Genomic DNA, 93,783 nt, shown 5'->3' with positions numbered 1-93,783 from the left:
GGGAGCCGCACGGCTCCCGCCCCCTCGGGCGTTCCAGGCGACAGATCGCGCGTCAGCTCTCCTGCTCGCGCTCCACCTGCTCGTTCCACTCGCGCTTGATCGCGCGCCAGGCCTCGTCCGTCTTGCCGAGGCGCCAGTAGCCGGAGATCGACAGGCGTTCGCGCGGGACCGAGCGGTCGAGGCGCAGGTGGCGGCGCAGTTCCTTCACGAAGCCGGCCTCGCCGTGGACGAAGGCGTGCACGTCGCCGGGCGGGAAGTCGAGTCCGCGCACGGCTTCGACGAGCGCCTCGCCCGCCGGGCGGGCGCCGCGGTGCAGCCAGCTGACCTCGACGCCGTCGGCGGTCGCGAACTTCTGCTCCTCCGACGCGTCCGCCACCTCCAGGAACGCGTGCACCCGCGCCCCGGCGGGCAGCCGCTCCAGGGCGACCGCGACGGCCGGCAGTGCGCTCTCGTCGCCGACGAGCAGGTGCCAGTCGGCTGCCTCGTCCGGGGCGTAGCCGCCGCCCGGCCCCAGGAAACGGATGGTGTCGCCGGCCTGCGCCCGCGCCGCCCACGGTCCGGCCAGACCCTCGTCGCCGTGCACCACGAAGTCCACGGTCAGTTCGCGGTGCACCGGGTCCCAGGCCCGCACCGTGTACGTCCGGGTGGTCGGCCACTGCTCGCGCGGGAACTGCGCCCGGATCCGCTCCATGTCGAACGGCTCCGGGTAGCTCACACCCTCCGCCGCGAACAGCAGCTTCACATAGTGGTCGGTGTACGCGCCGATCTCGAAGGCGTCCAGACCGGGGCCGCCGAGCACCAGACGCACCATGTGCGGGGTGATCCGCTCCGTGCGGACCACCCGGGCCTCGTGCGCCCTCGGTGCCTTGCGTGCGGACTGTTCTGCCACGGCGGTCTCCCCGTTTTCCGGCCGAATTGCTTAGCTGTGCCTAAGTTAACACCACTCCCGCAGGGCCCGCCCGGGCCCGCCCGGGCCCTGCCCGGCTCCGCCCCCGGTCCGCCCGTCCTCAGCGCCTTCAGCGCCCTCAGCGCGCGAGTACCGGCAGCAGCCGCCCCACCGCCCCGCCGAGCCCCCAGCGCCGCACCAGGTCCGCCAGCGCCTCCGGGTCCCGGGGCGCCGAGGGCAGCGCCGCCGAGAACTCCGGCAGCGGCACGTCCCGTGCGACCCGTACCACCGCCGGGGCCACGTCCAGATAGTCCGCCGCCTCCACGATCCCCCTGCGCTTGGCCGGGGTCAGCTTGGTCGTCCGGTCGGCCGCCGCGGCCCGGACGCCCGCCAGGTCCCCGTACTCCGTGATCAGCTGCGCCGCCGTCTTGTCGCCGATGCCCTTCACCCCGGGCAGCCCGTCGCTGGTGTCCCCGCGTAGCGCCGCCATGTCCGCGTACTGGTCGGGGCGCACCCCGTACTTCGTACGGATCAGCTCGTCGTCCACCAGGTCGCAGTCGCCGACGCCCTTGCGCGGGTACAGCACCCGCACCCCGCGGGCGTCGTCCACCAGCTGGAACAGGTCCCGGTCGCCCGTGACGATGTCCACCGGGCCCGAGGCCCGCGCGGTCAGCGTGCCGATCACGTCGTCCGCCTCGAAGCCCGCCGCGCCGACCCGGGCGATGCCGAGCGCCGCGAGCACGTCCACGATCACCGGCACCTGCGGCGACAGGGTGTCCGGCACCTCCTCCACGTCCGGTCCCACCGGGGTCTCCTCGGCCACCCGGTGCGCCTTGTACGAGGGGATCAGGTCCACCCGCCACTGCGGGCGCCAGTCGTCGTCCCAGCACGCCACCAGCTCGTCCGGCCGGTGGTCCTGGACGAGCCGGGTGATGAAGTCGAGCAGCCCGCGCACGGCGTTGACCGGAGTCCCGTCCGGCGCCCGGACCGAGTCCGGCACGCCGAAGTACGCGCGGAAGTAGAGGCTGGCGGTGTCGAGGAGCATCAGGCGTCGCGTCACCCCCCGATCATGCCGCACCCCACCGACAGCGCCCGCCTCGCTCGTGACGCCGGTCACCTTCGCGTTTGCACAGCGCCGCCCCGGGCAGGCGCGAGCCCGGAGCGAACCCGTACGGGGTTCAACGATTCGAACCGAACAGGTCCGGATCGCTGAGTTCTCGTACGCGACGGGTCGCGCGGGCAGATCCCGCCACGCTCCACGGCCTGGCCACGGCGGGGGTGGCGGGCCGTTTTCGTTGCTACCCGTGAGGTGTATGTGTCCACGCTCCAGGCCGACCATCTGTACAAGGTGTTCGGCAGACGACCCGACGAAGCCGTCCGCGAACTCGCCGAAGCCGAAGGAGGCGAGGGGAACGCGGCCGACCGCGAGGCGCTGCGCGCCGACGGCACCACGGCGGCCGTGATCGACGCCTCGTTCACGGTCGGATCCGGCCAGATCTTCGTCGTCATGGGTCTGTCGGGGTCCGGCAAGTCCACCCTCCTGCGGATGCTGAACGGCCTGCTCGCCCCCACCGCGGGCCGCGTCCTCTTCGACGGCCGCGACCTCACCGCGCTCTCGCCCCGCGAGCTGCGCGAGGTCCGCTCCCAGAAGATCAGCATGGTCTTCCAGCACTTCGCCCTCTTCCCGCACCGCAGCGTCCTCGAGAACGCCGCCTACGGCCTGGAGGTCCAGGGCGTCCCGCGCGCCGAGCGCGAGAAGCGCGCCGCCGAGGCCCTCGGGCTGTGCGGCCTCGCCGGCTGGGAGAAGTCCTGGCCCGACGAGCTCTCCGGCGGCATGCAGCAGCGCGTCGGCCTCGCCCGCGCGCTCGCCACCGACGCCGACCTGCTCCTCATGGACGAGTCCTTCAGCGCCCTCGACCCGCTGATCCGCCGCGACATGCAGGACCAGCTGCTCGTGCTCCAGCAGAAGCTGAAGAAGACCATCGTCTTCATCACCCACGACCTCAACGAGGCCATGCGCCTCGGCGACCGCATCGCCGTCATGCGCGACGGCCGGATCGTCCAGCTCGGCACCGCCGAGGACATCCTGGTGCGCCCCGCAGACGCCTACGTGACCTCCTTCATCCAGGACGTCGACCGCACCCGCGTGCTCACCGCCGCCGCCGTCATGACCGACGGCACGGTCGCCCCGGACGACTGCCCGCCCGGCTGCGACTGCGCCCCGGTCGCCCCCGAGACCCCGCTCGCCGAGCTGTGCGCCATCTCCGCGCGCACCCTGCACCCGGTGGCCGTCGCCGACGCCACCGGCGCGGTCCTCGGCGTCGTCGCCCAGGACCGCCTCCTCGGCGTCATGGGCGGCCTCGACGCCGACGTACGCCCCACCGCCAGGAGCGGTGCGACCGAGGAGGTGACCGCCCATGCCTAGGCTCCCCCTCGGCCAGTGGGTCGACAGCACCGTCGACTGGCTCCAGGCGCAGCTGTCCTGGCTGTTCGACGCCATCAGCGCCGTCGTCACCGGCCTCTACGACGGCATCGACGCCGTCCTGTCCGCGCCGCAGCCACTGCTCTTCGCCGGCATCCTCGCTGTCGCCGCCTGGTGGCTGCGCGGCCTCACCGCCGGAGTGCTCGCCTTCGCGGGTCTCGCCCTCGTCGACTCCGTCGAGCTGTGGGACGACGCCATGTCGACCCTCTCGCTCGTGCTCGTCGCCACTCTCGTCACCCTGGTGATCGCCGTACCCCTCGGCATCTGGGCGGCCCGCTCCAAGACCGTCAGCGCCGTGCTGCGCCCGGTCCTGGACTTCATGCAGACCATGCCGGCCATGGTCTACCTCATCCCCGGCATCATCTTCTTCGGCGTCGGCGTGGTCCCCGGCATCATCGCCACCATCGTCTTCGCCCTGCCGCCGGGCGTGCGCATGACCGAACTCGGCATCCGCCAGGTCGACGGCGAACTCGTCGAGGCCGCCGAGGCCTTCGGCACCACTCCGCGCAACACCCTGCTGCGGGTCCAGCTGCCGCTCGCGCTGCCCACCATCATGGCCGGCGTCAACCAGGTCATCATGCTCGGCCTCTCCATGGTCGTCATCGCCGGCATGGTCGGCGGCGGCGGACTCGGCGGCGCCGTCTACCGCGCCATCGGCAACGTCGACATCGGCCTCGGCTTCGAGGCCGGCATCTCCATCGTCATCCTCGCCATGTACCTCGACCGGATGACCGGCGCCCTCGGCCGCCAGGTCTCCCCGCTCGGCCGCCGCGCCGCCGCCAAGGCCCGCGCCGTGCGCGCCGCCCGGACCGGCGCGAAGATCTGGGGCCACCGCCCGCAGCCCGTCACCGCCCTCGTCGGCGTGGTGATCCTCGCGCTCGTCGCCGGCGGCATGGGCTTCCTCGGCGGCGGCTCCTCCACCGCCGGCAACGGCAGCGCCTCCGGCTCCGGCCACGGCAAGAAGATCAGCCTCGGCTACATCCCCTGGGACGAGGGCATCGCCTCCACCTTCCTCTGGAAGGAGCTCCTGGAGCGCCGCGGTTACGAGGTCGACGCCAAGCAGCTGGAGGTCGGCGCCCTCTTCACCGGTCTCGCCGGCGGCCAGATCGACTTCCAGACCGACTCCTGGCTGCCCGTCACGCAGGCCCAGTACTGGGCCACGTACAAGAACAAGCTGGAGGACCTCGGCTCCTGGTACGGCCCCACGTCGCTCGAGCTCACCGTCCCCTCGTACATGAAGGACGTGAACAGCCTCGCCGATCTCAAGGGCAAGGCCGGGCGGTTCAAGGGCCGGATCGTCGGCATCGAGCCGAGCGCCGGCATGATGGGCATCCTCAAGGACAAGGTCATGAAGGACTACGGCCTGGCGGGTGAGTACAAGGTCGTCGACGGTTCCACGCCCGGCATGCTCGCCGAACTCAAGCGCGCGTACGACAAGAAGGAGCCCATCGCGGTCACCCTCTGGTCGCCGCACTGGGCCTACTCCAGCTACGACCTCAAGAAGCTGACGGACCCCAAGGGCAGCTGGGGCACCGGCGACGTCGTCCACACCCTGGCCCGCAAGGGCTTCGCCGCCGAGAACCCCGAGGTCGGCGCCTGGCTGAAGCACTTCAAGCTCAGCGAGAAGGAGCTCACCGGCCTGGAGGCCGTCATCCAGGAGACCGGCAAGGGCAAGGAGCAGGAGGCCGTCCGCACCTGGCTCGACAGGAACCCGGGCGTCGAGGAGCGGCTCGCGCCGCGGTAGAGCCCGACCGGATCTCCCGATCCGCGCATTCCGCGAGTGGTCGCGAATGATCCGATTTCGCTCCGAAAAGGGGTGGTCGCCGAGCGTGTTCGGCAACCACCCCTTTTCGCCACGACGCGAAACCCCGCCCCAAAGCTGCGTAAGGTGCAGGTAACCGACCGGTACGAGAACACGCACGACAACACGCACGAGGGACACGAGGGAGGGGTCGGCATGGACGACAAGGAGTCGTTGCGCGTGGGCGCGGCCGTCAAACGGCGCCGCCGCGCACTCCAGCTCACCCTGGCCGTCGTCGCCCGGCGCAGTGGCCTGTCCGTGCCCTTCCTCAGCCAGGTCGAGAACGAGCGGGCCCGCCCCAGCGACCGCTCCCTCCAGCTCGTCGCCGAGGCCCTGGAGACCACCGCCGGCGAACTGCTCGCCGCCGCCGAGGCCGCGCGCACCGTCGACGTCGTCCGCTCCCACGAGGAGCTGTGGGACATGCCCCCGGGCGTACGTCCGCTGGTCCGCGGCCGGCACCAGCTGCAGGCCCTGGAGGTCACCGGCGAGCAGGACGCCGGACGCGAATTCCTGCACCGCAACGACGAGTTGCTGTACGTCGCCGACGGCGCCGCCGAGATCGAGGCCGAGGGGCGCGCGTACCGCCTGGAGCGCGGCGACACCCTCTACCTGTCGGGCGGCGTACGGCACCGGTGGCGGGCCACCGCGCCCGGCACCCGGCTCGTCTTCGTCTCCGTCGCCGACCACGTCGAGGCGACCGAGGAATAGGCGCCGGGCGAGGGAGCGCGGGAGCGCGAGGGTGTGGGAGCGCGAGGGGCGAGGAGGTGAGGACGCGCGTGCGGGTCGTCTCCCTGGTGCCCTCGCTGACCGAGGCCGTCGCCGTCTCCGCGCCGCCCGGCACCCTCGTCGGTGTCACCGACTGGTGCACGCACCCGGCCGGCCTCGGGGACGGCGTGCAGCGGATCGGGGGCACCAAGAACCCGGACACCACGTCCGTCGTACGGCTCCGGCCCGATCTCGTCCTCGCCAACGAGGAGGAGAACCGGGCCCCGGATCTCGACGCCCTGCGCGCCGCCGGGATCGAGGTGCTCGTCACCGAGGTGCGCACCCTGGAGCAGGCCTTCGACGAGCTGGCGCGGGTCCTGGAGGCGTGCGGGGTGGCCGGGCGGCCGGGCTGGCTGGACGCCGCCGAGGCCGCCTGGGAGGGAGTGACCCCCGAGAGCACGTGGGAGGGAGTGACCCCCGAGAGCACGTGGGCCGGGGTCACCGCCGAGAGCACCCGGGCCGGAGCCGGAGGGGCCGCCGGCGGGCCGCTCCGTACCGCCGTCGTGCCGGTCTGGCGGCGGCCCTGGATGGTCCTCGGACGCGACACCTTCGCCGGCGACCTGCTCGCCCGGCTCGGCGTACGGAACCTGTACGCCGGCCACGCCGAGCGCTATCCCAAGGTCCCGCTCGACGAGCTGCGGGCCGCCGCGCCCGAACTCGTCGTGCTCCCCGACGAGCCGTACCGCTTCACCCGCGACGACGGCCCCGAGGCCTTCCCCGGGGTCCCCGCCGCGCTCGTCGACGGACGGCACCTCACCTGGTACGGGCCGTCACTGGCCGAGGCGCCCCGGGTGCTGCGAGCAGCGCTCCGCTCAGCAGCCCCCGCGCGGTCCTGACCGCCGCGAACAGCCACGCCGCGACCAGGAGTACGTAGAGCCCGATCGCCAGCCACCGGAACACCGCGAGCCCGGTGTGCTGGGCCAGCCCCTCCGCGCCGGTCACACAGGTGCCGACCGGGAACGTGAACGCCCAGAAGGTCATCGCGAAGCCCATGCCCTGCCGGCGGGCCCGCAGCACGAGCGCCCCGGCGAGGGCCAGCCACAGCAGCGCGAAACCCATCACCGGTACGCCGTAGAGCACCGCGAAGGCCGAGAAGCCGGAGGCGTACGGGGCGGGCAGCACGCCCGGTGCGGCGTCGGCGAACTTGTTCGCGGCCGTCGTCGACTGGCCCAGTGGCCCGAGGACCAGGAACAGCGTCGGGGTCAGCGCGAGAGGCAGCGGGGCGCCGGTCACCAGGCGCCCGAACACCAGCGGCAGCATGACGAGCGTCGCGAGCAGGCTGACGCCGAACATCGCGTGACAGGCCAGCAGGAGGGTCGTCCGGGCCTGGCCCTCCGGCAGGTGCGGCAGGAGCAGCGGGCCGAGCGCCGCCGACACCATCGGGGCGACCACCGGCAGCAGCCACACCGGCGACGCCGCGTCGATCCGGTGCCGGGCCACCATCAGATACGGCACCGCCACCGCGGCCGCCAGACCCACCGCCGTACCCGCCGTGAACAGCACCGCGTCGATCGTGACGGCGGCGGACACCCCGATCCAGTCCCGGCCCACCACCAGCGCGCCGCCGCCCACCGCGAGCAGTGCCATCGACAGACACCCGTAGAACGGCGCCATCGCCGGGTCCAGGAGATGGGCCTTCGCCTGGTCGCGGTGGTGGGTCCAGTGCAGCGTCCGGGCGGTGAGCAGCGTCAGCAACATCGCGAGGGAGAACGACCAGATCAGCGCGCAGGCCGTGCGCAGGCCCGGGACGCCGACGGGGAGCGAGGCGCCGGCCGTCGCGACGATGGCCGTGCCCATCACCGAGGCGTACCAGTTGGGGCCGAGGTGACGGACCGCGGTCCAGCGGGGGCGGGGGGTGGTGAGGCCGGGGGCCGGATGCGCGGGTGCGAGGGTTGCCATGGACCCAATTTCCTGCGCGATCACAGCCCCCACCAGGGACATTGTCGCTATGAGGTCATAAGCTGACGTTATGAGCAGCCCGCCGCCGGCGTCGAGCGACGTCCCTCCCGCCCTTCTGTCCCACCGGGTCCCCGACCTCGGCGCGCTCGAACTCCTCCTCGCCGTCGCCCGGCACGGCAGCCTCGGCCGCGCCGCGCGCGACGTCGGCATCACCCAGCCCGCCGCGAGCAGCCGGATCCGCTCCATGGAGCGGATGCTGGGCGTCGCCCTGGTGGACCGTTCGCCGCGCGGCTCACGGCTCACCGACGCCGGGGCGCTCGTCACCGACTGGGCGCGGCGCATCGTCGAGTCCGCGGAGGCCTTCGACGCGGGCGTCCAGGCGTTGCGCGGGCGGCGCGACTCGCGGCTCCGGGTCGCCGCGTCCATGACCATCGCCGAGTATCTGCTGCCCGGCTGGCTCATCGCGCTGCGCGCGCAGCGGCCCGACACGGCGGTCTCGCTCCAGGCCGGGAACTCCGCGGCCGTCGCGGAGCGGCTGCTGGGAGGGGACGCGGATCTCGGCTTCGTGGAAGGGCTCGCCGTCCCGGAGGGCCTGGAGGGCACGGTCGTCGCCCACGACCGGCTCGCCGTCGTGGCCGCGCCGTCGCACGCCTGGGCGCGGCGGCGCAAGGACCTGGACCCGGCGGAGCTGGCGGCGACGCCGCTGGTGCTGCGGGAACGGGGGTCGGGCACGCGGCAGGTCCTCGACGCGGCGCTGGCGGAGTACGGCGGCCTCGCGGAGCCGCTCCTCGAACTGGCCTCCACGACGGCGGTGAAGGCGGCGGCGGTGAGCGGTGCGGGGCCGGCGGTCCTGAGCGAACTGGCGGTCGCGGAGGAACTGGGGTCGCACCGCCTGGTGGTGGTACCGGTGGCGGGGGTGCTGCTGCGGAGGGACCTGCGTGCGGTCTGGCCGACGGGCCACCGCCCGACGGGCCCGGCGCGGGACCTGCTGTCGCTGACGCGGTGAGGGGGCGCGGCGCGCGCCCTGGGGTGCCGCCTCAGCCACCGCCGTGTGGGCGATCGTCCCGCTGGGGCGTGCCGCACCTGTGCCCGGACCCGCATCACCTGGGCGGTGCGCCGGTGGGGGTGGGGCGCGGGGACCGCTCCGGAGGGCGCATTCGGGACTGCATGATGTACGGCGCGGCCGGCTGCAAAGTGTCCTGAACGCCCCGCGCCCCGCGCCACACATCACGCTTTACGTCCCGAACGCGCCCTCCTGCACGGACCCCGCACCCCAGGTTGACGGTCGCCCGCGGCCGGGTGGTCACCTACGGCCCGCAGCGCCGTCAGATCCGCGCGCCGCGCCGCTCCTTCGCCGCCGTCACCAGGGCCCGCATCACCCGGAGGTCCTCGCCCATCTCCGGGTGCCACTGGACGCCGAGCGCCCAGTCGGGGGAGGGGAGTTCGATCGCCTCGATCGTGCCGTCGTCGGCGTGTGCCGAGACGAGCAGGTTCTTGCCGAGGACGTCGACGCACTGGTGGTGGTACGTGGGGACCTCGGCGCGCTCCGGGACCACGGCCGCGTAGCGGGTGCCGGGGACGGGGCTCACCGGGTGGCGGCCCATCACGCCGACCGCCTCCGTGTGCCCGTCCAGGTGCTGCACGAGGGTGCCGCCGAGGGCCACGTTGAGGAGCTGGAGGCCCCGGCAGATGCCGAGCAGCGGGACCCCGGCGGTCAGGGCCGCCTCGATCAGGGCCAGCTCCCAGGCGTCCCGGGCCGGGGCCGGCGGGCCGGTACGGGGGTCGGGCACGGCCCCGTACCGTACCGGCTCGACGTCCGCGCCGCCCGCGACCACCAGGCCGTCGAGCCGGGCCACGGCCTCCGCCGCGGCGGACGGCTCGTCCGGCGGCAGCATCACCGCGAGCCCGCCGCTCGCCTGCACCAGGCGCGGATAGGCGGCCGGGAGCAGCGCCGCGGGCAGCTCCCACACGCCCCACCGGGCCTGGTCGAGATAGGTCGTCACACCGATGAGCGGCTTGGGCACGGACGTTCCTCCGGGTGCTGGGTGAGGGAGCGGGGGTCAGCGTTCGAGTTCCGCCTCGGCCGCGGCGAGTGCCGCGAACTCCTCCTCGGGCGCCTTCGCCACCAGATGATGCCGACTGTAGAACGCGAAGTAGGCGAGGGCGATCACGTACACGGCCAGGGCGATGAGCGCCGCGTCCTTGTCCACCAGGAAGGTCGCCACCAGGGCGGAGAGGGCCAGGACGAAGGCGACCGACGAGGTGAGCACACCGCCGGGCGTGCGGTACGGGCGGGCCAGGCCCGGCTCGCGGCGGCGCAGCACGATGTGGGACAGCGCCATCAGGGCGTACGAGATGGTGGCGCCGAAGACCGCGATGTTCAGCATCCGGGCCCCGTTGCCGGTGCCCGCGGCGAGCGCGAAGCCGATCGCGCCCGGGATCAGCAGGCCCAGGTACGGCGACTTGCGGCGGCTGGTGAGGGACAGGAAGCGGGGCAGATAGCCGGCCCGGGACAGCGCGAACAGCTGGCGCGAGCCCGCGTAGATGAGGGAGAAGAAGGAGGCGACCAGACCGGCCAGGCCCGCGTAGTTCACGAAGCGGCTGAGCGCCGTCGGCTCCCCGTCGCCCTGGAGTGCCACCACCAGCGGGTTCCCGGCCTCCTGCACGGCCGCCGCGCCGCGCGCCCCGGTCGCCGCGAAGAAGGTGATCACGGCGAGGAGGACGAGGATGCCCATGGAGAGCGCGAGCGCCCGCGGCATCGAGCGCACCGGGTCCTTGGCCTCCTCCGCGGCCAGCGGCACGCCCTCGACGCCCAGGAAGAACCACATGCCGAAGGGGAACGCGGCCCAGATGCCGAGCAGCCCGAACGGCAGCCAGGAGTTCGAGCCGGTCGCGGCCGGGTCGACGGGGATGTCGTCGAGCCCGGAGACATGGAAGTCGCTCAGCGCGCCGAGCGCGAAGACGAGCAGCGCGGCCACGGCGACGGCCGTGACGATCAGGCTGAAGCGCAGCGCCTCGCCCACACCCCACAGGTGGATGCCGATGAAGAGCGCGAAGCAGACCAGATAGACCGGCCAGCCCGACTCCAGGCCGAAGAGCCCGAGGGACTCCACGTAGTCGCCGATGAAGATCGAGATCGCGGCGGGCGCGAGCACGTACTCGATGAGGATCGCGGTGCCGGTGAGGAAGCCGCCCCAGGTGCCGAGCGCGCGCCGGGCGAAGCCGTAACCGCCGCCCGCGGTGGGCAGGATCGCGGACAGCTCGGCGAGCGAGAAGACCAGACAGGCGTACATCGCGCCCATCAGGACCGTCGCGACGGCGAGCCCGCCGAATCCGCCCTTGGAGAGGCCGATGTTCCAGCCGGAGTAGTCGCCGGAGACGACGTACGCGACGCCGAGCCCGGTCAGGAGCAGCCAGCCCGCGCTGCCGCGGCGCAGGGTGCGCCGCTCCAGATAGTCGTCCTCGGCTTGAGTGGTGCTCCCGGTGGTGTCTTCCAGCGTCATGGCAGCGTCAGCTCCCCGCAACGAGCCCAATGGATTGGTGCCATACCTTTGCGGCCGCCAGGCGGAGAGCGCAAGTCCCGTGCGTTACTTTCGGGTTACGCGTACGGGGCACCGCCGCTCACGTCAGGAAGCCGCGAAGCAGTGCCGCCGTGCCCGCGCAGTGCTCCCGCATCACCTCGCGCGCCGCGTCCGCGTCACCCTCCAGGACCGCCTCCACCAGCGCCTCGTGCTGGTGCTGCGAGTGCTCCAGATTGCGTACGAGCAGGGGGATGCAGTCGAGCAGGTCGTTGACAGTCGCGCGGACCGCCGCGTACTGCGCGGTGAGGGTCGGCGAACCGGACAGCTCCGCGAGCGTGAGGTGGAGCAGGGTGTCCTGCCGCCGGTAGTCCCCGAGCGGCGCGTCATGGGTCGCCGCGAGCGCCGCCCGCAGCCGCTCCGCGCCCTCGGCGGTCAGGCCGTGCGCCGCGCACAGACCGGCCGCACCGGTCTCCAGGACCTCGCGGAAGCGCAGCGTGTCCTCCACGTCGACGGCCGCGATCCGGCGCCGCAGCTCCGCCTCGTCGGCGGTCTGCGGGCGCCGGAGCACGAACGTCCCGCCGTACCGCCCGCGCCGGCTCTCCACCAGGCCCTGCTCCTGGAGCACCTTCAGGACCTCGCGCAGCGTGACCCGGCTGATCCCCATCCGGTCGGCCAGCTCCCGCTCGGCCGGAAGCCGCTCCCCGCCCGGCACCAGGCCGAGCCGCACGACCTGCAGGATCTGCTCCAGGGCCTCCTCGAACCCGTTGCCCGCGCGCACCGGCCGCAGCACGGGCGTCAGCCGGTCCGCCGATTCACTCGTACTGGCCACCTCGCCGTTTCCCCTTCCCAAGCAATGGTTCCTAGCAATACCTTATGGCTCCCGGCAGGCCGAAGGAGGAGTAATCCCGTGGCAGACCGCACACCCCCGCTCAGCGTCGACGAGCTCCGCTCGCTCGTCGCGAGCGGCGAGATCGACACCGTCGTCCTGGCCTTCCCCGACATGCAGGGCCGGCTCCAGGGCAAGCGGTTCGCCGCACCGTTCTTCCTCGACGAGGTGCTCGACCACGGCACCGAGGGCTGCAACTATCTTCTGGCCGTCGACACCGAGATGAACACCGTCGACGGCTACGAGATGTCCTCCTGGGACCGCGGCTACGGCGACTTCGCCATGCGCCCCGACCTCACCACCCTGCGCCGCCTCCCCTGGAACGAGGCCACCGCCATGGTGACGGCCGACCTCGCCTGGGAGGACGGCACCCCCGTCGTCGCCGCCCCGCGCCAGATCCTGCGCCGCCAGCTCGACCGGCTCGCCGCCCACGGCTACACCGCCCACGTCGGCACGGAACTCGAGTTCATCGTCTTCAGGGACACCTACGAGCAGGCCTGGGACGCGAACTACCGCGGCCTCACCCCCGCCAACCAGTACAACATCGACTACTCCGTCCTCGGCACCGGCCGGATCGAGCCGCTGCTGCGCCGCATCCGCAACGAGATGGCCGGCGCCGGCCTCACCGTCGAGTCCGCCAAGGGCGAGTGCAACCCCGGCCAGCACGAGATCGCCTTCAAGTACGCCGAGGCCCTGGTCACCTGCGACCAGCACGCCGTCTACAAGACCGGCGCCAAGGAGATCGCCGCCCAGGAGGGCTGCTCGCTCACCTTCATGGCCAAGTACAACGAGCGCGAGGGCAACTCCTGCCACATTCACCTGTCGTTGCAGGACGCCGACGGTGTCAATGTGATGGCGGGGGAGGGGCTCAACGGGATGTCCGAGGTCATGCGGCACTTCCTCGCCGGACAGCTCGCCGCGCTCCGGGACTTCTCGCTCCTCTACGCGCCGAACATCAACTCGTACAAGCGCTTCCAGCCCGGCTCCTTCGCCCCCACCGCCGTCGCCTGGGGCCGCGACAACCGCACCTGCGCCCTGCGCACCGTCGGCCACGGGCGCTCCACCCGCTTCGAGAACCGGCTGCCGGGCGGCGACGTGAACCCGTATCTGGCCGTCGCCGGACTCGTCGCCGCCGGCCTGTACGGCATCGAGCAGCGCCTCGAACTCCCGCCCGCCTGCACCGGCAACGCCTACGCCGCCGACTACGCGCACGTCCCCACCACCCTGCGCGAGGCCGCCGAGCTCTGGGAGAACAGCGAGATCGCCAAGGCCGCGTTCGGCGCCGAGGTCGTCGCCCACTACCGCAACATGGCGCGCGTCGAACTCGACGCGTACGACGCCGCCGTCACCGACTGGGAACTGCGCCGCTCCTTCGAACGCATGTGAGGAAGACTTGCCGCACGAACTGCACGAACTGCATGAACTGCACGTCCTGAACCCGGCGACCGAGGAGCTCGTCGCCACCGTCCCCGCCGCCACCCCGGCCGACGTCGACGCCGCCGTCGTACGGGCCACGGCCGCCCAGCAGTCCTGGGCGACCGTCGCACCCGCCGACCGGGCCCGGATCCTGCGCCGCTTCGCCGCCGTCGTCGACGCCCACGTCGAGGAACTCGCCCTCCTGGAGGTCCGCGAGGCCGGCCACACCCTCGGCAACGCGCGCTGGGAGGCCGGCAACGTCCGCGACCTGCTCGACTACGCGGCCGGCGGAGTCGAGCGCCTCAACGGACGGCAGATCCCGGTCCCCGGCGGCCTCGACATCACCATCCTCGAACCGCTCGGCGTGGTCGGCGTCATCGCGCCCTGGAACTTCCCCATGCCGATCGCCGCCTGGGCCACCGCCCCCGCCCTCGCCGCCGGCAACGCCGTACTCCTCAAGCCCGCCGAGACCACCCCGCTGACCGCCCTGCGGCTCGCCGAGCTCGCCCTGGAGGCCGGACTGCCGGAAGGCCTCTTCCAGGTGCTGCCCGGCGAGGGGCCGGTCGCCGGCACCGCGCTCGTCGAGCACCCCGGCGTCGCCAAGATCGTCTTCACCGGCTCGACCCGGACCGGCAAGGGGATCATGGCCAGGGCCGCGGACCAGGTGAAGCGGGTGACCCTCGAACTCGGCGGCAAGAGCCCCAACATCGTCTTCGCCGACGCCGACCTGGAGGCCGCGGCGGCGGCCGCCCCGATGTCCTTCCTCGACAACAGCGGCCAGGACTGCTGCGCCCGCACCCGCATCCTCGTCCAGCGCAGCGTGTACGAGCGCTTCCTGGAGCTCCTCACCCCCGCCGTCCAGGAGATCGTCGTCGGCGACCCCCTGGACGAGCGCACCCAGATGGGCCCGCTCATCTCCCGCGTGCAGCTGGAGCGGGTCCGCTCGTACGTGCCCGACACCCTGCCCGGCATCCGCGGCAAGGCCCCCGAGGGCCCCGGCTTCTGGTTCCCGCCCACCGTCCTCACCGGCCTCGCCGAGGACGCGCCCTGCGCCGTCGAGGAGGTCTTCGGACCCGTCGCCGTCGTCCTGCCCTTCGAGGACGAGGCCGACGCGATCCGGCTCGCCAACGCCACCCCGTACGGCCTGTCCGGCTCGATCTGGACCCGCGACATCGGCCGCGCGCTGCGCGCCTCGCGCGCCGTCCGGGCCGGCAACCTCTCCGTCAACTCCCACTCCAGCGTCCGCTACTGGACCCCCTTCGGCGGCTACGGCCAGTCCGGCCTCGGCCGCGAACTGGGCCCCGACGCCCTGACCGCCTTCACCGAAACCAAGAACGTCTTCATCAGCACGGAGGCCTGACCCGTATGTCCACTGAACAGATCATCTGCCGCCGGCTCGTCGGCCGCACCGCCGTCATCACCGGCGCCGGCAGCGGCATCGGCCTCGCCACCGCCCGCCGGCTCGCCTCCGAGGGCGCGAACGTGGTCTGCGGCGACATCGACGAGCGGGCCGGCAAGGCCGCCGCCGAGGAGGTCGGCGGCACCTTCGTGAGGGTCGACGTCACCGACCCGGAGGAGGTCGAGAACCTCTTCAAGGTCGCCTTCGACACCTACGGCTCCGTCGACGTCGCCTTCAACAATGCAGGCATCTCGCCGCCCGACGACGACTCCATCCTGGAGACCGGCCTCGACGCCTGGAAGCGCGTCCAGGACGTCAACCTCACCTCGGTCTACCTGTGCTGCAAGGCCGCCCTGCCGTACATGCGCCGCCAGGGCAAGGGCTCCATCATCAACACCGCGTCCTTCGTCGCCGTCATGGGCGCGGCCACCAGCCAGATCTCGTACACCGCCTCCAAGGGCGGCGTGCTCGCCATGTCCCGCGAGCTGGGCGTCCAGTTCGCCCGCGAGGGCATCCGGGTCAACGCGCTCTGCCCGGGGCCGGTCAACACCCCGCTGCTCCAGGAGCTGTTCGCCAAGGACCCCGAGCGGGCCGCGCGCCGCCTGGTGCACATCCCGGTCGGCCGCTTCGCAGAGGCCGAGGAGATCGCCGCCGCGGTCGCCTTCCTCGCCAGCGACGACTCCTCGTTCGTCAACGCCACCGACTTCCTCGTCGACGGCGGCATCTCCGGCGCGTATGTGACCCCGCTGTAGGCCGTACGGCACGCCGACACACGGACGGCCGGGTGCCGCGGGGCGCCCGGCCGTCCGTCGTCCATGGCGAGAGGGTCCTTGGCTAGAGGAAGGTCCGGCCCTCGCCGCGGTATGTCGGCACGGCGGCCGTCACCCGGTCGCCCTCCACCAGATGCAGCGTGTCGAAGCGCTCGCACAGCTCGCCGGCCTTCGCGTGCCGGAACCACACCTTGTCGCCGATCCGCAGATCGTCGGCGGGCGAGCCAAGCAGTGGCGTCTGGACCTCGCCCGGGCCCTCCTGCGGGTCGTAGCGCAGCCCCTCCGGGAGATACGGGACGGGGAGCCGGTCCGGGCCCGCGGCGCCCGAGGCGGGATAGCCGCCGCCGAGCACCGTCACCACCCCCACGCCCGGGCGGCGCACCACCGGCTGGGCGAACAGCGCCGCCGGACGGCCGGTGAACGACGTGTAGTTGTCGAAGAGACGCGGCACATAGAGCCCCGAGCCCGCCGCGATCTCCGTCACCGCGTCCTCGGCCGCCGTGTGCTGCACACTGCCGGTGCCGCCGCCGTTGACGAACTCCAGGTCCGGCGCCACCGCGCGCACCGCCCGCACCACCGCGGCCCGGCGCGCCGCCAGCTCCTTGCGGGCCGCCGACTGCATCAGCCGGATCGCCCGCGAGCGCAGCGGACGGCCCGCGACCGCGTCGCCGACGCCGGCCACGTGCCCCTCGTACGCCATGATCCCCACGAGCCGGAAGCCGGGCCGCCGGGCGACCGAGCGGGCGAGCTCGGCCAGCTGGTCCGGCTCGCGCAGCGGCGAGCGCCGGGCGCCGACCCGGATCCGGCCGCCGAGCAGCTGCAGCGAGGTGTCCAGCTCCAGACAGACCCGCACCTCCTCCGCGCCGCCCGCCCGCGAGGCCTCGATCAGGTCGAGCTGGGCCACGTCGTCCACCATCACGGTCACGGCGGCGGCGAGCTTCGGGTCGCCCGCGAGCTCCGCGAACCCGGACCGGTCCGCCGAGGGGTAGGCGAGCAGCACGTCGTCGAACCCGGCGCGCGCCAGCCACAGCGACTCCGCCAGCGTGAAGGACATCACCCCGGCGAACCCGTCCCGGGCGAGCACCCGCTCCAGGAGCGTGCGGCACCGCACCGACTTGCTCGCGACCCGGACCGGCTTCCCGCCGGCCCGGCGGATCAGGTCGTCGGCATTGGCGTCGAAGGCCTCCAGATCGACAATGGCGACGGGCGCGTCGAGGTGGGCGGTGGCCCGGTCGTACCGGGCACGGTCGGCGGCACGGGGAGTCATGGCCCGAGCTTGCCAGACAGGTTTACGCGTGGGTAGCCCCTGCGTTCCCGCACCACGCGGAACAGCCCGTAGAGTGGCGCCCATTGCTTTCGCGGAACGACCAGGGGGGACGGGGATGAGCACCGAGCCGCAGCGCCCCGCGTCCCGGATCACCGAAGCCCTCCTCCCCCCGGAGCCGGTGGTCCCGGCGGCCCCCGCCCCCACCGCCACCGCGCCCGGGGCGGGACCGGCTGTCCGGCCCCCCGCCACGGCGCCCGCGCCGAGGCCCGAGCGGAGACCGGAGGCGGGGCCCACCGCCGGGCCCGCCCTGCCCCCCTCCACCCGCAGCGCCACCGCGCCCGAGGCGAGGCCGGGTGCCCGGCCTCCCGCCGCGGGGCCCACCCCCAGGACCGAGCCGAGGCCCGAGGCAGGGCCTGCCGCCGGTCCCGCCGTCTCGCCCGCCCCGTATCCCTCTGCCCGGAGCGCTGCCGCGCCCGAGCCGAAGGCCGGGCCGAGGCCCGAGTCCGAGCCCGTGGCGGGGTCCGCCGCGTGGCCCTCCGGTGCGCCCGAGCCGAAGATCCCGGCCAGGCCCGCCCCGGCCCGACCCCGGTCCCTCGCCCAGCCGCTCCCGCCTGAGCGTCCGATGCCCGCCGCGCCCGGAGCGCCGGCCGAGACCCCGGCGGAGACCACGACCCGGCTCCGGCCCGTACGGGACCACCGCACCGTCCAGGGGCCGGGCCCGGGCCTGCCCCAGGCCCCCGCGCCCGCCCCGCGACCGATCCCCGCGCCCCGCCCGCCGCACGCACACGTACACGCCCCGCGCCCGGCGCCCGCCGCCGCGCCCCCGTACGCGTACGACCCCTGGGCCCTCGGCGGCGAGACGCCCGCCGAGACGACCACCCGCCTCCGGCCGATCCGGGACCGCGACCCCCGCCGGACCGTGGCCGCCGCGGCCTGCGGCATCCTCGCCCTCGGGCTGATCGGCGGCGCCGTCGCGGGCGCGGTGCTCGCGGGCAGCGGCGCCGGGGAGCCCACCGAGCCGCGCGGCTACGAGCAGGCCCGCGCCCTGTGGCACGACGTCCCCGTCGACACCCTCTTCCCGCAGACCCTCGCCGGGCCCGACGCCGGCCCCGGCGGCGCCGACCGCACCTGGACCCGGATCGTCGTCGCCCCCGACGCACCCTGCGGCCCCACCACGCTGCCCAAGGCCCTGAACACCACCCTCGGCACCATCGGCTGCGAGCGCGTCCTGCGCGCCACCTACACCGACGCCACCTCCTCCCACGTCATCACCGTCGGGCTCGTCTTCACCCAGGCAGACCCCGCCACCATGCGCACCCTCGGCTCCCGCGCCGTCGACGAACCGGCGCCGGCCCTGTCCGGCCCCGGCACCGTCGCCGCCGGATTCGGCGACAAGCAGCGCGGCGGCTGGTGGCGGCACGTCCTGCCCGACCTGCCCGTCGTCGTCACCGCCGTCTCCGGCTTCGCCGACGGGCGCGCCGTGGCCGAACCCGAGCCCGCCGACCGGGCCATGACCGCCCGGCGGACCACCGACGTGGCCCAGGCCGGCCTCGGCCACGAGGCCAAGGGCGTCGCCGACGCCGTCGAACGCGCCCTGCGCGGCACCGTCGCCGCCGCCGTCGAGGAGGAGCAGCGGTGATCCCGCGCCCGCGCCGCCGCCCCCGTACCACCGCGGCCGTCGCCACGCTGCTCGCCGCCGCGTTCACCGTCCTCCCGGCGACGACCACGCCCGCGTACGCCGACACCATCCGAGCCCGCCAGTGGGGCCTGGACGCCCTGCACACCGGCAAGGCCTGGCAGACCACCCGCGGCACGGGCATCACCGTCGCGGTCCTCGACACCGGCGTCGACGCGACCCACCCCGACCTGGCCGGCTCCGTGCTCCCCGGCACCGACCTCGTCGGCTTCGGCGCCGGGCGCGGCGACCGCGCCTGGGCCCGGCACGGCACCGCGATGGCCGGGATCATCGCCGGGCACGGCCACGGGCCCGGTGGCCAGGACGGAGTCCTCGGCGTGGCCCCGAAGGTCCGCATCCTGCCGGTGCGGGTGATCCTCGAAGGCACCGACAAGGCGCGCGACAAGGCCCGCAAGACCCGCGGCACCGCGCTCGCCGAGGGCATCCGCTGGGCCGCCGACCACGGCGCCGACGTCATCAACCTCTCCCTCGGCGACGACTCCGAGTCCGCGCACCCGGACGCCGGCGAGGACGCCGCCGTCCAGTACGCCCTGGGCAAGGGCGTCGCCGTCGTCGCCTCCGCCGGCAACGGCGGCGAGAAGGGCGACCACATCTCGTACCCCGCCGCCTACCCGGGTGTCATCGCCGTCGCCGCCGTCGACCGCTACGGCACCCACGCCTCCTTCTCGACCAGCCGCTGGTACGCCACGGTCAGCGCCCCCGGCGTCGACATCGTCATCGCCGACCCCGACCGCCGCTACTACGAGGGCTGGGGCACCAGCGCGGCCGCCGCGTTCGTCTCCGGCGCCGTCGCCCTGGTCCGGGCCGCGCACCCCGATCTGACGCCCGGGCAGATCAAGCGGCTGCTCGTCGACACCGCGCGCAGCCGCCCCAAGGACGGGCGCAGCGACGAGAAGGGGTACGGGACGGTCGACCCGGCCGCCGCGATCGAGGCGGGCGCGAAGCTGAAGGGTGCCGACCCGAAGACGGCCGTCGCCGGCTACACCGGCCGCTACTTCGGCCCCGGCCCGCAGCCCGCCCCCGAGGAGTCCCACCCCATCGGCCTGCTCGCCCCGCTCGCGGGCGGCGCGGGCGTGCTCCTGCTCGCCGCGGCGGCCCTGCTGTGGCGGGGCGCCCGAAACCCCTCGGGCCGGGGCGCGCGCCGCTGAGCGGTCCCGGGCGGGCGCGCTCGGCGAGTGGTGCCGGTGGTGTTCGTCGGCGGGTGGTGCTCCGCGAGTGGTCCTGGTGAGTGTGGTGCAGGCGGCGTGTGCCTGGCGGGAGGCGCGGGGGAGAGGCGCCGACGAGCGGGCCCCGCGGGCGCTGCCCGCGAGCGGGCGCCGGGCAGCGGGGGGCGTCCGGCCCGGGTCAGGCGGCCCTGTGTCCGGCGGTTAGGCTCGGCATGTGGCCCTGAAGAACATCCCCGACCATCTCTATTCCGACGACGACGGCACCGCCGACCCGGCGCTCGCCGCGGCCCTGGCGGCCTGGGCGGAGGACCGAACGGCCCACGGGCCGGTCCTCGCCGCCCTGAAGGACGCGCGGCTGCTCGTGCCCGTCGTCGCCGTCCTCGGCGAGGTCGAGGTGGACCCCGAGACGGGGCTCAAGCGCGAGAAGACCAGCGACATGGCCGTGCCCACGCTGAACGCGGGCGACCGGCGGGCGCTGCCCGCCTTCACCTCGATGCACGCGCTCCACCGGTGGGACCCGGGTGCCCGGCCGGTCGCCGTCCCGCTGCACCAGGCGCTCGCCGCCCTCCTCCACGAGAAGGCCGACACCCTGCTCCTGGACGTGGCGGGCCCGGTGCCGTACCAGGTGACAGGCCAGGCCCTGCTCGCCCTCGCCGAGGGGCGCACCAGCACCGACCCGCTGGACGACCCGGCGGTACGGGACGCGGTCCGCGCCGCCGTCGCCGCCGAGCCCGCGGTGCTCCGCGCCCACCTGGGCCCCGGCACCGCCGACGGCACCCTCGCCCTGGTCCTGGCCGAGGACGCGGCCCCGGCGGAGGCCGCCCAGCGCGTGGCCCGCGCCCTGGCGGCCGACGAAACACTGAGGGCCCGCCTGGTGCGCGGCCTCGACCTGGCACTCCTGCCGGCCTCGGCGACGCCTCCTGGCGAGCCCTTCTACGTACGGGACTGACTAGCCGTAGACCGGGCCCGTGTACTTCTCGCCCGGGCCCTGGCCCGGCTCGTCCGGGACGAAGGAGGCCTCGCGGAAGGCGAGCTGGAGGGACTTCAGGCCGTCGCGGAGCGGGGCCGCGTGGAAGGAGGAGATCTCCGTCACGCCGGCGTCGAGCAGGCCCGCGAGGGCGTGGATCAGCTTGCGGGCCTCGTCGAGGTCCTTGTGCTCGTCGCCCTCCTCGGTGAGCCCCAGCTTCACCGCCGCGGCGCTCATCAGGTTGACGGCGACCGTGACGATCACCTCGACCGCCGGCACCTCCGCGATGTCGCGGGTCATGGCTGCGAAGTCGGGGGACTCGGTGGATTCGGGGGACTCGTTCAGGGGCGTCTCGCTCATGCCCCCAACCCTAAGGGGGCGCGCGGTTCGCGCCGACCGCCGGGTCCTGCTAACCTTGGGTGACGACCGGCTGGACACCTGCGTGCCCGGCCCACAAGTGGAGGCTCCGATCTCCCACCTGGCCGCCCTCACGGGTGGCGGGTCACCGGTCAGGTGGCGCCCATCGTTCCGTACGGACGATGGAGCCGCCCGATGTGCGCCCCGCGATGGCTCGCGGCGGTGCTCCGGTTTCATTGGAGCCCCGCCTGTGTCCCGTCCCGGGGCATTTTTGATGCATCGGCTCGGTTGGTCTCGACACAGTTCTACCCAGACGTGCCCGTCCGCCAGGCGGTCGCGTGGTGCTACCGAGGAGGATCCATCAGCGCCGAGCCCCGCATCAACGAGCGGATTCGCGTTCCCGAGGTGCGTCTTGTCGGCCCCAGCGGCGAGCAGGTGGGCATCGTCCCCCTTGCCAAGGCCCTGGAGCTCGCGCAGGAGTACGACCTCGATCTGGTTGAGGTCGCGGCGAACGCCCGTCCGCCCGTGTGCAAGCTCATGGACTACGGGAAGTTCAAGTACGAGTCGGCCATGAAGGCCCGTGAGGCGCGCAAGAACCAGGCGCACACGGTCATCAAGGAGATGAAGCTCCGGCCGAAGATCGACCCGCACGACTACGACACCAAGAAGGGTCACGTCGTCCGGTTCCTCAAGCAGGGTGACAAGGTCAAGATCACGATCATGTTCCGTGGTCGTGAGCAGTCCCGGCCCGAGCTCGGTTACCGACTGCTGCAGCGCCTCGCGGAGGACGTTCAGGAGCTTGGCTTCATCGAGTCCAACCCGAAGCAGGACGGCCGGAACATGATCATGGTTCTCGGTCCTCACAAGAAGAAGACCGAGGCCATGGCCGAGGCCCGCGAGGCTCAGGCCGCGCGCAAGGCCGAGCGCCAGGGCGGTTCGTCCGAGGCGCCCGCCGCCGCGGAGGCCCCGGCCGAGGAGGCTTCGGCCGACACGTCGGCCGAGAACGCCGAGGCGTGATCCCGAGGGGCTGCCGGCCGGCAGCCCCGGGGCTCCGCCCGGAACCACCAAACGAAGAATTGACGCTCCCGGATGCCCGGTGCCCGCACCGGGGGGAGCGCCACTGACGAGGAGAGAACGGCGCCATGCCGAAGAACAAGACGCACTCCGGTGCCAAGAAGCGCTTCAAGGTCACCGGCTCCGGCAAGATCCTGCGGGAGCGCGCCGGCAAGCGCCACCTGCTCGAGCACAAGTCGTCCAAGCTGACGCGTCGCCTCACCGGCAACGCGGAGATGGCCCCGGGTGACACCGCCAAGATCAAGAAGATGCTGGGCATCTGACCCTGATCTCCCGCCCCGGCCGCTAGAGCCGAAGGCATCCGGCACAGACCGGGACCCATCCGTTTTCCGGGTCGTGTGAACACACCACGGCCCCGCTACAAGGAGTTAAGAAGTGGCACGCGTCAAGCGGGCAGTCAACGCCCACAAGAAGCGTCGGGCGATCCTCGAGCAGGCCTCCGGCTACCGCGGTCAGCGTTCGCGCCTGTACCGCAAGGCCAAGGAGCAGGTCACCCACTCGCTGGTCTACAACTACAACGACCGCAAGAAGCGCAAGGGCGACTTCCGTCAGCTGTGGATCCAGCGCATCAACGCCGCTGCCCGCCTGAACGGCATGACGTACAACCGCCTCATCCAGGGTCTGAAGGCCGCCAACATCGAGGTGGACCGCAAGATCCTGGCCGAGCTCGCCGTCAACGACTCCAACGCGTTCGCCGCGCTGGTCGAGGTCGCGCAGAAGGCCCTCCCGGCCGACGTCAACGCCCCGAAGGCCGCCGCCTGATCTTCCAGGCCGCAGTACTTCTGCCCGGACCCGCAGGCCTCGCGCCTGCGGGTCCGGCGCGTTGAGCGCCCTGTCGCCATCGCCCCACCGCCGCCGTACCCGACGAGACAGAGACAGAGAGCCGCAGGCACATGTCCACCCCCGAGCTGATCTCCCCGCGTTCGCCGCGCGTCGTCGCCGCCCGGCGGCTCGCCAAGCGCAATTTCCGGGGCAAGGACCGCCTCTTCATCGCCGAGGGCCCGCAGGCCGTCCGCGAGGCCGTCGAGCACCGCGGCTCCACCGGCGAGCCCACCCTCGTCGAGCTCTTCACCACCGTCGAGGCCGCCGAGCGCTACGCCACGATCGTCGACGCCGCCCGCGCCTCCGGCGCCCGCGTCCACCTCGCCTCCGACGCCGTCCTCGCCGAGGTCTCCCAGACCGTCACCCCGCAGGGCCTGGTCGGCGTCTGCCGCTTCCTGGACTCGCCGTTCGAGGACATCCTCGCCGCCCGTCCCAAGCTGGTCGCCGTCCTCGCGCACGTCCGCGACCCCGGGAACGCCGGCACCGTGCTGCGCTGCGCCGACGCGGCCGGCGCCGACGCCGTGATCCTCACCGACGCGTCCGTGGACCTCTACAACCCCAAGTCCGTGCGCGCCTCGGTCGGCTCCCTCTTCCACCTCCCGGTCGCCGTCGGCGTCCCCGTCGAGCAGGCCGTCGCCGGCCTCAAGGACGCCGGGGTGCGCATCCTCGCCGCCGACGGCGCCGGCGAGGACGACCTCGACGACGAGCTCGACGCCGGCACCATGGGCGGCCCCACCGCCTGGGTCTTCGGCAACGAGGCCTGGGGGCTGCCCGAGGAGACCCGGGCGCTCGCCGACGCCGTCGTACGCGTCCCGATCCACGGCAAGGCGGAGAGCCTCAACCTCGCGACCGCCGCCGCCGTGTGCCTGTACGCCTCCGCGCGCGCCCAGCGCACCCGCACCACCGGCTGACACCGGCCGACCCTCCACCTGACGGCCTTTCGACTAGTAGGGTGATCGCGGGGCCCACTGCGGTACAGGGAGGGGTGGGATGACGGGGATGACGGTCGGTACGGGCAGTCCCGCACAGACACGGAGCGCCGCGCCGCCCGCGCCCGAGCCCCCACCCGCGCCCGATCCGGCGGCGCCCCCCGCCGTCCCCGAGCCGCGCCCCGCGCCCGGGGCCGCCGCGTACCGGAATCCGGGCAGCCCGTCCCGTACGGACCAGGGATCAGGATCCCGTACGGACCAGAGCCCGGGCGCCGCCCCCGCCCCTGGCCCCGGCCTCGGGATCGACCCCGACGACCTGCCCGACGGGCTCGTCGTCGCCGACGAGACCGGGCGGGTCGTCTGCTTCAACGCCGCCGCCGGGCGCATCACCGCCGTCCCGCCCGCCGCCGCCCTCGGCCGGCCGCTCGACGAGGCGCTGCCCCTGGAGGACCTCAAGGGCGCCCGCTGGTGGACGCTGACCGACCCGTACGGCGGGCTCGCCACCCGCCGCGGGCAGCCCGAGCGGAATCTGCTGCTGCCCGGCGGGCGCGAGGTCCTGGTCTCCGCCCGTTACGTCCGGGCGCACCCCGGCGGCCCGGTGCGCCGGGTCGTGGTGTCGCTGCGCGGCACCGACGCGCGGCGGCGCAGCGAGCGCAGCCACGCCGAGCTGATCGCGACGGTCGCGCACGAGCTGCGCTCGCCGCTCACCTCCGTGAAGGGCTTCACCGCGACCCTGCTCGACAAGTGGGAGCGGTTCACGGACGACCAGAAGCGCCTGATGCTGGAGACCGTGGACGCCGACGCGGGCCGCATCAAGCGCCTGATCGCCGAGCTCCTCGACATCTCGCGGATCGACTCCGGGCGCCTGGAGGTGCGCCGGCAGCGCGTGGACATCGCCGCGGCCGTCGGCCGGCACGTCCACGCGCACGTCACCGGCGGGCAGTCCCCGGACCGCTTCTTCGTCCGGATCCGGCCGGATCTGCCCGCGCTGTGGGCCGATCCCGACAAGATCGACCAGATCCTCGGCAACCTGCTCGAAAATGCGGTGCGCCACGGGGAGGGAACCGTCACCATCGAGGTGGCACCCACCACGGCGGCGGGCGACGGCGAGAAGGGGACGGAGGTCACCGTGAGCGACGAGGGCCCCGGCATCCCCGAGGAGTCGATGGGCCGCGTCTTCACCCGCTTCTGGCGGGGCAGCAAGCGCGGCGGCACCGGGCTCGGCCTCTACATCGTCAAGGGCGTCGTCGAGGCCCACGGCGGCACGATCACCGTCGGACGCGGTCCCCGTGGCGGGGCCGAGTTCCGATTTATCCTGCCCGTCGGCACCCCGGCCCACCTCCTCTGACGTCTCACCCAGCGAGACCTTCCAGACTCAGGAGCCGTCCGGCCCGCCCACGGGCTCATTCGCGTCCCCTCACCCCGCTAGACTCGACCTTTGGCACGTTTGCGCCCTTGACGTCGAGCTCGGGGGTCGCCCAGCCAAGCCAACGGAAGCACGGGAAGAGATGTCGGCACCCAATAAGTCGTACGACCCGGTCGAGGTCGAGGCCTTGAAACCGGAAGAGATCGAGCGCATGCGGGACGAGGCGATCGCCGCCTTCGCCGCCGCAGGCGACCTCGACGCGCTCGCCCACGCGAAGACGGCGCACACCGGCGGCACCTCGCCGCTGGCGCTCGCCAACCGCGAGATCGGCGCCCTGCCCCCGCAGGCCAAGGCCGCCGCCGGCAAGCTCGTGGGCCAGGCCCGCGGCGCCGTCTCCAAGGCCCTGGCCGCCCGCCAGGCCGAGCTGGAGGCCGAGCGCGACGCCCGGGTCCTCGTCGAGGAGGCCGTCGACGTCACCCTGCCGTACGACCGTGTCCCGGCCGGTGCCCGCCACCCGCTGACCACACTCATGGAGCGCGTCACCGACGTGTTCGTCTCCATGGGCTACGAGGTCGCCGAGGGCCCCGAGGTCGAGGCCGAGTGGTTCAACTTCGACGCCCTGAACTTCGTGCCGGACCACCCGGCGCGCCAGATGCAGGACACCTTCTTCGTCCAGGGGCCGGAAGGCACCACGGGCGACGAGTCCGGCGTCGTACTGCGCACCCACACCTCGCCGGTCCAGGCCCGCACCCTCATCGACCGGGAGCCCCCGGTCTACGTGGTGTGCCCCGGCCGCGTGTACCGCACGGACGAGCTCGACGCGACCCACACCCCGGTCTTCCACCAGATCGAGCTGCTGGCCGTCGACGAGGGCCTGACGATGGCCGACCTCAAGGGCACCCTGGACCACATGGTCCAGGCGCTCTTCGGCCCGGACATGAAGACGCGGCTGCGCCCGAACTTCTTCCCGTTCACCGAGCCGTCCGCCGAGATGGACATGCTCTGCTACGTCTGCCGCGGCGCGTCCGTCGGCAACCCCGACCGCCCCTGCCGCACCTGCGGCAGCGAGGGCTGGATCGAGCTCGGCGGCTGCGGCATGGTCAACCCGAAGGTGCTCGTCGCCACGGGTGTGGACCCCGAGAAGTACAGCGGATTCGCCTTCGGGTTCGGCATCGAGCGGATGCTGATGTTCCGCCACAACGTCGAAGACATGCGAGACATGGTCGAGGGTGACGTCCGGTTCACCCGGCCGTTCGGGATGGAGATCTGATGCGGGTCCCGCTTTCCTGGCTGCGGGAGTACGTCGACCTGCCGGCGACGGAGACCGGCCGTGACGTACAGGCCAAGCTCATTTCGGCCGGCCTCGAGGTCGAGACCGTCGAGCAGCTCGGCGCGGGCCTCACCGGCCCGCTGGTGGTCGGCAAGGTCCTCACCATCGAGGAGCTGACCGAGTTCAAGAAGCCGATCCGCTTCTGCACGGTCGACGTCGGTCAGGCCAACGGCACCGGCGAGCCGCAGGAGATCATCTGCGGCGCCCGGAACTTCGCCGAGGGCGACAAGGTCGTCGTGGCCCTGCCCGGCGCCGTGCTGCCCGGCGACTTCCGGATCGCCGAGCGCAAGACGTACGGCAAGGTCTCGCGCGGCATGATCTGCTCGGGCGACGAGCTCGGCATGGGCGACGACGGCTCGCACGGCATCATCGTGCTGCCGCCGGAGCACGAGGTCGGCACCGACGCCACGGTCCTCCTGGAGCTGTTCGACGAGGTCCTCGACATCGCCGTCACCCCGGACCGCGGCTACTGCCTCTCCATCCGTGGTGTCGCCCGTGAGGTCGCCACCGCGTACGGGCTGCCGCTGCGCGACCCGGCGCTGATCGACGTGCCCGCGCCCAACGCGTACGGCTACCCGGTCCAGATCGCCGACTCCCTCGGCTGCGACCGCTTCACCGCGCGCACGGTCACCGGTCTCGACCCCGAGGCCCGCTCGCCGATCTGGCTGCAGCGGCGTCTGCAGAAGGTCGGCCTGCGCCCGATCTCGCTCGCCGTCGACATCACCAACTACGTGATGATGGAGCTCGGCCAGCCGCTGCACGCCTACGACCGCACCCGGATCGACGGCCCCATCGGGGTCCGCCGCGCCGCCACCGGCGAGAAGATCACCACGCTCGACGGCGTCAAGCGCGTCCTCGACTCCGGGGACCTGGTCATCACCGACAACCGCGGGCCGATCGGCATCGCGGGCGTCATGGGCGGCGCCGACACGGAGATCGCCGACCCGGTCACCGACCCCGAGACCGGCGTCGTCACCGGCACCACCGAGGTCGTCATCGAGGCCGCGCACTTCGACGCGATCTCGATCGCCCGCACGGCCCGCCGCCACAAGCTGCCCTCCGAGGCGTCCAAGCGCTTCGAGCGCGGTGTCGACCCGATGGCCGCGGCCGCCGCCGCGCAGCGCACGGTCGACCTGCTCGTGCTGCTCGCGGGCGGCACCGCCGAGGCCGGTGTCACCGAGGTCGTGGCCCCCTCCGCGCCCCGCACCGTCACCATGCCGGCGAACCACCCGGACAAGGTCGCGGGCGTCGACTACGGCCGTGAGACCGTCGTCCGCCGCCTCCAGGAGGTCGGCTGCGACGTCTACGGCCAGGACGAGCTCGTCGTCACCGTCCCGTCGTGGCGTCCCGACCTGTACGTGCCGAACGACCTCGCCGAGGAGGTCATCCGCCTGGAGGGTTACGAGAACCTGCCCTCCACGCTGCCCAAGCCCCCGGCCGGCCGCGGCCTCACCGAGCGCCAGCGCGCCCACCGCCGGGTGGGCCGCGCGCTCGCCGGCTCCGGCTACGTCGAGGCGCTGAACTACCCGTTCATCGGCGAGCAGGTCTTCGACCAGCTCGGCCTGGACGCGGACGACGCCCGCCGCCGGGTCGTCAAGCTGGTCAACCCGCTGTCCGACGAGGAGCCCGCGCTCCGCACGACGCTGCTGCCGGGCCTGCTCGGCGCGCTGCGCCGCAACGACGGGCGCGGCAGCCACGACCTGGCGCTCTTCGAGACCGGTCTGGTGTTCCGGCCCACCGAGGGCCAGCCGGGCGTCGCCGTCCGGCTGCCCGTCGACCACCGCCCGAGCGACGAGGACATCGCCCGCGTCAACGCCGTGCTGCCCGAGCAGCCGCGCCGCGCCGCCGTGGTCCTGGCCGGCTCCCGCGAGCAGGCCGGCTGGTGGGGCAAGGGCCGCCCGGCCGACTGGGCCGACGCGATCCAGGCGGCCCGCACCATCGCCGCCGAGACCGGCACGGAGCTGCTGATCGACGCCGACCAGCACGCCCCGTGGCACCCGGGCCGCTGCGCCTCCTTCCATGTCGTCATCGACGGCGAGAAGGTCCTCGCCGGTCACGGCGGCGAGCTCCACCCGCGCGTGGTCAAGGCGCTCGGCCTGCCGGCCCGCACCTGCGCGATGGAGCTGGACCTGGACGTCCTGGAGCGCGCGAGCGAGGGCCCCCTGAAGGCCCCGCGCATCTCGGCCTTCCCGGTCGCCACCCAGGACGTCGCCCTGGTCGTGGACCAGGACGTCCCGTCCGCCACGGTCGAGCGGCACCTGGCCGCCGGCGCGGGCGAACTCCTGGAGTCCATCCGCCTGTTCGACGTCTACACCGGCGACCAGGTCGGCGAGGGCAAGAAGTCCCTGGCCTACGCCCTCCGCTTCCGCGCCCCCGACCGCACCCTGACGGTCGAGGAGGCCACGACGGCCCGCGACGCCGCGGTCGCCGCGGCCGCGGAGCACACGGGCGCGGTGCTGCGCGGCGCCTGACCGCGGGAGTGACACGGAAGGGGCCCTGCCCCGGGTGACCGACCCGGGGCAGGGCCCCTTCCGCGCACCCGCCGTGCACCGGACTCCCGTACCTGGGACTCCCGTACCTGGGACTCCCGTGCACCGGACTCCCGTACGGGCACCCTGACGGTTGCTCACTCCTTCGGGTGAGATCTCCGGGGGAGGGTGTCCCCGGTCCGTGGCGGGTCGCGAGAATCGACGCGGCCACAGGGGCGGGCCTGTGTGCCGCAGGGTCTTCGGGCGCTGGCGGGCCTCGGGAAGGGCCGTGGATGTTCCGTGACAAGGGCCGTGACAGGGCAGTGGTTGCCGAAGGCACCCGGCTGAGGCGGATCGGTCCGCCGGCGGCCTCCGCCGGCTGGGGCCTCCTCGCCGTCGCCTGGCGGTTGTGGTGTCCGCTGGCCAGAGCACCCGGGCTCCCGATACGGGTGGCCACCGGCCTCGTCTTCCTGAGCGTCGGCGCCGGGCTCGTGCTCGCGGTGCGGAGCGGGCCCGTACGGGAGCTGGCGCGGGTGCGGGCCGTGGCCGATGCCACGCAGCAGGTGCTGCTGCGCCCGCCGCCGGCGCGGCTCGACGGGCTCGCGGTGGCGGCCGGGCAGCTGTCGGCGTCGCGGGGCGCGGTGGTCGGCGGCGATCTGTACGAGGCGGTGGCCACGCCGTACGGGGTGCGGATCGTGATTGGGGACGTGCGCGGACACGGGCTCGCCGCGCTCGGCGCGGTGGTCGCCCTGCTCGGGAGCTTCCGGGAGGCCGCCCATGACGAGGCCGAACTCGCGGGTGTGCTGCGGCGGTTGGAGCGGGCGCTCGGGCGGCATCTGTGCGAGCGGGTCCGTGCGGAGCACCCGGCGCGGTCCGGGCGGGCGCCCGAGCATCCGGCGGCCGAGGAGTTCGTGACCCTGCTGCTCCTGGAGATCCGGCCCGGTGGGGAGGTCCTGGTGCTCGACTGCGGGCACCCCGGCCCGTACCGGATCGCCGGCCGCCGCGTGGAGCCCGTACCCGTCGGTGAACCGCTGCCCCCGCTCGGCGCCTTGCCGCTGCCCGCCGAACTCGTCCCGCATTCCGCGGGCCGGCTGCTGCCGGGCGAGACCCTGGTCCTCCACACCGACGGCGCCGAGGAGGCCCGGGACCGCCGGGGCCGGTTCTTCCCGCTCGCCGTGGTGCTCGCCGCAGCCGCCGGCGAGGCGCCGGCGGCGCTCGTCCGGCAGGTGCACACCGCCCTGCTCCGGCACACGGGCGGCCGGCTTGCGGACGACGTGGCTCTGTTCGTCGTCCGCAACGACCGGGTACGGGTACCGGCGCAGCCCGCCGAACCCGGGCTGCGCCGTACCCGGCCCGCGCCCTCCCCGCACTAGACGGTCCTTTCCAGTGAGACAGGGGAGCAGGTGGCCGGCGCCGCCCGCGCTGCCACGGAGTGTCGGGCAGATCAGCAGCACGGACGACGCGCGGACCGGGCGACCGCACTGTACGAGGGGGAGCCGGCGGCCCGGTCCTCACCTTTCGGCGAGAAAGCCAAGTCAACCCGTACCGGGGCGACTTCGACACCGTGCACGGAGCGGAGGAACGAGCACTTCATTCACACCCCGTGCGAAAGCGCCCCTTAACGGGTCCTGTCCGGATCGGCGGAACATGGCCGGACAGGCCCTAGTCTGAGCGCACCGAACCACCGGAGCGGTCCCATGCACCCCAACAGCCTCCTCGACGCGATGCTCGCCGAAGCGGGCATCTCCAACGCCGGCCTCGCCGCCCGGGTGAACCAGGCGGGCCGGGCCCGAGGTCTCACCCTGCGCTATGAACACACCGCGGTCGCCCGCTGGTTGAAGGGGCAGCGGCCGCGCGGCCAGGTGCCCGATCTGATCTGCGAGGTGCTCGCCGGGCGGCTGCACCGCGCCCTCACCCTCGACGACATCGGCCTCGGTGTGCCGGGCGCGCCGCTCCCGGCGCCCGGCAGCCCGCTCTCCGGTTTCGTCGAGCGGGCCACCGCGCTCTGGCGCTCCGACGAGCAGCTCCGCCCGCATGTCCTCGGCGCGCCCGCCGTGACCGGCACACCTGCCGTGATGCCGGTGTGGGAGTGGGAGAACCCGCCGGAGGATGCCGATGTCTCGCGGCCCGGCGGCACCCGTGTCTCGGACGCCGACGTGTCGATGCTGGCCGCGGCCCGGGCGCACTACGAGCAGATGTACCGGAAGGCCGGCGGCATGGCCACGCGCGCCCGGATCGTCGGCTTCCTCACCACCGAGACCGCCCCGCTGCTCCGCGGCGCTTACGGGGACGCGCTCGGGCGGCAGTTGCACCGGGCGACCGGGGGCCTGGTGGCGGTGGCCGGGATCTGCGCGTATGACTCCGACGCCCACGGGCTCGCCCAGCGCTACTTCCACCAGGCGCTGCGGCTCGCGAAGGCGAGCGGCGACCGCGGGCTCGGCGCCTATGTGGTCGCCCTGCTCGTCAACCAGTCGCTGTTCATGGGGGAGTACCGGCAGGCGGTGGCGTTCGCGGAGGCCGCGCTGCGCTCGGCGCACCGGGAGATCACGCCCGCGCTCGCCGCCGATCTGACGGCGATGCAGGCGAAGGCCTACGCGCATCTCGGCGACGGCGCGGCGGCGCTGGCCCGGATCCGCCGGGCGGAGGAGGAGGCGGAGCGGATCACCCCCGGCAGCGAGCCGGCCGAGACCGGTTACGTCCAGCCGGGCCTGGTCAATGTGCAGGTCGCCGAGGCCTTGCTCAGTCTGGGTGAACTGGACGCGGCCCACCGGCACGCGGCGGCCGCGGTCGGCACCCCGGCCCATGACCGGGGGCGGGTGCACCGGCTCGCGATGCTGTGTCAGATCGAGCTGAGGCGGGGCGAACCGGACCGGGCGGCGCTCACGGCGGTGGAGATGACCGAGCGGGCCCGCGGCATGGAGTCGCGTCGGCTGCGGGACCGGCTGCTGGTCGTACGGGAGGAACTCCGCGCGAGCGGGGGCGCGGACGCGCGCCGGGCGGCCGACATCGTCGACAGTGCGCTGCGCGTGCCCCTGTGAGCTCGTTCTTGCGACCTGGTCGCAGCTGCGATATTGCCACCAAGTAATCACCGACCTGTCGAAGGCTGTCGGAAGGTGGCAGAAACGTGCAGTGGACGAAACTGAACGAACAGCCCGTGTATGAGAACCGCTGGTTCCGGGTCAACCTCGCGGACGTCGAACTCCCCGACGGCCGCCGCCTCGACCACTATCTGATCCGGCTCCGCCCCGTCGCCGCCGCCACCGTCGTCAACGCCGCCGACGAGGTCCTGCTGCTCTGGCGCCACCGCTTCATCACCGACAGCTGGGGCTGGGAACTGGCCGCCGGCGTCGTCGAGGACGGCGAGGACCTCGCCGCCGCCGCGGCCCGCGAGATGGAGGAGGAGACCGGCTGGCGCCCCGGACCGCTGCGCCCGCTGCTCACCGTCGAGCCCTCCAACGGCCTCACCGACGCCCGCCACCACCTCTACTGGGCCGAGGAGGCCACCTGGACCGGGCCGCCGCAGGACGCCTTCGAGTCCTCGCGCGTGGAATGGGTGCCGCTCAAGCTCGTGCCCGACATGGTCGCCCGCGGCGAGGTCCCGGCCGCCGGCATGGCCGCCGGGCTGCTGATGCTGCACCACCTGCGGCTGGGATGAGCCGCGAAAAGGCGGACGGCCCGTACCTGTGCGGTGTACGGGCCGTCCGGAGGTACTCCCGGGGTCTCAGGAGTACGTCTTGGGGGGGCTCCCGGGGGAGCGCGCCGTCAGGAGTACGGGTAGAAGCCGGAGCCGGTCTTGCGGCCCAGGCGACCCGCGTCCACCATGCGCTGGAGCAGCGGGGGAGCGGCGTACAGCGGCTCCTTGTACTCCGCGTACATCGAGTCGGCGATCGAGGCGATGGTGTCCAGACCGATCAGGTCCGACAGCTTCAGCGGACCCATCGGGTGGGCGCAGCCGAACTCCATGCCGTTGTCGATGTCCTCGCGGCTCGCGATGCCGGACTCGAACATCCGGATCGCGGACAGGAGGTACGGCACGAGCAGCGCGTTCACCACGAAGCCGGAGCGGTCCTGGGCGCGGATCGCGTGCTTGCCGAGGGTCTTCTCGGCGAACAGCTGGGCCCGGCTGATCGTGCCCTCGGAGGTGGTGAGGGCGGGGATCAGCTCGACGAGCTTCTGCACCGGCGCCGGGTTGAAGAAGTGGATGCCGATGACGTTGTCGGGGCGGGAGGTCGCCACGGCCAGCTTCACCAGCGGGATGGAGGAGGTGTTCGAGGCCAGGATGGCGTCCGGCCGCGTGACCACCTGGTCGAGGACCTGGAAGATCTCGGTCTTGACCTGCTCGTTCTCCACGACGGCCTCGATGACGAGGTCGCGGTCGGCGAACTCGCCCAGGTCGGTCGTGAAGCTGAGCCGCGCGAGCGTCGCGTCGCGCTCCTCCTCGCTGATCTTGCCGCGTTCGGCGGCCTTCGCGAGCGAGTTGTAGAGCCGCGTGCGGCCGATCTCCAGTGCCTCGCCGGTGGTCTCGGCGACCTTCACCTCGAGTCCGCTGCGGGCACACACCTCAGCGATGCCCGCGCCCATCTGGCCGCAGCCCACCACTCCGACGCGCTCAATGTCGGCCATGGAGTCCGTCACCTCGTGCCTTTCGCTCTCTGCTGGCGGCGGAGGGCCCGTGTGATTCCGGTGCGCGTCCGCCTCGACTCCACGACGTTACTCCCGACACGCCCGATGATCGATCGTTCTGGGCCAGGCATGCTGTCCGATGGGCTGTGACGTATCCGATAGCGAGGGGTGACAAATGCCACCGATCGGTAGAAGAGGGTTCATGACGGGTGCGGCCCTGACCGCGCTGGGTCTGCAGTCCGGGGACGTCTCCACGGCGGCGGAGGCCGCCGGCCGTCCCGAGCGGTCACGGAGACGCGACGGCGAGTTCCGCGGCATGTGGATCGCCACCATCACCAACCGCGACTTCCCGTCCCGGGCGGGGCTGACCGCCGCCGAACAGCGCGCCGAGCTCGTCGCCTGGCTCGACCTCGCGGTACGGCGCCGGATGACCGCCGTCATGCTCCAGATCCGGCCCTCGGCCGACGCCCTGTGGCCCTCGCCGTACGAGCCCTGGGCGCAGTGCCTCACCGGCGTACAGGGCCGGGACCCCGGCTGGGACCCGCTCGGCACGGCGGTGGCCGAGGCGCACGCGCGCGGACTGGAACTGCACGCCTGGTGCAATCCGTACCGGGTGGCCGGCCATGCCGACCCGCAGCGGCTCGCCCCGGACCATCCGGTGCGGCGGCACCCGGACTGGGCGCTGGTCCACAACGGACGGATGCTCTACAACCCGGGTCTGCCCGAGGTCCGGCGGCATGTGCAGGACGCCATGCTCGACGCCGTACGCCGCTACGACATCGACGCGCTGCACTGGGACGACTACTTCTACCCGTATCCGGTGGCCGGGCAGGTCGTCGACGACGACGCGGCCTTCGCGCGGTACGGGACCGGCTTCACCGACCGGGCGGCCTGGCGGCGGCACAACACCGATCTCCTCGTCTCCGAGATGGCGGCCCGGATCAGGGCGGTCAAGCCGCAGGTGGCCTTCGGCATCAGCCCGTTCGGCATCTGGCGCCACCAGTCGACCGACCCGGCCGGCTCCGCCACCCGCGCGGGCGTGCAGACCTACGACGACCTGTACGCCGACACCCGGCGCTGGGTCCGGGAAGGCTGGATCGACTACGTCGTCCCGCAGCTCTACTGGAACATCGGGTTCCCCAGTGCCGACTACGCGGAGCTCGTGCGCTGGTGGGACGGGGTCGCGCGCGGCACCGGGGTGAGCCTGTTCATCGGCGAGGCGCTGTACAAGGTCGGCGACCCGGCTCAGCCGGAGGCGTGGCGGGACCCGCGGGAACTCGTCCGTCATGTGGAGCTGGCCCGCTCGTACGAGAACGTCGGCGGGCATGTCTACTTCGCGGCCCGCGAGGTCGCGAAGGACCCGCTGGGGGCGCTCACCGCCGCCCTCGACGCCTAGAGTCCGTCCGGATCGACGCCTAGGGTCCGTCCGGATCCGGATGTCTTCCCTCGCGGCCCCTGGCCGGGGGCTCACCAGCCCCCGGTCTCACTGACCTCCGGCCCCCCCGGTCTCACTGGCCTCCGGTCTCCGGGTGGTGGCGGACCGTGGTGTCGGGGCCTGGCAGCACCACGGCCTCGTGGCCGTCGTCGTCGAACTTCACGCGGAACGGGGGGTTGCCGTTCTCACCCATGACCTGAACGACTTCTGCCGTACGCTCGTGCTGGCCGACCGTACGGCCGTGCACGACCAGCTTGTCGCCCTTGGACGCACGCATCGGTTCCTCCTGGCGCTCGCGGCTGGGCTTCCCTACTCGGAGTCTACGTCTGCCATTGTGACCTGCGTCTCAGCTCTTCGCCCGCTGGGTCACCGCGATGCAGACCAGGACGCCGACGGCGGCGAGCGGGGCGGCCGGGGCCAGTTCCTCACCGAGCACCGTGACCGACCAGAAGAGCGTGAGCAGCGGCTGGGCGAGCTGGAGCTGGCTGGCCCGCGGGATGCCGATCCGCGCCATGCCCCGGTACCAGACGTACAGGCCGAAGAAGGTGGAACCGGCGGCCACCCAGACCAGGCCGGCGACGCCGTGCACGGTGAGGTGCACCGGCTCGTACGCGAGGGCCACGGCAGCACCGGCCGCCGTCAGCGGCAGACAGAGCACCAGCGCCCAGCCGATCACCTGCCAGCCCGGCATCAGCCCGGCGAGCCGGCCGCCCTCGGTGTACCCGGCGGCGCACACGAGCAGCGCGCCGAAGAGGTAGAGATCGCCCGTGGACAGGGCGCCGCCGCTCTGCTGCACCGTGAAGGCGAGCACCACGGCGGCTCCCGCGAAGGCCGCGACCCAGAAGGTACGGGAGGGGCGGCGGCCGGTGCGGACGGCCGCGAAGGCCGCGGTGGTGAGCGGCAGCAGGCCCACCACCACGGCGGCGTGCGAGGTGGTGGAGGTCCGCAGGGCCAGGGTGGTCAGCAGCGGGAAGCCGACAACCACGCCGCCCGCGACGACCGCGAGCCCGGCCCAGTGGCGCCGGTCCGGCAGCGGTACCCGGCCGGCGAGCAGGAAGACGCCCGCGATCAGCGCGGCGAGCACCGAGCGGACGGCGACGAGGGACCAGGGGCCGAAGCTCTCCAGGCCCCACACGGTGGACGGGAAGGTGAGCGAGAAGGCGAACACGCCGAGCGCGGCGAGCAGAGTGCCGGTGCGGTCGGGGCTCGTGCGCTCGGTGGAGGGGGCGGCCGGGGAGACGGCCGGGGAGACGGCCGGGGAGACGGCCGGGGAGACGGCCGGGGAGGCGGCCGGGGAGGCGGCCGGCCGGGAAGCGGTGACCGCTATCGTGCTCGAACCGATAGCGCTATTCTGTGCTCTCATGCACGAGCGTAGCAGTGTCGCCGAACTGGCGGGATCCCTGAAAGCAGAGCTCGACCGCTACTCACCCGGAGAGAAGCTGCCGTCGAGCCGTGCCCTCGTCGAGCGCTACCGCGTCTCCCCGGTCACCGTCACCCGCGCCCTCGCCCAGCTCGCCGCCGAGGGCCTCGTCGTCACCCGCCCCGGCGCCGGCGCCTACCGGGCCGAGCCGCGCCCCGCGACCCCGGCGACCGGCGACACCTCCTGGCAGGAACTCGCCCTCAGTGCCGACTCCGCCACCGAACTCGTGCCGCGTGCCGTCGACGCCTCCGGCGTCCTCGTCACCCTCGCCGCGCCCCCGCCCGGCGTCGTCGAGTTCAACGGCGGCTACCTCCACCCCGCCCTCCAGCCCGAGCGGGCCCTCGCCGGCGCCCTCGCCCGGGCCGGCCGCCGGCCCGGCGCCTGGGGCCGCCCGCCCACCGACGGACTGCCCGAGCTGCGCGCCTGGTTCGCCCGCGAGATCGGCGGCGGCGTCACCGCGGCCGAGGTCCTGGTCACCGCCGGCGGCCAGTCCGCCCTCACCACCGCGCTGCGCGCCCTCGCCCCGCCCGGCACCCCCGTGCTCGTCGAGTCGCCCACCTACCCCGGCATGCTGGCCGTCGCCCGCGCCGCCGGACTGCGCCCGGTCCCGGTGCCCACCGACGCCGACGGCATCCGCCCCGAACTCCTCGAAGCCGCCTTCCGCGCCACCGGCGCCCGCGTCCTGGTCTGCCAGCCGCTGTTCCAGAACCCCACCGGCGCCGTCCTGTCCGACGCGCGCCGGGCCGCCGTCGTACGGATCGCCCGCGCGGCCGGCGCCTTCGTCGTCGAGGACGACTTCGCCCGCCGTCTCGTCCACGCCGACGCCCCTCCGCTGCCGCCCACGCTCGCCGCCGACGACCCCGACGGCGTCGTCGTGCACGTCTGCTCGCTCACCAAGATCACCTCGGCCAGCCTCCGGGTCGGCGCGCTCGCCGCCCGCGGCCCGGTCCTCGAACGCCTCCGCGCCATCCAGGTCGTCGACAGCTTCTTCGTACCCCGCCCGCTCCAGGAGGCGGCGCTCGAACTCGTCGGCTCCCCGGCCTGGAACCGGCATCTGCGCGCCGTGTCCGAGGAGCTGAAGCGCCGCCGGGACACCCTGACGGGCGCGCTCGCGCTGCACCTGCCCGAACTCGCCCTGCCGCACGTGCCGTCCGGCGGCTACCACCTGTGGCTCCGGCTCCCCGACACCCTCCCGGAGACGGCCCTGCTGCCCGCCGCCCTGCGCGCCGGCGTCGCCGTCGCCCCCGGCCGCCCCTACTTCTGCGCCGAGCCGCCCGCCGGGCACATCCGGCTGAGTTTCGCGGGTGTCGCGGGCCCCACGGAGATCGCCGAGGGGGTGCGGCGGCTGCGTATCGCCGTCGACGAGGCCGGCCGCCGGGACCTGTCCGGTGCCTGACGGCCGGGGGCGGGCCGGTGCGTGCCGCGCCCGTACCGGCGGCAAATCCACCTGACACGGGACGGCGGCCCCTGGCAGCCTTCGCCCATGACCGACACCACCGCCCCGGCCACCCCCGCCGCGCCTGTCATGCACGGGTCGTACGAGATCTCGGCCGACCCCGCCCGCCTCGACCCGGCCCGCATCCACCACTGGCTGTCCACCGACACCTACTGGGGGACGGGCCGACCTCGGGAGAAGCAGGACGCGGCCATCGCCGGCTCGCTCAACTTCGGCGCGTACGACACGGAGAGCGGCGCCATGGCCGCCTACGCCCGCGTCGTCACCGACTACGCCACCTTCGCCTGGCTCTGCGACGTCTACGTCGACCGCCCCGCCCGCGGCGCCGGACTCGGCACCGCGCTCGTCACCGCCGTCCGCGACCACCTGGAGCCGTACGGGCTGCGCCGCATCCTGCTCGCCACCGACGACGCGCACGGTGTGTACGAGAGGATCGGTTTCACGCCACTGCAGAATCCGGACAAGTGGATGGCTCTCGGACTGCACTGAGCACGCGCCCCCGCCGATCCGGCATATGACCCCTTGACCTGCGCGCCCTCCGGCCTCACGATCGCGCCCATGGGTCTTCGGGTCACGCTGGTCGCGGCGGCACGCAGCTCCTCCCTGCTCGCCGAACGCTTCGACGACGACCGGCCCCTCGACGAGGCCGGCTGGTACGAGGTGCAGCTCGCCGCGCCCCGGCTGATTCCGCTCGGTGCGGCCGAGCTGCGCTACTGCTCCCCGACGGCCCGCAGCCGCGCCACCGGCACCGCCCTCGGCTTCGCCCCGCTCGCCCAGCCCGCCCTGCGCGACTGCGACATGGGCCGCTGGCGCGGCCACACCCTCGCCGAGGTCGCCACCCTCGAACCGGCCGCCGTCGACCACTGGCTCGCCGACCCGCGCACCGCCCCGCACGGCGGCGAGAACCTGCTCGCCTTCATCACCCGCGTCGGCGGCTGGCTGGACACCCGGCCCGCCGACGACGGCTCCGCCATCGTCGCCGTCGCGGAGCCGGCGGTGGTACGGGCCGCCCTCGTCTACGCGCTGAAGGCCCCGCCCGCCACGTACTGGAACGTCGATGTCCGCCCGCTGTCGACGGTCACCCTGACCGGGCGCCCGGGGGCCTGGCACCTGGAACTGGCGGCCGCGATGTCATAGCGGTCAGCGGTCAGGCGTCAGCGGTCAGCGGGCGGGGGAGCGGGTGTGACCGGCTAGCCTGGTGGCACGATGAACCGTTTGACCACGTCCTGGGGCACCTTCCCGCTCACCCGCTTCCCCGCCGACCCGCGCGATCCGCTGCGGGCCTGGGACGCGGCCGACGAGTATCTCCTCAACCACCTCGCCGAGACCGGCACCGAGCTGTCCGGGACCGTCGCCGTCCTCGGCGACCGGTGGGGCGCGCTGGTGACCGCGCTCGCCGCCGCGGGGAGCGGCACCGCCGCACTGGTGCAGATCTCCGACTCGTACCTCGGGCGGAGCGCCACCGCCGAGAACCTGGCCCGCTCCGGGGCCGCCCCGGACGCGGTCACGCTGCTCACCACCCAGGACCCGCCGCCCGAGCGGATCGACGTCCTCCTCGTCCGGGTGCCCAAGAGCCTCGCGCTCCTGGAGGACCAGCTGCACCGGCTCGCTCCCGCCGTGCACGAGGACACGGTGATCGTCGGCACCGGCATGGTGAAGGAGATCCACACCTCGACGCTCTCGCTGTTCGAGCGGATCCTCGGCCCGACCCGGACTTCCCTCGCCGTGAAGAAGGCCCGGCTCATCCACACGACGCCGGACGCGGCCCTCGTACGGAGTGCCAACCCCTGGCCGTACCGCTACGCGCTGCCCGCCGACGCCCCCGCCGGCCTCGCCGGGCGCACCGTCGTCAACCAGGCCGGCGTCTTCTGCGCCGACCGCCTCGACATCGGCACCCGCTTCCTGCTCCAGCACCTGCCGGCCGGCCTCGGCGCCGCCCGCGTGGTCGACCTCGGCTGCGGCAACGGCGTCGTCGGACTCGCCGTCGCGCTCGCCGAGCCCGCGGCCGAACTGCTCTTCACCGACGAGTCGTACCAGGCCGTGGCCTCCGCCGAGGAGAACTTCCGCACCCACGCGGGGGAGGGCCGCAAGGCGGAGTTCGCCGTCGCCGACGGGCTCGCCGACGCCGCCCCCGGCTCCGTGGACCTGGTGCTCAACAACCCGCCGTTCCACAGCCACCAGGCCACCACCGACCACACCGCCCGCCGGATGTTCGCCGACGCCCGCCGGGCGCTGCGCCCCGGCGGGGAACTCTGGGTGGTCGGCAACCGGCACCTCGGCTACCACGTCACGCTGCGCCGTATCTTCGGCAACAGCGAACTGGTGGCGAGCGACCCGAAGTTCGTGGTGCTCCGAGCCGTCAAGCGGTAGCCGGACAGGCCCTACGCCAGGGACACCAGCTCCCGGCAGCCCTCGTTCCACAGGTCCGCCCGGTGGTCCGACAGTCCTGGTGGGTGACCCCGGTGACAGCCGAACGAGGGCGGCACGGCTGTCGGTGGCCCGGGCTACTGTGCGCCCCATGAAGACCGACTCCGCCGACGCATTGCCCGACGACTCCGCCGACGACCCCGAAGTCGCCTCCCTCCTCGATGACTTGGCCGGCGCCGACCCCGCCCGTCTGACGCGGCACGCCGACGCCCTGCTGCCCGCGCTGCTCCGCAGCCTCGCGGGCGTGCAGTCGTCCGCCGCCCTCGCTCCGGCCAGGCGGGCCTTCGGCTTCATCGGGCCGACCGCCTTCGACGCCGTCCTCGCCGCCTGGCGCCGCAAGGAACTGACGGACTGGCAGGCGGGCCACCTCCTCGGCGCCTTCGACGAGCGCTGCGCCGACCGGTACGCGGCCCTGGCGGCCGATCCGCACTACGGCACCTCGGGCCACGGTTTCATGGGGCTCGTGCGCCTGCGTACGGACTCCGAGGCGGGCGTGCGGGCTCTCGCGGACCGTTACGGGTCCGGCCTGCTCATGCCGTACAAGGGGGCCGACTACGCGCGTCTGATGGACGAGTCCTTCCGGCCCCGGCTGCGCACCATGCGCCGCGACCCGGCCGTGCCCGCGCGGGCACGGCGGGGCGCGCTGGCGGCGCTGGTGGCGGGCGGCGGCACCGACGCGCTGGACGCCCGGGACCGTGCGGCGATCGAGCGGCTGATCCGGGTGAAGATCCCGCACGAGGTCCCGCGTCTCCCGGACTCGACCCTCAGCGGCTGGTGGATGGCCGTGCCCGGGGCGTCGTACGAAGGCGTCTTCGAGGCCCTGGGGCTGCACGAGCGCCGGCCCGTCACGGTCGCCTGCGGTGTCGCGGCGGCGGGGGGCCGAGCCGTCCAGGTGCCCGGCCCGGAGCGGGAAGGCGCCGCCCGGTTCGCCGACCGGGCCTTCGTCACGCCGGAGCTCGACGGCTGGCGCCTGGTCTTCGGCTCCTTCGACACGCTCGTCGGCGAGGACTGGGAGGACATGACCGAGACCGTGGAGCGGGTCAGCGCGCACTGCGGCCAGGCCCAGCTCTTCTTCCTGGACGACGCCGGCGGCTCCGACGTGTGGATGGTCGCCGAGCAGGGCCGGGTCATCCGCCAGTACGCCGCCGAGGGCGACCCCGAGTGGGAGGGCGATCCGCTGCCCTGGGAGACCCTCGCGGTCGACGACGAGGACTTCGACCCCGAGTACGACGAGGCCCCGGCGAACGCGGGCACCACCGGCGCCCGGTCCGCCTGCGCGTACCTCTCGGCCGACCCCGGCGCGGTGGGCCCGGACACCGCGGTCCGCGGCCACGGCTGGCTGGCCGTGACCGCCCCCGGCGTCGGCCACGGTGCCTTCCCCGGCGTGCTTCCGATCTGACGCCTCCTCCCGCCACGGCGGCCTGCTTCCTAGTCGAAGTCGGTCATGTCTCCCGTCGCGGGTGTGCCCTCGGCGAGCCCGTAGCGCAGATACACCGTGCCCTTCGGGCTCGCCGCCGGCGGCGCCAGGAGCGTGAGGTTGGTGGGGACCGCGCCGTCGTCGAACACCTTCTTCCCGACGCCGAGCACGATCGGGTGCACCCAGAGGTCGAACCGGTCGAAGAGCTTCTCGCGCAGCAGGGTCTGCACGAGGTTCAGGCTGCCGACGACCTTCACATGCTCGTGCCGCTCGCGGATCTCGCGCACCGCGGCGGGCAGGTCGGGCCCGAGCTGCGTGGACCCGGCCCAGGAGAGCTCGGGCGTGCCGCGGGAGGCCACGTACTTCGGGATGCGGGCGAAGAGCGCCCCGAAGTCGTTGTCCTCGTGCTTCGGCCAGTAGCCGGCGAAGATGTCGTACGTCCGCCGCCCGAGCAGCAGCGCGTCGGTGCCCTCGTACGCGGCGTCGACCTGCGCCCCGGCGACCTCGTCGATCAGCGGCGCCTGCCAGCCTCCGAACGGGAACTCCTCCGGGTCCTCCTCGGGGCCGCCGGGCGCCTGCCCGACGAGATCGAGGGTGGCGAACATGGCGATGTGGATGAGACCCATGGCGTGCTCCTTACAAGGCGATGGTCCGCGTCGGATGGCTCCGCCGTCGGATGTCTCCGTCACAGAGATAGACCCGCCCCGGCCCGCGGACTCATCGCCGCCCGCCCGCCCACTCCATCGGCTCATTGCATAAAACTGCGGACGCACGTATAGTCATGCCATCCATGAGGAGGGTTTCGATGACGGTACGAGCAGCAGTCGCGGGCGCGAGCGGATACGCGGGCGGAGAGCTCCTGCGCCTCCTCCTGGCCCACCCCGAGGTCGAGATCGGCACCCTGACCGGGCACTCCAACGCCGGTCAGCGGCTCGGCGGCCTCCAGCCGCACCTGCTGCCGCTGGCCGACCGGGTGCTCACCGAGACCACCCCGGAAGCCCTCGCCGGACACGACGTCGTCTTCCTCGCGCTGCCGCACGGACAGTCCGCCGCCGTCGCCGAGCAGCTCGGGCCGGACACCCTCGTCGTCGACATGGGCGCCGACTTCCGGCTCAAGGACCCGGCCGACTGGGAGACCTTCTACGGCTCCCCGCACGCCGGCACCTGGCCGTACGGCCTTCCCGAACTGCCGGGCGCCCGCGCCGCGCTGGAGGGGTCCAAGCGCATCGCGGTGCCCGGTTGCTACCCCACCGCCGTGTCGCTCGCCCTCTTCCCCGCGTACGCCGCCGGGCTCGCCGAGCCGGAGGCCGTGATCGTCGCCGCCTCCGGCACCTCCGGCGCCGGCAAGGCCGCCAAGCCGCACCTGCTCGGCAGCGAGGTCATGGGCAACATGTCCCCGTACGGCGTCGGCGGCGGCCACCGGCACACCCCCGAGATGATCCAGAACCTCAGCGCGGCGGCGGGCGAGCGGGTCACCGTCTCCTTCACGCCCACCCTCGCGCCGATGCCCCGCGGCATCCTCGCCACCTGCTCGGCCACCGCCCGGCCCGGCGTCACCGCGGACACCGTGCGCGCCGCGTACGAGAAGGCCTACGCCGACGAGCCGTTCGTCCACCTCCTGCCCGAGGGGCAGTGGCCGGCGACGGCCTCCGTCTACGGTTCCAACGCCGTTCAGGTCCAGGTCGCCCACGACCCGGCGGCGAACCGGATCATCGCGATCAGCGCCATCGACAACCTCGCCAAGGGCACCGCCGGCGGCGCGGTGCAGAGCATGAACATCGCCCTCGGGCTCCCCGAGACGACCGGACTCTCCACGATTGGAGTCGCTCCATGAGCGTCACCGCAGCGAAGGGATTCACGGCCGCGGGCATCGCGGCCGGGATCAAGCAGAACGGCAACCCGGACCTGGCCCTCGTGGTCAACACCGGGCCGCGCCGCGCCGCCGCGGGCGTCTTCACCTCCAACCGCGTCAAGGCCGCGCCGGTCCTGTGGTCCCAGCAGGTCCTCGCCGACGGCGAGCTGACCGCCGTCGTCCTCAACTCCGGCGGCGCCAACGCCTGCACTGGCCCGCAGGGCTTCCAGGACACCCACGCCACCGCCGAGAAGGTCGCCGAGGTTCTCACCAAGGCCGGCCGCGAGACCGGCGCCGGCGAGGTCGCCGTCGCCTCCACCGGACTCATCGGCGTACTGCTCCCCATGGACAAGCTGCTGCCCGGCGTCGAGACGGCCGCGGCCGAACTCTCCGAGCACGGCGGCGAGAAGGCCGCCATCGCCATCAAGACCACCGACACCGTCCACAAGACCGCGGTCGTGACGAAGGGCGAGTGGACGGTCGGCGGCATGGCCAAGGGCGCGGGCATGCTCGCCCCCGGCCTCGCCACCATGCTCGTCGTCCTCACCACCGACGCCGACGTCGACGCCGCCGGCCTGGACGCCGCCCTGCGCCACTCCACCCGGCTCACCTTCGACCGGGTCGACTCCGACGGCTGCATGTCCACCAACGACACCGTGCTGCTGCTCGCCTCCGGCGCCGCCGGCGTCACCCCGGCCCAGGACGAGTTCGCCCAGGCCGTCCAGGAGGTCTGCGCCGACCTCGCCCGCCAGCTCATCGGCGACGCCGAGGGTGCCAGCAAGGACATCAAGATCGAGGTGATCAACGCGGCCACCGAGGACGACGCCGTCGAGGTCGGCCGCTCGATCGCCCGCAACAACCTGCTCAAGTGCGCCATCCACGGCGAGGACCCCAACTGGGGCCGGGTGCTCTCCGCCATCGGCACCACGTCCGCCGCCTTCGACCCTGACAAGCTCAACGTCGCCATCAACGGCGTCTGGGTCTGCAAGAACGGCTCCGTCGGCGAGGACCGCGAGCTCGTCGACATGCGCTACCGGGAGGTCGTCATCACCGCCGACCTCGCCGCCGGCGCCGAGACCGCCGTCATCTGGGCCAACGACCTCACCGCCGACTACGTCCACGAGAACAGCGCCTACTCCTCATGAGCAACAGCACGCGGAAGCACACCGCGCTCCCCAAGGCCCAGATCCTCATCGAGGCGCTGCCCTGGCTCACCCGGCACCGCGGCAAGACCGTCGTCATCAAGTTCGGCGGCAACGCCATGGTGGACGAGGAGCTGAAGGCCGCCTTCGCCCAGGACGTCGTCTTCCTGCACCACGCCGGCCTCCGGCCGGTCGTGGTGCACGGCGGCGGCCCGCAGATCAGCGCCGCCCTCGACAGGCACGGCATCGTCAGCGAGTTCAAGGCCGGCCTGCGCGTCACCACCGAGGACGCCATGGACGTCGTACGGATGGTGCTCGCCGGCCAGGTCCAGCGCGAGCTGGTCAACCTGCTCAACCAGCACGGCCCGCTCGCCGTCGGCCTCACCGGCGAGGACGCCCACACCATCACCGCCACCAAGCACCTGCCGGAGATCGACGGCGAGCAGGTCGACATCGGCCGGGTCGGCGAGATCACCGCCATCGACACCGGCGCCATCGAGGCGCTCCTGGAGGACGGCCGCATCCCGGTCGTCTCCTCCATCGCCCGCTCCCAGGACGACGGACATGTCTACAACGTCAATGCTGATACGGCGGCTGCGGCACTCGCTGCGGCGCTGGGCGCCGAGACGCTGATGGTCCTCACCGACGTCGAGGGCCTCTACGAGGACTGGCCGAACAGCGACGAGGTCATCAGCCGGCTCACCGCGAGCCAGCTGGAGAAGCTGCTGCCCGAGCTGTCCAGCGGCATGGTCCCCAAGATGGAGGGCTGTCTGCACGCCGTGCGCAACGGCGTCACCACGGCCCGCGTCATCGACGGCCGGGTCCAGCACTCCATCCTCCTGGAGATCTTCACCGACGAGGGCATCGGCACCATGGTCGTGCCCGACGAGACCACGGACGCCGCCAAGGGGGAATCATGAGCAACCAGGACCTGACCCAGCGGTGGCAGGGCTCGCTGATGGACAACTACGGCACCCCCCGGCTGCCGCTGGTCCGCGGCGAGGGCGCCAAGGTCTGGGACGCCGAGGGCAACGAGTACCTCGACTTCGTCGGCGGCATCGCCGTCAACGCCCTCGGCCACGCCCACCCGGCCGTCGTCGAGGCCGTCTCGCGGCAGATCGCGTCCCTCGGTCATGTCTCCAACCTCTTCGTCGCCGAGCCCCCGGTCGCCCTCGCCGAACGGCTGCTCCAGCTCTTCGGCCGGCCCGGCAGGGTCTTCTTCTGCAACTCCGGCGCCGAGGCCAACGAGGCCGCCTTCAAGATCGGCCGGCTCACCGGCCGCCGCCACATGGTCGCCACCCAGGGCGGTTTCCACGGCCGCACCATGGGCGCCCTCGCGCTCACCGGCCAGCCCGGGAAGCAGGCCCCGTTCCTGCCGCTGCCCGGCGATGTCACGCATGTGCCGTACGGCGACGCCGAGGCGCTGCGCGCGGCCGTCACCGAGGAGACGGCCCTGGTGATCATCGAGCCCGTCCAGGGCGAGAACGGCGTCGTCGTGCCCCCGGCCGGCTATCTCACCGCCGCCCGCGAGATCACCCGCGCCACCGGCACCCTCCTCGTCCTCGACGAGGTCCAGACCGGCATCGGCCGGTGCGGCACCTGGTTCGAGCACCAGGCCCACGAGGGCGTCGAGCCCGACGTCGTGACGCTCGCCAAGGGCCTCGGCGGCGGTCTCCCGCTCGGCGCCACCGTCGCCTTCGGAGCGGCCGCGGAGCTCTTCACGCCCGGCCACCACGGCACCACCTTCGGCGGCAACCCCGTCGCCTGCGCCGCCGGACTCGCCGTCCTGGACACCCTCGGCGCCCACGGCACCCTCGACGAGGTCAAGCGGCTCGGCGAGAAGCTGCGCGACGGAATCGAGGGTCTCGGCCATCCGCTGGTCTCCCATGTCCGTGGCTCCGGCCTTCTGCTGGGTATCGTGCTCACCGGGCCCCTCGCACCCCAGGTGCAGCAGGCGGCCCAGGACGCCGGTCTCCTGGTGAACGTGCCCGCCCCCGATGTCGTACGCCTCATGCCGGCGCTCGTCATCGGCGACGCCGAGGTGGACGCCTTCCTCCGGGCCCTGCCCGGCGTCCTCGACGAGGCGAACGGGCAAGCACGAACCGGAGAATGAGACGACGATGACCGACGCGCAGGAACCCGAGCACGGCGGGCCGTCCGTTCCGCAGACCCGCACCGCACGCCACCGCAGGATCGTCGACATCCTCAACCGGCAGCCGGTGCGCTCGCAGAGCCAGCTCGCCAAGCTCCTCGCCGACGACGGGCTGAGCGTCACCCAGGCGACGCTCAGCCGCGACCTCGACGAGCTCGGCGCGGTGAAGATCCGCAACACCGGCGGCGAACTCATCTACGCCGTGCCCAGCGAGGGCGGCTTCCGCACCCCGCAGGCACCGCTGGGCGAGTCCGCCAAGGAGGAGCGCATGCGGCGCCTCTCCGGCGAACTGCTGATCTCCGCCGAGGCCTCGGCCAACCTGGTGGTGCTCCGCACCCCGCCGGGCGCCGCCCAGTTCCTCGCGTCGGCCATCGACCAGGCCGAACTCCACGCGATCCTCGGCACGATCGCGGGCGACGACACCCTGCTGCTCATCTCCCGCGACCCGGCCGGCGGGCAGGCGCTCGCCGACCACCTGCTCCGCCTGGCGCAGAAGGACCGCTGACTCGAAGGGCGTTCATCAGCGCGTGATCGCCGTCGGCCCGCCCCGCGTGCCGACGGCGATGCGCGGCCGCCGCCCCGCTACCGAGCCGTGCGGGGGAGCGGCGGCAGCGGCAGGGGCAGGCCCGGGAGTCCGTCGATGCTGGTCGCGATGTCGTCCTTCTTGGCGAAGTACGCGCCGAGGGAGGCGTCGTCCTCGCGGGCGAAGCGCTTCTCGTGCAGGTCGCGGTCCTCGTCGTATGTCATGAACGGCACGCCGTACCCACAGGTGTCCCGCACGAGTTCGGCCCGCACGACGATGACCGCCCGCGGCCCGTGCGGCTCCGGGTCGATCCCCGGGAAGTGCCCGAGCAGCTCGCCCCAGCGCGGATCGTCCCGGAACACCGGCTCCCCGCGCCCGTGCACCCGCACGATGTTCGGCGGCCCCTGGAAGGCGCACCACATCAGCGTGATCCGCCCGTTCTCGCGCAGGTGCGCCACGGTCTCGGCGTTGGACCCGGCGAAGTCCAGGTAGGCGACGGTGTGTTCGTCGAGGACGGCGAGGGAGCCCTTCAGCCCCTTCGGCGAGAGATTGACCGTGCCGTCGCCGGCGAGCGGCGCGGTGGCGGTGAAGAAGATCGGCTGGGCCTCGATGAAGGCGCGAAGTCGTCCGTCGATGCGGTCATACGTTTTTCCCATGCGCACATTCTGTGCTCGGGGCGCCCCCATCGCCCGGGCGTTTCAACGGCCGGGCCGCAGCAGCCGGTTCCGCCAGAACCATCGCCGGACCCGGGTCCGCGGCAGCGGATCCTCATCCGCGTGCGGGTCCGGTGCCGGTACCGGCACAGGGCCCGGTACCGGTACCGGCATCGGCGCAGGGTCCGGGTCCCCGGCGAGCCGCCGGGCCGTCTCCTCGTACGCGACCGAGCCGAGCTCCCGCAGCAGTCGCAGCGCGCGCACGCGCACGTGCAGCGGCCGGTCCGGCCCGGTGCGCCGCACCAGCTCCTCCTCCGGCAGCCGGTGCGCCCAGGGCAGCAGCGCCCGCGCCGCCTCCCGTACGACACCGGGCGCGGGATCGTCGAGCAGCGGCAGCAGCCGGGCGAAGTCCGCGACCTCGAACAGCCGCAGACCCGCGACGGCGGAAGCCCGCACCAGCGGGTCCGGGTGCCCGGTGAGATCCCACAGCACTTCCATGTCCCGCTTCCGGTCGCCGCACTCGGCGAGCCCGAGCGGCGCCCGCCTTGGCACGGCCGCCGGATCCGCACAGGCCGCCCGGTAGAGGGCCAGCGGGTCGCGGCCGTCCTGGCGCAGGACCCAGCGGGCGCAGGCCCGGACCAGCCCCGACCGGTCGTAGAGGTACGGCTCCGCCTCCGCTGCTCGCCCGGCCTTCCGCAGCGCGGTCACCCCGGCCGAGCGCACCGCGCCGGTCCGCGCGCCGAGCAGCAGCGGCAGCGTCTCGTCGGGGACGCCCGCCGCGAGCGCGGCGTTCGCGGCCCGGTCCTGGACGGCCACGTCCTCGTCGTACGCGGCGAGGTGGGCCAGTTCGGTGGGGGACAACAGCCCGCGCTCGACGGCGAGGCCGAGGGCGATCCGCCGGGTGAGCCGGTCCCGGTTGAGGAGCAGGGCGGTGAGGGCGGCGGGCGGGGCGTCGCGCAGCAGTTCCTGGAGCAGGTCGGTCGCCCGGCCGCCACGCACCCGGTCGCGGAGCCGGAGGATCACGGGTGCGGTGACGGCAAGGGTTCTCGCGTCGGCCCTGGGGAGGGCTTCGGTGAGGACCGCGAGCGCCCGGTCCCGTACCGCCGGAACCCAGTCGGTGGTGCGGACGGCGACCAGGGGGAGGACGGCGGGGCGCTGGGCGGCGTGGGGGAGGGCGGCCTCGCGGATGCGGCCGTCGCCGTCGCACAGGGCGAGGACGAGTTCCGCCTCGGTCGGCGCCGGGTCGCCCGGGAGGTCCCGCAGCACGGTCGGGCGCACGCTCTTGGCGAGCCACTTGTGGGCCGGGAACGCCAGGCCCGGCCACTCGTACACGGACCGGATCCGCTCGTCCAGGGCGAGCCACGCCCCCGGCCGCCCCACGTCGACGACCTCGTCCAGCGCGCGCCCTCGCGCGAGCCCCCGTACCGCCGCCTCCAGCGGCCGCTCCTCGCTTGTCATGCACGCAGGCTAGGGCCCGCGCACCCGCTCCCGCCTGGGATTTTCCGCTGCGCGGAGGACCGCACCCAGAGCGCGTTGACAAAACATACGGAGGACTGCATAGTTATACCCATCAGTGGTTGCAAGGTAAGGAGAACCCCGTGACCGAGCGCGTCGTACTCGCCTACTCGGGCGGCCTGGACACCTCCGTCGCCATCGGCTGGATCGCCGAGGAGACGGGTGCCGAGGTCATCGCTGTCGCCGTGGACGTCGGCCAGGGCGGCGAGGACCTGGACGTCATCCGCAAGCGCGCGCTCGCCTGCGGTGCGGTCGAGGCCGAGGTCGCGGACGCCAAGGACGAGTTCGCCGACGAGTACTGCCTCCCGGCGATCAAGGCCAACGCCCTCTACATGGACCGCTACCCGCTGGTCTCGGCGCTCTCCCGGCCGGCCATCGTCAAGCACCTCGTCGCCGCCGCCCAGAAGCACAACGCCTCCATCGTCGCCCACGGCTGCACCGGCAAGGGCAACGACCAGGTGCGCTTCGAGGCCGGCATCCAGGCCCTCGGCCCGGACCTCAAGTGCATCGCCCCGGTCCGTGACTACGCGATGACCCGGGACAAGGCCATCGCCTTCGCCGAGAAGGCGAACCTGCCGATCGCGACCACCAAGAAGTCCCCGTACTCCATCGACCAGAACGTCTTCGGCCGGGCCATCGAGACCGGCTTCCTTGAGGACATCTGGAACGCGCCGATCGAGGACATCTACGAGTACACCCAGAACCCGGCGCTCGCCCGCGAGGCCGACGAGGTCGTCATCTCCTTCAAGGAGGGCGTCCCGGTCGCCATCGACGGCAAGCCCGTCACCGTTCTTCAGGCCATCCAGCAGCTCAACGAGCGCGCCGGCGCCCAGGGCATCGGCCGGATCGACATGGTCGAGGACCGGCTCGTGGGCATCAAGTCCCGTGAGGTGTACGAGGCTCCCGGCGCGATCGCCCTGATCACCGCCCACCAGGAGCTGGAGAACGTCACCGTCGAGCGCGAGCTGGCCCGCTACAAGCGGCAGGTCGAGCAGCGCTGGGGCGAGCTCGTCTACGACGGCCTGTGGTTCTCGCCGCTCAAGCGCGCCCTGGACGGCTTCATCAACGAGGCCAACCAGCACGTCACCGGCGACATCCGGATGACCCTGCACGGCGGCCGCGCCGTCGTCACGGGCCGGAAGTCCGCGGAGTCGCTGTACGACTTCAACCTCGCCACCTACGACACCGGCGACACGTACGACCAGTCGAAGGCGCAGGGCTTCATCGACATCTTCGCGCTCTCGTCGAAGATCGCCGCGAAGCGTGACCTGGCCTGATCCACCGTCGTTCGACAGCCGCCTCCCTGATCCGTCCGCGGCAGGGAGGCGGTCGCACATCCGAAGCACGCAGTCTTGAGGAGCAGCAGTGAGCAGCAACAACGGTGACGTCCGGCTCTGGGGCGGCCGGTTCGCCGACGGGCCCGCCGAGGCCCTGGCGAAGCTGTCCGCGTCCGTCCACTTCGACTGGCGGCTCGCGCCGTACGACATCGCCGGTTCCCGTGCCCACGCGCGCGTGCTGCACAAGGCCGGGCTCCTCACCGAGGACGAGCTGACCCGCATGCTGGGCGGGCTCGACCAGCTGGAGGCGGACGTCGCCGACGGCTCCTTCACCGGCACCATCGCCGACGAGGACGTCCACACCGCCCTGGAGCGCGGACTGCTCGAACGCCTCGGTGCCGAGCTCGGCGGCAAGCTGCGGGCCGGCCGGTCCCGCAACGACCAGGTCGCCACCCTCTTCCGGATGTACCTGCGCGACCACGCCCGGATCATCGGCGGCCTGATCGCCGAGCTCCAGGACGCGCTGGTCGGCCTCGCCGAGGCGCACCCGGACGTGGCGATGCCGGGCCGGACCCACCTCCAGCACGCCCAGCCGGTGCTCTTCGCCCACCATGTCCTCGCGCACGTGCAGTCCCTCTCCCGGGACGCCGAGCGGCTGCGGCAGTGGGACACCCGGACCGCCGTCTCCCCGTACGGCTCCGGCGCGCTGGCCGGCTCCTCGCTCGGGCTCGACCCGGAGGCGGTCGCCAAGGACCTCGGCTTCGAGCGGGGCTCGGCGGGCAACTCGATCGACGGCACGGCCTCGCGCGACTTCGTCGCCGAGTTCGCCTTCATCACCGCGATGATCGGCGTGAACCTGTCCCGGATCGCGGAGGAGATCATCATCTGGAACACGAAGGAGTTCTCCTTCGTGACCCTCCACGACGCCTTCTCCACCGGCTCGTCGATCATGCCGCAGAAGAAGAACCCGGACATCGCCGAGCTGGCCCGGGGCAAGTCCGGCCGCCTCATCGGCAACCTGTCCGGCCTGATGGCGACGCTGAAGGCGCTGCCGCTCGCCTACAACCGGGACCTCCAGGAGGACAAGGAGCCGGTCTTCGACTCCTGCGACCAGCTGGAGGTCCTGCTGCCCGCCTTCACCGGCATGATGGCGACCCTCACGGTCAACCGCGAGCGGATGGAGGAGCTGGCCCCGGCCGGCTTCTCGCTCGCCACCGACATCGCCGAGTGGCTGGTCAAGCAGGGCGTGCCGTTCCGGGTGGCGCACGAGGTGGCCGGCGAGTGCGTGAAGGTCGCCGAGGCGGAGGGCAAGGAGCTCGACGGTCTGACCGACGAGCAGTTCGCCAAGATCTCCGAGCACCTCACCCCCGAGGTCCGCACCGTCCTCAACGTCCCCGGCGCCCTCGCCTCCCGCAACGGCCGCGGCGGCACCGCCCCGTCGGCGGTCGCCGCCCAGCTGGTCGAGGTCAAGGCCGACCTGGTCATCCAGCACGCCTGGGCCACCGCCAAGCAGTAACCCCACAGCCCGTCACAGCGCCGCCGCCCAGAAGCAAGGGCGGCGGCGCTGTGGTTTTTCCGCCGTGTGCGTGTACGCCACCTGCTTCCCGAGAAGTCTCGGTCAGGCGCCTGGGGGCCTCGTATGCCACTGTCATGAGCCGCAGAAATATCGTCTGAGACATAGATGTCTCATTCGGTGTATGGTCGTCTCATGGCCGTCGATCGCACCCACGTGCTCCGCTCCGCCGCCGCCACGCTCTCCGTGAAGGCGACCGCCACCATGGACGAGGTCGCCCGGGCCGCCGGGATCGGGCGGGCGACGCTGCACCGGCTGTTCGCCGGGCGGGAGGCGCTGATCCGGGCCCTGGAGGAGATGGCCATCCAGGAGCTGGAGACCGCCCTCGACCGGGCGCGGCTCGACGAGGGGCCCGCCGACGACGCGCTGCGCCGGCTCGTCGGCGAAGTGGAGCCCGTCGCCCCGCTGCTGTCCTTCCTCGTCACCGAGAACCAGCTGTTCGAGGGGGAGGAGCAGCACGCGGGCTGGGCCCGGCTCGACGCCCGGATCGCCGCGCTCTTCCGGGGCGGCCAGGAGCAGGGCGTCTTCCGGATCGATCTGACCCCGGCCTGGCTCTGCGAGGCCTTCTACGGCCTCGTCGGCTCCGGCGCCTGGGCCGTCATGGACGGCCGGGTCGCCGCCAAGGACTACCAGTACATGATCACCGAGCTGATGCTCGGCGGAGCACGCAGGAGCGTGGAGAAGTGACCAGCGACAGCCTCATGAGTGCGAAGAAGCAGCACGAAAGCCATACGGAGGGCGCGCGCCGGCCCGGCCGGTGGCTCGCCCTCGCCGTCCTCGTCCTCGCCGTGCTGCTCGTGGCCGTCGACGCCACCGTACTCGGCCTGGCGACCCCCTTCCTCTCCGAGGACCTCAAGCCCTCCGGCACCCAGCTCCTGTGGATCGGCGACGTCTACTCCTTCGTCATCGCCGGACTGCTCGTCTCCATGGGCAGCCTCGGCGACCGCATCGGCCGCAAGAGGCTGCTGCTCACCGGAGCCGTCGCGTTCGGCGCCGTCTCCGTCCTCAACGCCTACGCGACCAGCCCCGAGATGATGATCGTGGCCCGCGCGCTGCTCGGCGTCGCCGGCGCCACCCTCATGCCGTCCACCCTCGCCCTGATCCGCAACCTGTTCCACGACCCGCGCGAGCGCAGCCTCGCCATCGGCATCTGGGGCGCCATGGCCTCGGCCGGTGCCGCCGTGGGCCCGGTCGTCGGCGGCTTCCTGCTCGAACACTTCTGGTGGGGCTCGGTCTTCCTCATCAACCTGCCCGTGATGGGCGTCCTGGTCCTCGTCGGCGCCAAGCTGATCCCCGAGTCGAAGAACCCGGACCCGGGCCCCTGGGACCTGCCCAGCGTCGGCCTCTCCCTCCTCGGCATGATCGGCGTCGTCTACGCGGTCAAGGAACTGGCCGCCCACGGCCCCACCCCCGACGCCGCGCTCGCCGCCGTCGCCGGCCTCGGCGCCCTGACCTGGTTCGTACGCCGCCAGCTCACCCTGCCGGCCCCGCTCCTGGACATGCGCCTGTTCCGCCACCGCGGCTTCTCCGGCGCCGTCCTGGCCGACCTGCTGACCATCCTCGGCCTGTCCGGCCTGGTGTTCTTCCTGTCCCAGTTCTTCCAACTGGTGCAGGGCCGGTCACCCCTTGAGGCGGGCCTGGCCGAACTGCCCGCCGCCGTCGGCGCGGTGACGGCCGGTCTGATCGCGGGCAACGTCGCCCGCCGCTTCTCCGTGCGCTCGGTCGTCGCGGGCGGTCTCGGCTCCATCGGCCTCGCCCTCGCGGTGCTCACCGCCATCGGACAGGCCACCGGCTACCCGCTGCTCGGTGCGAGCCTGCTCGTCGTCGGTACGGGCGCGGGCTTCGCGTTCACCGTCACCGCCGACGTGATCCTCTCCAGCGTCCCCAAGGAACAGGCCGGTGCCGCGTCCGCCGTCTCCGAGACGGCCTACGAGCTGGGCGCGGCCCTCGGCATCGCGCTGCTCGGCTCCATCGTGACCGGCGTCTACCGGGACTTCACCACCCCGGCGGGCATCCCGGCGCACACCGCCGCCGCGGCCCACGACTCGCTCGGCGGCGCCGTCGAGGCCGCCGCGGGCCTCGCCCCGGCCCAGGGCGGCGCGCTGGTCACCGCCGCCCAGGACGCCTTCGTCGACGGTCTGCGCATCGCGGCCGGCATCGGCGCGGCGGTGCTGCTCGCGACGGCGGTCGCGGCCTGGTTCCTGCTGCGCGGCCAGAAGCTGGAGAAGTAACCAGTTGTGGGCATACGTTCCGCAAGGCGGAACGGGTGGGCACAACGCCACAGGGGCGGTGCCCTTTCCAGGACCTCGCCCCTGTGGGCCTGCCTTTGGTGCGGCCGTCAGGCCGCCTTCGCCTTCGTCGCGTACATGTCCACGTACTCCTGGCCCGACAGCCGCATGACCTCCGCCATCACCGAGTCCGTCACCGCCCGCAGCACGTACCGGTCGCGGTCCATGCCGTCGTAGCGCGAGAACTCCATCGGCTCGCCGAAGCGGACCGTCACCCGGCCCGGGCGCGGCATGCCCGCGCCGCCGGGCTGGAGCTTGTCGGTGCCGATCATCGCGAACGGGACCACCGGCGCGCCGGTCATCAGGGTGAGCCGGGCGATGCCGGTGCGGCCGCGGTAGAGGCGTCCGTCGGGGGAGCGGGTGCCCTCCGGGTAGATGGAGAAGACCTTGCCCTCCTCCAGGACCCGGCGGCCGGTCATCAGCGCGGCCACACCGCCGCGGCCGCCGTCCCGGTCCACCGGGATCATGCCGGTGCTGGTGAAGAACCAGGCCATCAGCCGGCCCTTGAGGCCGGTGCCCTTGACGTACTCGTCCTTGCCGATGAAGTAGGCCGGGCGGTCCAGGCAGATCGGCATGATCATCGAGTCGATGAAGGTCAGGTGGTTGCCCGCGAGGATCACCGGGCCGGTGCCCGGGACGTTCTCGGCACCCTCGACGCGGGGACGGAACATGAGGCGCAGGACCGGACCGAGGACGGCCTTCATGATCGCGAGTCGGGACAACGGTTCCTCCGGTGTCGGGCGGCTCGATGGAGCCGACGGTGCAGGGGGGTGACGATACTCGCGGGTCACCGCCAGTCGCACATCGGGTTCACGGAACGGATACGGCGTGTTGACGTGTGTTTCCGCCGTGTTCCGCGCAGGTCTGCCGCCCGTAGGGCCTCAATGCCTAGCGTCGGGGGCGCAGTTGCGCAGGTGCGGGACATCACACGGACAGCACACGGACAGCACACCGAGATCACACCGAAGGAGTGTTCATGACACAGCCCGAGCGCCCGACCCCGGCCCGACGCGCGGTCCTCGGCGCGGCCGGAGCCGCTGTCCTCGGCGGTTCCACCGTCCTCGCGGCCGGCACCGCCCAGGCCGTCCAGTCGGCCGTCGCCGCGGACGCCGACGCTGTGCCCGGCCCGCGCACCCATGGCCACGGACACGGCTACCGCTCGTTGCCCGTCCCCACCGTCATCGGCCACCGCGGCGCCAGCGGCTACCGCCCCGAGCACACCCTCGGCTCCTACCAGCTGGCCCTCGACATGGGCGCCGACGTCGTCGAGCAGGACCTCGTCCCCACCAAGGACGGACACCTGGTCTGCCGCCACGAGAACGACATCACCGGCACCACCGACGTCGCCGACCACCCCGAGTTCGCCTCCCGGAAGACCGCCAAGACCGTCGACGGGGTCGCCCTCACCGGCTGGTTCACCGAGGACTTCACGCTCGCCGAACTCAAGACCCTCCGGGCCAAGGAACGCATCCCGGCCACCCGCCAGCGGAACACCCTCTACGACGGGCGCTGGGCCGTCCCCACCTTCGAGGAGGTGCTGCGCTGGGCCGAGCAGGAGGGCCGCCGCCGCGGCCGCCCGGTGTGGCTGCACGTCGAGACCAAGCACCCCACCTACTTCCGCTCGATCGGCCTGCCCCTCGAAGAGCGGCTCGCGAAGCTGCTGCGCCGCTACGGCCGCCACCGCGCCGACTCTCCCGTCTTCCTGCAGTCCTTCGAGCCCGGCAGCATCCAGCGGCTCGCGAAGCTCGTCGACTCCCCGCGCGTCGTGCTGCTCTCCGGCGCGAGCAGCCGCCCCTGGGACTTCGTCGCGGCCGGCGACCCGCGCACCGTCGCCGACCTCGTCACGCCCGCGGGCCTGCGCTGGATCGCCTCGTACGCGCAGGGCATCGGCCCCACCATGGACCTGATCCTGCCGCGCGACGCGAGCGGGCGGCTCGCCGCCGAGACCACGCTGGTGCGCGACGCCCACGCGCAGGGCCTGATCCTCCACCCGTACACGATGCGCAACGAGAACGCCTTCCTGCCCACCGAGTACCGCCGGGGCACCGACCCCAACGCGTACGGCGACGCCTTCGGTCTGCTCAAGCGCTACTTCGAGACCGGCATCGACGGGATCTTCTCCGACAACGCCGACACGGCGCTGCTGGCCGCGGCCGAGTTCCGCGACCGCTGAGCCATAGCCATAGCCATAGCCATCGCCATCGCCGGGCCGCGCCGGCCCGGCCCGTACCCCCGACCGGGTGGTTTCGGGCCGGGCCCGCAACCGGCCCGGCCCCCGCCCGCATCGTCGCGGGCATGACCTCCCACAGCACCACCCACGGCACCACGCCCAGCACCACCCGCAGCGCCTCCGACGCGCTGCTCGCCTCCCTCACCCCGCTGCTCGCGGCCGAGTCGCAGGCCGAGGCGCCCGCCGCCGGCATCGAGCCGGACGACCTCGAACAGGCCGTGTGGCTGCGCCTCCTGGAACGCCTCCGGGACGACGACGCGCCCGAACGGCCCGCCGACTGGCTCCGCCGGGCCGTGCGCGCCGAGGCCCGCCGGGCCCGCCGGGCCTCCGCCCGCGAACGCCCGTACCACGGCGAGCCCGCCCACGAACCCGCCCACGAGCCCCTGCCGCAGGGCTCTCCCGAGAGCCACGTCCTCGTCTCCGAACGCCGCCGCTCCGTGCGCGCCGCCGTCCGCCGCACCCCCGGCCACTGCCCCCGGCTGCTGACCGCGATGCTCCACCCCGACGACCCCACCTACCGGGAAATCGCAGGAGCGTTGGGTATCTCACAGGGGAGTCTGGGGCCGATGCGTTCCCGTTGCCTGGGATGCCTGCGCAGAATGCTGGCGGCAGAGGTTCCCGGCGCGGGTGCGCGGGGAAGGGTGCCGTAGACCCACGGCGGACGAGATCAGCGGGAGGCATGCGCACATGGGCATGAGCGTGACCATCTCAGCGGCGGACGTGACGCAGGACGCGGAGAGCATCCTGAAGCTCCAGTACCTCTGCTACCAGCGCGAGGCCGAGATCTACCAGGACTGGTCGATCGAGCCGCTGACCCAGTCGCTCGACGCCCTGCGCGCCGAACTCACCGAGGGGCGCGCCTTCGTCGCCCGCCTCGGCGACGAGGTCGTCGCCTCCGTGCGCGGGCGGCTCGACGAGGACGGCACCGTGCGGATCGCCAAGCTCATCGTCCACCCGCGGATGCAGCGCCACGGCATCGGCGGCCGGCTCCTCGACGCCATCGAGCGCCACTACGCCGAGGAACCCGCCCCCGCCGCCAAGCGCTTCCAGCTCTTCACCGGCCACCGCAGCGAGGGCAATCTGCGGCTCTACCGCAGCAAGGGGTACGCCCAGGTCGGCACCCGGGAGGTCGGGCCCCGGCTCACCCTCGTCACCCTGGAGAAGGCCGCCGCCTAGGAGGTTCTCCCTAGGCCGCGGCGGCCTCGGCGCGAGCCCTGCGCAGCCACCAGATGCCGCTCAGCGGCAGCAGCACCGGGATGAAGACGTAGCCGTAGCCGTAGTCCGACCAGACGGTCGCGTCCGGGAAGGCCGACGGCTCGACCAGCGTCCAGGTGCCCACGATCAGTACGCCCGCGAGCTCGGCGGCGCAGCACACCAGCGCCGCCCTGCGGGCCGTCTCGCCGCCCCGTACCAGCGTGTACGTGATGAAGGCGTACACCACGGCGGCCACCGCCGACAGGCCGTACGCGAGCGGCGCGCGGTCGAACTCGGTGGCGATCTGGTAGATCGAGCGGGACACCGCGCCCACCGACATCACGCCGTAGAGCCAGACGAGCAGCACGCCCGGCCCCTTCACCAGACGGCCGGTCCTCGTCGCTTCGCCGGTCTCGGTCGCGGTCATGATCAGCCCACCGTCCAGATGTCGTAGAGACGCACTTCGAGCACCGCGAGCACGACCGCGCCCGCCGCCACCGTCGTCGAGCCCCACTTGCTGCGCTCGGTCAGCGAGAGCAGCCCGGCCGCGGGCACCGCGCACAGCGCGCCGACGAGATAGGCGATGAAGATCGTGGTGCCCTCCTCCGCCTTCTCGCCGCGCACCAGCTGCACGATGCCGACCACGAGCTGCACCAGGGCGAGGAAGGTCACCACGGCCATGCCGATGAAGTGCCAGTCCTTGGTGGGCTGGTTCCGGTAGGCGGCGAAGCCGCACCAGGCGGCGAGGGCGAGCGCGGCGGCGGAGACCGCGACCGTCAGGGCGTCAAGCATGCGCCCGAGGGTATTACGGCCCGTACGCCCGGATGCGCCCGGCCCCACTCCGACGAGCCCCCGCCCGTCCCCTACGGCGGCCCCCGCCCGTCCCCTACGGCGCCCCCGGGCCGCCTTCTCCGTCGCCCCGCCCGTCTCCCGGAGCGTGGCCTTGGCCACAGACCCCGTCCCCGGCCGCCCTGTCCGCGGGTCCCGGTCCGGCCGGTCCGGCACCCTCGTCGGCCCAGGCCACGCCCGGGGGAGCGGAGCCCGCCGGCGCCCCCTCGCCGGCCCGGCCCGTCCGGATGCCATCTCACCACTGTCCGCTATTCGGACACCTCCCTTCCGTTCGCACGTTTGCATGCTTTACTTACCGACATGACCACGACGAGCAGCCGCACCCTTGCGACCGAGGCGAACCAGACGCCCGGTGCTCGTTGTCTGTGTCGAATGTGCGCCAACTGAGGGCCCCCGCCTGAGACTCGCGCCCCGAAGCGAGCCCCGACGGACGAGCCGTTCCGCCGCCGTTCCGGCGCCGGACCGAGCCGCCCCGCGCACGTGCTGCTTCCCGGCCGAACGCCGTGACCAGCCGCCCTGCGCCTGACTGTCCGAATGACGAATGCCGTGCACGGCGGACCCAGCGCCGCGCACTCGACAGTGACGGAAACCCTGTGATCACCACTTCGGGCCTGACCAAGGTCTACGAGTCGCGAGGCCGCCAGGTCACCGCTCTGGACGGCGTCGACCTCCACGTTCGCGAAGGCGAGGTCTTCGGCGTGATCGGCCAGAGCGGCGCCGGCAAGTCCTCGCTCATCCGCTGCGTCAACCTCCTGGAGCGCCCCACCTCCGGCACCGTGACCGTCGACGGCGTCGATCTCACCGCCCTCGCCGGCAAGGGCCGCCGGGCCGGCAAGGACCTGCGCCGGGCGCGCAGCAGCATCGGCATGGTCTTCCAGCACTTCAACCTGCTGTCCTCACGCACCGTCAAGGACAACATCGAGCTCCCCCTTGAGATCCTCGGTGTCTCCGGCGCCGAACGCTCCCGCCGCGCCCTGGAACTCCTCGACCTCGTCGGCCTCGCCGACAAGGCCAAGGCCTACCCCGGGCAGCTCTCCGGCGGCCAGAAGCAGCGCGTCGGCATCGCCCGCGCCCTCGCCGGCAAGCCCAGGGTGCTGCTCTCCGACGAGGCCACCAGCGCCCTCGACCCGGAGACCACCCGCTCCATCCTCCAGCTGCTGCGCGACCTCAACCGGCAGCTCGGCCTCACCGTCCTCCTCATCACCCACGAGATGGACGTCGTCAAGACCATCTGCGACTCGGCCGCCCTCATGCAGCGGGGCCGCGTCGTCGAGTCCGGCACCGTCGGCGAACTCCTCGCCACCCCCGGCTCCCAGCTCGCCGCCGAACTCTTCCCGGTCAGCGGCGCCGCCACCGGCCTCGACCGCACGGTCGTCGACGTGACCTTCCACGGCGACGCCGCGGGCCGGCCGGTGATCTCCCAGCTCTCCCGTACGTACAACATCGACATCTCGATCCTCGGCGCCGCCATGGACACCGTCGGCGAACGCCAGATCGGCCGCATGCGGATCGAACTCCCCGGCCGCTACGAGGAGAACGTCGTCCCGGTCGGCTTCCTGCGCGAGCAGGGCCTCCAGGTCGAGATCGTCGAACCGGCCGAACCGGTCGAACCGCAGGACGCCGCCCCGGCCCCCGCCGTCGCGCCCGTCCTGGTGAAGGAAGGTGCCAAGTGACCTGGTCCGAGATGCAGCCGCTCCTTGAGCAGGGCACCGTCGACACCCTCTACATGGTCCTGTGGGCCACCGTCGTCACCATCCTCGGCGGCCTCCCGCTCGGCATCCTCCTCGTCCTCACCGACAAGGGCGGACTGCTGCAGAACCGGCCGGTGAACAAGGTCGTCGGCGCGATCGTGAACGTGGGCCGCTCGCTCCCGTTCATCATCCTGCTGATCGCCCTCATCCCCTTCACCACCCTGGTCGTCGGCACCTTCATCGGCCCCACCGCGATGATCGTGCCGCTCGCCATCGGCGCCATCCCCTTCTTCGCCCGGCTCGTCGAGACCGCGATCCGCGAGGTCGACCACGGACTCGTCGAAGCCGTCCAGTCCATGGGCGGCGGCATCCCCACCATCGTCCGCAAGGTCCTGCTCCCGCAGGCCCTGCCCTCCCTGGTCTCCGCCGTCACCACCACCGTGATCGTGCTCATCGGCTACTCGGCCATGGCCGGCGCGGTCGGCGGCGAAGGACTCGGCTCCAAGGCCATCACCTACGGATACCAGCGCTTCGACACCACCTTCATGCTGGTCACCGTCGTGGTCCTGGTCGTCATCGTGACCGTGGTCCAGCTGATCGGAGACGGCGTCGTCCGCCTCCTCGCCCGCCGCGGCCGCACCGCGTGACCCGCACCGCGTAAGCGGCGCCCCCGCCCGCAAGGGCCCCCGACTTCGTACCCCGAAGAACAGCCCGGACTTGTTGTCCAGGCGAAGCAACCGCTCCACCGGAAAGAGGCACTCTTCGTGCGCAAGAACATCAAGCTCACCGCCGGCATCGCCGCCACCGCCGCCCTCGCCCTCGGCCTGACCGCCTGCGGCACCTCCTCCGACCCGTCCTCCGCCAAGGACGCGGCCGGCTCCGCCGACAAGCCGCTCGTCGTCGCCGCGTCCCCGACGCCGCACGCCGACATCCTCAACTTCGTCAAGGACAAGCTGGCCGCCAAGGAGGGCCTGAAGCTGGAGGTGAAGGAGTTCACGGACTACGTCCTGCCGAACACCGCCACCGAGTCCGGCCAGGTCGACGCCAACTTCTTCCAGCACAAGCCGTACCTCGACGACTTCAACCAGAAGAACGGCACCCACATCGTCCCCGTGGTGAACGTGCACCTGGAGCCGCTCGGCCTCTACTCCAAGAAGGTCACGTCGGTGAAGGACATCAAGGCCGGCCAGACCATCGCCGTCCCCAACGACACCACCAACGAGGGCCGCTCCCTCCACCTGCTCGCCGACAACGGGCTCATCACCCTCAAGGCGGGCGTCGGCACCGACGCCAAGCTCTCCGACATCACCGACAAGAAGGGCCTGGAGTTCAAGGAGCTGGAGGCCGCCACCGTGCCCCGTGCCCTGAACGACGTCGACGCCGCCGTCATCAACGGCAACTACGCCATCGAGGCGAAGCTCTCCCCGGCCAAGGACGCCCTCGCCCTGGAGAAGGCGGAGGGCAACCCCTACGCCAACTTCCTCGCCGTCAAGGCCGGCAACGAGAAGGACGCGCGCGTGCAGAAGCTCGTCAAGCTCCTCAACTCCCCCGAGGTGAAGAAGTACATCGAGGACACCTACAAGGGCTCGGTCGTCCCGGCCTTCGGCGCCCCCGCCAAGTAAGGCCCACGGCACGCCCCTTGGCGCCGTCCCCGTCCCGAAGGCCCCGCCCGCCCCGTACCGGCGCGCGGGGCCTTCGGGTTCACCCCGCGCATGCGCGCGACCACCGCATGCTGCATGCTGTGCGTTCACGGTCTTCACGTATGGAGCTGCGCATGAATACGACCTTCCCGTCCATCTCCATCAGCACGGACCGGTTGGTGCTGCGCGCGTTCGAAGAGGCCGACATCCCCGCGTTCGTCGAGATGATGAACGACGAACTCGTCGTCGCCTGGACCTCCGTACCGCACCCGTACACCCTCGCCGACGCCGAGGACTGGGTCCGCAGGATCGCTCCCGCGGAACGCACCGGAGGCCGCGGCATCGTCTTCGCCGTCACCGAGTTCCTCACCCAGCGCCTCGTCGGCATCGTCCACCTCCACGGCACCAACTGGCGCACCCGCGCCACCGAGGTCGCCTACGTCACCGCCCCCTGGGCCCGCGGCGAGGGCTACGCCACCGAATCCGTCCTCGCCGTCGCCCAGTGGCTCTTCGGCGACCGCGGCTTCGAGCGCCTCGAACTGCGCACCGCCGCCGACAACACCGCCTCCCAGCAGGTCGCCCAGAAGATCGGCTGCATCAGCGAAGGCGTGCTCCGCAACGCCTGGATAGCGCGCAGCCAGACCGAGAACGGCACCTGGACCGACATCCGCACCGACCTCATCGTGTGGAGCCTCCTCCCCGAGGACCTCGACGGCGACCAGATGGCCGAGGCTGGCCTCTCCACCTACGCCGACTGGAGCTAGGGCCTCCTTCCGGATCCCCCGGGCCGCGGCCCGATCCGAAAGACACGACCGGACCGGCCCCCGCAGGCGCGTCTCCCGGTAGGCTCGTCCCGCCCCCGACCTGCACACACTCCAGGAGACAGACACCCATGGCCGACCGGGTCACGGTGATCGGCTGGGACGGCTCGCCCCTCACCGAGGCGGCCCGGTCCGCCCTCGCCGCCGCCACCCTGGTGGCCGGCGCCGCCCACCACCTCGCCCTGCCCGAAGTGCCGGCCGGCGCCGAACGCATCCGCCTCGGCAGCGTCGACCTCGCCGCCCGCCGGATCGCCGGCCACCGCGGCACCGCCGTCGTCCTCGCCGACGGCGACCCCGGCTTCTTCGGCGTCGTCCGCACCCTGCGCGCCCCCGAACACGGCCTGGAGGTCGAGGTCGTCCCCGCCGTCTCCAGCGTCGCCGCCGCCTTCGCCCGGGCCGGCATGCCGTGGGACGACGCCCGCGTCGTCGTCGCCCACCAGCGCACCCTGCGCCGTGCCGTCAACATCTGCCGCGCCCACCCCAAGGTCGCCGTCCTCACCTCGCCCGGCGCCGGACCCGCCGAACTCGCCCTCCTCCTCGACGGCGTCCACCGCACCTTCGTCATCTGCGAGGAACTCGGCACCGACCGCGAACAGGTCACCGTCGTCACCTCCGACAAGGCCGCCGACCACGCCTGGCGCGACCCCAACGTCGTCCTTGTCATCGGCGGTATCGGCGCCGGCACCACCGGCGGCTGGCTCATGGGCCACGACACCCCCGCCGTACGCGGCTGGGCCCTGCCCGGCGAGGACACCGGAGGCCGCACCGGCCAGGACCCCACCCTGCGCGCCGCCCAACTCGCCCGGCTCGGCCCCCGCGACGGCGACCTCGTCTGGGACATCGGCTGCGCCGACGGCGCCTTCGCCGTCGACACCGCCCGCTTCGGCGCCGCCGTCATCGCCGTCGACACCGACCCCGATGCCTGCGCCCGCACCGAGGCCGCCGCCCGCGCCGCCGGACTCCACCTCCAGACCGTCACCGGGCGTGCCCCGCACGTCCTGGAGAGCCTGCCCGAACCCGATGTCGTACGCATCGGGGGCGGGGGAGTGCCCGTCGTCACCGCCTGCACCGACCGCAGGCCCGAACGGATCGTCACGCACGCGGCCACCCGCGACGAGGCCGAGGCGATCGGCGCCGCACTGGCCGACGGCGGCTACGCCGTGGAGTGCGCGCTGCTGCAGACGGTCGGCCTCGATCCGGCCGAATGGACCGAGCGCGACCGCTCCGTGGTCTTCCTCCTGTCCGGCGACCGGACGGATGCTCCCCGTGATCGCGGGGCCCGCCGGGGAAGGTAGGCTGGCCGATTGTTGTACCGCACCCGGACGTTCGGCGAAGGTCCCGGGCCAGGGGCCTTCTCGGACCTCTCACATGGTGCGGAGCGACGGGGGCGGCGCGACGTGGCGCAGTCCACAGCCAAGCGTGGCGGATCCGCCTGCCAGGATGGCCGAAGGCCGCGACAATGCATGGGTGTCCGCGCGTCCTTCGTGCCGCGCGGCGCGCGAGCTCGTTGTTGTCGACGGGCGAAGGTCTGAAGGAGCACAACCGATGGGCGAGGGGTACGCAGCATGACGGACACCGGCCAGGTCCCGGCTGAGGGGCTGCCGGAGAACGCAGGCACGGTCGAGCAGCCGGGCATCCCCGCCCCGGGCGCGTACACCTACCTGGACCCCTCCGAGAACGCAGCCGAGGACGACGAGATTCTCCTGATGCCGGGCGCCCAGGGCGCCTGGAGCGAGCTGCAGCCGGGCGTCGTGCCCGCGCCGCCGGTCGCCGTGCCGGCCCCGGCCGAGTTCGTCGACCCGCTGACCGCCCCCATCGAGCAGGTCACCGCCACCCCGCCGCAGGGCGTGCCGGTGCCGCCGCAGGCGACGCCGGCCCACGGCGTGCCGCACGAGCCCATGGTCACCGAACACGGCTACGAGCCCGGCATCCTCGACACCGGCTCCGTCGACCTCGGCGGCGTCCGGATGCCCGCCCCGGCGACCCCGACCCCGCCGCCCGGCCGCCGCCCGCTGCACATGGGCCCGCCCGTGCCGCCGGACGCCACCGGAGGCGTGGTGCGCTCCCTCGCCGACCGCGGCCCGGCCGCCACCCCCGTGGCGCCGCAGCCCGCCGCCGCGCCCGTCGCGGCCCCGGTCGCCGCCACGACGCCCGCGCCGGAGCCGGTACGGACCCCGGGCCCGCCGACCATCGGCCCCGAGTACCTGGACGTGCCGCCGCAGGACCAGCAGATGGCCCCGCAGGGCGCCGTGCCGTGGACCGCGCAGCCGCAGGAGGCCCAGCCGCAGGCCGCCGCCCCGGCGGAAGCGGTCGCCCCGCAGGCCGTCCAGTTCGTCCCGGTCGAGGGCTCCGTCCCGACCGCCCCGCACCTGGCCCCGACTCCCTCGCCGGAGCCGGTCCTCCCGGTCCAGGAGCCGCAGCCTCAGCCCGAGGCGCCCGCCGCCGTCGTCGCCGAAGCGGCGGCCGTGGAGCCCGTGGCCGTCGTCGCCGAGCCCGTCGTGGTGGAGCCCCCGGCCGCCGAGGCGCCCGTCGCGGAGCCGGTCGTCGTCGAGCCCCAGGAGACCCCGCTGGTCCCCGCCCCGCGCGAGGCCGAACCGGAGCAGCAGCCCGAGGCGCCCGTCGCGGCCGAGCCCGTGGTGGCCGAGCCGGTCGTGGTGGCGGAGCCGCAGCCCGTGCCCGTCGCCGTACCCCAGGAGGGGCAAGTCCCGGCCCCCGCCGAGGAGAACCCGGTCCTCGCCGAGGCGCAGTCGCAGGCGGCCGCGCCGGAGCCCCCGGTCGTACCGGCGCCCGAGGCGCCGGTCGCGGAGGCCTCGGCCGAGACCCCCGCCGCGGAGCCCGAGGCCTTCGTCGAGGCCGCCCCTGAACCCCTGCCCGAGCCGGTCGCGGAGGCGCCCGCAGAGGCGTCTGCCGAGCCGGAACTTCCGGTCGAGGCCGAGCCCGAGGCCGAGACCGAGACCCCCGCGGCCCCCGAGGCCGAGATCCAGACGGAAGCCGCAGCCGAGGCCGCCGAGGAAGTGGCACCGGCGCATCCGGAACCGGTTGGCGAGCGCGCCCCCGGCTACGACGAGGCCGAGCGCGACGCCGTGCTCCGCGTGATGCGCGAGCGCCGCGACATCCGCAACGGCTTCCGCCCGGACCCCATCCCGCACGAGGTACTGCTCCGCGTCCTCGAAGCCGCGCACACGGCACCGTCGGTGGGCCACTCGCAGCCCTGGGACTTCGTCGTCATCCGCAGCGCGGAGACCCGCCGCACGATGCACGAGCTGGCCCAGACGCAGCGCGACGCGTACGCCAAGTCGCTGCCCAAGGGCCGGGCGAAGCAGTTCAAGGAACTGAAGATCGAGGCCATCCTCGACACCCCGGTCAACATCGTGGTGACCGCCGACCCGACCCGCGGCGGCCGGCACACCCTCGGCCGCTACACGCAGCCGCAGATGGCCCCGTACTCCTCGGCCCTCGCCGTCGAGAACCTGTGGCTCGCCGCCCGCGCCGAGGGCCTCGGCGTCGGCTGGGTCAGCTTCTTCGACGAGCGCGAGATGGTCCGCGCCCTCGGCCTGCCCGAGCACCTCGAAGTGGTCGCGTACCTCTGCGTCGGATACGTGGACGAGTTCCCGGAGGAGCCGGAGCTGATGCAGGCGGGCTGGTCCAAGCGCCGCCCGCTGTCCTGGGTCGTCCACGAGGAGACGTACGGCCGCCGCGCGCTGCCCGGCGAGGAGCCGCACGACCTGCTCCAGGAGACCGTCGCCAACATCCGCCCGCTGGACGCCAAGGCGCTCGGCGAGGCCTGGGAGCGCCAGAAGCGGATGACGAAGCCCGCCGGGGCGCTCGGCATGCTGGAGATCATCTCCGCGCAGCTCTGCGGCCTGTCCCGGGTCTGCCCGCCGCCGATCCCCGAGCCCGCCGCCGTGGCGATCTTCGCCGGCGACCACGGGGTGCACGCCCAGGGCGTCACCGCCTGGCCCCAGGAGGTGACCGGCCAGATGGTCGCGAACTTCCTCGGCGGCGGCGCGGTCTGCAACGCCTTCGCCAACCAGGTGGGCGCCGAGGTCTGCGTCATCGACGTCGGCGTGGCCTCCGACCTGCCCTCCACGCCCGGTCTTCTCCCGCGCAAGGTCAAGGCCGGCACCGCCGACTTCACCATCGGCCAGGCCATGACCCGCGAAGAGGCGATCGCGGCGATCGAGGTGGGCATCGAGACCGCCCGCGACCTCGTGGCCGCCGGCAACAAGGCGCTGCTCACCGGTGAGATGGGCATCGCGAACACCACCGCGTCCGCCGCGCTCATCTCGGTCTACACCGGCGTCGACCCGGTCGAGGTCACCGGCCGCGGCACCGGCATCAACGACGAGATGCACGCCCGCAAGGTGGACGTGGTCCGGCGCGCGCTCGACCTCCACAAGCCGGACCCGGCGGACCCGATCGGCGTCCTGGCGGCCGTCGGCGGCCTGGAGCACGCGGCGCTCGTCGGCCTGATCCTGGGCGCGGCCTCGCTCCGTACCCCGGTGATCCTCGACGGCGTCTCCACCGGCGCGGCGGCCCTCGTCGCCCGCGCGATCGCGCCCGAGTCGCTGGCGGCCTGCATCGCGGGCCACCGCAGCGCCGAGCCGGGCCATGTCGCGGCCCTCAACAAGCTGGGCCTGCGCCCGCTGGTCGACCTGGACCTGCGCCTCGGCGAGGGCACCGGCGCGCTGCTCGCCCTCCCCATCGTCCAGAGCGCGGCGCGGGCGATGCACGAGGTGGCGACCTTCGACTCGGCGGGCGTCACCGAGAAGTAGCAGCGGGGTCCGCACGCCCCCCACTGTCCACGGACGGGAGTGGGGGACGTGCGGGGTCCCGACGTTCGGGACGTAAAGCGTGATTTGTGGCGCGGAACGAGGACGTTCCGCGCTGGTCGGACCTGACCGCGCCGTAAATCATGCAGTCCCGAATGCGGTGCCCGGAACGTCCCGCACGCCCCCTCCCACCGACGCGAGGGACATCGATCACAGCGAGAGACCCGCAGGTCACCGATATCGTGAGGTGCCAACAGCACCGCCCCTCCAGAGGAGCCGCCCGCACCATGGCCGACCACGCCGAGCACCCCGCCTACCCCGTCGGACTGCGCCTCGCCGGCCGCCGCGTCGTCGTGTTCGGCGGTGGCCAGGTGGCGCAGCGCCGGCTGCCCGCCCTGATCGCGGCGGGCGCGCGGGTCACCCTGATCTCACCGTCCGCGACCCCGTCCGTGGACGCGATGGCCGAGACGGGCGAGATCACCTGGATCAAGCGCCGTTACGAGGAGGGTGACCTCGCCGACGCGTGGTACGCCCTGGTCGCCACCACGGACCCGGTGGCGAACGCCGCCATCTCCGCCGAGGCCGAACGCACGAAGACCTGGTGCGTGCGCTCCGACGACGCCGAGGCGGCCACCGCCTGGACCCCGGCGACCGGCCACAGCGAGGGCGTGACGGTCGCGGTGCTGACCGGCCACGACCCGCGCCGCTCGGCCGCCGTGCGGGACGCGATCGTGGAGGGCCTGCGCGACGGCTCCCTCGCGGCGCCCGCGCGCCGCGCCCGTACCCCCTTCGTCGCGCTGGTCGGCGGCGGCCCGGGCGACCCGGACCTGATCACGGTCCGCGGCCGCCGGCTCCTCGCGGAGGCGGACGTGGTCATCGCGGACCGGCTCGGCCCGCGCGACCTGCTCTCCGAACTGCCGCCGCACGTCGAGGTGATCGACGCGGCGAAGATCCCGTACGGCCGGTTCATGGCCCAGGAGGCCATCAACAACGCGCTGATCGAGCACGCCAAGCAGGGCAAGTCCGTCGTCCGTCTCAAGGGCGGCGACCCGTTCGTCTTCGGCCGCGGCATGGAGGAGGCCCAGGCGCTGGCCGCCGAGGGCATCGCCTGCACCGTGGTCCCGGGCATCTCCAGCTCGATCTCGGTCCCGGGCGCGGCTGGCATCCCGGTCACCCACCGCGGGGTGGCCCACGAGTTCACGGTGGTCAGCGGCCATGTGGCGCCGGACGACCCGCGCTCCCTCGTCGACTGGGCGTCGCTGGCGCGGCTCACCGGAACGCTGGTCATCCTCATGGGCGTCGACAAGATCGGCAAGATCGCGGAGGCGCTGATGGCGAACGGCAAGGCGCCCGACACCCCGCTGGCCCTGATCCAGGAGGGCACCACGGCCACCCAGCGCCGGGTGGACGCGACGCTGGCGACGGTCGCCGAGACCGTCACGGCGCAGGACGTGCGCCCGCCGGCCGTCATCGTCATCGGCGAGGTGGTCCACGAGTCCCCGGCCAAGAGCCCGACGGCCAAGCCGACCCACTGAGCCGTCCGAGCCCACCCGAGCCCACCCAGGCGTACCCGGAGTAACCCGGTGACGCCCACCCCACCCGCACGCATTGGCACCACCCACCGGACAAGGCAGTATCACCCCGTGGCCGAACTCATCACGATCGACGACCCCGACGACCCGCGCCTGCGCGACTACACCGGACTGACCGACGTCGAGCTGCGACGCAGACGCGAACCGGCCGAGGGACTGTTCATCGCCGAGGGCGAGAAGGTGATCCGCCGCGCCAAGGACGCCGGCTACGAGATGCGCTCGATGCTGCTCTCCGCCAAGTGGGTCGACGTCATGCGCGACGTCATCGACGAACTCCCGGCCCCGGTGTACGCGGTGAGCCCGGACCTCGCCGAACGCGTCACCGGCTACCACGTGCACCGCGGCGCGCTCGCCTCGATGCAGCGCAAGCCGCTGCCCACCGCGTCGGACCTGCTGACGACGGCCCGCCGGGTCGCGGTGATGGAGGCGGTGAACGACCACACCAACATCGGCGCGATCTTCCGCAGCGCCGCCGCGCTCGGCATGGACGCGGTGCTGCTCTCGCCGGACTGCGCGGACCCGCTGTACCGCCGGTCGGTGAAGGTGTCGATGGGCGCGGTGTTCTCGGTGCCGTACGCGCGTCTGGACACCTGGCCGCGCGGTCTGGAGGCGGTACGGGAGGCGGGCTTCAAGCTGCTCGCGCTGACCCCGGCGGACCGTGCGGCGTCGATCGACGAGGCCGCCCCGCACAAGCTGGACCGGGTGGCCCTGATGCTGGGCGCGGAGGGCGAGGGCCTGTCGACGCAGGCGCTGCGCGCGGCGGACGAGTGGGTCCGCATCCCGATGGCGCACGGTGTGGACTCGCTGAACGTGGGCGCGGCGGCGGCCGTCGCGTTCTACGCGGTGACGAGCGGCCGCCCGCAGCCGTAGGCCCCGAGCGGCAGGCCCCGAGCCCCGCGTAGCAAGCCCCGCGCAGCAACCCCCAAGCCCGAACCCCCGAACCCCCGGGGGACCCTCGGGCCCGGGGTTTTCAGCCCTGGAGCGCCTGCGCGGCCGCGATCCCGAGCGCCACCACCAGCGTGACGACCACGAACACGAACAGGCGCTGGCGCAGCAGCCGCGGGTTCGCCGGGCGGCGCCCGGTGGAGGTGTTTCGGGCCCCGGGCCGCGTGCCCGGCCGGGTGCCGGGCCGGGACTGGGTGTTACGTGCGCCCGTGCCCGCGCCCGTACGGGAGGAGTTCGGCCGGGACGCGGACGGCCGGGCGGTGTTCGGCCGGGACGCCGAGGCACCCGGACCGCCGCCCGTCTCGCCGCCGCGGTCGGCGGACCGCTCGGTCGTGCGCTCGGTGTACCGCTCGGTGGGCCGGACGGGGCTGCGCTCCTCGGACCGCTCGCGCTGGCCGGGCGGCCGGGCGGCGGCGGGCAGGCCCTGCGCTTCGCGCGCCGCGATCTCCTTGAGCCGCATGGACAGCTGGAGGGTGCTGGGCCGCTCCTCCGGGTCCTTGGCGAGGCAGGCCCGCACCAGGGGCGCGAGCGCGTCCGGTACGCCGTGCAGCTGCGGCTCCTCGTGCACGACCCGGTAGAGCATGACCTCGGAGCTGCCGTGGCCGAACGGGGAGTCGCCCATCGCCGCGTACGCGAGGGTGGCGCCGAGCGAGAAGACGTCGGTCGCGGCGGTGACCGGTGCGCCCCGTACCTGCTCGGGCGCGAGGAAGCCGGGGGAGCCGACGGCGGTGCCGACATGGGTGAGGGTGCTGGCGCCGGTGGCCCAGGCGATCCCGAAGTCGATGATCCGGGGGCCCTTGGGTGAGAGCAGGATGTTGGACGGCTTGAGGTCGCGGTGGACGACACCGGCCTCGTGGACGGCGACCAGACCCTCGGAGAGCGCGGCGCCGATCGCGGCCACATCGGAGGCCCGCAGTGGACCCTCCTCGGCGACCCGGTCGTGCAGCGAGGGCCCGGGGACGTACTGGGTGGCGAACCAGGGGCGCTCGGCCTCCAGGTCGGCGGCGACGAGCCGGGCGGTGCAGCCGCCGCGGATCCGTCGCGCGGCGGACACCTCGCGGGCGAACCGGGAGCGGAACTCCTGGTCCTCGGCCAAGTCGGGCCGGATCACCTTGAGCGCCACGCGCTGCCCGCGCCGGTCCGAGCCGAGGTACACGACCCCCATCCCGCCGGCGCCCAGCCGGCGGTGCAGCCGGAACGACCCGACGATCCGCGGGTCCTCGCGCCGGAGCCGCATCATCGCCATGTCCGTCCCCTCGTCCGTTCGACGTGGCACAGCTTACGTACCCCTGCCCCGGCCCGCTCACAGGCCGCGCCCTCCGGTTCGCATCGATTGTCAGTGCTGAGGGGGACAATTGAGGCGGGGTCAGCCGTGCCACTCGCCAACACTCCCTCCTATCAAGGACGTTGGCCTCTTGACGCGCCGACACCCCGGCGCTCCCCGGCAAACGTGGGTGACGTCACACCCGCCCCGTCGGCGCCCGGCGGACACCTTCCCGCCTTGTGCCGGCCATGTCCCGGCCATCCGCCCGTCACTCCCGGGGCCCGCTCCGGGCGTCCCCTCCGGGAAGTCCCCCACTCCGGACCGTCCGTCTCCACCCAGGGGAGTACGCCGTTCGGAGTGCCGTCATCCTCCGGGAGGCCCGGAAGCCGGTACGCGGGCATGACGCCCCGGGGCCGCCCGCTGCCCAGAATGGTTGTCGAGCGGCGGGTGCAGCACTCGTCCCCCGAGGTCACCGCACCCGCCGCGTCCGACACGACAGGAGAGGAACCATGGCATTCCCGGCCCCGCGGATGAACCCCCGCCCTTCGAGCCGGCGTCACCCGCTGGTGGCGACCGCCATGGTCCTCCCTCTCGCGGCCCTGCTCGTGGTCGTCTTCGGCGGCTGGGACGCAGTGGTCACACAGGCGTCGTCCGTGGGCGTGATGCTGGGGCGCTGAGCGGCGCCCCGGACCCGGGAGAGCGGCCCGGGTCGGGGACATCCGGCCTACCAGCCCCGTGGGGACGGGGGTGCGGCGGACGGCAGCGTGCGGCCGGTCAGCTGGGGAGCTGACCGGCCCTCGCGCTTTCCCGGGGCCCTGCGCGGCTCCCGGTCGGCCGGGGGCACTGACGACCTCGCGCTTTCTCGGGAGCCGCGGCCGCCGCGTGGCCGACGGGGACAACAGGCGCCTGGCCAGGTGAGGCGCGCAGCGTGTGCCCCGGTCAGGCCGGGAGCTGACCGGCCACCGTGCTTCCCGCGCCCCGCGGCCCCTGAAGATGCCCAGGGCGCTCGGCTCCCGCGCTTTCCCCGGGCCGGCGGCCGCCGCGTAGGCTCCCCGCGTGGACGACACCGCTCTGCTGCAGCTGCACGACCTCGCCCGCGCCGCCGCGCATCCGGGCGAGCCCGCCGGTGTGCCCTGCCCGTGCCGGGCCGGGCTGCTCGCGGACCGGGCCGACGGGACCGTCGTACGGCACGGGCGTCTCGTCCTCAAGGCGCACGGCGCCGACGGCGACCCGGCCGCCCTGCGCGCGCGGATATCCGTCGCCGCCCTGCCGGCCCTCGAAGGGATCCTGCTGCCGCCGTTGCCCGAGCCGCCCGAGTCGCCAGCGGCGGCCCGCCGCTCGCTGAGCCTCTGGCCGTACGGCACTCCCGTCGACCCCGAGGACCCCGGCGCCGCCCCCTGGGAGGCGGCCGGACGGCTGCTCGCCGGGCTGCACCGGAGCCCCGCCCCGCCCGGCACCCCACCGATGCGGGCACCCCTCAAGGTGTCCCTCGCGGTGGACCGGATGTGCCAGGCCGCGCCCGACCACCCGGCGACCCCCGTGGTGCTGCGCGCCTGGGCCACCGTCCCGGCCGTCCCGGCCCCGGACGCGGCCCTGCCGTCCGCGCTGTGCCACGGCGACTTCCACCTCGGGCAGCTCGTACGCCTGGGGGAGCCCGGCCGAGACCCCCGCTGGCGGCTCATCGACGTGGACGACCTCGGACTCGGGGACCCGGCCTGGGACCTGGCCCGCCCGGCGGCCTGGTTCGCGGCCGGGCTGCTGTCACCGGAGGTGTGGTCGCGATTCCTCGGCGCGTACGAGGCGGCCGGCGGCCCCGCCACCCGCGGCCCCGCCACCCGAGCCCCCGACCCGTGGGCGCGCCTCGACGTCCCGGCCCGCGCGCTCACCGTGCAGACCGCCGCGCTCGCCGTCGCCAAGTCCACCGCCGAGGGGCGCCCGCTGGACGAGGTGGAGGACGTGATGATCGACACCTGCGCCCGAATCGGTTCGCTCCGAACCGAGTTGCCGCCGGCGGCGTCCACGTAATGTGAGAGCACCATTCGAACGGCAGGGAGTTGAGTCCGCATGCAGTGTCCCAAGTGCCACGCGCCCATGCACACGTACAACCGCAACGGCATCCAGATCGAGCAGTGCAGCGGCTGCCGCGGCATCTTCCTGGACTACGGCGAGCTGGAGGCCCTGACCCGCCTGGAGTCCCAGTGGGCCCAGCAGGCCCCGCCGCCGCAGGCCTACCCGGCGCAGCCCGCCGCCCCGGCCTGGGGCGCCCCGCACCACGGCGGTCACGGCGGTCACCACGGGCACCACGGCCACCGCGGTTTCGGCCGGATGCTGTTCTCCTCCTGACGTCTCCTCCTGACGCCGGGCGCAGGCCCCTCCGGGGGCCCGCCCGTACGCCACACGCATGCAGAAGCCCCCGGTCGCTGTCGCGGCCGGGGGCTTCATGGCTGGTGCGCGATACTGGGATTGAACCAGTGACCTCTTCCGTGTCAGGGAAGCGCTCTCCCGCTGAGCTAATCGCGCGGGTGACCCGAAGGTCCGGGACCCGAAGGTCCAGTGCGCGATACTGGGATTGAACCAGTGACCTCTTCCGTGTCAGGGAAGCGCTCTCCCGCTGAGCTAATCGCGCGGGGGATCCGAAGATCCGGGACCCGAAGGTCCAGTGGACGATACTGGGATTGAACCAGTGACCTCTTCCGTGTCAGGGAAGCGCTCTCCCGCTGAGCTAATCGTCCTTGGAGGTGGAGACGGGATTTGAACCCGTGTAGACGGCTTTGCAGGCCGTTGCCTCGCCTCTCGGCCACTCCACCAGGAGTGTGATTCGGGGGTTCGGGAAGATCCCCCACATCGAGCGGACGACGAGATTCGAACTCGCGACCCTCACCTTGGCAAGGTGATGCTCTACCAACTGAGCCACGTCCGCTTGTCGTTTCCGTTTCGCTTGCGCGTCCCGGCGACGTGTTGAACTCTAGCGGATTCCTGGGCCAGTACAAAAACGCGTTTCCGCAGCGTGCTGACCTGCACCCCCGCGAGGGCGTCCGGGAGCGTTCGGACACCGTTCACTCCATGTGTCCCCGGGGTGGCTCCCAGCGCCCCCTCCCGCCTCACCAGCCGCTCCCTTCGCGCAGGCCCCGCGCACCTCCGGCCGCCCTCCTCCCCCCGCCCTAGACTCGCTGTGTGCACCCCCTTGCTCCCCTGGCCCGCTTCGGCGGCCTTCTCGCCACCGACCTCCGGGACGTCACCCACGACCCCGAGGCCCTGGACTCCTCCGGTTTCTGGGCGGTCGTCGCGGACTTCGAGGGACGGCTGACCTGCGCGCGCTTCGGCGACGTGCGGCCCGACCCGGTGCCCGCGCCCGTGCCGGGCGCCTGGCGCGGACCGGCGGCCGGCGACTGGACGTCCTCGCTCGACCGCGCCGCGTACACCGCGGGCGTGCGCCGCATCCGCGAACACATCGCGCGCGGCGAGGTCTACCAGGCGAACCTCTGCCGCGTGATGTCCGCGCCGCTGCCCGACCCGGCCGCCGCCGACGCCGACGCGCTCACCGCGCTGCTCGCCCGCGGCAACCCCGCCCCGTACGCCGGCACCGTCCGGCTGCCCGCGCACGGCGTGGAGATCGCCACCGCCTCGCCCGAGCTCTATCTGCGGCGCACCGGCACCGTCGTCGAGTCCGGCCCCATCAAGGGCACCGGGCGGACCGCCGAGGACCTCCTGGAGAAGGACCACGCCGAGAACGTGATGATCGTGGACCTGGTGCGCAACGACCTCGGCCGGGTCTGTGCCACCGGCTCCGTCACCGTGCCCGAGCTGTGCGCCGTCGAGCCGCACCCCGGCCTGGTCCATCTGGTCTCCACCGTCCGCGGCGAACTGCGCGACGGCGCCGGCTGGCGCGAGCTGCTCTCCGCCACCTTCCCGCCCGGTTCCGTGACCGGCGCCCCCAAGTCCAGCGCGCTGCGGATCATCGAGGCCCTGGAGACCGTCCCGCGCGGCCCCTACTGCGGCGGCATCGGCTGGGTCGACGCCGACCGGCGCACCGCCGAGCTGGCCGTCGGCATCCGCACCTTCTGGATCGACCGCGCCGAGGGCGTCCTGCGCTTCGGCACCGGCGCCGGGATCACATGGGGCTCCGACCCCGAGCGCGAGTGGGCCGAGACCGAGCTCAAGGCCGACCGCCTGGTCGCGATAGCGTCAGGCGCCTACGAGTCGACCGACGACGAGTCGACCGACCACGAGGCGACGGACGACGAGGCGACGGGAAAGGCCATATCGCGATGAAACTGTGGGTCAACGGCGCGCTGCACGACGCCGAGAGCGCGCGGGTCTCGGTCCTCGACCACGGGCTGACCGTCGGCGACGGCATCTTCGAGACGGTCAAGGCCGAGCGCGGCGAAACGTTTGCCCTCACCCTCCACCTGGAGCGGCTGACCCGCTCGGCCCGCGGCCTCGGCCTGCCCGACCCCGACCTCGACGAGGTCCGCCGCGCTGTCGCCGCGGTCCTGGAGGCCAACCCGATGGAGCTCGGCCGCCTCCGCATCACGTACACCGGCGGGCTCTCCCCGCTCGGCTCCGAGCGCGGCGACGCCGGGCCCGGCCTGGTCGTGGCCCTCGGCGAGACCCGCCGCCGCCCGGACACCACCGCCGTGATCACGGTCCCCTGGGTCCGCAACGAGCGCGGCGCCCTCACCGGCCTCAAGACCACCTCGTACGCCGAGAACGTCGTGGCCCTCGCCCGGGCGCACGAGCGGGGCGCGTCCGAGGCGCTGTTCGCCAACACCGTGGGGCAGCTCTGCGAGGGCACCGGCTCCAACGTCTTCGTCGTGGTCGACGGCCGCGTCCTGACCCCGCCGGTGTCCTCCGGCTGCCTCGCCGGCATCACCCGCGCGCTGGCCGCCGAGTGGACCGGCGCGGAGGAGGTCGACCTGCCGCTCGACGTCCTGGAGAGCGCCGACGAGATCTTCCTGACCTCGACGCTGCGCGATGTGCAGGCCGTGCGGCGGGTGGACGACCGGGAGCTGTCCGGGGCGCCGGGGCCGGTCACGGCCAAGGCGATGCGGATCTTCGAGGAGCGGACGGCCCGGGACCGGGACCCGAAGCTGGGCTAGCCCCGGTGGGGTACCGGTTCCGTACAAAACCTGATGACGGGTGGGTCCGGCGCGGGTAGAACACCCGTGATGACCACCACCCTGCGGCCGTCCGAGCCGCTTCAGCAGTCCGCCGACGGCGGCCGTTCGCGCACCTACGACATCTGTGTGAACAGCCGCCGGGTCGGCTCCGTCCACCTCTCCACCGACCCCGGCTTCGGCGCCGCCTCGGGCGTGATCGACCGCCTCGGGGTCGACGAGCCGGACCGCCGGCGCGGCCGGGGCACGGTCGCGGCGCTCGCGGCCGAGGAAGTGCTGCGGAGCTGGGGCTGCGTCGAGGTGCAGATATCGGTGCCCGCGCAGGCCGCGGCCGCGCTGCGGATGGCCGGCTCGCTCGGCTACACCGAGCGCAGCCGGAACATGGTCAAGGCGCTGCCGGCCGAGCCGCCCGTGCTGCCGGAGGGCGTGGAGGTCCGGCCGATGACCGAGGCCGAGTTCGCCGTCTGGGAGGCGCGGGCCAAGGAAGCCTTCGCACGGAGCTGGACCGACCGGGGCGTCCCGGAGGACCAGGCCCGCGCCAAGGCCGAGGACAGCCACCGGAGGTACCTCCCGCAGGGCCTGGCCTCGCCCGGCGTCGCGCTCCACGTGGTCGTCGCGGACGGGCGGCCCGCCGGCCATCTGTGGACCGGCCGGATCGAGCTCGAACCGGGTCGGTGGGCGGCCTTCGTGTACGACATCGAGGTCGACGAGGCCCAGCGCGGGCGCGGCTACGGCCGGGCGCTGATGCAGCTCGCCGAGCGGGTCGCGCGGGAGGCCGGGGAGACCCGGATCGGACTGCACGTCTTCGCGGGCAACACCCCGGCGATCCGGCTGTACGAGTCGCTGGGCTATCGCACGACCTTCGTCAACAGCGCGAAGGAACTGCGCTGAGGCGGCTGTGAGACAGCTGTGAGACAGCTCTGAGGTCTCCCCGGCGGGGGACGGGGTCCGGCCAGGGGGCGGGGTCAGGCGCCGAGGAGGCGGTCGGCGATCTCCGTGATGCGCTCGCGCAGGCCGTCCTGGCTCTGGCCGCCGTCGAGGCGCTCGCCGCCGATGACGTACGTGGGGGTGCCGGTGACCTTGATCGCCTTGCCCTCGGCCTCGTCGGCGTCGACCGTCAGGAGGTGCCGGCCGTCGATCAGGGCCGTGTCGAACTCCTCGGCGTCCAGGCCCAGTTCCTTCGCCACCGCGAGCAGCACCGGCTCGCCGCGCTCGCCGAGCTCGGCCGTCCTGGCGAGCAGCGCCTCGGTGTACGGCCAGCCCTGGCCCTGGGCGAAGGCCTCCTCGGCGGCCTGGGCGGCGGCGTAGGCGTGCTTGTGCTTGGGCAGCGGGAAGTGCCGCAGCTGTACGTCGAGACGCTCGCCGTACGCGGCGCGCAGCGCGCGGACGTCGTCGAGGGCCTTGAAGCAGTCGGGGCACTGCAGGTCGAACCAGGCCTCCAGGACGACCGGGGCGGCGGCGGGGTTGGTGGACTCACTCATGGGAAGAGTCTCCCATCCGGTCCTCCCTGGGGGACGACCCGGAGATCTCCCTGATCCGGGGTCCGGGGCATGGCCCGGTGGGGCCGGTGCGGTGCAGGATGGAAGGGACGTATCACCCGGGACCAGGAGGATCGCATGCTTGCCGAGACCATTTGCTCCGCGGCGGCCGCGGCGGGCCTGGGCATCGCCGCGATCACGGCCTGGCGGAGGAAGTTCCTGACCGCGACCCGGATCGCGGCCTACTCACTGGTGCCGCTGGGTCTGGTGATGACGGGCGCCATCGACTGGCTCTTCGAGGCCCTGACGTTCAACCTGACCGTCTGGGCCGGCTTCGGCGTGCTCGGCCTCGCCTGGGTGCTGTTCATGACCTCGCGCGCGATCGAGCGGCGCAGGGCCGGGCGGGAGGTGACCGGTGGGGGAGCGGCCCCGGCGGCCGTGGCGCCCGCCGCCTCGGCGCCTTCGCTGGGGACGGGCAAGCCCGCGCGGGCCGCCAAGCCGCAGGCGAAGCCGGCGGACGAGGACTTCAGCGACATCGAGGCGATTCTGAAGAAGCACGGAATATGACCGGGATCCGACCGCAGTCCGACCGGTTCTGACACTTCTCGTTCCCGCGGGCCACGGGATGGGGTGAACACGGCCTGTCGCGGGGCGTTTGCGTGATCTTCGGGGCCGGCGGTGCTGCATCATCCCCCCGAGATGCTCGAGACCTCGGGGGACCCCGCCCCCGCTCCCGCCCCCACGTCCGCCGCGGCACCGGCCGTGCCCGCCGTTCCGGTCGCGGAGGAGCCGCGCGGCTGTCTGTTCGCGCTGTCCCAGCCGCCGCTGATGATCTTCCTCGCGGTGATCGGCGCGCTGCTGCTCATGGCCGCCGTCCATGATCTGTTCCTGTTGTGACCGCTCTCGCTGTGACCGTGCGGGCCGTGACCGTGCGGGCCGGGCCCGTGCCTGCCGCGACCGCGCCCGGGATCAGCCCGCGGCTTCCTTGCGGCGGGCCCGGTAGGCGGCCACGTGCAGACGGTTGCCGCAGGTGCGGCTGTCGCAGTAGCGGCGGGAGCGGTTGCGGGAGAGGTCGACGAAGGCCCGGCCGCAGTCCGGCGCCTCGCAGCGGCGCAGCCGCTCCTGTTCGCCCGCGACGACGATGAAGGCGAGCGCCATGCCGCAGTCGGCGCCGAGGTGGTCGGCGACCGAGGCGCCCGGCGCGAAGTAGTGGACGTGCCAGTCGTAGCCGTCGTGGTCGGTGAGCTGCGGCGTGGTGCCGGCGGCCGCGACCAGCTGGTTGATCAGGGTGGCGGCGATCCGGGCGTCGGGGGCGGAGAAGACGGCCGCGAACCGGTCGCGCACCTCGCGCACGGCGCGCAGGTCCGCCGCCCCGAGCTCGCCCACGTCGCTGATCTTGTGGGCGTGTACGAAGGACTGCAGCGCCGGGAGGTCTCCGAGCGCGTCGCCACGGTCGCCCTCCGGGGCGGTGTTCATCAGATCGACGACGGTGTCGAGGGCGATCCGGGTGTCGTGGGGGATCAGCACGTTTCGCTCCCTGGCCGGCTGCGGGCGGGCGCCCGCGGAATTGCGCTGAACTCTAGCGCGACCCGGAAACGCCCATCGGCGCCCCGCACCGCGCCGGCTGCGCGGTGAGAAGCGCCGATGGGGGGTTGGCACGGCTGTCCGCGCGGCGCCGTCTCCCCGAGTCGGACGGCGCCGTGCGGCTGGTGGCCTGGCTCAGCTGTCGGCCAGGATGTGGGAGAGCTCCGTGTCGAGGTCGAAGTGGCGGTGCTCGGTGCCAGGTGGCACGGCAGCGTCGGTCCGCTTGAGGAACGACTCCAGGGCCCTCGCCGGGGCCTCGAGCAGGGCTTCGCCCTCGGGGGAACTCAGCGCGATGCAGACGACTCCCTGACCGTGGCTGCGGGACGGCCAGACCCGGACGTCGCCCGTGCCGGTGGGCCGGTGCAGCCCCTCGGCGAGAAGGTCGCGGGCGAAGACCCACTCGACCGTCTCCTCGGCTCCGGTGTGGAAGGTGGCGTGCACGGCATACGGATCGGCCGTGTCATACCGCAGGCCCGCGGGTACAGGCAGTGAGGACTCGCTCGACACAACGAGGCGCAGGTGCAGCTCGCAGCTGACCGTGGTGTTCATAAGCGCCAGGGCCTTTCGCTCAGTGTGCGCTCGGGGATTCGCACGTCGGCGAAATCGACATGCCACCTACGGTGCCGTTGTAAACCCCTCTGCCCGTTTTGTGATCGTTCAGGTAGCTCGTATGGGCGCGTGTAACTTTGGGTAATACCGCCATTTCAGCGGGCCGGGCCGGTCCGGTAAATTGGGGCCATGAATGCGGAGAGTGACGAGCGCGCCGGGGAGTCCGCGGCCGACGGGGACAAGCGCGCGCAGCAGGAGACCACGCCGGACGCGGGTGCGGCCGGAGAGGCGCCCCTGGGGTCCCGGGCGCCGGAGTTCATCAAGGCCCGCCGGACCCTGCACCTGAGCTGGCAGGTCGGCGTCTTCGTCGTCGGCCTCGCCGTCGTCGGCGCCGGCATCGTGATGCTGCCGCTGCCCGGCCCCGGCTGGCTGGTGATCTTCGCCGGCATGGCGATCTGGGCGACCGAGTTCGTCTGGGCCCAGCTGGTGCTGCGCTGGACCAAGCGAAAGGTCACCGAGGCCGCCCAGCGCGCCCTCGACCCCAAGGTCCGGCGCCGGAACATCATCCTCACCAGCATCGGCCTGGTGATCATCGGCGTGCTGCTCGGCATCTACCTGTGGAAGTTCGGCTTCGTCATGCCGTGGAAGATCGACGAGTGAGCCGGTGAGCCGGCAGTGGTTCGGAAGCGCCGCTGACATGCGGTAATGTTTGCGGTGCACCCGGGCGATTAGCTCAGCGGGAGAGCACTTCGTTCACACCGAAGGGGTCACTGGTTCGATCCCAGTATCGCCCACCCGGACCGAAGGCCCGGAGACGGATTCCGTCTCCGGGCCTTCGGCGTTCACCGCATCCGGCCCAGCCGCTCCCGCAGTCGGCGCGCGTCACGCAGCCGCTGCTCGTACGTCGCCCCCACCGCGAGCAGCAGCAGACCGGCCAGAGCCGGCGGCAGCCAGCGCGGCAGCGCGCCCACCGCCTGCACCACGTATGGCGCGAGCTCGTGCAGGCCGACCAAGGCCAGCACCGAGCCGCCGAGCAGCAGCGGGGCCTGCAGCCGGAACCGCGCGCCGAGCAGCGTCACCGCGAGCGCCCCGACCCCGAGCAGCAGCGGACGCGTCCAGTACGGGTCCACCCAGGCCGCGAACAGACTCGGCACCAGCGTCGCCGCGAGCCCCGGCCCGTACGCCGTCCACGAGGACGCCTCCGGGTCCCGGCGTCGCCGCAGCACGCCCACCACCAGAGCAGGCACGGTGACCGGCAGCGTGTACGCCTCCGGGGTCGTGACCTCCCAGACCGCGAGCCGTACCCAGGTCGCAAGCAGGAACAGCACCGCCGCCGCCCACGAGGCCACCGGGCGCCGCTCCTCCCGTACCGCCGTCGCTGCCGCGATCACCCCGCCGAGCGCCAGCGCGAGCGCGAGCAGCGCCGGCCGCCCGGCCGCCAGACCGAACCCGCACAGACCGACCGCCGCACCCGTGGCCTCCACCGCCACGGACTCCGGGCGCCGCCGCAGCCACGCGCCGCCCAGACCGGCCGTCCCGGCGGGCACGACGAGCAGCAGCACACCGGCCACCGGCCCGGACAGGCCCACGGCCGCCGCCCCGGCCCCCACCAGACCCGCCACCGCGAGCACGGCCACACACGCCGCGCCCGTGCGCCGCACCCCGTCGCCCAGGATCGCGACCGCGCCGAACAGCACCGCGAGCACCCCGAGCACCGCGAACGTCGCCGCCCGGGTGTCGAGCGCCGCGGGCACCACCGCCAGACCCGAGGCCAGACCGAACCCGAAGCCGAGCCAGGCCACGACCTCCACCGCTCCGTCGAGCCCGCGCGCCACCGCCGCCGGGCGCACCGCCACCGCCAGGACCGCCGCCGTCGCCACCAGCCGGACGGCGAGGGAGGCCCCGTACGGCAGACCGAACGCCACCGGCAGGCCGATGAGCAGGGCCCACACCAGACCGAGCGCGGCTCCCCGCGCCCAGAGGTGCGGCACCGCCACGAGCGCGCCCGTCACGACGAGCAGCACCAGCGAGGCCGTCGCCGGGTAGCCGGACAGCGTCCGCTCGGCGTGCGCCCCCGACCAGATCTCCGTCGTACGGACCTGCGGGTCGAGCAGCCCGAGCACCGCCGGCGGCAGCGCCCACAGCGTGGCCAGTCCGAGCACCCCACCACCCGCGAGCGCCAGCCCGTCCCGAAGCGCGGGCAGCGCCACCGGCGCCGTCCGCGCCGTGGCCCACGGACCCCGGTGCCAGGCCGCCGCGCCCGCGAGCACCAGCGCGCACAACGCGTACCCCGGCACGATCCACGCCTCCGGCACCCCGGCCCGCAGCAGCCCGCCCACCGCGGCGATCCCCGCCAGACCCGCCACCAAGGCCGAGGCGAGCGCCGAGGGCGTGTGGCGCACCGCGAGGAACAGCAGCACGGCGGCACAGGCCAGCAGCAGCGGCAGCGCCTTCACCGGCGAGGTGAGCGAGAGACCCAGGCCCGCGAGCAGCGCCCAGCCGCCCAGTGCCGCCGCACCCACCCCGGCGGTCACCCGCACCGGCAGCGCCTTCGCCCACAGCATCGCCACCACGTCCAGCGCGGCCGTGCCGAGCGCCGCCCACGCGAACGGGATCATCCCGCCGCCGGCCGCGAGCACCCCGAGCGGCAGCGGCAGTTGGGCGGCCACCACGCCCGCCGGGACCGGGATCCGCAGCTTCGGGAGGGCCGAGCCGTACGCCGCCCAGCCGCCGGCCAGGACCGTCGCCGCCACCGCCGTGTAACCGAGCCCGTCGGCCTCCGGCAGCGCCACCCGGTGCAGCGCGTACGCGTCGAGCACCGTCAGGACCAGACCGAGGGCCCCCACCGACTCGGCCGTCGACACCAGGCCGCGGCGCAGCAGCACCACCGGCGCGAACAGCGCGCCCGAGGTCACCACCGCGAGCACCGCCGCCCGCCCGCCGATGCCCATCGTGCCCCAGCTCACCAGCGTGAACACCAGCGCGGCCACTGTGAGCAGCACACCGCCGAGAGTGAGCAGCACGTTCTGGGTGCTGCGCGGGGTCGCCTCGGGAAGGCGCGGCGCGGCCGCTCCGGGCGCCGGCCACGGCCGCGGCCCGGCCGCCGGCGCCGAGAGCGGCGCGGATGCGGCAGCGGCGGCCCGCTGCGCGTCGAGAGCCCGCACCAGCCAGTCCCGGCGCAGCAGCAACTGCGCCCGGTGGGCGTCGAGTCGGGCCAGTTCGCGGTCGACGAGCACGAGCTCTTCCGCGGGAGGCAGGGAGGTGTTCATAGCCGGAGTGTGGCGCCGGACACAGCGGAAGGGGATGCGCACGGATACTCAGATCCGGGACTGAGTAGCCCACACTGGGCCCATGGACTGGTGCCGCTACCGCTTCCGCAGCGTCTGGCGCCTCGCCGCCGCGCCCGACGCCGTCTACGCCGTCCTGGAACGCGCCGAGGAGTACCCGCGCTGGTGGCCGCAGGTCCGCGAGGTCGTCCCGCTCGACGAGCGCACCGGCACCGCCCGCTTCCGCTCCCTGCTGCCGTACGACCTCGTCGTCACCGCCGAGGCCCGGCGCCAGGACCCGGCCGCCCGGGTCCTGGAGATCGGCATGAGCGGCGACCTGGACGGCTGGGCCCGCTGGACCCTCACCGCCGAGGGCACCGGCACCCGCGCCGTGTACGAGCAGGAGGTCGAGGTCCGCAGCCCCCTGATGCGCGCCCTCGCCGTGCCCGGCCGGCCCTTCTTCCGGGCCAACCACGCCCTGATGATGCGCGGTGGCCGCCGCGGCCTCGCCGCCCACCTGCGTACCTAGGGCGCGCCCGGTATGTGTCCCGCCCGAGCCGGTTTGAACGAAGCCCCGTCGGGACTGTATGGTTTCACCCGTTGCCCGGGCGATTAGCTCAGCGGGAGAGCACTTCGTTCACACCGAAGGGGTCACTGGTTCGATCCCAGTATCGCCCACCGGGAGAGGCCGGTCCGTCAGAAGACGGACCGGCCTCAGCTGTTTCCGGGAGCGTACGGCTCACGCCGCCGTCGACAGCTCCGGACGCAGCGGCCACGCCGGGTCCACCGTCTCCGGCGTGCCCTGCCGGGCGAACCAGGCCTGGAGGCCGCGCGCCTGCGCCGCGTGCCACACCGCCTGCAGGGTGTGCAGCTCCGCCGGCGTCAGCCGCTCCAGACGAGAGGCGAACCGCCGCCCCACCGCCCGTACGACCTCCAGGGCCGCCTTCGCGTCGGCCGCGGCGTCGTGCGCGCCGTCCAGGACCACCCCGTACTGCTCGCACAGATCGGTCAGCGTCCGCCGGCCCTTGCGATAGCGGTCCAGATGCTTGTCCAGGACCCGCGGGTCGAGGACGCACAGCGGCACATGCTCCGTGTAGCGGGCCAGCGACGACGCCCGGTGCCGGCGCAGCTCGCGGTCCAGGATCGTCAGGTCGAACGGCGCGTTCATCACCACCAACGGGCGTCCCGCCGCGCTCTGTTCGGATATCGCCCGGGCCAGCTCCTCCACCACCGGCGACGGCCAGCGCCCGTTGCGCTGCAGATGATCGTCCGTCAGACCGTGGACGGCGGTGGCCTCGGGCGGCACCGGCACACCCGGGTTCACCAGCCAGCGCAGCACCCGCGGCCGCATCCCCGCCGCGTCCTGGACGACGAGGGCGGCGGACACGATCCGGTCCTCCTCGACGTCGACTCCCGTGGTCTCCGTGTCGAAAGCGGCCAGGGGCCCCTCGTACCAGTTCGTCGTCATCCCCGAACTCCTCGCACATGCGCGGCAGATGGCCATCCCCCTGCCCGAATCGTTGATACCCGTGCTGTTTGCGCCGTACGCGGACCGGTCACAACACAGGTGAGGGGGAAGGAAACTGACATGGCGCTCGCCCAGCCCGCCTCGGACGGGCTGCCGCCCCAGCGGGCAGCACCGCTGCGCGGCTCACTCGCCACCACCGCCTGCATGGAGACCCTCCAGGTCGGATACCTCCACGCGGTCGCGGCGGCGGCGGGCTGCTCGCTGTCGCAGCCGTTCCCGGACAACGGCATCGACTGGCACGTGAGCCACAGCGCTCCCGGCCACACCGTCGACGACGAGGTGACCATCAAGGTGCAGCTCAAATGCACCTACCAGATACCGCCGCGCGTCCCCGGGGACGAGGCCGGGACCTTCGCCTTCACGCTCGACAACGAGCACCTGGTGAAACTCGCCCGCACCCCCGTCGCGGTCCACAAGATCCTGGTCGTGATGCTCGTGCCCCGCGACCAGGGGGACTGGCTGCGGGCCGGGCACGACCGGCTCGACCTGCGGCACTGCTGCTACTGGACCAACCTGGCCGGGCACCCGGTCACGGGACGGCGCAGGACCACCGTGCGCATCCCGACGACGCGGATCTTCGACGACACGGCGCTCTGCGCGATCATGGCCCGGGTCGGCGTGGGAGGGAGACCCTGATGCACCGGCCGATCGACGAACCGGAGAACGGCGCCGGCCACGGCCCCGGACCGCACCTCCCACCGGGCCGCACCGTGCCCCCGCCCTTCCGGCCCCAGCCCCACCCCGCGCCGGGCGAACTCCCCGGCCACTGGAGCGGCGTGCCCGCCGCACCCGTCGGCCCCTGGGCCGACGCGGGCGGGTCACCCGACCCCGGCCGGGTCGACCCGCGGGTGCTCGGCGCCCTCCTCGCCCGGCACGGCTGGCGTCGCCGCGGCGGCGCGGCCGGCCGCTACAGCCGCTGGTCCCCGCCAGGACCCGGCACCGTCGGCCGCGGCACCAGCCTGCTCGTGCCCGAGAGCCGCGCCTTCCCCGACTCCGACGACCTCATCGGCGAGGCGCTCACCGCCCTCGCCCACAGTGCCGACCCCTCCGCCCGCGAGGTCCTCACCGGCCTCGCCGTCCCCAGCGACGAGATCCGCTGGTGGCGCGACGTGCCGCCCGGACCCGCCGGGGCCGTGCCCTGGCCCGTGCAGGAACAGCTCCGCAGCGCCGCCCGCGGCCTGCTCCTCGCCGGCGCCCTCGCCGTCCGCGACCGGGCCGGCTACCACGGCGCCCGCCACAAGCGGCAGGCCCAGGCCTCCCTCGAATCCGTCGTCGTCGGCGCCGCACCCGGCGGCCGCGGCCTCACCGCCTTCCTGCCCGTCGACCCCGGCCGCGCCGTCACCGTCCGGCTCTACCACGCGCTGTACGCCGCCCGGGAGGCCGTCGACTACCAGCGGGCCACCGGCGGCATGGAGGCCTTCGACACCGCCGTCCAGGCCGGGGTCAGCCGCGAGCTCACCGAAGCCCTGGTCGCGCTGGTCCGCGGCACCGAGGGTGCCGGGATCACCCTGGAGTGGTCCCCGGCCGCCGGCACCCCCAGCGGCTGCGCCGCGCGCCCCGAGCCCGTCGAGTTCTCGCCCGGCGACCTGCCCGCCCTGCGCGAGGCCGGCGCCCGCTATCTGAACGACGAGCCCTCCGTACCCGTACGCATCACCGGCACCGTCGTCCGCATGCGCCGCTCCGGGCCGCGCGGCGAGGGCACCGTACGGCTCCGTGTCCTCGCCGGCGCCGAGGTCGGGCATGTCCGCGCCACCCTCGACGAGGAGGCCTACCGCACCGCGGGCCACGCCCACCTGGTCGGGCTGCCCATCCGGGTCGTCGGGCGCCTGGAGAGCCGCGGCGGCTTCCGCCGGCTGACCGATGCCACCGGGGTCGTACCCGTCCAGGTCGACGAGGCGGAGCGGGACCGCCTGATGAAGTCGCTGCACGACAGCGGCGAGGACGGAAGCTTCTTCGGCGAGGGGTGCGGCCCGGAGGAGGAATAGGGCACGGGGAGGAACAGGGCACGAGAAACGGGCGCGACCCCGGCAGGCCCGAGCCCGTAGGATCGGTGCAGCGCGGCACCTCGTCTCTGCCGTGCACCGTTGGCGCCGGCACCTCGTGTCTGCCCGCGCCCCTATGTATGGAGTACCCGTGTCTGAAGTCCGTGTGACCGTCCAGTCCGCCTCCGGGCCAGAGGAGAGGACGGTGAGCGCGGGCACCACGGCCGGCGCGCTGTTCGCCGACGACCGCACCGTCATCGCCGCCCGTGTCGCGGGCGAGCTGAAGGACCTGTCGTACGAGCTCGCCGAGGGCGATGTCGTCGAGGGCGTCGAGATCTCGTCCGAGGACGGCCTGAACATCCTGCGCCACTCCACCGCGCACGTGATGGCGCAGGCCGTGCAGGAGGTCTTCCCGGAGGCCAAGCTGGGCATCGGCCCGCCGGTCCGGGACGGCTTCTACTACGACTTCGATGTCGAGAAGCCGTTCACGCCCGAGGATCTCAAGACCATCGAGAAGAAGATGCAGGAGATCCAGAAGCGCGGCCAGCGCTTCTCGCGCCGTGTCGTCACCGACGACGCCGCCCGCGAGGAGCTCGCCGACGAGCCGTACAAGCTGGAGCTCATCGGCATCAAGGGCTCCGCGTCGACCGACGACGGCGCGAACGTCGAGGTGGGCGGCGGCGAGCTGACCATCTACGACAACCTGGACGCCAAGACCGGCGAGCTGTGCTGGAAGGACCTCTGCCGCGGTCCCCACCTGCCGACCACCCGCAACATCCCGGCGTTCAAGCTGATGCGCAACGCGGCCGCCTACTGGCGTGGCAGCGAGAAGAACCCGATGCTGCAGCGCATCTACGGCACCGCGTGGCCGTCGAAGGAGGAGCTGAAGGCCCACCTCGACTTCCTCGCCGAGGCCGAGAAGCGCGACCACCGCAAGCTCGGCAACGAGCTCGACCTGTTCTCCATCCCGGACGAGATCGGCTCCGGCCTCGCCGTCTTCCACCCCAAGGGCGGCATCATCCGCCGGACCATGGAGGACTACTCCAGGAAGAGGCACGAGGAGGAGGGCTACGAGTTCGTCTACTCGCCGCACGCCACCAAGGGCAAGCTCTTCGAGAAGTCCGGCCACCTCGACTGGTACGCCGAGGGCATGTACCCGCCCATGCAGCTCGACGAGGGCGTGGACTACTACCTCAAGCCCATGAACTGCCCGATGCACAACCTGATCTTCGACGCGCGCGGGCGCAGCTACCGTGAGCTGCCCCTGAGGCTGTTTGAGTTCGGCACTGTGTACCGGTACGAGAAGTCCGGCGTCGTGCACGGTCTGACCCGCGCCCGGGGCTTCACGCAGGACGACGCGCACATCTACTGCACCCGCGAGCAGATGTCGGAGGAGCTCGACAAGACGCTCACCTTCGTCCTCAACCTGCTGCGCGACTACGGTCTGACCGACTTCTACCTGGAGCTGTCGACCAAGGACGAGACCAAGTTCGTCGGCTCTGACGAGGCCTGGGAGGAGGCCACCGAGACCCTGCGGCAGGTGGCCGAGAAGCAGGGCCTCCCGCTGACCCCCGACCCGGGTGGCGCGGCCTTCTACGGCCCGAAGATCTCCGTCCAGGCGAAGGACGCCATCGGCCGTACCTGGCAGATGAGCACCATCCAGTTGGACTTCAACCTGCCGGAGCGCTTCGACCTGGAGTACACGGCGGCGGACGGCTCGCGCCAGCGCCCGGTCATGATCCACCGCGCGCTGTTCGGTTCGATCGAGCGCTTCTTCGCAGTGCTCCTGGAGCACTACGCGGGCGCCATGCCGCCGTGGCTGGCCCCGGTGCAGGCGGTCGGCATCCCGATCGGCGACGCGCACGTCGAGTACCTGCAGGAGTTCGCCGCCGAGGCGAAGAAGAAGGGCCTGCGGGTCGAGGTGGACGCCTCGTCCGACCGTATGCAGAAGAAGATCCGGAACCAGCAGCGCCAGAAGGTGCCGTTCATGATCATCGTCGGTGACGACGACATGAACGCGGGCACGGTCTCCTTCCGCTACCGCGACGGTTCGCAGGAGAACGGGATCCCCCGTGACCAGGCGCTGGCCAAGCTCGTTGACGTGGTGGAGAAGCGCGTCCAGGTGTGAGTGGTCCCCGCGTGAGCGGGGGTGATCCGATTCGGACGCACCAGAAGCTCAAGGTGCCATGCTCCCCGCCTTCGCGGGGCTAGGAGGCCCCCGGGGATCCCCCCGGGGGCCTCTTCTCGTCCTCCCGCGTGAACACCTGGATCAGCCAGGACGAGAACGAGCCGGTGACGGCGCCGAGCAGCGCGAGCCCGCAGGTCATCAGGCCCACGGCGATCACGCGGCCCAACGGCGTCACCGGGGTGACATCGCCGTAGCCCACCGTCGTCAGGGTTTCGCAGGTCCACCACAGCGAGTCGCCGAAGGTACGGATCGTCGCGCCCGGGGCGCCGTACTCGGCCTGGTAGACGGCGAGCGCGCCGGCGAAGCCGATCAGGGCCACCGAGAGGCCCGAGTACGCCATGACCCGGGCGTAGAGCGTGAGGCGCGGCTGGTGATGGCGGCGCTGCATCCGTTCGTAGACGCGCACCACGCGCAGCGGGCGCAGCAGCGGCAGCAGCAGGACGACGGTGTCGAGGAAGTGCCGGCGTACGAAGCGCCACGGGGCGAGGCCGCTGAAGCGGAGGCGGACCGCGTAGTCGACGACGAAGACCGCCCAGGAGCCGAAGGTCAGCGCCAGACAGAAGTCCCGCCAGATCTCGGGCAGGTCGTGGGCGAGCACGCGGACCGCGTACGCGGCGAGAAAGAGGAAGGAGGCCACGGCCAGCGGGGTCTCCATGCGCCGGTCCCAGCGCTCCTCCCGGGAAGGTGTCGGCGTCGGCGGCCTGTCGCTCATCGGATCAGGATGGCCCCTGCACCGATCTTCTGCCCCGGCGACACGTTCCGAACGGGCGAAGCAATATGCTGCACAGCATGACGACTGAGCCGGAACAGCAGATCGGAGTGGGGGCGCCGGACGCGTTCCAGCGCCTGTGGACCCCGCACCGGATGGCGTACATCCAGGGCGAGAACAAGCCGACCGGGCCCGGCGCCGAGGACGGCTGTCCCTTCTGCACGATCCCGGCGAAGTCGGACGAGGACGGCCTGGTGATCGCGCGCGGTACGAGCGTGTACGCGGTGCTCAACCTGTACCCGTACAACGGCGGGCACCTGATGGTGGTCCCGTACCGCCATGTCGCCGACTACACGGACCTGGATGTGGCCGAGACGGCCGAGCTGGGTGAGTTCACCAAGCGGGCCATGGTGGCGCTGCGGGCGGCCTCGGGCGCGCACGGCTTCAACATCGGCATGAACCAGGGCACGGTCGCGGGTGCGGGCATCGCCGCGCATCTGCACCAGCACGTGGTGCCGCGCTGGGGCGGTGACACCAACTTCATGCCGGTGGTGGGGCACACCAAGGTGCTGCCGCAGCTGCTCGCGGACACCCGGAAGATGCTGGCGGACGCCTGGCCGGCCGGTCTCTGAGCCGTACAGGCCGTACGGGCCGTACAGCGGCCTGATCCGTACGACAGTGGGGAGCCCCGGCACCGGGGCTCCCCACCGTGTCTTGCGCCTGTCGTACGGCGCTACGCGTCGTAGACGTCGGCCTTCTTCGGGCCGGGGTCCTGGATGCCGCCGCTGAGGACGAGCGAGCGGGCGGCGAAGCGCTCGGTGTCCACGTTGTGCTCGTCGAGGACCCGGAGGGTGGCCGCGTGCACCGCGCGCAGCACCGGGGTGGCCGTGCGGATGGCGTCGTCGGCCATGAAGCGGTGCCGCCAGGGCTGGCCGGCCCAGGCGTGCCGCAGGCCGAAGGGCTCGGGCAGGACGAGCTTGCCGCCGAGGAAGTCGAGGATCGGCGGGAACCAGGTCAGGGGCGCGCGTACGGCCTGGCGGACGACGTCGTCGGTGTCGGTGAGCGGGAGTGTGATCTCGCGGGTCTCCCAGAACCTGACGGTCTTGGAGACCTCCTTGGTCTTGGCCTTCGGCTTGGTGGTGAAGAGCGAGTGGACCGGGCCGAGGGCGTGGCCGGTGACCTCGACGCGCAGGGTGTGGTGGAGCGAGGTGACCGTCACCATCATGGTGAGGACCAGCTGCCCGTCCCAGAGCGTGAACTGGACGCCCAGGTAGTGGCGGTTTCCACTGCCGAACTGCTGGTCGTTGCAGATGCGCTGTATCTCGTGGGGCTTCACCTGGTAGTGCACGATGTTCTCGCCGTCGGGGCGGGAGACCTCGTCGGCGCCCTCGCCGACGGGGGACACGATCCAGTGCTTGACGGTCGGCTTGGGGAAGCCGGTCTTGAGCGAGCCGCGCTCCAGGAGCGTGAGCTCGGTGTGGATCTGGCGGACCACGTCCCAGGCGCGGAAGTCGTGGATCTCCTTGCCCTCGCGCGGGACGAGTTCCTCGGCCATGGTCCAGCTGCCCCAGCGGGTGCCCATGCCCAGTATCCCCTTGGGGCCGGCGTAGAAGACGATGTTGGACTGCTGCTCGGCGCCGAGCTTCTCCAGGTTGAGGCGGAGCTCCTCGGCGGTCTTCTCGGTCGGGTCGGTGGGGACCGCCTCGGGGATCTTCGCGCCGATGCCGCCGCCGCTGAGCAGCGCGGTCCAGCGGTCGCGGAGGTCCTTGGCGGTGTTCTCGCAGATGCGGCGGGCGAGGTACCAGCCGACGACGGGCGCCACGATCATCGCGCGCAGGTAGTTGGGGAGCACCCCGTCGAAGGGCAGCTTGATCAGGACGAGCAGGGCGAAGAGGCCGGCGGCGGCGAGGACGGCGGAGCCGATGGCGCTGGTGCGCTTGTTGTCGGAGCCGGCGGCGGTGCGGCGCAGCCAGATCACGCCGAGCCAGAGCAGCAGCCCGGGCAGGAACAGGACGCCGAAGACGAAGGTGACCAGGGTCAGCTTGACGTCGCGCTGCTTGCGGATGCCGTTGGCGGCCAGGCAGTGCTCGACGACGGGCTGGGGGTCGGCGCCGAAGGACTGGATCAGGGCCTTGCGGGCGCCGCCGAGCATCCGGACCTGGACGGCGCGGGAGAAGGCCTCGCCGAGGTCGGGCCGGAAGAGCTTGTGGGCCTTGCCCTCCTTGACCGTCGACTTGTGGAGGTCGTTGTTCGCGTCGAGGATCGCCTCGACCGGGCTGTCGCGGTACGCGGCGGAGGCGAGGGCATGGGTCGCCGCCGTCTGTGCGTCCGAGCCCTGCAGGGGGATCTGCGCCCCGGGTCCGAAACTGCCGATCGTCACTGCCGCCCCCATCGCCACTGTTCCTGTGCGGGCTGTTCCCAACTGCCGCGCCCCGCACACCTTCTGAGCTGGGCACCACAGCGTAACCGGGTGGCGACGGATGCGTCACGGGAGCGGGCGGAGGCGGCCGAATGCACGAGGGGGGCGGCCGGAAGCGGCCGAATGCCGCCCGCCGGAGGGGAGTTGGACGGGCGGCACCGGCTGTCAGGGGGTCAGGAGACGGGGGCCGGCACCCGTTTGTGGTTCCGGGGGCCGGCCCGCCGGGGTCAGGATCCGGCCTGTTCGCGGATCTTCTCGGCCAGCTGCGGGGGCATCGCCTCGTGGCGGGCGTAGGAGCGGTCGAAGGTGCCGGTGCCGTGCGAGACGGAGCGCAGGTCCACCGCGTACCGCCCGATCTCGATCTCGGGGACCTCGGCGCGCACCAGGGTCCGGCCGGGTCCGGCCTGTTCGGTGCCGACCACCCGGCCGCGCCGTCCGGACAGGTCGCTCATCACCGCGCCCACGTAGTCGTCGGGGACCAGGACGGTGACCTCGGCGACCGGCTCCAGGAGGTGGATCGGGACCTCGGCCGCGGCCTCCCTCAGGGCCAGGGCGCCGGCGGTCTGGAAGGCGGCGTCGGAGGAGTCCACGGAGTGCGCCTTGCCGTCCCGCAGGGTGACCCGGATGTCGACCAGCGGATAGCCGGCGGCGACCCCGCGCGCGGCCTGGGCCCGGACGCCCTTCTCCACGGACGGGATGAACTGGCGGGGCACCGAGCCGCCGACCACCTTGTCGACGAACTCGATCCCGCTGCCCGGCGGCAGCGGCTCGACGTCGATCTCGCAGATGGCGTACTGGCCGTGCCCGCCGGACTGCTTGACGTGCCGGCCGCGCCCGGCGGAGCCCGCGCCGAAGGTCTCGCGCAGGGACACCTTGTGCGGCACGGTGTCGACCTGGACGCCGTACCGGCCGCGCAGCCGCTCCAGGGCCACGTCCGCGTGCGCC

87 protein-coding genes and 7 tRNA genes (1 of these 94 running past the window's edge) are annotated in these 93,783 nt (G+C 73.2%); 63 read left to right on the top strand and 31 right to left on the bottom strand.

The window, feature by feature from the left end; genetic code table 11:
• Positions 1–52: 52 nt before the first annotated feature.
• Complete coding sequence (locus AB0C73_RS21750; RefSeq protein ID WP_362532486.1) at positions 53–889, bottom strand: siderophore-interacting protein; 837 nt, start codon at positions 887–889, stop codon at positions 53–55.
• Between the two features lie 136 nt (positions 890–1,025).
• Complete coding sequence (locus tag AB0C73_RS21745; RefSeq protein WP_362532502.1) at positions 1,026–1,931, bottom strand: 5'-3' exonuclease; 906 nt, start codon at positions 1,929–1,931, stop codon at positions 1,026–1,028.
• 270 nt (positions 1,932–2,201) lie between these two features.
• On the opposite strand from AB0C73_RS21745, the gene AB0C73_RS21740 reads away from it, so the two are divergent.
• From AB0C73_RS21740 to AB0C73_RS21725, 4 genes are all read left to right on the top strand, one after another.
• Entirely contained in the window at positions 2,202–3,311 is a 1,110-nt protein-coding gene (locus AB0C73_RS21740; RefSeq protein ID WP_362532483.1) for a glycine betaine/L-proline ABC transporter ATP-binding protein, read from the top strand.
• The gene (locus AB0C73_RS21735; protein WP_362532480.1) at positions 3,304–5,112 is read left to right on the top strand and encodes an ABC transporter permease/substrate binding protein; all 1,809 of its coding nucleotides are present in this window, start codon (positions 3,304–3,306) and stop codon (positions 5,110–5,112) included. Before AB0C73_RS21740 ends, AB0C73_RS21735 begins: the two co-directional genes overlap by 8 nt.
• A 213-nt stretch (positions 5,113–5,325) precedes the next feature.
• Complete coding sequence (locus AB0C73_RS21730; RefSeq protein ID WP_362532477.1) at positions 5,326–5,877, top strand: XRE family transcriptional regulator; 552 nt, start codon at positions 5,326–5,328, stop codon at positions 5,875–5,877.
• A 56-nt stretch (positions 5,878–5,933) separates the two neighbouring features.
• Positions 5,934–6,770, top strand: a complete 837-nt coding sequence (locus AB0C73_RS21725; RefSeq protein WP_362532475.1) for a helical backbone metal receptor — start codon at positions 5,934–5,936, stop codon at positions 6,768–6,770.
• Here AB0C73_RS21725 and AB0C73_RS21720 read toward each other — a convergent pair.
• Positions 6,688–7,833, bottom strand: a complete 1,146-nt coding sequence (locus AB0C73_RS21720; protein WP_362532472.1) for a TDT family transporter — start codon at positions 7,831–7,833, stop codon at positions 6,688–6,690. The two genes, AB0C73_RS21725 and AB0C73_RS21720, sit on opposite strands and share 83 nt — an antisense overlap.
• 70 nt (positions 7,834–7,903) lie before the next feature.
• On the opposite strand from AB0C73_RS21720, the gene AB0C73_RS21715 reads away from it, so the two are divergent.
• Positions 7,904–8,839, top strand: a complete 936-nt coding sequence (locus AB0C73_RS21715; protein ID WP_362532470.1) for a LysR family transcriptional regulator — start codon at positions 7,904–7,906, stop codon at positions 8,837–8,839.
• 319 nt (positions 8,840–9,158) lie between these two features.
• On the opposite strand, the gene AB0C73_RS21710 is transcribed toward AB0C73_RS21715, so the two are convergent.
• From AB0C73_RS21710 to AB0C73_RS21700, 3 genes are all read right to left on the bottom strand, one after another.
• Entirely contained in the window at positions 9,159–9,857 is a 699-nt protein-coding gene (locus AB0C73_RS21710) for a gamma-glutamyl-gamma-aminobutyrate hydrolase family protein (RefSeq protein WP_362532468.1), read from the bottom strand.
• Between the two features lie 36 nt (positions 9,858–9,893).
• Complete coding sequence (eat, locus tag AB0C73_RS21705; RefSeq protein WP_362532466.1) at positions 9,894–11,336, bottom strand: ethanolamine permease; 1,443 nt, start codon at positions 11,334–11,336, stop codon at positions 9,894–9,896.
• Positions 11,337–11,454: 118 nt separating this feature from the next.
• Entirely contained in the window at positions 11,455–12,183 is a 729-nt protein-coding gene (locus AB0C73_RS21700) for an FCD domain-containing protein (protein ID WP_362532464.1), read from the bottom strand.
• Positions 12,184–12,261: 78 nt separating this feature from the next.
• Here AB0C73_RS21700 and AB0C73_RS21695 point away from each other — a divergent pair, with 78 nt between their 5' ends.
• Genes AB0C73_RS21695 through AB0C73_RS21685 form a run of 3 tightly spaced genes read left to right on the top strand, consistent with a single transcriptional unit; the run spans position 12,262 to position 15,807 of the window.
• Positions 12,262–13,626, top strand: coding sequence for a glutamine synthetase family protein (locus tag AB0C73_RS21695; protein ID WP_362532462.1), 1,365 nt, complete (start codon positions 12,262–12,264; stop codon positions 13,624–13,626).
• A 7-nt stretch (positions 13,627–13,633) separates the two neighbouring features.
• On the top strand, positions 13,634–15,016 hold the full coding sequence (locus tag AB0C73_RS21690; RefSeq protein WP_362532460.1) for an aldehyde dehydrogenase family protein: 1,383 nt from the start codon (positions 13,634–13,636) through the stop codon (positions 15,014–15,016).
• A gap of 5 nt (positions 15,017–15,021) precedes the next feature.
• On the top strand, positions 15,022–15,807 hold the full coding sequence (locus AB0C73_RS21685; RefSeq protein ID WP_362532458.1) for a 3-oxoacyl-ACP reductase: 786 nt from the start codon (positions 15,022–15,024) through the stop codon (positions 15,805–15,807).
• A gap of 82 nt (positions 15,808–15,889) precedes the next feature.
• On the opposite strand, the gene AB0C73_RS21680 is transcribed toward AB0C73_RS21685, so the two are convergent.
• Positions 15,890–17,092, bottom strand: coding sequence for an amino acid deaminase/aldolase (locus tag AB0C73_RS21680; RefSeq protein ID WP_362532456.1), 1,203 nt, complete (start codon positions 17,090–17,092; stop codon positions 15,890–15,892).
• A gap of 622 nt (positions 17,093–17,714) precedes the next feature.
• On the opposite strand from AB0C73_RS21680, the gene AB0C73_RS21675 reads away from it, so the two are divergent.
• The 3 genes from AB0C73_RS21675 (at position 17,715) to AB0C73_RS21665 (ending at position 20,903) form a co-directional block, all read left to right on the top strand.
• Positions 17,715–18,731, top strand: coding sequence for a hypothetical protein (locus tag AB0C73_RS21675; RefSeq protein ID WP_362532454.1), 1,017 nt, complete (start codon positions 17,715–17,717; stop codon positions 18,729–18,731).
• Positions 18,731–19,936, top strand: a complete 1,206-nt coding sequence (mycP, locus tag AB0C73_RS21670; RefSeq protein WP_362532499.1) for a type VII secretion-associated serine protease mycosin — start codon at positions 18,731–18,733, stop codon at positions 19,934–19,936. The genes AB0C73_RS21675 and mycP overlap by 1 nt, the downstream gene beginning before the upstream one ends.
• Positions 19,937–20,168: 232 nt before the next feature.
• Complete coding sequence (locus tag AB0C73_RS21665) at positions 20,169–20,903, top strand: SseB family protein (RefSeq protein ID WP_362532451.1); 735 nt, start codon at positions 20,169–20,171, stop codon at positions 20,901–20,903.
• Here AB0C73_RS21665 and AB0C73_RS21660 read toward each other — a convergent pair whose 3' ends face one another.
• The gene (locus AB0C73_RS21660; protein WP_362532448.1) at positions 20,904–21,281 is read right to left on the bottom strand and encodes a DUF1844 domain-containing protein; all 378 of its coding nucleotides are present in this window, start codon (positions 21,279–21,281) and stop codon (positions 20,904–20,906) included.
• Between the two features lie 312 nt (positions 21,282–21,593).
• Between AB0C73_RS21660 and infC the strand changes: the two genes are divergently transcribed.
• The 10 genes from infC to AB0C73_RS21610 all read left to right on the top strand — a co-directional run bounded on the left by infC (position 21,594) and on the right by AB0C73_RS21610 (position 32,922).
• Positions 21,594–22,295: a translation initiation factor IF-3 gene (gene infC / locus AB0C73_RS21655; protein ID WP_362532446.1), complete on the top strand. Its 702-nt coding sequence runs from the start codon at positions 21,594–21,596 to the stop codon at positions 22,293–22,295.
• A gap of 125 nt (positions 22,296–22,420) precedes the next feature.
• Entirely contained in the window at positions 22,421–22,615 is a 195-nt protein-coding gene (rpmI, locus tag AB0C73_RS21650) for a 50S ribosomal protein L35 (protein WP_030691942.1), read from the top strand.
• A gap of 112 nt (positions 22,616–22,727) precedes the next feature.
• On the top strand, positions 22,728–23,114 hold the full coding sequence (gene rplT, locus AB0C73_RS21645) for a 50S ribosomal protein L20 (RefSeq protein ID WP_225799578.1): 387 nt from the start codon (positions 22,728–22,730) through the stop codon (positions 23,112–23,114).
• Between the two features lie 131 nt (positions 23,115–23,245).
• Positions 23,246–24,085: an RNA methyltransferase gene (locus AB0C73_RS21640; RefSeq protein ID WP_362532444.1), complete on the top strand. Its 840-nt coding sequence runs from the start codon at positions 23,246–23,248 to the stop codon at positions 24,083–24,085.
• A gap of 88 nt (positions 24,086–24,173) precedes the next feature.
• On the top strand, positions 24,174–25,451 hold the full coding sequence (locus tag AB0C73_RS21635; protein WP_362532496.1) for an ATP-binding protein: 1,278 nt from the start codon (positions 24,174–24,176) through the stop codon (positions 25,449–25,451).
• Positions 25,452–25,611: 160 nt separating this feature from the next.
• On the top strand, positions 25,612–26,739 hold the full coding sequence (pheS, locus tag AB0C73_RS21630) for a phenylalanine--tRNA ligase subunit alpha (RefSeq protein WP_362532441.1): 1,128 nt from the start codon (positions 25,612–25,614) through the stop codon (positions 26,737–26,739).
• Positions 26,739–29,270 (top strand): phenylalanine--tRNA ligase subunit beta, encoded by a 2,532-nt coding sequence (gene pheT, locus AB0C73_RS21625; RefSeq protein ID WP_362532439.1) that lies wholly within the window; start codon positions 26,739–26,741, stop codon positions 29,268–29,270. Before pheS ends, pheT begins: the two co-directional genes overlap by 1 nt.
• A 290-nt stretch (positions 29,271–29,560) precedes the next feature.
• On the top strand, positions 29,561–30,640 hold the full coding sequence (locus AB0C73_RS21620; protein ID WP_362532436.1) for a PP2C family protein-serine/threonine phosphatase: 1,080 nt from the start codon (positions 29,561–29,563) through the stop codon (positions 30,638–30,640).
• A 324-nt stretch (positions 30,641–30,964) separates the two neighbouring features.
• Positions 30,965–32,305: a transcriptional regulator gene (locus AB0C73_RS21615; protein ID WP_362532434.1), complete on the top strand. Its 1,341-nt coding sequence runs from the start codon at positions 30,965–30,967 to the stop codon at positions 32,303–32,305.
• 86 nt (positions 32,306–32,391) lie between these two features.
• The gene (locus AB0C73_RS21610) at positions 32,392–32,922 is read left to right on the top strand and encodes an NUDIX domain-containing protein (RefSeq protein ID WP_362532432.1); all 531 of its coding nucleotides are present in this window, start codon (positions 32,392–32,394) and stop codon (positions 32,920–32,922) included.
• Positions 32,923–33,029: 107 nt separating this feature from the next.
• Here the strand turns inward: AB0C73_RS21610 and AB0C73_RS21605 are convergent, their stop codons facing one another.
• Positions 33,030–33,890, bottom strand: coding sequence for a 3-hydroxybutyryl-CoA dehydrogenase (locus AB0C73_RS21605; protein WP_362532429.1), 861 nt, complete (start codon positions 33,888–33,890; stop codon positions 33,030–33,032).
• A 202-nt stretch (positions 33,891–34,092) separates the two neighbouring features.
• Between AB0C73_RS21605 and AB0C73_RS21600 the strand changes: the two genes are divergently transcribed.
• Positions 34,093–35,286 (top strand): family 10 glycosylhydrolase, encoded by a 1,194-nt coding sequence (locus AB0C73_RS21600; protein WP_362532428.1) that lies wholly within the window; start codon positions 34,093–34,095, stop codon positions 35,284–35,286.
• A 112-nt stretch (positions 35,287–35,398) separates the two neighbouring features.
• On the opposite strand, the gene AB0C73_RS21595 is transcribed toward AB0C73_RS21600, so the two are convergent.
• Together AB0C73_RS21595 and AB0C73_RS21590 are read right to left on the bottom strand one after the other, a co-directional pair.
• Complete coding sequence (locus tag AB0C73_RS21595; RefSeq protein ID WP_362532425.1) at positions 35,399–35,602, bottom strand: DUF1918 domain-containing protein; 204 nt, start codon at positions 35,600–35,602, stop codon at positions 35,399–35,401.
• A 69-nt stretch (positions 35,603–35,671) separates the two neighbouring features.
• Positions 35,672–36,688 (bottom strand): DMT family transporter, encoded by a 1,017-nt coding sequence (locus tag AB0C73_RS21590; protein WP_362532422.1) that lies wholly within the window; start codon positions 36,686–36,688, stop codon positions 35,672–35,674.
• Here AB0C73_RS21590 and AB0C73_RS21585 point away from each other — a divergent pair.
• From AB0C73_RS21585 to AB0C73_RS21565, 5 genes are all read left to right on the top strand, one after another.
• Positions 36,687–38,141 carry a PLP-dependent aminotransferase family protein gene (locus tag AB0C73_RS21585; protein ID WP_362532420.1) on the top strand — a complete coding sequence of 485 codons (1,455 nt, stop codon included), beginning with the start codon at positions 36,687–36,689 and terminating at the stop codon, positions 38,139–38,141. The genes AB0C73_RS21590 and AB0C73_RS21585 overlap by 2 nt on opposite strands.
• 87 nt (positions 38,142–38,228) lie before the next feature.
• Positions 38,229–38,690, top strand: coding sequence for a GNAT family N-acetyltransferase (locus AB0C73_RS21580; protein ID WP_362532418.1), 462 nt, complete (start codon positions 38,229–38,231; stop codon positions 38,688–38,690).
• A 69-nt stretch (positions 38,691–38,759) separates the two neighbouring features.
• Positions 38,760–39,338 carry a histidine phosphatase family protein gene (locus tag AB0C73_RS21575; RefSeq protein ID WP_362532415.1) on the top strand — a complete coding sequence of 193 codons (579 nt, stop codon included), beginning with the start codon at positions 38,760–38,762 and terminating at the stop codon, positions 39,336–39,338.
• 69 nt (positions 39,339–39,407) lie between these two features.
• Positions 39,408–40,571 (top strand): methyltransferase, encoded by a 1,164-nt coding sequence (locus AB0C73_RS21570; protein WP_362532414.1) that lies wholly within the window; start codon positions 39,408–39,410, stop codon positions 40,569–40,571.
• Positions 40,572–40,719: 148 nt separating this feature from the next.
• On the top strand, positions 40,720–42,027 hold the full coding sequence (locus AB0C73_RS21565; protein WP_362532412.1) for a hypothetical protein: 1,308 nt from the start codon (positions 40,720–40,722) through the stop codon (positions 42,025–42,027).
• Positions 42,028–42,056: 29 nt separating this feature from the next.
• Here the strand turns inward: AB0C73_RS21565 and AB0C73_RS21560 are convergent, their stop codons facing one another.
• Positions 42,057–42,671 carry a dihydrofolate reductase family protein gene (locus AB0C73_RS21560; protein WP_362532409.1) on the bottom strand — a complete coding sequence of 205 codons (615 nt, stop codon included), beginning with the start codon at positions 42,669–42,671 and terminating at the stop codon, positions 42,057–42,059.
• A 179-nt stretch (positions 42,672–42,850) separates the two neighbouring features.
• On the opposite strand from AB0C73_RS21560, the gene argC reads away from it, so the two are divergent.
• From argC to AB0C73_RS21535, 5 genes are read left to right on the top strand one after another with little or no spacing between them, the layout of a single operon-like run.
• Positions 42,851–43,879: an N-acetyl-gamma-glutamyl-phosphate reductase gene (gene argC, locus AB0C73_RS21555; protein ID WP_362532407.1), complete on the top strand. Its 1,029-nt coding sequence runs from the start codon at positions 42,851–42,853 to the stop codon at positions 43,877–43,879.
• The gene (gene argJ, locus AB0C73_RS21550) at positions 43,876–45,042 is read left to right on the top strand and encodes a bifunctional glutamate N-acetyltransferase/amino-acid acetyltransferase ArgJ (RefSeq protein ID WP_362532404.1); all 1,167 of its coding nucleotides are present in this window, start codon (positions 43,876–43,878) and stop codon (positions 45,040–45,042) included. The genes argC and argJ overlap by 4 nt, the downstream gene beginning before the upstream one ends.
• Positions 45,039–45,959: an acetylglutamate kinase gene (argB, locus tag AB0C73_RS21545; protein ID WP_362532402.1), complete on the top strand. Its 921-nt coding sequence runs from the start codon at positions 45,039–45,041 to the stop codon at positions 45,957–45,959. Before argJ ends, argB begins: the two co-directional genes overlap by 4 nt.
• On the top strand, positions 45,956–47,152 hold the full coding sequence (locus AB0C73_RS21540) for an acetylornithine transaminase (protein ID WP_362532399.1): 1,197 nt from the start codon (positions 45,956–45,958) through the stop codon (positions 47,150–47,152). Before argB ends, AB0C73_RS21540 begins: the two co-directional genes overlap by 4 nt.
• Before the next feature lie 7 nt (positions 47,153–47,159).
• On the top strand, positions 47,160–47,696 hold the full coding sequence (locus tag AB0C73_RS21535) for an arginine repressor (protein WP_362532397.1): 537 nt from the start codon (positions 47,160–47,162) through the stop codon (positions 47,694–47,696).
• 77 nt (positions 47,697–47,773) lie between these two features.
• Here AB0C73_RS21535 and AB0C73_RS21530 read toward each other — a convergent pair whose 3' ends face one another.
• Positions 47,774–48,370 (bottom strand): pyridoxamine 5'-phosphate oxidase family protein, encoded by a 597-nt coding sequence (locus AB0C73_RS21530; RefSeq protein ID WP_362532395.1) that lies wholly within the window; start codon positions 48,368–48,370, stop codon positions 47,774–47,776.
• Positions 48,371–48,412: 42 nt separating this feature from the next.
• Complete coding sequence (locus AB0C73_RS21525; RefSeq protein WP_362532393.1) at positions 48,413–49,825, bottom strand: hypothetical protein; 1,413 nt, start codon at positions 49,823–49,825, stop codon at positions 48,413–48,415.
• Positions 49,826–49,965: 140 nt separating this feature from the next.
• Between AB0C73_RS21525 and AB0C73_RS21520 the strand changes: the two genes are divergently transcribed.
• The 4 genes from AB0C73_RS21520 (at position 49,966) to AB0C73_RS21505 (ending at position 54,963) form a co-directional block, all read left to right on the top strand.
• Positions 49,966–51,159 carry an argininosuccinate synthase gene (locus tag AB0C73_RS21520; protein WP_362532390.1) on the top strand — a complete coding sequence of 398 codons (1,194 nt, stop codon included), beginning with the start codon at positions 49,966–49,968 and terminating at the stop codon, positions 51,157–51,159.
• Positions 51,160–51,247: 88 nt separating this feature from the next.
• Positions 51,248–52,675: an argininosuccinate lyase gene (argH, locus tag AB0C73_RS21515; protein ID WP_362532387.1), complete on the top strand. Its 1,428-nt coding sequence runs from the start codon at positions 51,248–51,250 to the stop codon at positions 52,673–52,675.
• 192 nt (positions 52,676–52,867) lie between these two features.
• Positions 52,868–53,419 carry a TetR/AcrR family transcriptional regulator gene (locus AB0C73_RS21510; protein ID WP_362532385.1) on the top strand — a complete coding sequence of 184 codons (552 nt, stop codon included), beginning with the start codon at positions 52,868–52,870 and terminating at the stop codon, positions 53,417–53,419.
• A gap of 14 nt (positions 53,420–53,433) precedes the next feature.
• Positions 53,434–54,963, top strand: coding sequence for an MFS transporter (locus AB0C73_RS21505; protein WP_362532493.1), 1,530 nt, complete (start codon positions 53,434–53,436; stop codon positions 54,961–54,963).
• Between the two features lie 107 nt (positions 54,964–55,070).
• Here AB0C73_RS21505 and AB0C73_RS21500 read toward each other — a convergent pair whose 3' ends face one another.
• Positions 55,071–55,742 carry a lysophospholipid acyltransferase family protein gene (locus tag AB0C73_RS21500; protein WP_362532383.1) on the bottom strand — a complete coding sequence of 224 codons (672 nt, stop codon included), beginning with the start codon at positions 55,740–55,742 and terminating at the stop codon, positions 55,071–55,073.
• Between the two features lie 254 nt (positions 55,743–55,996).
• On the opposite strand from AB0C73_RS21500, the gene AB0C73_RS21495 reads away from it, so the two are divergent.
• The 3 genes from AB0C73_RS21495 (at position 55,997) to AB0C73_RS21485 (ending at position 58,426) form a co-directional block, all read left to right on the top strand.
• Positions 55,997–57,193, top strand: a complete 1,197-nt coding sequence (locus AB0C73_RS21495; protein WP_362532381.1) for a glycerophosphodiester phosphodiesterase — start codon at positions 55,997–55,999, stop codon at positions 57,191–57,193.
• A gap of 122 nt (positions 57,194–57,315) precedes the next feature.
• The gene (locus AB0C73_RS21490; RefSeq protein ID WP_362532378.1) at positions 57,316–57,900 is read left to right on the top strand and encodes a sigma-70 family RNA polymerase sigma factor; all 585 of its coding nucleotides are present in this window, start codon (positions 57,316–57,318) and stop codon (positions 57,898–57,900) included.
• Positions 57,901–57,937: 37 nt separating this feature from the next.
• Positions 57,938–58,426 (top strand): GNAT family N-acetyltransferase, encoded by a 489-nt coding sequence (locus AB0C73_RS21485; protein WP_362532375.1) that lies wholly within the window; start codon positions 57,938–57,940, stop codon positions 58,424–58,426.
• 10 nt (positions 58,427–58,436) lie between these two features.
• On the opposite strand, the gene AB0C73_RS21480 is transcribed toward AB0C73_RS21485, so the two are convergent.
• The gene (locus AB0C73_RS21480; protein WP_362532372.1) at positions 58,437–58,871 is read right to left on the bottom strand and encodes a hypothetical protein; all 435 of its coding nucleotides are present in this window, start codon (positions 58,869–58,871) and stop codon (positions 58,437–58,439) included.
• 2 nt (positions 58,872–58,873) lie between these two features.
• A complete protein-coding gene (locus AB0C73_RS21475; RefSeq protein ID WP_362532370.1) occupies positions 58,874–59,236 on the bottom strand; it encodes a hypothetical protein in 363 nt (120 codons plus the stop codon).
• Positions 59,237–59,886: 650 nt separating this feature from the next.
• Between AB0C73_RS21475 and AB0C73_RS21470 the strand changes: the two genes are divergently transcribed.
• The 8 genes from AB0C73_RS21470 to AB0C73_RS21435 all read left to right on the top strand — a co-directional run bounded on the left by AB0C73_RS21470 (position 59,887) and on the right by AB0C73_RS21435 (position 70,679).
• Positions 59,887–60,966 carry an ATP-binding cassette domain-containing protein gene (locus AB0C73_RS21470; RefSeq protein WP_362532367.1) on the top strand — a complete coding sequence of 360 codons (1,080 nt, stop codon included), beginning with the start codon at positions 59,887–59,889 and terminating at the stop codon, positions 60,964–60,966.
• Positions 60,963–61,631 (top strand): methionine ABC transporter permease, encoded by a 669-nt coding sequence (locus AB0C73_RS21465; RefSeq protein WP_362532364.1) that lies wholly within the window; start codon positions 60,963–60,965, stop codon positions 61,629–61,631. The genes AB0C73_RS21470 and AB0C73_RS21465 overlap by 4 nt, the downstream gene beginning before the upstream one ends.
• A 117-nt stretch (positions 61,632–61,748) precedes the next feature.
• Positions 61,749–62,606, top strand: a complete 858-nt coding sequence (locus tag AB0C73_RS21460) for a MetQ/NlpA family ABC transporter substrate-binding protein (protein WP_362532361.1) — start codon at positions 61,749–61,751, stop codon at positions 62,604–62,606.
• Between the two features lie 140 nt (positions 62,607–62,746).
• Entirely contained in the window at positions 62,747–63,388 is a 642-nt protein-coding gene (locus AB0C73_RS21455) for a GNAT family N-acetyltransferase (protein WP_362532358.1), read from the top strand.
• A gap of 128 nt (positions 63,389–63,516) precedes the next feature.
• Positions 63,517–64,740 carry a precorrin-6y C5,15-methyltransferase (decarboxylating) subunit CbiE gene (gene cbiE / locus AB0C73_RS21450; protein ID WP_362532355.1) on the top strand — a complete coding sequence of 408 codons (1,224 nt, stop codon included), beginning with the start codon at positions 63,517–63,519 and terminating at the stop codon, positions 64,738–64,740.
• Between the two features lie 270 nt (positions 64,741–65,010).
• The gene (cobT, locus tag AB0C73_RS21445) at positions 65,011–68,220 is read left to right on the top strand and encodes a nicotinate-nucleotide--dimethylbenzimidazole phosphoribosyltransferase (RefSeq protein ID WP_362532353.1); all 3,210 of its coding nucleotides are present in this window, start codon (positions 65,011–65,013) and stop codon (positions 68,218–68,220) included.
• A 284-nt stretch (positions 68,221–68,504) separates the two neighbouring features.
• Positions 68,505–69,752 carry a uroporphyrinogen-III C-methyltransferase gene (gene cobA / locus AB0C73_RS21440; protein WP_362532351.1) on the top strand — a complete coding sequence of 416 codons (1,248 nt, stop codon included), beginning with the start codon at positions 68,505–68,507 and terminating at the stop codon, positions 69,750–69,752.
• Between the two features lie 108 nt (positions 69,753–69,860).
• Positions 69,861–70,679, top strand: a complete 819-nt coding sequence (locus AB0C73_RS21435; RefSeq protein WP_362532349.1) for an RNA methyltransferase — start codon at positions 69,861–69,863, stop codon at positions 70,677–70,679.
• Between the two features lie 100 nt (positions 70,680–70,779).
• Here AB0C73_RS21435 and AB0C73_RS21430 read toward each other — a convergent pair whose 3' ends face one another.
• On the bottom strand, positions 70,780–72,000 hold the full coding sequence (locus AB0C73_RS21430) for a protein kinase (protein WP_362532346.1): 1,221 nt from the start codon (positions 71,998–72,000) through the stop codon (positions 70,780–70,782).
• Between the two features lie 527 nt (positions 72,001–72,527).
• Between AB0C73_RS21430 and AB0C73_RS21425 the strand changes: the two genes are divergently transcribed.
• The 3 genes from AB0C73_RS21425 (at position 72,528) to AB0C73_RS21415 (ending at position 74,361) form a co-directional block, all read left to right on the top strand.
• Complete coding sequence (locus AB0C73_RS21425; RefSeq protein WP_362532343.1) at positions 72,528–72,695, top strand: hypothetical protein; 168 nt, start codon at positions 72,528–72,530, stop codon at positions 72,693–72,695.
• Positions 72,696–73,074: 379 nt separating this feature from the next.
• The gene (locus AB0C73_RS21420) at positions 73,075–74,043 is read left to right on the top strand and encodes an aminoglycoside phosphotransferase family protein (protein ID WP_362532340.1); all 969 of its coding nucleotides are present in this window, start codon (positions 73,075–73,077) and stop codon (positions 74,041–74,043) included.
• A 39-nt stretch (positions 74,044–74,082) separates the two neighbouring features.
• Entirely contained in the window at positions 74,083–74,361 is a 279-nt protein-coding gene (locus AB0C73_RS21415) for a zf-TFIIB domain-containing protein (protein WP_362532338.1), read from the top strand.
• 102 nt (positions 74,362–74,463) lie between these two features.
• On the opposite strand, the gene AB0C73_RS21410 is transcribed toward AB0C73_RS21415, so the two are convergent.
• The 5 genes from AB0C73_RS21410 to AB0C73_RS21390 all read right to left on the bottom strand — a co-directional run bounded on the left by AB0C73_RS21410 (position 74,464) and on the right by AB0C73_RS21390 (position 74,938).
• A tRNA-Val gene (locus tag AB0C73_RS21410) sits at positions 74,464–74,538 on the bottom strand.
• Positions 74,539–74,572: 34 nt separating this feature from the next.
• Positions 74,573–74,644: transfer RNA gene (locus tag AB0C73_RS21405), tRNA-Val, on the bottom strand.
• A gap of 34 nt (positions 74,645–74,678) precedes the next feature.
• A tRNA-Val gene (locus tag AB0C73_RS21400) sits at positions 74,679–74,750 on the bottom strand.
• A gap of 1 nt (position 74,751) precedes the next feature.
• Positions 74,752–74,825: transfer RNA gene (locus tag AB0C73_RS21395), tRNA-Cys, on the bottom strand.
• 40 nt (positions 74,826–74,865) lie between these two features.
• Positions 74,866–74,938: transfer RNA gene (locus AB0C73_RS21390), tRNA-Gly, on the bottom strand.
• Between the two features lie 254 nt (positions 74,939–75,192).
• Between AB0C73_RS21390 and AB0C73_RS21385 the strand changes: the two genes are divergently transcribed.
• The 3 genes from AB0C73_RS21385 to AB0C73_RS21375 all read left to right on the top strand — a co-directional run bounded on the left by AB0C73_RS21385 (position 75,193) and on the right by AB0C73_RS21375 (position 78,026).
• Positions 75,193–76,290: a chorismate-binding protein gene (locus AB0C73_RS21385; RefSeq protein ID WP_362532337.1), complete on the top strand. Its 1,098-nt coding sequence runs from the start codon at positions 75,193–75,195 to the stop codon at positions 76,288–76,290.
• Entirely contained in the window at positions 76,287–77,117 is an 831-nt protein-coding gene (locus AB0C73_RS21380) for an aminodeoxychorismate lyase (RefSeq protein WP_362532334.1), read from the top strand. The genes AB0C73_RS21385 and AB0C73_RS21380 overlap by 4 nt, the downstream gene beginning before the upstream one ends.
• A gap of 69 nt (positions 77,118–77,186) precedes the next feature.
• Entirely contained in the window at positions 77,187–78,026 is an 840-nt protein-coding gene (locus AB0C73_RS21375) for a GNAT family N-acetyltransferase (protein ID WP_362532332.1), read from the top strand.
• Positions 78,027–78,100: 74 nt separating this feature from the next.
• On the opposite strand, the gene AB0C73_RS21370 is transcribed toward AB0C73_RS21375, so the two are convergent.
• On the bottom strand, positions 78,101–78,616 hold the full coding sequence (locus tag AB0C73_RS21370; protein ID WP_362532329.1) for a DsbA family protein: 516 nt from the start codon (positions 78,614–78,616) through the stop codon (positions 78,101–78,103).
• Positions 78,617–78,751: 135 nt separating this feature from the next.
• Between AB0C73_RS21370 and AB0C73_RS21365 the strand changes: the two genes are divergently transcribed.
• Positions 78,752–79,180, top strand: a complete 429-nt coding sequence (locus AB0C73_RS21365; protein ID WP_362532326.1) for a hypothetical protein — start codon at positions 78,752–78,754, stop codon at positions 79,178–79,180.
• A 132-nt stretch (positions 79,181–79,312) separates the two neighbouring features.
• Positions 79,313–79,510 carry a hypothetical protein gene (locus tag AB0C73_RS21360; protein WP_362532323.1) on the top strand — a complete coding sequence of 66 codons (198 nt, stop codon included), beginning with the start codon at positions 79,313–79,315 and terminating at the stop codon, positions 79,508–79,510.
• A gap of 72 nt (positions 79,511–79,582) precedes the next feature.
• Here the strand turns inward: AB0C73_RS21360 and AB0C73_RS21355 are convergent, their stop codons facing one another.
• Entirely contained in the window at positions 79,583–80,140 is a 558-nt protein-coding gene (locus AB0C73_RS21355) for a CGNR zinc finger domain-containing protein (RefSeq protein ID WP_362532320.1), read from the bottom strand.
• A 192-nt stretch (positions 80,141–80,332) separates the two neighbouring features.
• Entirely contained in the window at positions 80,333–80,746 is a 414-nt protein-coding gene (locus AB0C73_RS21350; RefSeq protein ID WP_015032345.1) for an SsgA family sporulation/cell division regulator, read from the bottom strand.
• A gap of 189 nt (positions 80,747–80,935) precedes the next feature.
• Here AB0C73_RS21350 and AB0C73_RS21345 point away from each other — a divergent pair, with 189 nt between their 5' ends.
• Together AB0C73_RS21345 and AB0C73_RS21340 are read left to right on the top strand one after the other, a co-directional pair.
• Entirely contained in the window at positions 80,936–81,406 is a 471-nt protein-coding gene (locus AB0C73_RS21345; RefSeq protein ID WP_362532318.1) for a TIGR02611 family protein, read from the top strand.
• 62 nt (positions 81,407–81,468) lie between these two features.
• Positions 81,469–81,540, top strand: a tRNA-Val gene (locus AB0C73_RS21340).
• Positions 81,541–81,588: 48 nt separating this feature from the next.
• Here the strand turns inward: AB0C73_RS21340 and AB0C73_RS21335 are convergent.
• Positions 81,589–84,015, bottom strand: a complete 2,427-nt coding sequence (locus AB0C73_RS21335; RefSeq protein WP_362532315.1) for a hypothetical protein — start codon at positions 84,013–84,015, stop codon at positions 81,589–81,591.
• A gap of 82 nt (positions 84,016–84,097) precedes the next feature.
• On the opposite strand from AB0C73_RS21335, the gene AB0C73_RS21330 reads away from it, so the two are divergent.
• Together AB0C73_RS21330 and AB0C73_RS21325 are read left to right on the top strand one after the other, a co-directional pair.
• On the top strand, positions 84,098–84,541 hold the full coding sequence (locus AB0C73_RS21330; protein ID WP_362532313.1) for an SRPBCC family protein: 444 nt from the start codon (positions 84,098–84,100) through the stop codon (positions 84,539–84,541).
• 77 nt (positions 84,542–84,618) lie between these two features.
• Positions 84,619–84,690, top strand: a tRNA-Val gene (locus tag AB0C73_RS21325).
• 61 nt (positions 84,691–84,751) lie between these two features.
• Here the strand turns inward: AB0C73_RS21325 and AB0C73_RS21320 are convergent.
• On the bottom strand, positions 84,752–85,480 hold the full coding sequence (locus tag AB0C73_RS21320) for a 3'-5' exonuclease (protein WP_362532311.1): 729 nt from the start codon (positions 85,478–85,480) through the stop codon (positions 84,752–84,754).
• Positions 85,481–85,600: 120 nt separating this feature from the next.
• Between AB0C73_RS21320 and AB0C73_RS21315 the strand changes: the two genes are divergently transcribed.
• The 3 genes from AB0C73_RS21315 (at position 85,601) to thrS (ending at position 89,650) form a co-directional block, all read left to right on the top strand.
• Entirely contained in the window at positions 85,601–86,176 is a 576-nt protein-coding gene (locus AB0C73_RS21315; protein WP_362532310.1) for a DUF4365 domain-containing protein, read from the top strand.
• A complete protein-coding gene (locus tag AB0C73_RS21310) occupies positions 86,176–87,525 on the top strand; it encodes a hypothetical protein (RefSeq protein WP_362532308.1) in 1,350 nt (449 codons plus the stop codon). Before AB0C73_RS21315 ends, AB0C73_RS21310 begins: the two co-directional genes overlap by 1 nt.
• A gap of 148 nt (positions 87,526–87,673) precedes the next feature.
• Positions 87,674–89,650: a threonine--tRNA ligase gene (thrS, locus tag AB0C73_RS21305; RefSeq protein ID WP_362532307.1), complete on the top strand. Its 1,977-nt coding sequence runs from the start codon at positions 87,674–87,676 to the stop codon at positions 89,648–89,650.
• A gap of 79 nt (positions 89,651–89,729) precedes the next feature.
• On the opposite strand, the gene AB0C73_RS21300 is transcribed toward thrS, so the two are convergent.
• On the bottom strand, positions 89,730–90,422 hold the full coding sequence (locus AB0C73_RS21300; protein ID WP_362532304.1) for an ion channel: 693 nt from the start codon (positions 90,420–90,422) through the stop codon (positions 89,730–89,732).
• Positions 90,423–90,487: 65 nt separating this feature from the next.
• On the opposite strand from AB0C73_RS21300, the gene AB0C73_RS21295 reads away from it, so the two are divergent.
• Entirely contained in the window at positions 90,488–91,051 is a 564-nt protein-coding gene (locus AB0C73_RS21295) for an HIT domain-containing protein (RefSeq protein ID WP_362532302.1), read from the top strand.
• 101 nt (positions 91,052–91,152) lie between these two features.
• On the opposite strand, the gene AB0C73_RS21290 is transcribed toward AB0C73_RS21295, so the two are convergent.
• Together AB0C73_RS21290 and AB0C73_RS21285 are read right to left on the bottom strand one after the other, a co-directional pair.
• Positions 91,153–92,811: a hypothetical protein gene (locus tag AB0C73_RS21290; protein ID WP_362532299.1), complete on the bottom strand. Its 1,659-nt coding sequence runs from the start codon at positions 92,809–92,811 to the stop codon at positions 91,153–91,155.
• Between the two features lie 254 nt (positions 92,812–93,065).
• Positions 93,066–93,783, bottom strand: the 3' portion of a protein-coding gene (locus AB0C73_RS21285) for an elongation factor G-like protein EF-G2 (protein ID WP_362532296.1). 1,484 nt of this gene lie beyond the right edge of the window; only the last 718 of its 2,202 coding nucleotides appear in the window; its start codon lies off the right edge, out of view — the gene reads right to left on this strand; it ends in the stop codon at positions 93,066–93,068.

The organism is Streptomyces sp. NPDC048623 (assembly GCF_040650755.1).
GTDB lineage: Bacteria > Actinomycetota > Actinomycetes > Streptomycetales > Streptomycetaceae > Streptomyces.
The sequence above is the reverse complement of the archived record's forward strand: the minus strand, read 5'-3'. Positions and strand labels throughout refer to the sequence as shown.

What these genes read in the sequence shown, in the direction of transcription:
- AB0C73_RS21540 (WP_362532399.1), top strand. Translation starts at nt 45,956, where the DNA reads ATGAGCAACCAGGACCTGACCCAGCGGTGGCAGGGCTCGCTGATGGAC.
- AB0C73_RS21660 (WP_362532448.1), bottom strand. Translation starts at nt 21,281, where the DNA reads ATGAGCGAGACGCCCCTGAACGAGTCCCCCGAATCCACCGAGTCCCCC.
- AB0C73_RS21415 (WP_362532338.1), top strand. Translation starts at nt 74,083, where the DNA reads ATGCAGTGTCCCAAGTGCCACGCGCCCATGCACACGTACAACCGCAAC.
- AB0C73_RS21455 (WP_362532358.1), top strand. Translation starts at nt 62,747, where the DNA reads ATGGAGCTGCGCATGAATACGACCTTCCCGTCCATCTCCATCAGCACG.
- AB0C73_RS21345 (WP_362532318.1), top strand. Translation starts at nt 80,936, where the DNA reads ATGAATGCGGAGAGTGACGAGCGCGCCGGGGAGTCCGCGGCCGACGGG.
- AB0C73_RS21335 (WP_362532315.1), bottom strand. Translation starts at nt 84,015, where the DNA reads ATGAACACCTCCCTGCCTCCCGCGGAAGAGCTCGTGCTCGTCGACCGC.
- AB0C73_RS21685 (WP_362532458.1), top strand. Translation starts at nt 15,022, where the DNA reads ATGTCCACTGAACAGATCATCTGCCGCCGGCTCGTCGGCCGCACCGCC.
- AB0C73_RS21425 (WP_362532343.1), top strand. Translation starts at nt 72,528, where the DNA reads ATGGCATTCCCGGCCCCGCGGATGAACCCCCGCCCTTCGAGCCGGCGT.
- eat (WP_362532466.1), bottom strand. Translation starts at nt 11,336, where the DNA reads ATGACGCTGGAAGACACCACCGGGAGCACCACTCAAGCCGAGGACGAC.
- AB0C73_RS21735 (WP_362532480.1), top strand. Translation starts at nt 3,304, where the DNA reads ATGCCTAGGCTCCCCCTCGGCCAGTGGGTCGACAGCACCGTCGACTGG.
- AB0C73_RS21360 (WP_362532323.1), top strand. Translation starts at nt 79,313, where the DNA reads ATGCTCGAGACCTCGGGGGACCCCGCCCCCGCTCCCGCCCCCACGTCC.
- AB0C73_RS21475 (WP_362532370.1), bottom strand. Translation starts at nt 59,236, where the DNA reads ATGCTTGACGCCCTGACGGTCGCGGTCTCCGCCGCCGCGCTCGCCCTC.
- AB0C73_RS21315 (WP_362532310.1), top strand. Translation starts at nt 85,601, where the DNA reads ATGGCGCTCGCCCAGCCCGCCTCGGACGGGCTGCCGCCCCAGCGGGCA.
- AB0C73_RS21585 (WP_362532420.1), top strand. Translation starts at nt 36,687, where the DNA reads ATGCACGAGCGTAGCAGTGTCGCCGAACTGGCGGGATCCCTGAAAGCA.
- AB0C73_RS21330 (WP_362532313.1), top strand. Translation starts at nt 84,098, where the DNA reads ATGGACTGGTGCCGCTACCGCTTCCGCAGCGTCTGGCGCCTCGCCGCC.
- AB0C73_RS21295 (WP_362532302.1), top strand. Translation starts at nt 90,488, where the DNA reads ATGCTGCACAGCATGACGACTGAGCCGGAACAGCAGATCGGAGTGGGG.
- AB0C73_RS21730 (WP_362532477.1), top strand. Translation starts at nt 5,326, where the DNA reads ATGGACGACAAGGAGTCGTTGCGCGTGGGCGCGGCCGTCAAACGGCGC.
- AB0C73_RS21485 (WP_362532375.1), top strand. Translation starts at nt 57,938, where the DNA reads ATGGGCATGAGCGTGACCATCTCAGCGGCGGACGTGACGCAGGACGCG.
- AB0C73_RS21530 (WP_362532395.1), bottom strand. Translation starts at nt 48,370, where the DNA reads ATGGGAAAAACGTATGACCGCATCGACGGACGACTTCGCGCCTTCATC.
- AB0C73_RS21560 (WP_362532409.1), bottom strand. Translation starts at nt 42,671, where the DNA reads ATGGGTCTCATCCACATCGCCATGTTCGCCACCCTCGATCTCGTCGGG.
- AB0C73_RS21715 (WP_362532470.1), top strand. Translation starts at nt 7,904, where the DNA reads ATGAGCAGCCCGCCGCCGGCGTCGAGCGACGTCCCTCCCGCCCTTCTG.
- AB0C73_RS21525 (WP_362532393.1), bottom strand. Translation starts at nt 49,825, where the DNA reads ATGACAAGCGAGGAGCGGCCGCTGGAGGCGGCGGTACGGGGGCTCGCG.
- AB0C73_RS21580 (WP_362532418.1), top strand. Translation starts at nt 38,229, where the DNA reads ATGACCGACACCACCGCCCCGGCCACCCCCGCCGCGCCTGTCATGCAC.
- AB0C73_RS21495 (WP_362532381.1), top strand. Translation starts at nt 55,997, where the DNA reads ATGACACAGCCCGAGCGCCCGACCCCGGCCCGACGCGCGGTCCTCGGC.
- AB0C73_RS21575 (WP_362532415.1), top strand. Translation starts at nt 38,760, where the DNA reads ATGGGTCTTCGGGTCACGCTGGTCGCGGCGGCACGCAGCTCCTCCCTG.
- AB0C73_RS21590 (WP_362532422.1), bottom strand. Translation starts at nt 36,688, where the DNA reads ATGAGAGCACAGAATAGCGCTATCGGTTCGAGCACGATAGCGGTCACC.
- AB0C73_RS21565 (WP_362532412.1), top strand. Translation starts at nt 40,720, where the DNA reads ATGAAGACCGACTCCGCCGACGCATTGCCCGACGACTCCGCCGACGAC.
- argJ (WP_362532404.1), top strand. Translation starts at nt 43,876, where the DNA reads ATGAGCGTCACCGCAGCGAAGGGATTCACGGCCGCGGGCATCGCGGCC.
- pheT (WP_362532439.1), top strand. Translation starts at nt 26,739, where the DNA reads ATGCGGGTCCCGCTTTCCTGGCTGCGGGAGTACGTCGACCTGCCGGCG.
- AB0C73_RS21635 (WP_362532496.1), top strand. Translation starts at nt 24,174, where the DNA reads ATGACGGTCGGTACGGGCAGTCCCGCACAGACACGGAGCGCCGCGCCG.
- AB0C73_RS21680 (WP_362532456.1), bottom strand. Translation starts at nt 17,092, where the DNA reads ATGACTCCCCGTGCCGCCGACCGTGCCCGGTACGACCGGGCCACCGCC.
- AB0C73_RS21720 (WP_362532472.1), bottom strand. Translation starts at nt 7,833, where the DNA reads ATGGCAACCCTCGCACCCGCGCATCCGGCCCCCGGCCTCACCACCCCC.
- AB0C73_RS21505 (WP_362532493.1), top strand. Translation starts at nt 53,434, where the DNA reads ATGAGTGCGAAGAAGCAGCACGAAAGCCATACGGAGGGCGCGCGCCGG.
- AB0C73_RS21310 (WP_362532308.1), top strand. Translation starts at nt 86,176, where the DNA reads ATGCACCGGCCGATCGACGAACCGGAGAACGGCGCCGGCCACGGCCCC.
- AB0C73_RS21620 (WP_362532436.1), top strand. Translation starts at nt 29,561, where the DNA reads ATGTTCCGTGACAAGGGCCGTGACAGGGCAGTGGTTGCCGAAGGCACC.
- AB0C73_RS21300 (WP_362532304.1), bottom strand. Translation starts at nt 90,422, where the DNA reads ATGAGCGACAGGCCGCCGACGCCGACACCTTCCCGGGAGGAGCGCTGG.
- AB0C73_RS21290 (WP_362532299.1), bottom strand. Translation starts at nt 92,811, where the DNA reads ATGGGGGCGGCAGTGACGATCGGCAGTTTCGGACCCGGGGCGCAGATC.
- AB0C73_RS21370 (WP_362532329.1), bottom strand. Translation starts at nt 78,616, where the DNA reads ATGAGTGAGTCCACCAACCCCGCCGCCGCCCCGGTCGTCCTGGAGGCC.
- AB0C73_RS21605 (WP_362532429.1), bottom strand. Translation starts at nt 33,890, where the DNA reads ATGGCCGACATTGAGCGCGTCGGAGTGGTGGGCTGCGGCCAGATGGGC.
- AB0C73_RS21640 (WP_362532444.1), top strand. Translation starts at nt 23,246, where the DNA reads ATGTCCACCCCCGAGCTGATCTCCCCGCGTTCGCCGCGCGTCGTCGCC.
- AB0C73_RS21365 (WP_362532326.1), top strand. Translation starts at nt 78,752, where the DNA reads ATGCTTGCCGAGACCATTTGCTCCGCGGCGGCCGCGGCGGGCCTGGGC.
- AB0C73_RS21430 (WP_362532346.1), bottom strand. Translation starts at nt 72,000, where the DNA reads ATGGCGATGATGCGGCTCCGGCGCGAGGACCCGCGGATCGTCGGGTCG.
- AB0C73_RS21600 (WP_362532428.1), top strand. Translation starts at nt 34,093, where the DNA reads ATGACGGGTGCGGCCCTGACCGCGCTGGGTCTGCAGTCCGGGGACGTC.
- argC (WP_362532407.1), top strand. Translation starts at nt 42,851, where the DNA reads ATGACGGTACGAGCAGCAGTCGCGGGCGCGAGCGGATACGCGGGCGGA.
- AB0C73_RS21595 (WP_362532425.1), bottom strand. Translation starts at nt 35,602, where the DNA reads ATGCGTGCGTCCAAGGGCGACAAGCTGGTCGTGCACGGCCGTACGGTC.
- AB0C73_RS21675 (WP_362532454.1), top strand. Translation starts at nt 17,715, where the DNA reads ATGCCCGCCGCGCCCGGAGCGCCGGCCGAGACCCCGGCGGAGACCACG.
- rpmI (WP_030691942.1), top strand. Translation starts at nt 22,421, where the DNA reads ATGCCGAAGAACAAGACGCACTCCGGTGCCAAGAAGCGCTTCAAGGTC.
- cobA (WP_362532351.1), top strand. Translation starts at nt 68,505, where the DNA reads ATGGCCGACCACGCCGAGCACCCCGCCTACCCCGTCGGACTGCGCCTC.
- AB0C73_RS21490 (WP_362532378.1), top strand. Translation starts at nt 57,316, where the DNA reads ATGACCTCCCACAGCACCACCCACGGCACCACGCCCAGCACCACCCGC.
- AB0C73_RS21380 (WP_362532334.1), top strand. Translation starts at nt 76,287, where the DNA reads ATGAAACTGTGGGTCAACGGCGCGCTGCACGACGCCGAGAGCGCGCGG.
- AB0C73_RS21375 (WP_362532332.1), top strand. Translation starts at nt 77,187, where the DNA reads ATGACCACCACCCTGCGGCCGTCCGAGCCGCTTCAGCAGTCCGCCGAC.
- AB0C73_RS21480 (WP_362532372.1), bottom strand. Translation starts at nt 58,871, where the DNA reads ATGACCGCGACCGAGACCGGCGAAGCGACGAGGACCGGCCGTCTGGTG.
- AB0C73_RS21745 (WP_362532502.1), bottom strand. Translation starts at nt 1,931, where the DNA reads ATGCTCCTCGACACCGCCAGCCTCTACTTCCGCGCGTACTTCGGCGTG.
- AB0C73_RS21570 (WP_362532414.1), top strand. Translation starts at nt 39,408, where the DNA reads ATGAACCGTTTGACCACGTCCTGGGGCACCTTCCCGCTCACCCGCTTC.
- pheS (WP_362532441.1), top strand. Translation starts at nt 25,612, where the DNA reads ATGTCGGCACCCAATAAGTCGTACGACCCGGTCGAGGTCGAGGCCTTG.
- AB0C73_RS21320 (WP_362532311.1), bottom strand. Translation starts at nt 85,480, where the DNA reads ATGACGACGAACTGGTACGAGGGGCCCCTGGCCGCTTTCGACACGGAG.
- AB0C73_RS21510 (WP_362532385.1), top strand. Translation starts at nt 52,868, where the DNA reads ATGGCCGTCGATCGCACCCACGTGCTCCGCTCCGCCGCCGCCACGCTC.
- cobT (WP_362532353.1), top strand. Translation starts at nt 65,011, where the DNA reads ATGACGGACACCGGCCAGGTCCCGGCTGAGGGGCTGCCGGAGAACGCA.
- cbiE (WP_362532355.1), top strand. Translation starts at nt 63,517, where the DNA reads ATGGCCGACCGGGTCACGGTGATCGGCTGGGACGGCTCGCCCCTCACC.
- AB0C73_RS21535 (WP_362532397.1), top strand. Translation starts at nt 47,160, where the DNA reads ATGACCGACGCGCAGGAACCCGAGCACGGCGGGCCGTCCGTTCCGCAG.
- AB0C73_RS21350 (WP_015032345.1), bottom strand. Translation starts at nt 80,746, where the DNA reads ATGAACACCACGGTCAGCTGCGAGCTGCACCTGCGCCTCGTTGTGTCG.
- AB0C73_RS21615 (WP_362532434.1), top strand. Translation starts at nt 30,965, where the DNA reads ATGCACCCCAACAGCCTCCTCGACGCGATGCTCGCCGAAGCGGGCATC.
- argB (WP_362532402.1), top strand. Translation starts at nt 45,039, where the DNA reads ATGAGCAACAGCACGCGGAAGCACACCGCGCTCCCCAAGGCCCAGATC.